Raw genomic sequence first — 94,254 nt, forward strand, 5'->3', positions numbered from 1 at the left:
CTTTACCATCCGCTCCTACTTGGCAACCATGACCAAGCAGAAAAACAATCTGTTTGACTGTTTGGTCAGCGTGTTTAACCGCCAGATAATTCAGCCCAGCTTTGCTCGTTAAGCTGAGTAGTTACAATTTATGTATCAAATCGCCTTATGTGCCTTGTAATTATTGCGCATGTAGCTCTTTTATAAATAGCAACACGGGGCATCCCGGCAGGCTGATAAGCTCAAGTCATGCATACCCCACCTGACACCATACACGCTGACCCCACCCCCCCGCATCGCATCAACCTGGGCTTGCAGGGCGGCGGCTCCCATGGCGCCTTCACCTGGGGCGTGCTTGATGTGCTGCTGCAAGACCGCCGCATCGACATCGAGGGCATCAGCGGCACCAGTGCGGGGGCCATGAACGCGGTGGCGCTGGCCCACGGTTTCGCCCAAAGCCTGGGTAAACCGCAGACCGACGCGCGTGAAGCCGCGCGCGAGTCACTGGCTGCTTTCTGGAACGGCATGGTGGCCATGGGCGCACTCAGCAACGCACAGCGCGCACCATTTGATCTGTTGTTCAACCGGGCAGGGGGACAGCATTCGCCCGCCTCGCTCTGGGCAGATGCCATGACGCGCGCCTGGTCTGGCGCGGTGTCACCCTACCAGAGCAACCCACTCGACCTGAACCCGCTGAAAGACTTTTTGGAACGCCATGTTGATTTTGAGCGGCTGGCCGACCTCAAGGAACTCAAGGTGTTTGTGGTCGCCACCCGGGTCAGCACCGGCAAGGCCGAGGTGTTTTCTGGCAAACGGCTCACTGCTGATGCTGTCATGGCATCGGCATGCCTGCCCATGGTGTTTCAGGCGGTGGAAATTGAAGGCGACCACTATTGGGACGGCGGCTACTCGGGCAACCCGGCCATTCACCCGCTGATCTACAGCTGCGACAGCCGCGATATTTTGCTGGTGCAAATCAACCCGATCCTGCGCGACAAGCTGCCCACCAACGCCAGCGAAATCATGGACCGCCTGAATGAAATCACCTTCAACTCAGCCCTGATTGCGGAAATGCGAGCGATTGATTTTGTCAAGCGCCTGCTGCTTGAGGGCAAGTTGGACCCCACCCACTACAAAGACGTACTGATGCACCGCATTGATGGCGGCGAGGCTCTGGAAGCGTTCAGCGCGGCCACCAAAGCATCCACCGATGGCAAGCTGATCCACACCTTGTTTGAGCTGGGGCAAGACCACGCCAGGCAATGGCTTGGCAAGCATCATGACGCGTTGGGCGTGAGCTCGACTTTGAACATTGCGCGCGACTACCTGGATGACTTGCGCGTGCCGGTGCGCAAGAACCGCGACGCGCCTGCCGCCTGAGTCAGTGGTCAAGGGCAAGCCACATACATCACATGTCCTTCTCGGCCAGCCAGTCCAGCCCCCAAACCAGCGCAGCCACCAGATGGCTTTGCGCCGCAGTACTCATCGGCTCTCCCAACTCAAAGGCTTCCCCCCGCATGGCCAGCAAGGTGGCTGGGGGGGGCGGCGTGCCAGCCATGTCTTCAAACACCTGCAGCAGCGCTTCGGGTGAGAGAGCGTGGCTGGTGTAGCTGGTGTCGCGCCGGGCTTGCACACTGCGCGCCTCAAACGGTGCGGCGCAGCTCAGGCTGGCGTCCACCAACAGCACCCGCTGGCGGCCCACCAGGTCCAGCGCATGTTCAACCTGCAGCTGGTAGTCGTCCAGAAATTCGACCTGATCGCGCAAACCGGCAGGAAGTTGCGCCAGCAACTCCGCCACAAACAACGGCCCCAGCGCATCGTCACCCCGGCTGAGATTGCCCCAACCGAGGACCAACACGGGTGGCCGGGCTGGCTGTACTTCACCGATATTCAAAGACAAAGACATTCAAATACTATTGTTTTTATAGCTTCTTACGCTTATTACATAAGGGCTAAAGCCTGATTTTTCATATAAATCTATCGTGGGACCGTGTCAGCCCACTGCCGGGCGATTTCTGCACCCGGTCCAGCACGGTGCCATCGGCGGCCAGCAAAGTGATGTCCAGCGGCATTTGCCCCAGCGCGTGGGTGGCGCATGACAGGCAGGGATCGTAGGCGCGAATGGCGACCTCGATGTGGTTGAGCAGGCCTTCGGTAATCTCATGCCCGCTCAAATAGTCGCGTGCCACCGAGCGCACCGCTTCGTTCATGGCTTGGTTGTTGTGGGTGGTAGACACAATCAGGTTGCAGCGTGTGACCAAGTCGTCGTCGCCCACGTCGTAGTCATGAATCAGCGTGCCGCGCGGCGCTTCGATGATGCCAACGCCGCTGCGCTGCCGCGTACCGCTGGTGAGCATGTCGCCCGCGAGCAGTGCCGGGTCATCCAGCAGGTCGGCAATCACTTCTACAGCGTGCAGCATCTCGATCATGCGCGCCCAGTGGTACGCCAGCGAGGCGTGCACCAGCTCACCCTGACCCCAGGCGATAAACGCCTGGCGCTCAATCTCGGCCCGCTCACTGGGAATGAAGTCACAGTTTTGCACCCGCGCCAGCGGGCCAACCCGGTACCAGCCCAGCTCACGCCCGAGGCTGCGCAAGTGCGGAAACTTCATGTAGCTCCAGGAGCGCACTTCCTCTTCGATCAGTTGCAGGTAATCCTGGTCATTCACACCGTCAAACAGAATCACGCCATTGGCATCGCGCACACGCAGCACGCCGTCGTACAAATCCATGGCGCCGTCGGGCCGCACAATCGACATCAGGTTGGAGCGGAAGCTGCCAAAGCTGCGGTACAGCGCCGGGTTTTGCGCATGCAACTGTTTAACGATGTCAACGGCGTCTTGCGCCCATTGCAACATTTGCGGCAGGTCTCGCTTCAGTTCATCACGCTCAGCAGCTGTCACCAGTTTGTTGATGCCGCCGGGCACGGCACCGGTGCCGTGAATGCGCTTGCCGGCGGTGATGCGAATCACCTCTTGGCCAAACTTGCGCAGCAAAATGCCTTTTTTGGCAACCTCGGGGTTGACCTGCGCCACCCCCACAATGTTGCGTTGTGCCACGGGCGAGCCAAACCCAAACAACAAGTCTGGCGACGACAGGTGAAAAAAATGCAGCGCGTGGGACTGCAGCATTTGCCCGTAATGCATCAGGCGGCGCACGGCATCGGCACTGGCGCTGATGGGCGTGGCGCCAATGACGCGGTCAAACGCCTTGGAGGCCGCCAAATGGTGCGAGACCGGACAAATGCCGCACAGGCGCTGCACCATCACCGGCACTTCCCAATACGGGCGGCCTTCGATGAATTTCTCGAAGCCACGAAACTCAACAATGTGCAGGCGCGCCTGCTGCACCACGTTGTGCTCATCCAGCAGCAAGGTGACTTTGCCATGGCCTTCCACGCGCGACACCGGGTCAATCGCCACGCGGCGCAGGCCTTGCGGGTTGGCGGCAGTTTCAAGGTCAAAACTCATACAACATCCTCAGGTGTTCAGTCATAGTGAATCAGGCCATGGCCCAGTTGCGGGGTGCGGCCAGCCAGCAGATCGGTCAGGAAGGCCCAGATGGCGTCGGCCGAGGGCGGGCAACCCGGCAGAAAGTAGTCCACATGCACCACCTCATGAATCGGGTGCACATTGTTGAGCGGCAGCGGCAACTCGGGGTCGTTGGGAACCTGGTTGCCGGGGCTGCCACCCTCTTGCCGGCAATACACGTCGCGCATCATCTGGCCTACGTCAAGCTGGTTGCGCTGGGCCGGCAAGCCGCCATTGATGGCGCAGGCGCCCACCGCCACCAGCACCTTGCAGTGGGCCCGAAACTCGCGCAGCACCTGCACGTTTTCGGCGTTGCACAAGCCGCCTTCGATCAAGCCAATGTCGCAGCGGCCAATGGTCTTGATGTCGGTCAGCGGCGAGCGATCAAACTCGACCAGCTCCAACAGTTCCAGTAGCCGCTCATCAATGTCCAAAAAAGACATGTGGCAGCCAAAACACCCGGCCAGTGACACCGTGGCCAGCTTGAGCTTGCGTGGCATGTGCAAGGCCATGGCGGCTGCAGTTGCCCCGGCTTCGGGGTTTGTGCTTGAGGCCGAATCAGCTAAAAGGTGGCCAAGGGTGTTGACAGTGGTCATGGCTTGCCCTCCTCGGTTTGTTGCGACACCGGCAGCTTGTCAAACTGGCGCTTACCAATGGGAATGACAAAGCCCTGGCGCTTGTGCAGGATGGCACCCACCGGGCAGATGTTGGCGGCGCGGTCGTTGGGCAAGAGCGCGCTGTCGGCCATTTGCCCGCTGGGGCTGTTGACCAGCAGGTGGGTCTTGATGCCGTAGCCGCCAATGGCGAACACATCCTTGCCATCGGCCTCCTGGCTGGCGCGCACACACAGCCCGCACAAAATGCAGCGGTTCAGGTCGAGCAGCAGGTCAGGGTGGCTGGCATCAACCCGGCGCTGCGGGTAAAACTCTTCAAAGTGCGGGCCTTCCATGCCTACGTCATACGCCGTGGCTTGCAGACGGCAGTTGCCGCTTTTTTCGCAGGATGGGCAAAAGTGGTTGCCCTCGATGAACATCATTTGCAGCAGGATTTTGCGCTGAGCGTTGAGGTCATCGGTGTTGCTTTCCACCTCTTGCCCGGAAGCCGCCTGCACCGTGCAGGCCGCCCCCATTCGGCCATTGATGCGCACGGTGCACAGTCGGCACGAACCCTTGGCACCAAAGTCAGGGTGCCAGCACAGGTGCGGGATGTAGTGGCCAGCGCGGGTGGCGGCCTGCAGAATCGACTCGCCCGGTCCAAAGTCAACTTCTTCGCCGTCAAGTGCAAAAGTGCCCGGGCTTAAAGCGTCAATGCGTGCGTAGGTGTTCATGCCAATGTCTCCAAGTGGGCGCCACTGTCGTCCCGCCCGGTGGCCAGACGCGCTTGCGACAGCTCGGCATCCATGTCAAAACCGGGCACAAAATGCAAGGACTTCAGATGTTGCTCATAGGCCGGACGAAACTTGGCGATGGTGTCGCGCAGCGGGTTACAAGCCGCCGCACCCAGGCCACAGTGCGTGGCACCATGCATCAGCTTGTCCAGTTCGTACAGCACCTGCACATCTTCACTGGAGCCATAGCCGCGTTTGAGCTTGTCCATGCGGCGCAGCACCAGCTCGGTGCCAACCCGGCAGGGCGTGCAAAAACCGCAGCTTTCATGGGCAAAGAAGTGCGCAAAATTGTGCGCGACATCAAACATGTCGCGCGAGCGGTCAAACACCATGAAAGCGCCTGCGGTGGGCACGTCCTCAAAGCCAATGCGCCGACCAAATTCCAGCGCTGACAGGCACACGCCTGACGGGCCACCGACCTGCACGGCTTGCGTATCGCGCGCGCCGCAGTCTTCCAGAATGCGGCCAATGCGCGTGCCAAACGGGTATTCGTACAGACCCGGGCGTTCACAGTCGCCCGACACCGAATGGATTTTGGTGCCGGTGGACTGCGCCGTGCCAATGCCTGCCCACCAAGCACCCGAGTGCACCGCAATGTGCGTCACGGCGCAAAAGGTTTCGACGTTGTTGACCGTGGTCGGCTGGTCCATGTAACCACGCTCTACCGGGAAAGGCGGGCGAATGCGTGGTGTGCCACGCTTGCCCTCCAACGACTCGATCAGCGCAGATTCTTCACCGCACACATAGGCACCGGCGCCCACGTGAATGTCGATGTCAAAGTCAAAACCTGCCCGGCCTTGAATCGCCGAGCCCAAAAGGCCTTGCTGGCGACGCCGCGCCAAGGTGGCTTCGAGCGGCTCCAGCAGGTAGCGGTATTCGCCACGCAGGTAGACCAAGCCCTGGCGCGCACCGACCACCAGCGCGGCAATCGTCATGCCTTCAAACAAGGTGTCGGCGTAACTGCTCAGCAACACACGGTCTTTGAAGGTGCCGGGTTCGCCTTCATCGGCGTTGCAAACCACATAGCGGGTGTCGGCTTGTGCGTTGCGGCAGAGCTGCCATTTGGTGCCGGTGGCATAACCCGCACCCCCGCGGCCGCGTAGCTTGGAGCGTTTGATGTCGTCCAGCATGGCCTGGGGGCCGCGTGCCAAAGCTGCCGCAATGCCTTGCCCGGGCGCAGGCTGCACCCCGAGCTTGACATTGGCCAGCCGAATTTGGTCGTCAACCCGCGACCACTCAGCAGGCCATTGATTCAGGGGCACCTGGCCCTCGATCAACGACGCCATATGTTCTATGCGCTGGGGTGTCAGGCGAGTCACCAACTGGTGGTGGTTGACCAATGCCGCCGGGCCTTGGTCACACATGCCGGTGCAAGACGTGGTGGCCACGCTCACACGGCCATCGGCGCGCATTTTGTCTGGCTCAAGTTTGAGCACATGGCGCAAGTGCCGCAACATTTCTTCACTGCCCAGCATGCGGTCGGTGATGTTGTCACTGAACAGCACCCGGTAAAGACCTACGGGCTGGCTGTGAAAAAAGCGGTAGAACCCGGCCACACCTTCCACATGCGCCAGCGACAGCTTCAATCCTTTGGCCACTGCGCCCAGGGTGTCCCGGGAGAGCCAGCCCAACTGTGCCTGAAGCTCACGCAGAATTTGAACCAGCTGGTGCGGTGCCCGACCATGCCGCGCCAACACCAGTTCAATGTCTGTGTCGGTTGGATTCATAGTGTGTCCCTCCCTTTTGCTCGTAGACCTTCAGCCAGTTTACAGATTCAAGGGGGATTGGAAAGCCATTTCAGACTTTCAAGCCGGAGGATCGCGTGCTTTCAAACCTCGCCGGTGTAATCACCGCGCGCCGGGTAGCTTTTTGGCCACGGCGAAGTCAATGGCACCTAATTTTGATGCGACGCAGCAGCTTCAAGGCCAGCAAACCATGCGGCCAGGGCATCGCCATGCAACGGCCGGCTGCCAAAATAGCCTTGCATCACGTCGCAGCCCAGCGCTTTCAAGGTATCGCGCTCAGCCAGGGTCTCGATGCCCTCGGCAGTGACCAGTAAATCCATGCCGTGGCCCATTTCGATCATCGTTTTAACCAGGCGCTGGGTACCCGGCAAGTCCTGAATACCGGTGACAAAACTGCGGTCGATCTTGAGCTCGGTCACCGGCAGTTGCTGCAAGTAGGCCAGTGATGAGTAGCCCGTGCCAAAGTCGTCAATCGAGAGCTGCACGCCAAGCTCCCGCAGGCGATGCAACAGGGCAATGCTGGTGTGGGCATCTTGCATCAGGCCACTTTCGACAATTTCAAGGCGCAGCTGCTGCGGCGTGATGGCATGCTGCTGCATAAGCTGTTTGACACGCTGGCAAAACGTGGGGTCCTGCAGGTCACGGGTGCTGACGTTCACGCTCAGGCTTAACTCGGGGTGCCTGTGCTGCCATTGCGCCAGTGTCTGCATGGCTTGCGCCAACATCCAGTCGGTGATGAGCGTGATGGCCCCGGTTTTCTCGGCAAACGGCACGAATTCAGCAGGCGAAATAAAGCCGCGCTTGGGATGCTGCCAGCGCACCAGCGCCTCGGCTCCCACAGCCAGCCCGGTTTGCAGCGAAAACTTGGGCTGTAGCCACATCTGAAGTTGCGATCCGGTCACCGCCGCGCGCAAATCCGACAACAACCCCAAGTGGCTCAGGCGCGCTGCTTCCTGCGCCGGGTTGTACCAGGCAAGCGATTGCGTCGCCTGCTTGGCCACGCTCAAGGCCACTTCAGCATTGCGCATCAGGGTGATCACCGCCAACGGCTCACCTATCGGGGAATCGGCCAGCCCAAACGCCAGGCTCAGGTCCACACTGTGCTCGCCGCATTGCACGGGTTGGGCGGCCGCGTCCATCAATTGCTGGCACAGCGCCTCTACCGGCGCGCGCGTTGACGCTGCCAGCAGCAACGCAAACTTGCCCCCGGACAAGTGCACCAGTAACGCGCCCGAGTGCGCGGGTGAGGCCTGAACCGCGGCGCGCGCCCGCTGCGCCAGTTCCCCAATCAGGGTGTCGCCAATGGCAAAACCGAGCGTTTCGTTGACCGTTTTGAGGCGCGCCAGATCAAACAGCATGAACGCGTTGCCCATGGTGGAGACACCGCGGTCATCACACTGCTTGAGCAAAAAGGTGCGGTTGGGCAGGTCGCTCAAGGGGTCGCGAAAGGCCAGGCGTTCAATTTCTTGCTCACGAGCGGCAATCGCCCCGGTCATGGCGGTCAGGGCCTGGCCAACCCGGTCAATTTCTTCGGTGCTGGTGGCCAACACCGGTTGCAGGTAGTCGCCTGCGGCAATGCGAAGGGCGGCAGCTTCGAGCTGTGCCAGCGGCGACACCACGCTGCGGGTGGTGCCCAGCGCCAGCGCCACCCCCAAGCCAACCGCCAGCAGCGACAGCGCGGCCACCCAGATCGCCAGTTGTTCAAGCCGGGCTTGTGTGCTGTCCATTTGCTGCTCAACGCGTTCGCGCTCGCGGTTGATCAGCATGTTGGATTCCATCAGCACCTGTTCCAGCGCTGGCATGACTTTCTCACGGTAAATCCGCAGGGCCGCCTGCGTGTCGTCACCTTCGATCTCGTCCACGGTGGCAATGAAGGCTTCGTGGTAGGCCACGCGGGCTTCGTTGAGGCGGCGCAGGGTCTGGACTTGCGTCAACTCGTCGAGGTTGTTGGTCAGCGATTCGATGATGCCGTCAATGCGGCGGTTCCGATCGTCCACGTCGGCATACACCGGTACCCGCTGCTCACGTGGTGCGTTCATCAGATGCAGCAAGGCGTTGCCGATGCCTTCGGTGGTGAGTGACAGCGATTGCACCCGCAGCAGGCGCTGCATGTCCTGGGTGGCAAAACGCTCGGTGAGTTCAGTCATGGCTCGAATCTGCAGACTGGCCAGCGCCAGCGCCAACAGCATCAGCCCGACCAGCGAGCCAAACCCCAGCGCCAGCCGCCAGGACAGCCGGCGCGGCCAGGCAATGCCGGTGCGACGCGGTGCAGGCGGATGCGCAGGCGAGGCTGGAGTGGTGTTCATGACCTGCACGCTACCACGACAACACGGCGGCCAGCGCCTGGCAAAGCAGCGCGAAAATTAGCGCAGCCGACTGAGCAACGCGGGCCAGCGCTGCAACAGCCAGGCATCGAGCGACCAGCGGCCATTGCCAAAGATCGCCACACCCGCCAGCAAAACGCCCCAGGTAATGTGTTGTTGCAGGGCCGCCGGCGCAATTTCGGCCAGTGACAGCACCGCCACCACGTTCATCACCGACAAACCCAGAGCTCCCAAACGCCCACCCAGGCCAAGCACAAGCAGTACCGGCAGCACCAACTCGCCGCCAGTGCCCATCACAGCGGCTACATCGGGGGGAACCAGCGGCACCTTGTATTCCTCCTGAAACAGCGCCAGCGTGGTGTCCCAGTCGCGCAACTTGGTCAGGCCGGACTTGAAAAAAGCCTCGGCCACATAGGCCCGGGCCAGCAGCGCGGCTACGGGTTGCAAGCTGTCCAGCCGGGCGTGCAGCCCGCGCCACAACCCCAACACGCGGCGGCCCCACCCTTTGGCAAGCACTGGCGCCGGGGGTGTATTGGAAACAGTTGGCATACAAATCATCCTCTGAAAATCTTATTCAATGCTATTTAAAATATAGCTTCTAGCGCTTACCAAACAAGGGCTATAGCCCAATTTCTCTATCAAGATCAGTCAGGCGAACCGCCAGCAGCAAACCGGCCTGAACCGCCATCGGCAGCCAGGCGCTGATGTCTAAATCTGGGGCCAGGTCCAACGCGCCACCCAGGGTTTGCCCGGCCAGCAGGGCGGCCACAAACGTGGCTTCACCCACCTGCGCTTCACGCGCCAGGGGTCGCAAGCCGCTACGCCAAACCAGCGCCTCCTGAGCGACGCCGTCACGCAGCAATTGGCCCACGTGCGTCAATGCCGGGGTCTGATACAGATGCGCGTTGACCATGCTGACCACCGGCCAGGCACTGCGCAAGGTTGCGCAGCCGGGGGACAGCACCAGCAGCAGATCTGCAGGGTCGTGCTCGGTCAGTAGGGCAAAGCTGGCCGCATCCGTCAGCCCATCGGCAGCGCTGGCCGCGCGGTGCAAGGCCCATTCGACTGCTGCCACGTCCGCCAGATACGGCTCCGTCGCCAGCTGGTCACTGGCGCGCACCCATTGCGCCAGCGTGCCGCCCCACTGCGCCGCGTCACCACGCAGCGGCGGCTGCGCATGCCAGAACGCGCGGGCCAGCGCTTCAAAACTCTCGTCCCCAAGCAACTGTGCCAGCACCGGATAGGCCGCACGCAGCGCACTGCAAGCCAGGGCATGGCCATTGGATTGATAGACTTTTTGGCCTCTAGCCCAAGTGGTATCTGCGTAAGCAGCTATATTTTTTGACGCAGTATCGTTCGGCCAGTCAAACAACAAGGCCAGCAAGGCCTGTTGCTGTTGCGCCAGCGGGCTCATGCGGCACGCCCATGGGGATGCGGTGCCTGAGATGGCGCGTTGTTTGGATTGGCGGCGCCATCTGGGAACTGCACCGCTGGCCATTGACGGGCCTGCAGGCTGGCCGTCGCCACCGTGTGGGCCTGTGCCGCTTCATCCAGCAGCACGTCCAACGCGGGAATGTCGGTGTCCCACTCGATCAGCGTCGGCACCGCACCAAAGCGGCTGATGGCATGGCGGTAAATCTGCCAGACCTCGGCGCACACGCGGCTGCTATGGTCATCAATCACGATCTCGTCGCGTGCGTCTTCACCGGGCTGCGGCAGCACGTGGCAATGCCCAGCCAGATGAATCTCTGCCACCTGCTGTGGTGCCACGCGGTCCAGCCAGTCCAGGCAGTGCTGCACCGGGTCGCCCACTGCGCCATGCAAACGGGCGTTGAGCGCATTGACATATATGTTGTTGACATCCACCAGCAGCGCGCAACCGGTGCGCGCGGCCAGTGTGTTCAAAAATTCAGTCTCAACCAGCAAGGTTTCTTCAGGCTGGGGTAACCAGCGCACATAGCTTGACACGTTTTCCACCATGAAACGACGCTGCAAGTGCTCTTGCACGTGTTGCACGTTGGCGCACAGGGTGTCCAGCGCCTCGGTGCTGAAGGGGATCGGTAGCAGATCTGCGGCGTGAATCGTCTGCGCCTCAGCCTGTCCCGACCAGCGACCCCGGGCGAAGCTGGCATGGTCACTGATACGCACCGGGTCAATCCGCTGCACCAGCTGGGCCAGCTGATTCAGATGCCAGGGGTCAAGCCCCACCGCAGATCCCAGCGACAGGCCCACCCCGTGCAGGCTGATGTCATAGTGGGCACGGCCACGTTCCAGCACAGCCAGCGCCGCACCGCCCTGGGCGAAGAAGTTCTCTGAATGCACTTCAAGAAAACCCAACACCGGACGGCGTGCCAGCAATTCGCCGTAATGCGGCTGTCGCCAGCCAATGCCCACGTGCATCTCAGCTCTTTTTCATCATGGCTTTGGCATCATCCATGGAGATGCCTTTCATGTCTTTACATGTGCCTTTGGCGACATACTTCCACTCACCTTTATCCATGTCTACCTTGGACTGGCCGGCGCAGGAATGCACGCCAGAGATGCTGGCGCAGTCGTTTTGACCAGCTTTGGCAATGCCAAAACATTTTTCTTTTTCGGCCGCTGCAGCGGGGCCCGCCAGCAGCGCGAGTGACATGAGGGTCGCGGCGGTGGATGCGATCATGGTGCGTTGGTTCATTTGGAAACTCCTGAGTGATAGGTAAAAATAGCGGATAAAAACACGGTCACCACACGTACGGCCTGGCCGATGAGCCAAACAGCACGCTGGTGATGGTTTAGTATGACTTTGCAAAGCTTTCTTACAGCTTTGCCAAAAAAATGATGGCCCACACAACTTCGTTCTGAACCCAACACGCCGCGCCTCATGTCTTCACCGCCAGCCCTGACCTTTGAGCAACAGCTCATCAGTCACCACGACTACCTGCTGCGTTTTGCGCAGCTGCAACTGCGCAACCGGGCGTGGGCAGAAGACGCGGTGTCTGAAACCGTGCTGGCCGCACTGGCCAAGCCACAAGCGTTCCAGAGTCGCTCGCAACTCAAGACCTGGCTGGTTGGCATCCTCAAGCACAAGGTGATTGACATGCTGCGCTTGCATGGACGGGAGATCAGCATGGGTCCGCAAGACGACGATGGCGCAGACCTGCTGGATTTGATCGGCTTCAAACCAGACGGCCATTTCGCCCACATGCCCGCGGACTGGGGCAACCCCGAACAGGACTTGCGCAGCCAGCAGTTCCTGAAGATCATGGATACCTGCGTCGAAAAATTGCCCACCACCCAAGGCCGACTGTTCTTGATGCGCGAGTGGTTAGAACTCTCCGTTGACGACATATGTAAGGAATTGGGCCTGACCGCGACTAATCTTTATGTCCAGCTGCACCGCGCCAGATTGCGTCTGCGCGAATGCCTTGAGCTCAACTGGTTTGCCACACCCCAAAGACTGCCATGATCCCCTTGATGCGCACCTGCAAAGAAGTCACCGCCCTGGTCATCGCGCGCGAAGACCAGACGCTGCCGCTACTTGAACAACTGGCACTGCGCCTGCACATGGCCATTTGCGCCGCCTGCCCAAAGTTTGAACGCCAGGTACTCACCATGCGCAACGCGATGCAGCAGTGGCGCAATTACCAGAACGAAGATGAGGTCTCCGACCAAAAACCCTCGGGGTCAACATCCCGTTCCTAGACAAATCGATGCCTATTTTGGCGTTTTAAAAATAAATTTTTCAAAAACTAAAACTTGACGTATCATGCGCCTCGTATTGTTTTTTTGAAACAGTACGTGGTTTGCGGTGAATGTCAGTCTCGCGTCTGCTCTAAGTCTTTAATGGTTTGTTGATTGCGGTTATGGACTCCATCGCGTTTTGAGTTATTTTGAGGAGTCCTTTCATGGGCAACAAACTTTACGTCGGCAATCTGCCATATTCTTTCCGTGACGAAGATCTGCAACAAGCGTTCGCAGCACACGGTACCGTTACCAGCGCCAAAGTCATGATGGAACGTGACACCGGTCGTTCAAAAGGCTTCGGCTTTGTTGAAATGGGTGATGATGCACAAGCACAAACCGCGATTGAGGCCATGAATGGTCAACAATTCGGTGGCCGTGGCCTCGTGGTGAACGAAGCCCGTCCGATGGAACCCCGTCCTCCCCGCTCAGGCGGCGGCGGCTTCGGTGGTGGCGGCGGCGGTGGTGGTTACGGCGGTGGCGCTGGTGGCGGTCGCTCAGGTGGCGGCGGCTACGGCGGCGGCGCTGGTGGTGGCGGTGGCGGTGGCGGCTACGGTGGTGGCGCTGGTGGTGGCGGTAGCCGCTCTGGCGGCGGCGGCGGTGGTGGTTACGGCGGTGGCCGTAGCAGCTACTAAGCAGCTATCAAATTTGCCAGCTTCACCGCTGGCAAACAAATCAGGGTCCTTCGGGACCCTTTTTGTTTGGCAGGCGAATCAACTCAAAGGGTCTGTGGCACGTGGTTTACGCGGCCGTCCGGCAAGCAGCCGGTCAAATAAGGCGTTGGGCAACACACGCAACAACTTGGCGACCAACCCCATTTGCCACGGGATCACACGGTAGCTGTCGCCAACCTCAATCGCACGCGTAGCCTGCGCTGCAAACTGCTCCGGTTGCATCAAGAACGGCATGCGGTAGCTGTTGTTCTGCGTCAGAGGTGTGGCGATGTACCCAGGGCATAACGTGACAACCTTGACACCGCTGGCACGCAACTCGCCGCGCAAACTCTCGCAATAGCTGATCACCGCCGACTTGCTGGCACAGTAAGCACCATGTCCTGGCAAGCCGCGGATGCCGGCCACGCTGCCGATACCCACCAACGTCCCCGACCCGCGTGCCGCCATGGGCGCAATGAAAGGGCCAAAGGTAGCCGCTACGCCCAGCACATTGGTGGCAAAAATATGCGCCATCACATCCAGGTCGGTGCGCACCGACGTGTCCACACCCACACTGATGCCTGCATTGGCAATCACCACATCAGGCACGCCTTGGCGCGCCATGCACGCAAGCGCCATGGCCGCCATGCCATCAACATTAGCCACATCTGCACTATAAATTTCATAGCTATCTGCGCCTATTTCACTAGCGTTAAGCCATGTTTTGACAACATCACTGCGGCGTGCCACCAAAGCCAGCCTGGCACCCATGTGAGCGTAATGCAAGGCCATGGCCTGACCGAGCCCACTGGACGCGCCAGTAATCAACACCAGTTGCTTCATGGTTGATGAGTCATTGGGGTGCGGTGCCCGGAATAAGCTGGCCACGTACCCGACCGGCCAGTAGCATGACGCGGTCCATGTTGTCAAAGTCCATGTTGTCCGCGGTAAATCGGTCTTTGCCCCGGGTCAGCTCGACCGGTTTGTGCGACTTGACCCGCTCGGTCTCCATGAACACATGCAGAAATTCACCGGCAAAGGTCAAACTGGGCAACATTTTTCCGTTTGTACCGGGCACTGCATCACGAACCACCCGTGCATCACCGATCAACTGTACCTCGGAGCCATCACCATTGGTGATGGCTTGACGCGCTGTCGCCGTCGTCAGGCGGCCCTGAGGATTGAAGGAACGAATGTGAATCTGTTCAATTTCTAGCGTGTCGGTGTCGGGAAAATGCCTCGCCTCGCCGCCACTGACTTCACTTTTAAGCCGACCGTCTGCATCGAACGTTTTCACGGCGAACTTGCGCATGAAATAGTCGGGCTGATGCTGTGCCGCAGTCGCCGGCGTTGGCGCACTGACCATGGGAGAGCTGCGAACCAACCAATACGTGGCCATGGCCAGGGTACCCATCAGCAACACCGGCAAGTAAAGCGTCAGCCGGTCCAACAGCGCCCGCACGGCATTCATGCCAGCGACTCCTGCAACAACGCCGCATAGCGCCCGCTGGCCACCAGCAACAAATCGCACAGTTCACGCACTGCCCCGTCGCCACCGTGGCGTGTCGTGACATAGTGCGCACGCGCCAGCACGTCGGCCTGCGCATTGGGCGGGGCACAGGCAAACGCACAACGGGTAAGCATCGGCAAATCCGGCCAATCGTCACCCATGGCTGCGGCCTGTGACCAGTCCAAGCCGAGGGCATTCAAGGTGATCTCGGCGGCTGGGCGCTTGTCTTCTGTACCGTAATGAGCATGCTCAATCCCAAGCGCGGAAAGCCGCAGCCGCAGGGGTTTGGAATCGCGTCCAGTGATGACTGCCGGCGTAATGCCGGCACGCTGCAGCAATTTAAGGCCATGACCGTCGAGCGTATGAAAGCGCTTGATTGCTTCGCCATGTTCCGAAAAATACAGCCCGCCATCGGTGAGCACACCGTCAACATCAAAAAAAACCACGCGGATATCTTGTGCCTTGAGCAGCAATTCGGGGTCAAAGTTCAAAGCAGGTGTCATCAGATGACCTTGGCACGCATCAAATCGTTGGTATTGAGCGCGCCGCACAAGGCACCGGCATCATCAACCACCAGCACACTGGTGATGCAGCGCTGCTCCATCAGTTCAACGGCATCCACCGCCAGCGCATCGCGGCTGATGGTGCTGGGTTTGGGGTGCATCACCTCTTGCGCCGTGCAGCTGCGTAAATCAGCGCCTTTTTCAACCAAGCGGCGCAAATCTCCGTCGGTAAAAATTCCACGAACAGCACCAGTGGCGTCGACAACGGCTGTGGCACCCAGACCTTTCGCACTCATCTCGCGCATGACCTCACTGAAGGTGGCCGTCAGTCCAACACGGGGTACTTGCTCACCGCTACGCATGACATCACTGACCAGTGTGAGCAGCTTGCGCCCTAGCGAGCCGCCCGGATGGGAGCGCGCAAAGTCTTCGGCCTTGAAGCCGCGGGCATCCAGCAATGCCACGGCCAGGGCATCACCTAGCGCCAATTGGGCCGTGGTGCTGGCGGTAGGGGCCAAGTTCAACGGGCAGGCTTCTTTTTCGACTCCGCTATTAAGAAAGAAATCTGCATAACGCGCCAAGCTGGATTCGGGGTTGCCGGTCATGGCTACCAAGGGCGCTCCCAAACGTTTGATCATGGGCAAAATCACGGTGAGCTCGTTGGACTCACCGCTGTTGGAAATAGCCAGCACGACGTCCACCGGCTTGATCATGCCAAGGTCGCCATGGCTGGCTTCAGCCGGATGCACAAACATGGCGGGGGTACCGGTTGAGGACAATGTCGCCACTATTTTGCGGCCAATATGGCCACTTTTACCCATACCCATTACCACCACGCGCCCCTGCACGGCTAGCATGAGCGCAACCACCTGGGCAAAATCCGGCCCCACATAACGCTTCAAACCCAACACGGCAGCGGCTTCGATTTCGAGAGTTTCCAAGGCAAGTGCCAAGGCTCGGTCGACATCAAAAAACGGGGCAGTGGTTAGCGGATTTGTCATGCCGGCATTCTACCGACCCACCCACTTCAGGCCTTCTGGGCTTGGTAGTATCTGGGGGTGAATCCCCTCGACTTAACCCTGTTGTATTTGTTGGCTGCCGTGCTGGGCGTGGTGGCCTGCCGCTACCTGAAATTGCCGCCCATGCTGGGCTATCTCGCCGTGGGGGTGGTGATTGGCCCCAACGCACTGGCGCTGGCCAAGAATGCCGATGGCGTGCGCCACCTGGGTGAATTCGGCGTGGTGTTTTTGATGTTTGTGATCGGGCTGGAGTTCAACTTGCCTAAGTTGCGCACCATGCGCAACCATGTGTTTGGTCTTGGCTTGTTTCAGGTGGCATTGACCATGGTGCTGACCACCGCCGGCAGTATGGCGTTTGCGATGCTCGCACCGATGCGCTGGGGCATGGACTGGAAAACAGCGTTGGCCTTGTCCAGCGCCATGGCCATGAGCAGCACCGCCATTGTGGTCAAGCTCATGAGCGAACGCCTTGAGATGGAAGCCGAGCACGGCAAGCGCGTCATGGGCGTATTGTTGTTTCAGGATTTGGCCGTGGTGCCCTTGCTGGTGCTGATCCCCGCCCTGAGCGCCTCACCCGAGCAAATGGCCGAAACACTGGCCTTGGCGCTGCTCAAAGCCGTGGCATTGATCACCGTGCTGATGGTAGGCGGCCCACGCATCATGCGTTGGTGGCTCACCCTGGTCGCCAGGCGCAAGAGCGAAGAGTTGTTTGTGCTGAACCTGTTGCTGGTCACTTTGGGCTTGGCATGGCTGACCGAGCTGGCTGGCCTGAGCCTGGCGCTGGGCGCGTTCATTGCCGGCATGTTGATTTCCGAGACCCAGTACAAACACCAGGTGGAAACCGACATTCGACCGTTTCACGATGTGTTGCTGGGCTTGTTCTTCATTAGCATCGGCATGATGCTGGATTGGCGTCTGGTGCTGGAGCGCTGGCCGCTGGTGTTGCTGCTGGTGACAGTGCCAGTGCTCTACAAGGCCGTGGTTGTCACGCTGCTGGCCCGGGCATTTGGCGCCAGCATGGGTGTGGCCTTGCGTACCGGGCTTTACCTGGCGCAAGCCGGCGAGTTCGGCTTTGTGCTGCTCACACTGGCTCAAGCAAACAAACTGGTGCCGCCAGAATTGCTGAACCCGATCCTCGCGGCGATGGTGCTGTCCATGTTGGCGACTCCGTTCATCGTGATGTACAGCAACACCTTGGTGATGCGCCTGGTCAGCAACGAGTGGCTGATGGAGTCGGTGCAAATGACCACCATTGCACGAAAAGCCATCAAGGCCAACAAACATGTGATCATTTGCGGCTATGGCCGGTGCGGGCAAAACCTGGCCCGGATACTTGACAAAGAAAACATCCCCTACATGGCGCTTGACCTGGACCCAGACCGGGTGCGACAGGCCGCTGCCGCCGGGGACTCTGTGGTCTTTGGGGATGCAGCACGGCTGCAAGCCCTGATGGCGGCGGGATTGGCGCGCGCCAGTGCCGTGGTGGTGACCTACCTTGAAACACACAGCGCCATGAAAGTGCTGGCACATATTCACGAACACGCACCACAGGTGCCGGTGGTGGTGCGCACGCAGGACGACCATGACCTGGAAGCGCTGCAACAAGCGGGTGCCACAGAGGTGGTGCCAGAAGCCATCGAAGGCTCATTGATGCTGGCCAGCCATGCCCTGGCCTTGGTGGGCGTGCCAATGCGCCGAGTGATTCGCATCGTGCAAGAGCAACGCGATGCGCGCTACAACTTGCTGCGCGGGTTTTTCCGCGGCGCGGATGACGGCTCTGTCGATGAACTGCAACAGGAGCGCCTGAGTTCCTTGACCTTGACCGTGAGCGCGCGCGCCATCGGCCATACCTTGGCTGAGCTGGCGTTGTCGTCACTATCGGTACGGCTGGTCAGCCTGCGCCGCAAGTCGGGCCAGGCGTTGAAGCTGTCGGATGATTTGGTGCTGATGGACGGCGATGCCCTTGTGTTTGCAGGCAAGGCGGATGCGTTGGAGCAAGCAGAGTTGCGGCTTTTGAAAGGCCCGTTTTAACGGGGCTCAAAGCCCAGGCTGTGCCGGGCACAATCAGGGCACTTGATTTCAACGGGCCACCTATGCCACACAACAGCGTCAACCAGTACCTTCGTGACCACATCCGCACCGTACCGGATTGGCCCACGCCAGGTGTGCAATTTCGCGACATCACCCCCTTGCTGCAGGATGCCAAGGTATTCAGGGTTCTGATTGATGCGTTTGTGCACCGCTACATGGAGGCTGAGCGCCGCCCCAGCGTGGTGGCTGGGCTGGATGCCCGCGGCTTCATTTTGGGTTCGGTGATCGCCTATGAATTGGGGGTGGGGTTTGTGCCAATCCGCAAAAAAGGCAAGCTGCCATTCACCACCGTAGAAGAAACCTATGAACTGGAATACGGCAGCGCCACTGTGGAGCTGCATACCGATGCGGTCAAACCTGGCGATAGGGTGCTATTGATTGACGACCTGATCGCCACTGGCGGCACCATGATGGCCGGCAAAAAGCTGCTGGAAAAACTGGGGGCCAGTGTGATGGAGGGCGCCGCCATTGTGGATTTGCCCGAGCTGGGCGGGTCAGCCAAAATCCGCGCCAGCGGACTGCAACTGTTCACGCTGGTGGACTTTGGCGGCCACTGAAACCACAGGCGCTAAAGTTCGCCAAACTGGGTCCGACTGAGCGGCGAGGCGGTATCGTCAGGTTGTTCGAGCAGCTGCGTGTCTTCGTAACCGGTTGGCACTGGGGCGTGACGCGGCCCGGAGGTCCGAACCTGACCTGCACCGCCCTCAATGGGGGAACTTGGGGTGACACCCATGGCCTTTTTGAAAGCCAGCACTTCCGCCTGATCAATTGGGTCAAACACGGGCGCATGCAACGAGGTTGAAATGGGCGGCGGCACAGCCACAGGGGCTACCTGCACCTGTGGTGCAGACACATGGTGAGCCGGTGCTGTGGGCATAACTGCCGGCACATCATTCACCCGCCAATAAACCGATTTGACATACATGCCGTGCTGCTGTGCCGCGTGGCTGATGATCAACTGCTCGATCACCGCAAAGCGCTCGGGTGCAACCGCCTTTGCGTCCAGCAGATCTACCATGACCAGAAACTGCCGACCATGGGTGTCAAGCGACAAAACTTTGAATTTGTAACGAGATGCCAACACCTCACTGCGCAACATGGCCTCTCGCACCACTGCATACAGGCGTTCACGCCGCTCCTGCCGCTGCGCTTTCAAGTCGACATCGGGCGCTGACCCGTGGGCGTTCGGGACCGGACGTGACGGTGCTGCCGCGTTGACAGGTGAAGTCGCATCTTTATGCGATTTGAATTTTGGCATCAGCCAATCAATAAGGGACATCGCTACCCTCCGGTCAGTTGGACGATCTGGCTATTTGCCAATGCAAAAGCTAGAGAATATCACTCCAAGCAAGTCATCGGAGGTGAATTCTCCGGTGATCTCACTCAAAGCGTTTTGGGCCAGACGCAGTTCTTCTGCCAGCAAATCAAGTGCCTGGGCTTTGGCTTCAAGGTGACATTGCGCACTGGCCAGATGCGTCTGCACCTGGTTCAGCGCCTGCACATGGCGCGCGCGGGCAATGAACACGCCCTCTGCGACCGATTGCCAACCCGCCACCTGCAACAAACGATGACGCAATGCGTCCAGCCCCAGACCCGTTTTAGCGGACAGCACCAGCCCCATGTCTGGCACGCCAGCAGGCACTGCATCCGCTTTATTCCAAAGCCCGATCACCGGTACATTTTTTGGAAGTTTTTGGGCCATAGCCCTTTTTATATCTGCATCAGCAGCTATATATTCAGGAGCATTTATGCGGGTCAAATCATGCAGGAAAAGCACAGCATCAGCTTCACCAATAGCTTCCCAGGCGCGGGCGATGCCAATTTGCTCGACCTCGTCGCTGCTGTCGCGCAAGCCGGCGGTGTCAATCACGTGCACCGGCACCCCCTCGATTTGAATGGTCTGCTGAACCTTGTCGCGCGTCGTGCCTGGCACGGCCGTGACGATGGCCAGCTCAGCGCCGGCCAGGGCATTGAGCAACGACGACTTGCCGGCGTTAGGCTGACCTGCAATCACCACCTTGATGCCCTCACGCAACAAGGCGCCTTGGCGGGCACGTGCCAGGACGTCAGACAAGGTGCGCTGCAATTTTGACAACTGTCCATGCGCATCGGCCTGGCGCAGGAAGTCAATTTCTTCCTCAGGAAAATCCAGCGTGGCCTCGACCAGCATGCGCAGATGAATCAGGGCGTCTCGCAGGTTATGTATTTCCTGGGAGAACACGCCAGAGAGCGAGCGCGTTGCGCTGCGAGCCGCCGCCTCGGTGCTGGCATCGATCAGATCCGCAATCGCCTCAGCTTGCGCCAAATCGATTTTGTTGTTCAGGAAGGCCCGTTCAGAAAACTCGCCCGGCAGGGCCACACGCAAATGCGGCAAGCGTTCGTCGCCATTTGTCCCTATTTCGGCGGCCGCCTGCAAACAGCGTGCAAGCAACAGTTGCAGCACCACGGGGCCACCGTGCGCTTGCAGCTCCAGCACGTCTTCGCCGGTAAAGGAATGGGGCCCTGGAAAATAAATGGCCAAACCATGGTCAATGGCCACACCCGCAGCGTCCAAAAACGGGGTGTAAGTGGCCTCGCGGGGCTTCAAACTGCGACCGCTGAGGGCCTGGGTCAAGGCGACCAAGCCGCGCCCACTGACCCGCACAATGCCCACCGCACCCCGCCCTGGCGCCGTGGCAAGGGCCACGATGGGGTCTTGGTGGCGCGGCAAGCTCATGGCAAGCTGGGGTCTAGGACCAGAAGCTGCTTAGAACTTGGGCAGGTGAAACTTGGGCGGCACACCCATGCGGGTGTTGATGACCCACTGCTGGGCAATCGACAACACGTTGTTGGTGATCCAGTACAGCACCAGGCCAGCCGGGAAGAAGAAGAACATCACGCTGAACGCCAGCGGCATGAACCACATCATCTTGGCTTGCATCGGATCAGGTGGTGCCGGATTCAACGACGTTTGCAGCACCGTCGTGAGTGTCATGACGATGGGCAAAATGTAAAACGGGTCTGGACTTGAAAGGTCATGAATCCAGCCCATCCAAGGGGCATTGCGCATTTCCACGCTGGCCAGCAGCACCCAGTAAAGCGCAATGAACACGGGGATCTGGATCATGATCGGGAAGCAGCCGCCCATGGGGTTGACCTTTTCCTCGCGGTAGATGCGCATCATCTCCTGCTGCATTTGCTGTGGGTTGTCTTTCAGGCGCTCACGCATTTCCATGATGCGCGGGTTAACCGCCTTCATTTTGGCCATGCTGGAATAAGCCTTGGCATTGAGCCAGTAAAAAGCCGCCTTGAGCAACAACACCAAAGCCACAATGGACCAGCCCCAGTTGTCAATGAAGCCATGCAACTTGTCCAGCAACCAGTACAAAGGCTTGGCCAAAATGGTCAGCCAGCCGTAGTCTTTGACCAGCTCCAGCCCGGGGGTCAAGGCCTCCAGAATTTTTTCTTCTTGCGGGCCAGCAAAAAACCGAGCCTCAACTGTCTTTCGGGCACCTGGCGCAATCAGTTCCAGTGGTGCAATCATGCCCACTGAGTACAAATTGGTATCCACCTTGCGCATAAACAAGTCGCGCTTAACGCCGTCGTCCAATAACCAGGCGCTGGCAAAGTAGTGCTGCACCATGGCCGCGTAGCCATTGCTGGCTGACTTCTCAATGTCAACCTTGCCTTTTTCTATGTCGGCAAACTCCACTTTTTGGTACTTCTTGGCCTCGGTGTAAATCGCCGGGCCAGTGAAAGTGGAATAAAACGATGACTCGCCGGGCGGCTTGTTGCCATCACGCACCAATTGCAGGTAAAGCTGCGGTGCCATCGCTGTGGCGCCCACGTTGAGCACCTCGTGCTTGACGGCCACTGCATAACTGCCACGCGTCAAGGTGTAGGTTTTCACCAGTTTGACGCCACCTACTTCAGGCGACTCGAACCGCACCTCAAGCGTTTTGCTGCCCTCGGCAAGCATGCGCTCACCCGAGGTCAGGGCCATCACCGACTTGTGGGTCGGCAGGCCAGTGCCGCCAGCGCCAGCGATCAGACCGGACTGGGCCAGGTAGATGCGGTCTTTGCTGTCGTCAAGCAAAATGAAATTGCGGGTCTTGTCCGCCATGTCGCGGTGTTTGAGCAACTCGACCTGCACCAGCGATCCACCTTCCGTGTCAAAAGTCAACTTGAATACATCGGTTTGCACCACCACACGTTCATGCGCCACAACCGGCGCGCTCAATCGAGACACGGCCGCCGCCCCTGCGATTTGTCCAGCACCAGCCACCGGGTTCACAGCGGTCGGCACACCATTCGGGGTGCTTGCGGCGCTCGCGGGGCCCGTGGCGTTTGGCGCCGTCTGAACCGAACTGGGGAAAAACGTTGCCTTGCGGCCGTTGTAAACCTGCCATTGATCCCACAGCATGACCAGGGAAAAACCAAAAATCACCCACAGAATGGTGCGACGAATATCGTTCATGAGGACTTCTTTTGAGTGGAAGAGGAAATCAACCGGGAAAACAAACCAGACTGGGGCTTGCCTGTTGCATCGGGCACAGGATCAAGCCCGCCGGCGCACCAGGGATGGCAACGGCCAATGCGAGCCAGCGCCAAGTAACTGCCTTTGGCCGCACCAAAGCGCTCCAAAGCCTGCAGGGCATACACCGAACAAGTGGGCTCAAAACGGCAAGACGACCCAAGCGACGGGCTCAGCAACAGGCGGTAAGCCCTGACCACGCCCATCAGCAAACGCGTCATCATGCGGTGCCTTGTGCCGGTAACGCTGTCGCTTGCGGCGAAACCTTCACCACTGCGCGTGTGAACAGTTGCTGCAATTCTTCACGCACGGCAGATTTCAGCGCCTCTGAAGTGGCACTGACATAACGCGTCTTGTCAAAGCCCGAGCGCAAGCGCACCACATGGGCGGCTTGCATAAGTGCTGGTTCGAAATCAGCGCTCACGGCATAAATTTGACGCTTGATGGCATTGCGGGTCACCGCTCGCTTGGCCCACCGCTTGGGCACCATGGCACCCATCCAGACATCATGCAATGCGAACAATGCCGGCTGAATAGCAAGCAAGGCCTCACCGTCAAGTGCCAGGCGATGCAATGCAAAGTGCGGCGTACGTGACAGGGTCGACCCCGCCAGCACAGCCTGAAACTGGGGACGGGTTTTGAGACGTTGCAAAATCAGGGAGCCTTTGCAGAACATGTCAGCAACAGGCCTTACCCACCGTCGGCTTAGACAGCCAGGCGCTTGCGGCCTTTGGCACGACGTGCGTTGATCACGGCACGACCGCCACGGGTTTTCATACGGACGAGAAAACCGTGAGTGCGGGCGCGTTTGATCTTGGAGGGTTGGTAAGTGCGTTTCATTTTTGGAAATCCTCAGAGGGCTCATAGGCGACCTGGCTCCGCCATGGTCTACATGCCAGGGGCCAAATCGGTGTTCAGTTTTCTCCTGAACAGTTCAGGGGAACCTCGGATTATCGCAAACTTTGGAGGAGGGGCCAAATTCACGCTTTCGGCGAAGTGAATTAGACCTTTTGACAGGCACCAGTTTTCGCGCGAGCTCGGGGTGTGGATAAGGGTTTGATAAATTAGAATGAAAGGCGCAGCAATTTAAAACTATCCACAGAAGCTGATTTCACAATGACCGAGGGACACCACCCCAATCCAGCCGCCGCAGATGCCGATACCCAGACGGATTTGTGGCAGGCTTGCATCGACCAACTTGCCCAGGAATTGCCTGAGCAACAGTTTCAAACCTGGATCAAACCCTTGTCAGCCCAAGTGGCAGACGACCTTTCCAAGGTCACAATTTTTGTTGCCAACCGCTTCAAAATGGACTGGATCCGGGCGCAGTACAGCGCCCGCCTCGCCCTGCTCATGGAGCGACTGACAGGACAGCCAGTACACATAGAGTTAGCGCTTGCTCCTCGGGAACCCATTGCCAAAAGCCAACCTACCCAACGATTGATGCCAGCGCCAGCCAGTGAGGTCGCCCTGGAAACCACCCAGAGCCGGGTACCAGAGGCACTGAAAAATCGGCTCAACACCGGCCTGACGTTTGACACCCTGGTGGAGGGTAGTGCCAACCGCATGGCACGTGCTGCTGCCATGCATGTGGCGGGCATGCCAGGGCATCTGTACAACCCGCTGTTCATCTATGGCGGGGTGGGTTTGGGCAAGACCCACTTGATGCACGCGGTGGGCAATCAGTTGATCGCAGACCGCCCAAATGCCAAAGTTCTCTACATCCATGCCGAGCAGTTCGTCACGGATGTGGTTAAGGCTTACCAGCGCAAGGCATTTGATGAATTCAAGGAGCGCTACCACTCGCTGGATTTGTTGTTGATTGATGATGTGCAATTCTTCGCCAACAAGGAACGCACGCAAGAAGAATTCTTCAACGCTTTTGAAGCCTTGCTGGCCAAAAAGTCGCACATTGTGATGACCAGCGACACCTATCCCAAAGGGCTGGCCGACATTCACGAGCGGCTGGTGTCGCGCTTTGACTCGGGTTTAACCGTGGCTATTGAGCCCCCCGAACTTGAAATGCGGGTGGCGATTTTGATCAACAAAGCGCAGGCTGAAGGCATTGTGATGCCCGAAGAGGTGGCATTTTTTGTTGCCAAAAACGTGCGCTCGAACGTGCGTGAACTCGAAGGTGCGCTGCGCAAAATTCTGGCTTATTCACGTTTTAACCAGAAAGAAATCTCGATCTTGCTGGCCCGTGAAGCACTGCGCGATCTGCTGTCGATTCAAAACCGTCAGATTTCAGTGGAAAACATTCAAAAAACGGTGGCGGACTATTACAAGATCAAGATTGCCGACATGTATTCCAAGAAGCGTCCGGCAAGCATCGCCAGGCCGCGCCAAATCGCCATGTATCTGGCCAAAGAACTGACGCAAAAAAGCTTGCCTGAAATTGGCGAACTCTTTGGCGGGCGTGACCACACCACGGTGCTGCATGCGGTGCGCAAAATTGGTGCCGAACGGCAACAAATGACCGAACTCAACCAGCAGCTTCACGTGCTGGAGCAAACCCTGAAAGGCTGACACAAATGAGTGGGAAAATAGCCCTTTTGCCATTGCTATGCCGCATGCTTGCAAACACCTAGATTAACGACCATAAGAGGATGACATGATTGTTCTGAAAGCCCCCCAAGATCAGGTGCTGTCCGTGCTGCAGGCAGTCGCTGGAATTGTCGAGCGCCGCCATACCCTGCCGATCCTGGCCAATGTATTGATCCGCAAAACCGGCACCTCACTGCAACTCACCACCAGCGACCTGGAAATCCAGATCCGCACCACCGCCGAACTCGGTGGCGACACAGAAGACTTCACCACTACCGTGGGGGCCCGCAAACTCATCGACATCTTGCGTACCATGCCCGCCGACCAAATCGTGTCGCTGGAATCCAGTGCCGCCAAACTCATTCTGAAAGGCGGCAAAAGCAAGTTCACCCTGCAAACGATGCCTGCCGAAGACTTTCCTCTGGTGCAGGAGTCTGCCAACTTTGGGCCCGTGTTCAGCGTGCCACAAAAGACACTGAAGGTTCTGCTCAGCAAAGTTTCATTTGCCATGGCCGTGCATGACATTCGTTATTACCTCAACGGTATCTTGTTTGTCGCCGAAGGCCGGCAACTCAGCCTGGTGTCCACCGACGGCCACCGCCTGGCGTTTGCATCGGCCACGCTGGACGTGGAAGTGCCCAAACAAGAGGTGATTTTGCCGCGCAAGACAGTGCTGGAACTGCAACGCCTGCTGTCAGATGCCGAGGGTGCCATTGAGATGCAGTTTGCAAACAACCAAGCCAAGTTCAGTTTTGGCGGCATGGAATTTGTGTCCAAGCTGGTCGAAGGCAAGTTTCCGGACTACAACCGTGTCATTCCCCGCAACCACCAAAACAGCATCATTTTGGGCCGTTCCGCGCTGCTTTCCACGCTGCAACGCACCGCCATCCTGACCAGCGACAAATTCAAGGGGGTGCGCCTGAACATTGACCCGGGCACGCTGCGCGTAGCCGCCAACAACGCCGAACAGGAAGAAGCGGTCGACGAGCTTGACATCGATTACGGTGGCGACAGCATCGAGATTGGCTTCAACGTCACCTACCTGATCGACGCGCTGGCCAACATGAGCCAGGACATGGTCAAGATTGAGCTTTCAGACGGCAATAGCTCGGCACTGCTCACCATTCCAGACGACGACCAATTCAAATATGTGGTGATGCCGATGCGCATCTAGCGCTTGACTACCCCCGCACGCACTGCCCCAAACTTATCCAAAGCTTTCCATGACCGAAGACAACAAGCCAGTTCCGACCCCCGATCAAAGTGAGCCAAACGTTCACACTGGCGAAGGAACTTCCGACAGCTCCAATTACCAGCCGACCATTGATGCGCACCAGGAAGGCGCCTCAGAGGCTTACGGCGAAGGCTCGATCCAGATCCTGGAAGGCCTGGAAGCCGTGCGCAAGCGCCCTGGCATGTACATCGGCGACACCTCGGACGGCACGGGCTTGCACCACTTGGTGTTTGAGGTGGTGGACAACTCAATTGATGAGTCGCTGGCCGGCCATTGCGACGATATTCTGGTCACCATCCACACCGACAACTCAGTGAGTGTGGTGGACAACGGGCGCGGCATTCCGACTGGCGTGAAGATGGACGACAAGCACGAGCCCAAGCGCTCGGCCGCTGAAATCGCCTTGACCGAATTGCATGCCGGCGGCAAGTTCAACCAGAACAGCTACAAGGTGTCCGGCGGCCTGCACGGTGTCGGTGTGAGTTGTGTCAATGCCTTGAGCAAAATGCTTCGCCTGACCATCCGCCGCGACGGCAAAGTGCATGTGATGGAGTTCAGCAAAGGTTTTGTGCAAAACCGCATCATCGAGACTGTGAACGGTGTCGAAGTGTCCCCCATGAAGGTGATTGGCGAAACAGAAAAACGCGGCACCGAGGTGCACTTTTTGCCCGATCTGGAAATCTTCCAGACCAACACCGACTTCCATTACGAAATTTTGAGCAAACGCCTGCGCGAGCTCAGCTTCTTGAACAACGGTGTGCGCATTCGCCTGAAAGATGAGCGCACGGGCAAAGAAGACGACTTCTCGGGCGCCGGTGGCGTCAAGGGCTTTGTGAATTTCATCAACAAAGGCAAGACGGTGTTGAACCCCAACATCTTCCACGCCATGGGCGACCGCCAGAGCGACCAGAACACCAACATTGGCGTCGAGGTGGCGATGCAATGGAACAGTGGCTACAACGAGCAAGTGCTGTGTTTCACCAACAACATTCCGCAGCGCGACGGCGGCACCCACCTGACCGGCCTGCGCGCCGCCATGACCCGTGTCATCAACAAGTACATCGATGATTCGGAGATTGCCAAAAAAGCCAAGGTCGAAGTCACCGGCGACGACATGCGTGAAGGCTTGACCTGCGTGCTCAGCGTCAAGGTGCCCGAACCCAAGTTCAGCAGCCAGACCAAAGACAAACTGGTCAGCTCTGAAGTGCGTGGCCCAGTGGAAGACATCGTCTCGAAATTGCTCTACGACTACCTGCAAGAGCGCCCGGCCGATGCCAAGATCATCGTGGGCAAGATCATCGAGGCGGCCCGCGCCCGGGAAGCAGCCCGCAAAGCCCGCGACATGACGCGCCGCAAAGGCGTGCTCGATGGCATGGGCCTGCCCGGCAAGCTGGCTGACTGCCAGGAAAAAGACCCCGCTGGTTGCGAAATCTACATCGTCGAGGGTGACTCCGCCGGTGGTTCAGCCAAACAGGGGCGCGACCGCAAGTTCCAAGCGATTCTGCCGCTGCGCGGCAAGATTCTGAACGTAGAGAAAGCACGCTACGAAAAGCTGCTGACCAGCAACGAAATCCTCACGCTCATCACCGCGCTTGGTACCGGCATTGGCAAGGCAGGGGGTACCACCGGCAACGACGATTTTGACGTGGCCAAGCTTCGCTATCACCGCATCATCATCATGACCGATGCCGACGTGGACGGCGCGCACATCCGCACCTTGCTGCTGACCTTTTTCTACCGCCAGATGCCTGAGCTGGTGGAGCGTGGCCACATCTACATTGCCCAACCACCGCTATACAAGGTGAAGGCCGGCCGTGAAGAGCTGTACCTGCAAGGCCAGAGCGACCTCGACACCTTTCTGCTGCGCGTCGCGTTGGTCAATGCGAGTGTGCATACAGGCGGCGAAAACAGCACTGTGCTGACCGGTGACACGCTGGCCGAATTGGCCAAAAAACACATGCTCGCCCAAACGGTGATTGCGCGCCTGGCCCACTTTTTGGATACCTCTGCACTGCGTGCCATTGCAGACGGTGTGCCCTTGAACCTCGACACCCTGGCTGATGCAGAGGCCTCTGCCGCTGCCATGCAAGCGCATTTGCCCGACGCCGAGGTGGCCGGAGAATTTGACGTGCGCACGGACAAGCCCATTTTGCGCATCAGCCGGCGCCAGCACGGCAACATCAAGAGCAGCGTGCTCACGCAAGACTTTGCCCACGGCGCCGATTACGCGGTCTTGAGCGAAGCCGCCAAGACCTTCCGCGGTTTGGTAGGCGCAGGTGCCCGGGTCACGCGCGGTGAAGGTGAGCGTCAGAAAGAGCAAAAAGTGGCGGACTTCCGTGAAGCCGTGGCTTGGCTGGTCAGCGAGGCCGAGCGCAGCAGCAGCCGCCAGCGCTACAAAGGTTTGGGTGAAATGAACCCCGAGCAGTTGTGGGAAACGACCATGGACCCCACCGTGCGCACCTTGCTGCGCGTGCAGATTGACGACGCCATTGAAGCCGACAAGGTGTTCACTATGCTGATGGGCGACGAGGTTGAGCCAAGGCGCGAGTTCATCGAATCCAATGCGCTGCAGGCGGGCAACATCGATATTTAACACAAAAATGGCCTCTAGCCCTTATAAATAAAGCGCTAGCAGCTATTAAATTTATAGCTTATGGATGCCATGGCCGAAAAAAAACCATTTGAAATTGCGCGGGAAACGCTCAAGCAACTCACGGCCCAAAAGCTTGCGCCAACGCCCCTGAATTACCAGCGGCTGTACAACGAGATTGCAGAGGTCCCCAATGAACCCGTTTTTCCGACAGAGCGGCTGCGCGACATTGCCCTGGCTTTGCCGACCAAGACACCCGGGCAGCAAAAGCAGCGCGGCTTGCTGGAGTCGGCCATCACCCAGCTCAACTGGGAAGGCGTCAAAAATTCATTGATGGCTTATGGTGGCTTCAGCCCGCCCGCACCATCGCCCAGCCCCGCGCTGGCCGTGCCGGTAGTGGATGCGCCCAAGCCCGCCCCGGTGGAAGCCCTGCCCGCCACACCGGCACTCACAGCACCCGCGCTGACCGCTGATTTTTTTGGCCAGATTGCCCGCGTGGTTGAATACGCGCAACCTGCTTTGGGCCAGGACGACGAACGTTTTCTGGAGCAAACCCAGGCCCTCATCAAAGCCCTTCGCCAGCCTGATGCCGACGCCATTACGGTCAAGCAATTGCTTGCCAATTACAGTCATCGGCTGTCGTTTGCGGCTGAAGACCAGGCAGAAATCAAGAAGGTGCTGCTCAAATTGCTGCACCTGATCATCGAAAACATCAGCCACCTGAGCCTGGACGACGCCTGGCTCAAGGGCCAGGTGGACGCACTCATGACCGTGTGCGTGCCACCACTGACACTGCGCCGGCTTGACGACGTTGAGCAACGCCTGAAAGACGTGATTTTCAAGCAGACCGAATCCAAAACCCGCGCCGTGCAGGCCCAGGAGGACATGCGCCAGATGCTGGCGGCGTTCATTGAGCGGCTGGGCTCCATGACCGAGTCCACCAGCAGCTTTCACACCCAGATGGAAGCCAGCGCCCGCTTGATCGAGCAAGCCAAATCCATCACCGAGATTGCGCCTGTCTTGAAAGACGTGGTAGGCGCCACCCGCAGCATGGCGCAAGACAGCCAGACCGCTCGCGACGCCTTGCAGGGCATGAAGAAAAAGGTCGAAGCCACCGAGGCCGAGTTGAGCAAGCTGCACCAGGAGCTTGACCGCGTCAGCGCCCTGGCGCGCCATGATTCGCTCACCGGTGCACTCAATCGCCAAGGCCTTGACGAAGCAGTGAACCGTGAAGTCTCCAAGGTCAGGCGCATGGACACTCCCCTGTGCATGGCGATGCTCGACATCGACAACTTCAAAAAACTCAATGACACGCTGGGTCATGCCACCGGCGACGTGGCGCTGGCGCACCTGGCGGCAGTGGCGCGTGAGGTGATGCGCCCACAAGACACGCTGGCCCGCTACGGCGGCGAAGAATTCGTCATCTTGCTGCCCGACACGCCGCTGGACCGTGGCATTGAAGCCATGACACGGCTGCAGCGCGAGCTCACCAAACGGTTTTTCATGACGGGTGCTGAAAAAGTACTCATTACTTTCAGCGCCGGTGTGGCGCAATTGGTGGCAGGCGAAACCGGGGCAGACGCCATCAAGCGGGCGGACCAGGCCATGTATCTGGCGAAGCGTGCGGGCAAAAACCGAGTGCTGGGTGCCTAAGGCAATGCACCTCGCATGAACTACCTGCTGGCTGGCTTGACCATTTTTTTCGGCGCACATTCGGTGCGCCTGTTTGCGGATGGTTGGCGCACCCGGGTTCGCAACCGCTTGGGTGCCCAAACCTGGCGCGCGGGCTATTCGCTGCTGTCTTTGACTGGGTTTTGCCTGATCGTGTGGGGGTTCGGACTGGTCCGGCAAGCCCCGATGCAACTCTGGATCCCACCCACTGGCATGCGCCACTTGGCGGCCTTATTGACGCTGCTGGCATTTGTGTTGTTGGCGGCCGCCTATGTGCCAGGCAACCAGATCAAGGCGCGTGTGCATCACCCGATGCTGGCCGGTGTCAAGCTGTGGGCTTTGGCGCACCTGCTGGCCAACGGCAACTTGGGACATGTGGTGCTGTTTGGCACATTTTTGGTCTGGGCCGTGCTGTGCTATTTGGCAGCTGGACGCCGTGACCGGCTTGAGGGCACCGTGTACAGCGGGGGGCAAACAGGGGCCACTGGCGTCACGGTGGCGCTGGGCGTTGCCGGCTGGATTGCTTTTACTTTATGGCTGCATGGCTGGCTGATTGGCGTGCGTCCGTTTGGTTGATTCGTGCCTGGTCATGACTTCATGCCCATGACCCACTGAATCATGTACTTGGCGACAAAACCCACCATGCCAAAGGCCAGGCCCAGCATCATGACAAAAAAGCCGAATTTGCCGGCTTTGGACTCCCAAGCCAACTGCCCAATGATGAACAGCATGTAGAGCATCAAGCCGCCCACGCCAAAGGTCATGCCAAAGGCGGCGATTTGTTCTTCTGTAAAACCAAACATCAGTTCTTTTCCCGTTCTGGCAACCCAGTCACATCCAGCAGGTCGCGGTAAGCATGCCAGCTGGCATGCCCGAGCAGTGGCACCAGCAGCACCAAGCCAATCAGCGCCGTGGCAAAGCCGACAAACGTCAACACCATGATGAGCGCACCCCAAATGGCCATGGGCAAAGGGTTGGCAAAAATCACCTGCCAGCTTGCTGCAATGGCCTGCCCAATGGAAATTTTCCGATCAAGCAACAAGGGAATGGTGATCACAGTCGAGGCAAAAATGGGGGCCACCAGCGCACCGCCCAGGGCCAGCCATGCCTCAAACAACCAACCCTCTTTGGCCAGCACCACATGCTCGACGAAGGCCATCGGTGTGGGAATGGGCACGGGTGCCAGCCAGGTGATCAAGCCGGCCGAAATGAGGACCCAGGCGGTGCCCGCCAGCGCCAGCAACACACCAAATCGCACCAGACGCCATTGCGCTTCGCCCCAAACCTGAATCCGGCCGCCTTGCCAGTTGAGCCAGGTTTTCAGCACCACCGAAAAACTTGGCTTTTGTCCCCGCTCCAGGCCACGGCTCAAGGCATACAAGCTGGTGGCCAACACCGGCCCCACCAGCAAAAACCCGGAAAACGCGCCGGCCATGAACCAGAAACGGTCATGCGCCACCCACAGCATCAGCGCCCCCACCAGAGCCATCGCCACACCGTGCACCACGCTGATCCAGCCACAGCGGGTCATGTCGCGCCAGGCCCGGCCCAGCCACTGCAAGGGCTGGCTTGGGTCAATGGTGCGCACCACAACGCTGTGGCTGAGCGGCGCTGTCATTTTCGGGGTTGGCGGGGAATTTGGCATGGCGGGCATGGATTAGGCGCTTGTGAACAAGTCGCTGAGGTGGCGGTTGAAAAATACAAAACGGGCTGATGTTGCCACAAGCCATCAACCGGCGCCGTGCCTCGCCTCAATAGCAACAGGGGTGGCACCCGCTGCTTGCGGATGCCACCCCTGACCGTAAGCGGTGAAAGCCTGAACCCTGGCGATTACTTGGCTGGGGGCATCGGCTGCATCGGGCCCTTGCCACCGCGAGCGCCATGGCCTCGTCCCTGACCCATCATGCTGTGGGCATCAAAGGTTTTTTGTTGCTCGGGCGTCAGCACGGCGTAGAACGCCTTGGTGGCTTCAGAGCGCTTGTCCATGGCGGCGTTCATCTCACCCATGTGCTGGGTACGCATTTCCTTCATTTTGTCAATGCGCTCTGGCGTGGTGAGTTTGGCCATGTCAGCCATGGCGGCTGGCTGTTTGCCCATCATGCCGGCAGGTGCCTTATGTGCATCGATAAAACTGGTCCAGGCAGCTTCTTGTGAGGCCGTGATTTTCAGCTGGGCTTTCAGGGCGGCGTGACGCTTGTCCATCATGGCCTGCATCTTGGCCGGGTCCATTTTGCCCATGCCACGGTGGCTCATGCCGTGGCCCTGCATGCCGCCACCCATCATGTCGCACTGAGCGCCACCCATGGGGCCCATGGGCGACTGCGAATAAGCCAAACCAGCAACCAGCAACAAACCAGCCACCAGGGAGATTTTCAAATTGGTCTTCATCATCATTTCCTTTAAGTTAGGGCCAATGACCTGAGAGTGGCATTGGCGTGAAAAGAAGTATGCGGCGCCCGTGTATCGCGCCCATGAGGCTGCGTGAAAGCTTTGTAAAGTTGTGCCAAGATTTGCCCGGATTGGCCAGTGATTGATGGGATGATTGGCCGCCGCAAGTTTGAAAATTTATCTCTAGAAGGTTATCCCTGTGTTCAAGAACGTCATCATGTACCGCATCGCTCCGGGCTGGAGCATCACTGCCGAAGAAGTTGAAGGCCGTCTGCAAGACAACCACTTTGTGGAATGTGGCGCATCCCAGGAAAAATCCGTGGGCTGGAGCGAGCCGCGCGGCGAAGCCAACGGACCACTGCTCGAAGTCGTCGCCGGCCAATGGATTCTGAAGCTGATGGTGGAAACACGCGCCTTGCCTGCCTCGGTGGTCAACCGCAAGGCACAAGAGCGCGTGGCCCAGATTGAAGCCAGCACCGGGCGCAAACCCGGCAAGAAAGAAACGCGCGACCTCAAAGACGACATTCGGCTGGAGCTGATGCCCATGGCCTTCACCAAGCAGGGCAGCACCCGGGTCTGGATCGACCGCGAGGCAAATTTACTCGTCACAGATGCGGGCAGCCAGGCGCGCGCCGATGAGTTGGTGACCCTGCTGGTGCAAAACCTGCCGGGTTTGGCCTTGAGTCTGGTCAACACCAAAGTGTCACCCAGCGCCGCCATGGCCGACTGGCTGGTGACGCAAGAAGCGCCACAGGGTTTCAGTGTGGACCGCGAATGTGAGTTGAAAGCCGCTGACGAGTCCAAGGCAGCCGTGCGTTATGCCCGCCACCGGCTTGACACCGACGAGGTCAAACAACACATTGAAGGCGGCAAAATGCCGACCCGTCTGGCCATGACCTGGAACGACCGGGTGTCCTTTGTGCTCACCGAGGGCTTCCAATTGAAGAAACTGGCGTTTCTGGACGTGGTGTTTGAGGGCGCCAGCACTGGCAAGGACGATGGTTTCGATGCTGATGTGTTGATTTCTACAGGCGAGCTGCAAAAAGCCTTACCCGAGCTGCTGGAAGCCTTGGGCGGCGAACTGCCCTTGGCCTGATTTTTTATATAAAATATAGCTCTAGACCTTATATAACAAGCGCAAGCAGCTATATAAAATGTAGCATTTTGCGCTTGATTTGCGGGGTTTGGCCCCCCGCTGGCCAGTGAAACAAGTCGGTTACTTCTTCATCGGGCAGGTGTTGATGCCCAAAATGGTATAGAGCGGGCACCAACCCAGGGCACCGGTAGCCAAAGGCACAATGCCAATCCAACCCCAGACGCCGATGTTACCCGCGAGGGTCAAGCCGATCAGCACCAGACCAACGACGATGCGCAGAATGCGGTCAATACCGCCAGAATTTGATTTCATGAAAACTCCTTGAAGTCACAGGTTTAAAAATAAGACCTGTGTATTACACCTGCTGCAAGGTGGCCAGGTCTGTGACTCAGGTCACCCAGCCCAGGACCTCATGGTCTGCCGCGTACCGGGCGCGGTCTGTCGGCGTTCACGCCGGGTTGGCACTGACCAAGGCGCGCAGGGCGGCACCGTTGATGATCTGAATCTGCTCGCGACCCAGGCTAACCCAGCCTTCACGCTCAAAGCGGCGCAGCAAGCGGGTGACAATTTCACGCACTGTGCCCAGTTCATCGGCCAGGGTTTGGTGGGTCACCAAAAGCTGTTGGCCACGGCCCAGCAAGGCTGCAGCCAAACGGCGGTCGAGCTTCTGAAACGCCACCGCATCAATCAGCAAGGTCAGATCGGCCATGCGCTCGGCAAACAGGCCCAATACGTCGTTGCGAAACGCCGGCGTTTCCAGCCAGCGCTTGAACAAGTCAGGCGCAATCAGCATCAGGGTGCTAGGCTTGGTGGTGATGCCAAAGGCGCTAAGTGGTTGGGCGCGGAACAGGCAGGCGCTCGACACCAGGCACAACTCGCCGGGCACCACCCGGTAAAGCTCCAGTGAACGACCATCGCCTGAATTGCGCGACACCTTGATTTCCCCCGCCAGCACCAACGGAAACCCCTGGCAAGCCGCGTTTTCGCTGAACAACACAGTGTTGGCGGGCACCTCAAAGGGTGCCAGGCCCGACCCAGGCGCATCAATGGCGGGTTGCACCTGCGCCAATGAGGGGTACAAATCTGTCAGCAGCGCCATTGATTCCAAATGGGTCATGCGCAGCGGCTCAGGGGGCAACGGTGTAACCTTCGTCAGCAATGACCTGGGCCAGGGCCTCACGCGGCTGCTCGGACTCGACCACCACGCTGTTGCTGCTGCGGTCAGCCTGCACTTCAGCCGTGCGGTCGAGCTGGCGCACCGCACGCACCACCGCTTTTTCACAATGTTCACAGGTCATGCCGGTCACGGTAAAGGTTTGCTTCATTTCAATTCCTTGGAAAATACGCTGCGTTTAATAGCGCGTATTGTGAACCTTGCCACCTTTTTCAGGCTCTACCTTCCATGACAACACCCCAACTCTCACCGGACACCCTGCGCATTGACATCGGCATCCATGGCATGACCTGCGCATCATGCGTGGGGCGGGCTGAGCGGGCGCTGAAAAAAGTGCCCGGTGTGCAAGAGGTGAGCGTCAATCTGGCGACCGAATCTGCCCGCGTGATGGTGACCGCTTCCGAGCAAATTGAAGCCCGGCTCCGGCGTGCCGTGCGCGATGCTGGTTACGAACCGGTGGCGGCCAATGCCGCCATTGATGCGCCGTCCGAATCCAACTGGGCGGGTTTTGCACCAGTGGCTGTGGGGCTGGTGCTGTCCGCCCCGTTGATGTTGCCCATGCTGGGCACGCTTTGGGGTCAGCACTGGATGTTGCCCGCCTGGCTGCAATTTGCGCTGGCCACACCCGTGCAATTCATTCTGGGTGCGCGTTTCTACAAGGCTGGTTGGCATTCCTTGAAGTCGCTCAGCGGCAACATGGACTTGCTGGTGTCCATGGGCACCACGGCCGGGTGGACGCTTTCGATGTGGCTGTGGCTGAGCGCCACACCCGGGGCCATGCCCCACCTGTACTTTGAAGCATCAGCCGTGGTTATCACGCTGGTGCTGCTGGGCAAATGGCTGGAAGCGCGCGCCAAACGCCAAACCACTTCCGCCATCCGCGCCTTACACGCCTTGCGGCCTGACACAGCGCACCTGCTCGGTCTGGACGGTGAGGTGGATGTGCCGATCGACGAAGTGTTGGTGGGTGACGAGTTGGTGGTGCGCCCGGGCGAACGTTTCAGCGTCGACGCCATGGTGCTCGAAGGCATGACCCAAGTGGATGAATCCATGCTAACCGGCGAGCCATTTCCCGTGGCGAAAGCACAGGGCGACAAAGTCACCGGCGGCACACTCAATGGCGATGGCCGGGTGGTGGTGCAAGTCAAGGCAATTGGGGTCGACACGGTGCTGGCCAGCATCATCCGGCTGGTGGAAGACGCCCAGGCTGCCAAGGCACCAATTCAGCGCCTGGTCGACCAAGTCAGCGCCGTGTTTGTGCCGGTGGTGCTGGTGGTGGCCTTGCTCACGCTGCTGGGCTGGTGGCTCACTGGCCATGCCTTTGAGGTGGCAGTGATCAACGCCGTGACCGTGCTGGTGATTGCCTGCCCCTGCGCTTTGGGCCTGGCCACACCGGCAGCCATCATGGCGGGCACTGGGGTGGCGGCAAAATTCGGCATTTTGATCAAGGACGCGCAGGCACTGGAGCTAGCGCACAAGGCCGACGTGGTGGTGTTTGACAAAACCGGAACCCTCACTGTGGGCCAGGCCCGGTTAACGGATTTTGTGGTGGCTGCAGGTGCGGACCAAAGCGCTTTACTGGCGATGGCAGCCGCTTTGCAGAGCGGTAGCGGTCACCCGCTGGCCAGGGCTGTGGTGGCAGCTGCCAATGAACAAAAATTGACGCTGCCCGGTGTCACCCAAATGCAATCCTCACCCGGCAAAGGCCTGCGTGGGCTGGTCAATGGTGACGATGTCCTGATCGGCAGCCTCCGCTGGATGCAGGCGCTGGGAGTTCAACTCGGCGCCCTCGGTGACCGTTTACAAGACCTGGAAGCCCAAGGCGCCACCTTGGCCCTGATGGCCCGGCAAACACCCACCGGTTTGACGGCCCTGGCTTTGCTGGCTTTTGGTGATGAGCCCAAGGCCAGCGCCAGTGCGGCAATAACCACGCTGCGCGCGCGCGGCATCCGGGTCATGATGCTCTCTGGCGACAACACAGCCGCTGCGCTGGCCATGGCCAAACGTGTTGGTTTGCAGCCTGATGAGGTCATCAGCAACGTGCTGCCGGGCGACAAAGCGGCGCACATCGTCACCTTGAAGCAACAAGGTCACACCGTGGTGATGGTGGGCGACGGTGTCAACGATGCACCTGCACTGGCTGCCGCCGATGTCGGCATGGCCATGGCCAATGCAGGCGGTGGCACCGATGTGGCCATGCACGCAGCAGGCATCACCTTGATGCGTGGCGACTTGGCGCTGGTGGCTGCCGCGCTGGACATCTCTGACCGCACCGTGGCCAAGATCCGGCAAAACCTATTTTGGGCTTTTATCTACAACGTGGCGGGCATTCCGCTGGCCGCCTTTGGTTACCTGAACCCGGTGATGGCCGGTGCCGCCATGGCCATGAGTTCGGTGAGTGTGATAAGCAATGCGTTGCTACTCAAACGCTGGCAACCAAAATCATCGAAAATTTCTTATAAAATAACGCTTTAGCCCTTATTAAATAAGCGATAGTAGCTATATATTTTATAGTGATAGCGTGCATTCAAAGGGGTAAGAACCCATCAGCTATTTTTGTCAGACACCAGACATCAACGCGCGTCGGGCAGCTCAATCTTGACTTCCAGAACTTCCAGGTTATCTTGCCGTTCGAGGTTGACCTTGATGTCATCAGGATTGATCTTGATGTATTTGCTAATGACCGCGATCAATTCCCGTTGCAGGTCCGGTAGGTAATCCGGGGTGGCGGGGTGGCGGCCGTTGCGCTCATGCGCCAGGATAATCTGCAGACGTTCCTTGGCAACGTTGGCGGTTTTTTTCTTCTCGCCGAGAAAAAATGAGAAAAAAGACATGGTGTCACTTCCCTCCAAACAGGCGTTTGAGCAACCCTTGTTTGGGTGGTTCGGTAAACCGCATCGGCTTGTCTTCCCCCAGAAAACGACTGATCACGTCTTTGTAGGCCTCAGACACGTCGCTGCCTTCCATGTGCACCGCCGGCACGCCCTGGTTGGACGCTTGCAGCACGGATTCACTCTCAGGAATGACACCAATCAGCTTGATGCGCAAAATGTCCTGAATGTCTTGCAGTGACAGCATTTGCCCCTGGTTGACACGCGCCGGGTTGTAACGGGTGATCAGCAGGTGTTCCTTGATGGGCTCAAGCCCTTCCACGGCACGCTTGGTTTTGCTCGACAGCATGCCCAGAATGCGGTCTGAGTCACGCACCGAAGACACTTCAGGATTGGTCACCACCAGCGCTTCATCGGCAAAATGCATGGCCATCAAGGCACCGGTTTCAATGCCGGCAGGTGAGTCGCACACAATAAATTCAAAGTCCATGGCGGCCAAGTCTGCCAGCACTTTTTCCACGCCAGCTTGCGTAAGCGCATCTTTGTCACGGGTTTGTGAGGCAGCCAGCACATACAGGTTGTCACACTGCTTGTCTTTGATGAGCGCCTGGTTCAGGTTGGCTTCACCATGGATCACGTTGATCAGGTCATACACCACGCGGCGTTCACAGCCCATGATCAGGTCCAGGTTGCGCAGGCCCACATCAAAGTCAATCACGGCGGTCTTGTGGCCACGCATGGCCAGGCCGGTTGAAAAACTGGCGCTGGTGGTGGTTTTACCCACGCCACCTTTGCCGGAAGTCACCACAATAATTTTTGCCATGTTGAAAGCGTCTTTCAGAGAATATATTTACGAGGACAAGGCTTCAAACAACAGTTTGTCCTGCCCGTCATTGCTCAAACGCACCTGCGCCGGCTTGCCTTGAATGTCTTTGGAGAGAGGATTTTCGCTGGTGCGATAGACACCTGCAATCGAGATCAGTTCAGGTTCCAGGCAAAGCGAAAAAATACGCGCTTGTGTGTTGCCGCTGGCACCGGCCATGGCTTTTCCGCGCAGAGGGGCATACACGTGAATATTGCCGTCTGCAACCACTTCAGCCCCCATGTTGACCATGGCCAGCACCACCAAATCAGCACCGCGGGCATAAATTTTTTGACCAGAGCGCAGTGGTTTGTCGATCACCATTGTGGCTGGACCAGGCACAGACACTTCGCGGATGACTTCTTTCACAACTTCCCGTGTCACTTCGCGCACGGGCTCAGGCATGGATTTTTCTGTTGATTTTTTTTGACTGGCTGTCTTGCTGCGCGGCAATTCGACAGGTGCTTCCAATAGCCCACAGGCTAGCGCGAGAGTGGATTGGTCGGGTGAGGCGTTACGAAATGCAATGGGTTTCAAGCGACAGCTGATTAAGGCTTGAATCAATGTTGTCAAGTTCTGATTGACTGCCTGATGACTCAACTGGGAAAAGTCAAGCACCAAGGCATCTTGGTCAAAAAAATCAGGGCTGGCGCTGTCAGGACCAAATTGAGCCATGGCGTCGGCTGTGATTTGCGCAATGTCTGGCGTTTTCAGCAACAGGGCCACCAAGGGCAACTGAGCGCTTTTGATTTCAAAGGAATTTGCCACGAAGCCTGAACAGAAAAAGAAGGGAACCAAGCAAAGGATTGCCAAACCATCACGACGCTTGGCGCTGTTAGTGATGTTGGCGAAGGCCCAAATCTTACTTGATTGAGTCCGGAAAAGTCAGCACACCTTGAAATTATTTGAATTTATACACAGGTTCATTTTTTCCATGGGCGAGTTTATTTGAACAGTGGAGAAATCTTCTATGACTTAATTTATATTTAATTTTTTAAGATAGTCGTAGTAGGTAAGGTCTGCACTTTGGCGTGGATAACTTTAATTTATCTATATAAATCAATGTCTTAAGTGATGTCAAGTCATGTGGACCAGTCTGCTTCCATGCTGCACTTCAATTCTTGATAACTCTAAGTTCTGTTTTTTTTTGTGGATAACTTTCGAATTCAAGACAAATTATTCACAGCTTTATCCAGAGGATGATGGGTGGTTTTTGCGATGGTGACAATTTTGGCTAACTGGCAGGTAGCCAGAGAGATGCCTCGAATGTTGAAACAGCTTCGCCGTTGCGAACCCGCCGTATCTGGCTTTACATCGCATGCAGACCTTTAACAGGCTGCCTATTACTTCAAGTGATGCGTTTTGGTCTCGGCGTGGCGTTGTCCCATGCCGATCTGCTGGGGCCGTTTTGTCGCTTGGCATGTACTGACATCACAGCGGTCGGGCGCAATGCTGCCAGTGGGCGTGAACGCAGGTGTTTTCACCTGTGGAGAAATTTTCTATGACTTACTTTATATTTACTTTTTAAGATAGTAGTAGTAGATAAGGGTTTGGCTTTTCCGTGGATAAGCTTATTTTTTCTATAAAAAACAACGACTTACATATGGTCAAGTGATGTGGACCAGTCCGCTTCATGTCTGTACCCAAATTCTTGATAAGTTCAAGTTCCGTTTTTTTATGTGGATAACCTCCAAATACAAGACAAGTTGTTCACAGCTTTATCCAATGCCGCTTTGCCGATTTTTTTCAGGCTTTGGAATCCATGGGCAAAAAAAAGCCCGGAGCAATCCGGGCTAGACGGGTCTGAAAAGACCCGATGTCTCGTGGGTAAAGCCTCTAGGGCTTGCGAGAAGCGTTCATTTTGAGCTTGGCATCGGCAATTTCTGCCTTGATTGGCTCAAGATCAGGTGAGTTTGCTGGCAACACCGTCAGAGCGGTTTGCCAATGGCCAATGGCAGCTGCATAGTTGTTGATCTGGTAGGCCGCCTGGCCGGCCATCATCAAGGCCATCGGGTGCTTGGGGGCGATGGCCAGGGCCTTGTTGAGCAGTTCGGTGGGTTTGCCTTGCAGGCTGTTGCTGCGGGTGGCCAGCAGGTCTGCATATTGGGTCAGTAAATCGGCGTCCGTGTCCATCAGCTTGCCAGTTTTGGCATAGGCGTTGGCGGCTTCATCCATGCGTCCTTGAACCTTGTAAGCGCGTGCCAGGCGTGCCCAGCCTGCCAGGTCGTCCGGGTTGTCTTTCAGGCGTGCGGCCAGTCGGTCAACCATCTGGTTGATCTTTTCAGGCGTCATGCCTTCTGCTGCGGCTGCTGGCACAGGTGGCAGCTTGTTGCTGGCATTGGTATTGGCACCAGCACTTAAGCCGCCTTTTGCGCGGGCATCGTCAATGTTGGCCTGCATTTGTTGCGTATCGGGTGAATCAGGCGGAATCAGGCTCAGCAGCTTTTCCCAGCGCGCGACGGCGCCTTTATAGTCGGCGCGCTGGTAAGCGGCGACACCAGCCATCATCAAGCCCATGGGGTGTTCAGGGTTCAGCCGCAGGGCTTCGTCGATCATTTGCTGCGGTTTGCCATCAAGGTTGTTACCCGCCCGGATGCCGAGCAGTTCGGCATAGTCGACCAGCAGGTCAGGGTCTGCATTCACAATGGCACCGGCTTTTTCAAATGCTTGCTGTGCCTCTTCATACCGGCCGACGACTTTATAGGACCTGGCCAGCATGGCCCAGCCTTTTGGGTTGTCCGGGTTGTCTTTGAGCTTGGCTGCCAAGGTGTCAATCATTTGTTTGATTTGCTGTTCATCCACCGAGGCTTGGGCCATGGGGTTGATGGCAGCAGGTGTGCCCAGTTGCAGGTATATGCCCAAAGCCAGCACCGGCAAACTCAGGCCAACAGTGACAGCCGTGCGTTTGGCGCTCCAGAACCCGGTGGTTTGATGCGCCGGGGTGGCCTCATAACTTTCGGTGTCATCGAGCAGGCGCAGTTGTAACTCATCTCGCGTGGTGTCAAAGTCTTGCTGGCTGATGACCCCCCGGGCCAGATCGGCTTCTAGCGCATGGAGTTGGTCTCGGTGGATGGCTGTATTGAGCTTGTTGCTGGAGATGCCGCCAGATTTGGGTTGACGAAGCAATGGTCGCACGAGCCAAGCCACCACCAGCAGCGTCAAAAGCGCTGCGATACCAATAAATACGTTCATTTGGAAGAATCAGTCTCTTTAAGAAGGGCTTGTGCTTTGGCACGTTGAGCGGCATCGAGCACCGGAGTGTCTTTTTGGTTCTGGTTGCGCCGGATGATGCTCACCAGCAACCAGATGGCAAACACCAACAGCAGCAGTGGCCCAAACCAAAGCAGCCAGGTGGTCGGTTTGACAGGCGGGCGGTACAGCACGAAGTCGCCGTAACGGCTGACCAGATATTCTTTGATTTCAGCGTCTGTTTTGCCAGATTTGATCAAGGTGCGAACTTCACGGCGCAAGTCCATGGCCAGGTCAGCGCGCGAACCGGCCAGTGATTCGTTTTGACAAACCAGGCAGCGCAACTCTTCGGCAATGGTGATCAGGCGCTGTTCAACGACCGGGTCATCAGCCAGCGGCGCAGCTTCATTGGCATGCACACCCAGTGCACATTGCAGTGCGAAAAAGAGAATGATCAAGTGCTTCATTTGTTCAGTTCCTTGACCAGGGGAATCAGTTTGTCGCGCAGGGCTTCTTCAGTGAAAGGGCCAATTTGTTTGTAGCGAATGATGCCGGCCTTGTCGATCAAAAAGCTCTCAGGCACGCCATAGACGCCAAAGTCAATGCCAATGCGGCCATCTCGGTCTGTGACCGCGACGGTGTAGGGGTCGCCATAACGAGCCAGCCATTTCATACCGTCTTCTTCTTTGTCTTTGTAATCCAGGCCAATGATGGGCAACGGGTTGGTTTTGACAAACTCCACCAATAACGGGTGCTCCTGGCGGCAGGCGACACACCAAGAGGCCCAGGTGTTGAGCAACCAGACCTTGCCCAGCATGTCTTTGGCTGCAAAGGTCTGACCCGGTTGGTTCAGTATGGGTGCCGTGAATGTTGGGGCTGGTTTACCGATTAATGGTGAGGGGATCTCGCTTGGGTCACGCGTCAGACCGATGGCCAGAAAGACCAGTAAGACAATAAATATTCCCAAGGGAATCAACGCCTTTTTCATGCCGCAACACCCTTGATGTCATTCATGCCCAGTTTTGCAGCAACTTTTTTACGGTAGCGTTTGTCCATGGCGGCCATGCCGCCGCCAAGCGCCATGAACAGGCAGCCTACCCAGATCCAGGCAACAAACGGCTTGTGGTAGACCCGCATGGCCCAGGCGGGCTTGCCAACGCCATCGAGTTTCTCACCCAATGACACATACACATCACGTGTCAGACTGGTGTCAATGGCCGCTTCTGTCATGGGCATGGTGGATGAAAAATAGGTGCGTTTTTCAGGGTGCAATATGCGCAGCACCCGGTCGCCCTTGATGAGTTCTACCGCGCCACGATCCGCTTTGTAATTGGGACCGGCCACTTCACTGATGCCGGTCAGACGGAAGGTGTAGCCACCCACTTCAACCGTGTCACCGACAGTCATACGCACGTCTTTTTCGGTCTCATACCCTTTGACCATGGTGATGCCGACCACACATACGGCAATGCCGATGTGCGCCACGTGCATGCCCCAATAAGAAATGGGTGTGGATTTCCAGTTGGCGGTGTCTTTGAACTGGCGAACCATTTGCACAAAAGAGGCCAGCACGATCCAGATCGACAAGGTCAAGCCCACAGCCACCAGGGCAGACCACGTGCCAGCGAGCAGCGGCGCGGTGCAACCCAAAAGGACAGAGACGATGGCCACCGGGCGGAGTTTTTTGGTCAGGTCAGCCACCGTGTCGTTTTTCCAGCGGGCATAACTGCCAACCACCATGAAAAACAGCACTGGAATCATGATGGGTGCAAAGACGGCATTGAAGTAGGGTGGGCCCACCGACAGTTTGCCCAGATTCAAGGCGTCGATGATCAAGGGGTAGAGCGTGCCCAACAACACGGCAGCTGCGGCTGTGGTCAGAAGCACGTTGTTCACCAGCAAAAAGGTTTCACGTGACACCAGCGAAAACGAACCGCCAGATCGCACCTTGCCAGAACGCGCTGCGAACAAGATCAAGGAACCGCCCACCACCACGGCCAGAAACATCAAAATGAACACGCCGCGTTTCGGATCGGTGGCAAAGGCGTGCACCGAAGTCAACACGCCCGAGCGCACCAGGAAGGTACCGAGCAAACTCATCGAGAACGCTATCAGGGACAGCATGATGGTCCAGCTTCTGAACAAGCCGCGTTTTTCAGTGACGGCCAGTGAGTGAATCAAGGCGGTGCCAACCAGCCACGGCAGGAAGGACGCGTTTTCAACCGGGTCCCAGAACCACCAGCCGCCCCAGCCAAGTTCGTAATACGCCCACCACGAGCCCATGGCAATGCCAATGGTCAGACAGATCCAGGCGGCAGTGGCCCACGGGCGGGTCCAGCGTGCCCAAGCGGCGTCAAGGCGGCCATTCAGCAATGCAGCAATTGAAAAGGCAAACGGAATGGCCATACCGACATAACCCATGTAGAGCATGGGTGGGTGAAACACCAGCCCCGGGTCTTGCAGCAGGGGATTCAGGTCACGGCCATCGGCCGGGATGTCGCTTAGGCGAACAAACGGGTTGGACGTGAACAGCATGAAGAGCAAGAAGCCCACGGCGATCAAGCCCAGCACACCCAGCACGCGCGACACCATCACGTCTGGCAATTGGCGCGAGAAGATCGACACCGCCATCATCCAGGTGCACAGCATCAGAAGCCACAACAACAGCGAGCCTTCATGGCCGCCCCAGACCGCTGCGATGCGGTACATGTCAGGCAATTGGGTGTTGGAGTGCTGTGCCACGTACAACACTGAAAAGTCGTTGGTGTAGAACGCGTAGGTGAGGCAAAGAAAAGAGAAGCCGGTGAGCAGCCACAAGGCTTGTGCACCGGGCCTGGCCAGTGCCATCCAGTCAGCGCGCCCATTTTGGCCACCTGCCAAACTTAAGGTGCCCAGTGCTGCGGCAACCAGCAGGGCAAGAATCAGTGCGAAATGGCCAAGTTCAGGAATCATGGGGCGTCTCGGTGCGTGGATAGAAGCGGGTTTGCGGTTGGGTGCGAGGGAATGAAAAGACGCGTTACTTCAATGTCTTGTTGGCTTTTTCCAGGGCCGCCTGGTCCATGGCGTGCTGGGCTTCAGGTGGCATGTAGTTTTCATCATGCTTGGCTAACACTTCAGAGGCGGTGAATTTGCCGTCACCCTTGAGTTGGCCTTGTGCCACCACGCCTTTGCCTTCCTTGAATAAATCTGGCAGGATGCCTGTGTAGGTCACGGGCACATCCTTGACGGTGTCGGTCACCACAAACGAAACAGTCAGGTTGTCACGTTTGACGGTGCCTTCCTTGACCATGCCGCCAATGCGAAAGGTACGGTTTTTTGGTGCTTCGCCGGACTCCACTTGGCTGGGGGTAAAGAAAAACACCAGGTTGCTCTGGAAAGCATTCAGGACGAAGTAGGCGGCAATGCCGATGGCGGCCAGGCCACCCACAATCATGGCGGCGCGTTTGTGACGAGGTTTCATGGATTTAGTGAAGTTGAATCAGTGTGTGAGTCGGTTTCGTTCAAAAGGTTTCGCAAGATGTCGCGGCGTTTGGCGCGCACTTGCCAGACCTCGGCAATGACCACCAACGCGGAAATGCCAAAACTCCACCAGACATAAAAGGCGTAGCCGCCCATGTGAAAAAAATCTGCCACGCTAAGCCACTGCATGTTTCACCCAATCTGTATGACGTTCGCGTTCAAGAATGATGTTGCGTACCCGAACCAGTGCGATGGCAATGGTGTACATCCAGAACGCCAGCACCATGATCAGCATGCCGGCCAGCATGGGTGTGGCCATACTGGCGCCCTTCATGGAGACTGATGCACCTTGGTGCAGGGTGTTCCACCACTTAACCGAGAAGTAAATGATGGGCACATTCACCGCGCCCACCAGTGCCAGCACCGCACAGGCCTTGTCGGCGCGGCGTGGGTCGTCAATGCTGGACTGCAAGGCCAGAAAGCCCAGGTACAAGAACAGCAAGATCAGCTCGGACGTGAGCCTTGCGTCCCAGACCCACCAGGCACCCCACATCGGTTTACCCCAAAACGCACCTGTTACCAGGGACAAGAACGCGAACAGCGCCCCGGTAGGCGCCAACGCCGAGGCCATCATGCCAGAGAGCCGCGTGTTGAATGCCAGGCCAAAGCCCGCCCAGCCTGCCATGACCAGGTAAATGAACATTGACATTTGAGAGGCTGGCACGTGCACAAAAATGATGCGGTAGCCCTGGCCTTGCTGGGCGTCGATGGGCGCGACGAAAAATGAAATCCAGAGCCCAACCAAGGTGAGCACCGCCGCGAACGCGGCAAACCAGGGCCACATGCGGCCCGCAAGATAGTAGAAGTTTTGCGGTGACGCAAACTTGAACCAATGAATCACACGTGTTTTCATTCCAACGAAATCCTCAAGGCGGCCGCTGTGGCCAAAGGTGAGAAAAAGAGCGACAGCACCAACAGGGCGGCCAACAGCGACAGGTGCCCGCCAATGCCCAAGCCAGCGGCATCGGCTTCAACCGCACCAGCGCCAAAGATTAGCACCGGAATATAAAGCGGCAGGATCAATAAAGACAGCAAAACCCCTGCACCGCGTACGCCTAAGGTGAGTGCGGCGCCAATGCTGCCAATCAGACTTAAGGTAGGCGTACCCAGCAACAGGCTCAGCATCAAAATGCCCAGTGCCCTGCCATCCAGACCAAATTGCAGGCCAAGTACCGGTGCAACCAGCACCAGGGGTAAGCCCGAAAGTAAAAAATGGGCCAGGGCTTTGGCCAGCACCAGCAAGCCCAGCGGCGTGCCTGAAAGTGCCATTTGTTCAAGTGAGCCATCGGCATAGTCGGTGGCAAACATGCGCTGCAGTGACAGCATGGCAGCCAGCAGGGCACTGACCCACAACACACCCGGCGCCATGCGCAGCAGTAAATTGGATTCGGCACCCACTCCCAGCGGAAACAGGCTGGCAATCACCATGAAGAAAATCAGCGGTGTCAGCACCTCGCCTTTTTGTCGCATGCCCAGCGAGATCTCACGCTTGAGCACGGCCAGCATGACCTGGCTGGTGCCAAGGGTTTGAATGGATGTGCTCATGCTGCCGCCTGTAACTCTAACAATTGGGCAGGTTTGTCGCCAATCGGCACCCGTTGGTGGCTGGTGAGCACAGCCAGGCCACCTTGAGCCAAGTGCCTGGCAATCAAATCTGCCAACATGTGAATGCCACCTTCGTCCATGGCCACATAGGGCTCGTCCAACACCCACAGGCGCGCGGGGCTGAGCGCCAGACGCGACAGGGCGACACGTCGTTTTTGGCCTTGCGACAAATGCCGCACCAATTGCTTGCTGCGCCCGCGCAGGCCAAAACGCGTCAACACGTCCTGGCGTTGCAGCTGGCTCGGCGCCAAACCACCCAGGGCTGCGGTGAAGCTCAGGTTTTCATCGACCGTCATGGATTCTTGCAGCGCGTTCAGGTGCCCGAGGTAACACAGGTCCTGACGATAGGCTTCCGGCTGTTTTTGAATCGGGGTTTGGTTCCACAAAATGCTGCCTTCATCAACAGAGGCCAAGCCACACACCATGCGGAGCAAACTTGTTTTGCCAACTCCGTTGGCGCCGGTCACATAAAGCCATTGGCCAGCCGCCAGCTCGCAGTTCACATCTTTAAAAAGCTGACGCCCACCCTTGGTGCAGCCAAGTTTGGAAAAAGACAGGGTGGGGGTGGTTTCCAAGGGCAGTGCGTTCGCAGAGACAAAAGTCAGATTATCTACGGCACGGCCCTGTGCCATGCTTAAGGCGGGATTAACGCGTCATCAGCACTTTTTGATACAGGCCGCCGAAGTAAGTCTGCTTCTCGATGTGGGCCGGCGTGATGTCGGCGGGTAACCAGTCGGCAATTTCACCACGCCACAGGTCCATGGCAAACGGTTCCAGCGTGGTCAGGATCGGCACCATGATGTAGCGAAACGGGCTGCTGGCTTTGGGTCGGTGGTAATCGACAAACACGATTTTGCCGCCCGGTTTGGTGACGCGCAGCGCCTCGGCAATGGTCTGGCGGCGTACCTCGGCGGGTTGCTCGTGAAGCAGGAAAAACACCACCACGGTGTCCAGGCTGGCATCGGCAAACTGCAGGGCTGTGGAGTCTTGCTGCAAGACGCTCACCTGGGGATGTGGCCCCAGTTTGTTGTGCATGTTGGTGATCTGCACCGGCGCGATGTCAATCACGCTCAAATGTGCATCGGGTGCCAGGCGGCGCACCACATGTTCGGTGAAATTGCCGTAAACGCAGGCCACCTGCAGCACTTGGCCGTGGATGACCTCGCCCATGTCCTGCAGCGCCAAGTCGCGTAGCTTTGCGAAATTGCCCCACAAAATCAGGTTGACCAGCCACTGTCGCTCGAACACGCGTACCGCATTGGGGTGCGTGTAGGCCCACCAGTAGGTTTTTTCGAGGTATTCAGGTACGGCTAGCGCGGGGACGAGACTGGCGCTGCGGGCAGCCAAAGAGGCGTCGCTTGTGACGACGCTGGTTTTGTCAAAAATCATGGGTGCTTTGGTGGGTAGGCGAGCTGCCAATAGAGCAGTTGCATAAAACAGCGGCTCAATCCTAACCGAAATCAAAAAAAGCGCGCGATTGCCCCGCTTTGTTCCTGGGGTCAGAGGTAGCTATTTGAGCAAACCTTCAGCGCGCAAAGCGTCCTGTACCGCCGGACGTGCAGCGACACGGGCCATGAACGCGTTTAAATTGGCTATGCCGGAGATGTCCACGTCCACATGTTTGCCCCAACCGGCCACCACAAAAAGGTAGGCATCGGCCACAGTGAAATGGTCACCCATCAGATAAACCTTTCCGGCCAGTTCCCCATCTACCCAGTTCAAGCGCGACATCAGGCGGGTTTTGACGATTTCTTTGGCCTCAGCGGGCATGCCTGGTGTGAACAGGGGTGAGAAACCGCCTTTGTGTAGCTCTGTGCTGATGGTGTTGAGCCACTCTTGCAGTTTGTAACGCTCCCAGCTGCCGTTGGCCGGTGCCAATTGCTTGTCGGGCGCCTGGTCAGCGATGTATTGCACGATGGCCGGGCCTTCGCGCAACTGGCGTCCGTCATCCAGCACCAGCAGCGGTACATAGCCCAGTGGGTTGATGGTGTAGTAGTCGGTGCCATCGGGCAGCTTGTGGGTCTTGGTGGGCGCGGCAATGGCTTCAAAGGCCAGGCCAGATTCTTTGAGCACGATGTGGGGCGACAGCGAGCAGGCGCCAGGGGAGTAGTAAAGCTTCATGAATATCCTGTGAAAGTGTGTGTCAGGCCGACGTGGTTTGGCAAGCCATAAGGATGCTAACGCTTGCGTCCCATCCGTGTCGGCGTGGGTTTATCGCACATTTATATAGTTTATAGGCCTCCAGCCCTTTACCAATAAGCGCTAGTAGCTACTAGATTTATAGCTTGCTTCAAGCTGAAGGCGGGTACGGAACCTGTCAGGGCTGGAGCCGTTTGGTTGCCCACAGCACCTGGCTGACCACCGAGCGCACACTCTCTGTGTGTTTGTCGCTCTGGAGTTGGCCATCGGCGTCAAACGCGCTGCCAGCTTGGCCCAGCGCAAACTGCTGCGGGGCCACCCAGCATTGCAAATTGCTCAGCAGGGGGCTGAGGTGCTCCAGTGAGCGCAAGCCACCTAGGCCGCCTGGCGATGCGGCCAACAGGCCCACCACTTTGCCAGCAAAGGGTTTGGTACCTTGGCCCCAGGTGGCATCGCCTTTGACCGGGCTGGAAGCCCAGTCGATGGTGTTTTTCAGCAGGGCGGTGTAGCTGCCGTTGTATTCGGGTGAGCAGATGATCCAGCCGGGGTGGTCAAACATGAGTTGCTTCAGGCGAATCACATCGGGCGGGGTGCCTTGGGCCTCCAGGTCGGCGTTGTACATTGGAATGTCCAGGCTGGAGAGTTCGAGCAGTGTGACTTTTGCACCGGCGTCTTCAGCGAGCTTGGCGGCCACTTTGGCCAGTTGGCGGTTGAAAGACTGGGCCCGGGTGCTGCCGGCAAAGATCAGAATGTTCATGGGGAGTGCGCCGTAGAGGGTTTATTTGCGCAGTACGCGCGCCACTGGGTTGTGGCGCAGGCGGAAGGCGTCAGGCATGCCTGAACCCAGCAAGGGGCGCAGGTACATGCGAAAGGCATCGGTGACATCGGTGCCGCTGGCGGAAATGAACTCGTCTTCCATGGTGCGCGTCTTGCCGGCCACGTCGCCCAGCGGCAGCAACTCGTAATCCACCGAATAAAAGCCGGTGCGTTTGATGGCCACCGAGCCGTCGCGTCCACCCCACATGGCAAATTGCACGGCCTTTTCACCCACTTCACGGGCTTCACGCTGGTCCACGTCAGACACACAACCAATGAACGAGCGCTGCAGGTAGCCAAAGGTGTCACCGCGCACGCGCTTGATTTTCAGCTTGGCCTTGATCTCTTCGCACAGCAAATCGGCCAGCGCGCCGTTGCCTGAGAGTTGCACATTGCCATGGGCGTCGTGTTCCATTTCTTTGGCCAGCAGAGCGGTGATGGGTGTGCCGCTGGCATCGTGAATGCCCTCGGACACGGCAATCACACAGCGGCCATAACGCTCGTAAGTGGCTTTCACATCGGCCAAAAATTTGTTCAGGTCAAACACACGCTCGGGCAGGTAAATCAGGTGCGGGCCGTCGTCTGGAAACTTTTTACCCAAGGCAGATGCCGCCGTCAAAAAGCCGGCATGGCGACCCATCACCACGCCCACATAGACGCCGGGCAGTGCGGCGTTGTCCAGGTTGGCACCGGCAAAAGCTTGTGCCACGAAGCGGGCGGCGGATGGGAAACCGGGCGTGTGGTCGTTGCCCACCAGGTCGTTGTCGATGGTCTTGGGAATGTGAATGCAGCGTAGGTCGTAACTGGCGGCTTGCGCTTCTTCGCTGACGATGCGCACCGTGTCGCTGGAATCGTTGCCGCCAATGTAGAAAAAGTGGCCAATCTTGTGCGCCTGCAACACCTTGAAAATTTCGTGACAGTAAGCGGCGTCTGGTTTGTCGCGGGTTGAGCCCAGCGCGCTTGAGGGCGTGTTGGCCACCAATTCCAGGTTGTGGCTGGTTTCCTGGGTCAGGTCTACAAAGTTTTCATCGACGATGCCGCGCACGCCGTGCAGGGCGCCATAGATGTGACCGATCTGCCCGAAGCGGCGCGCTTCCAGCGCCACGCCCACGAGCGATTGGTTAATGACAGCGGTGGGGCCGCCACCCTGGGCGACAAGTATTTTTCCGGAGGCCATGAGTGTGTGTCCTGTTTGATGAGTGAAAAATGGTGGATGAATTGTGCCTTTGATGTAGCGCCATTTCCGGCGACAAGGCCCGTAGCAGCAGCTTTTTGGCTGCCCCGGTAAAATTACCCTCCTGATTGCACACCCCTGGCGAGCTGTTCTTGCCCCGCCATTTACCGATTGACCACCATGCTTTATCCACAACATTTCGACGTGATCGTCGTTGGCGGCGGCCATGCCGGCACTGAGGCAGCGCTGGCCGCCGCCCGCATGGGTTGCAAAACCTTGCTGCTGAGCCACAACATTGAAACCTTGGGGCAAATGAGCTGCAACCCGTCGATTGGCGGCATCGGCAAAGGCCATCTGGTCAAGGAGGTCGATGCGCTCGGTGGTGCCATGGCGGCAGCTACCGATGAGGGCGGCATCCAGTTTCGCATTCTCAATTCTTCAAAAGGTCCGGCGGTGCGTGCCACCCGCGCCCAGGCCGATCGCATTTTGTACAAGGCAGCCATTCGCCGCCGACTGGAAAACCAGCCCAATCTATGGCTTTTTCAGCAAGCCGTGGATGACCTGATGGTTGAAGGCGACCGCGTGGTGGGGGCGGTGACGCAGGTCGGCATTCGGTTCAGTGGCAGCACGGTGGTGTTGACGGCCGGCACTTTTTTGGATGGCAAGATCCATGTGGGCATGAACAACTACGCGGCCGGGCGCGCTGGTGACCCGCCTGCGGTGTCATTGAGCGCACGCTTGAAAGAATTGAAGTTGCCGCAAGGTCGCCTTAAAACTGGCACGCCACCGCGCCTGGATGGCCGGTCGATCGACTTCAGTAAGTGCACCGAGCAGCCCGGCGACGGCATGCCCGGTGGCATGAGTCCGGTGGTGCCTGTGTTCAGCTTCATGGGCCGACCCGAGCAGCACCCTCAGCAAATGTCGTGTTGGATCACCCACACCAACGAGCGCACCCACGACATCATTCGCAGCGGGTTCGACCGTAGCCCGATGTTCACCGGCAAGATTGAAGGCATTGGCCCGCGTTATTGCCCGAGCGTGGAAGACAAGATCAATCGCTTTGCCGACAAAGACAGCCACCAGATTTTTCTGGAACCAGAAGGCTTGACCACCCACGAGTACTACCCCAATGGCATCAGCACCAGCTTGCCGTTTGACATTCAGTACGCGCTGGTGCGTTCCATGCCGGGGCTGGAAAACGCGCATATTTTGCGGCCTGGTTACGCCATCGAATACGACTACTTTGACCCGACCCAACTCAAAAACAGCTTCGAAACCAAGGTCATCAACGGCTTGTTTTTTGCCGGTCAGATCAACGGCACCACCGGTTATGAGGAGGCGGCTGCCCAAGGCTTATTTGCCGGCATTAACGCGGCGCTTCAGGTGAGGGCTGCGGGTGGTGGCAACGCAGCAGCCAGTGCCGCTGGTGCTATCTCGTTTGCCGGAGACACCTGGCTGCCAGCGCGCGACCAGGCTTACCTGGGTGTGCTGGTAGATGACCTGATCACCCAAGGCGTGACTGAGCCTTACCGCATGTTCACCAGCCGGGCTGAGTTCCGGCTGCAACTGCGTGAAGACAATGCCGATGCCCGCCTGACGGAAGTAGGGCGGCAACTGGGCTTGGTTGATGATGCCCGTTGGACGGCATTCAACCAGAAACGCGACGCTGTTTCACGTGAAACAGAACGCTTGCGCAGCATTTGGGTGAGCCCCAAAAACCTGGACATTGCTGAGGCGGAGCGGGTCCTTGGCAAAGCCATTGACCATGAATACAACCTAGCCGAATTGCTGCGCCGACCGGATGTGAACTACGAGTCCTTGATGTCTTTGAACGGTGGCAAATACGCCACGGCTGAATTGCCGGTGGGTGTTTCACGTGAAACAGGTGTGCTGTCACCAGCCGCGGCGCTGGCCGCTTCGGTGATTGAGCAGGTTGAAATTGCTTCCAAATATTCGGGCTATATCACCCGCCAGAAAGACGATGTGGTGCGAGCCGCCCATTATGAAAACCTGCGGCTGCCGCAAGACCTGGATTACCTGCAAGTGACGGCCTTAAGCATTGAGGCGCGGCAAAAGTTGAACCGCCACAAGCCCGAGACCTTGGGCCAGGCCTCGCGCATCTCTGGCATCACACCGGCGAGTATTTCGCTGCTGACCATTCACCTGAAGAAAACCAAGTTCAAGGGGTTCGAGCGTGCGGTGTCTGAAAGTGCAGGGGTCTGATGCAAACGCTCGAACCCAAACTGCGCGCCGGGTTGGCAGAACTAGACCTGGCTTTGAGTGACGCGCAAGTGGCAGCATTGCTGTCCTATTTGGCACTGATCCAGAAGTGGACCAAGGTCTATAACCTGACGGCGGTGCGAGACCCTGACGAAATGCTCACGCACCATTTGCTCGACAGCTTAGCGGTGATTGCGCCGCTGCGCCGCCAGTTGGCGAGCCTGTCTTCAGATGCAAGTGTGGCGCCGCGTTTGCTGGATGTGGGCTCTGGTGCCGGCTTGCCCGGAGTGGTGATTGCCCTTTGTTGCCCGGACGTTCGGGTGGATTGTGTCGACACGGTCGGTAAGAAGGCGGCGTTTATTCAACAGGCGGCCGTCACGCTCAAGCTGCCCAATCTGCGCGGCGTGCATGCCCGGGTTGAGCAGTTGACCGACAAATACCAGGTGGTCAGTTCGCGGGCCTTTGCCTCGTTGCTGGACTTTACCAACTGGTCACGCCAGGCATTGGCGGAGCAGGGTGTGTGGATGGCGATGAAGGGCAAGCATCCTGCTGAAGAGTTGGCGGCGTTGCCGGCGGACGTTGATGTGTTTCACGTGGAACAACTTGTGGTGCCGGGCTTGGGGGCTGAGCGGTGTTTGCTTTGGCTGCGGCTCGCGGGGAGTCTGCGGGTTTAGTTATCTGGGTTCTGGCCTGGATCTGGATGCCTGCCGGTAACCTTGGTTTTTTCAATGTTGCAGTTAGCGAATGTTGAGGTTTGGCCCCACTCTCTCCCCAACCCTTTCTCGCCCCGCCGGGCGAGAAAGGGAGCTTAACAGCCGTATTTGGCCAACGCTTTTTACGGATGACGTGCAAGGCGTTTGGCCAACAAGAATTTTCAGGTGTTGCGCATTCTGCATGCGTAAGTACATAGTGGGCGCGATGAAGGTTTGTTGAGGCCCGACCCTGAAAGCGCTAACCGCCAACATTCAACACCACATCTCTTTGAATGCCACCCTTGGCCGTCGCTGCACCCCATGTCAAAACAAGGTGCTTTACTACCGACCACTCTCAATATCACTTTCCAAAGAGGGCCGGCAAACCCGCCGCCTACAAGCCAGACTGGCTGGTACGTCTCATCTAAAAACACGCGACCAAATACGGCTGTTAGCTCCCTTTCTCGCCCGGCGGGGCGAGAAAGGGTTGGGGTGAGAGTGGGGGAAAGCCACGGCGTTGCCAAACCAAGCGCCCAAAGTCCGACCAAATAAGGCTTTCAAACAAGAGAGGGCCCAGACCTCTGGCGCAGCCAAAATTCAACGCGTTTCTGCCCAATTACACTAACGCCCATGTTTCACGTGAAACAAGCCCCTAACCCTCCGAAAAAGTAAGCACCTCATGGCCAAAATCTTCTGCATCGCCAACCAAAAGGGCGGCGTGGGTAAAACCACCACCACGGTCAATTTGGCTGCAGGTTTGGCCAAGGCGGGGCAGCGGGTGTTGATGGTTGACCTGGACCCGCAGGGCAACGCCACCATGGGTTCGGGCGTGGACAAACGCAAACTCGCGCTCACCGTGTATGACGTGTTGCTGGAATCAGCCTCAGTGGCCGAGGCCCGCGTGCAAAGCAGCAAGTTGGTGGATGCCGGTTGCAGTTATGACATTTTGGGTGCCAACCGCGAACTGGCTGGGGCTGAGGTTGAGATGGTTGAACTGGAGCGCCGTGAAAAGCGCCTTAAAACCGCGCTGGCCCAGGTCGATGCCGATTACGACTTTGTCCTGATTGACTGCCCGCCCAGCCTGTCGATGCTCACGCTCAATGGCCTGTGCTGCGCCAATGGCGTGATCGTGCCGATGCAGTGCGAATACTTTGCGCTCGAAGGTCTGGCTGATTTGGTCAACACCATCAAGCAAGTGCACGCCAACCTCAACAAAGACCTGGCCATCATCGGCCTGCTGCGTGTGATGTTTGACCCACGCATCACCTTGCAGCAGCAGGTGAGCGAGCAACTCAAGGCGCGTTTCGCCGACAAGGTGTTCAACACCGTGATTCCGCGTAATGTGCGCCTGGCGGAGGCGCCCAGCTACGGTGTGCCGGGCGTGGTGTTTGACCCCGCCAGCAAGGGTGCGCAGGCGTTTGTGGCGTTTGCCAAAGAGATGGTTGACCGCATTTAAAAAATAATGCCAAATTGGCCTCTGGCCCCCGTGTTACCTGCGCTAACAGCTACTTAATTCATAGACATGAAATCTCAGAACGTGCTCATCTTGCCGGGCTGGCAAGGCTCTGGCCCACAGCACTGGCAAAGCCTGTGGCAGGCCCGGCAAGGGTTTCAGCGGGTTGACCAGCATGACTGGCTGCGCCCGTTGCGCGGTGACTGGATTGCCCGTCTGGAAGACGTGGTGCTGTCTACGACTGAGCCCGTGGTGCTGGTGGCGCACAGCCTGGGCTGCGTGCTGGTGGCGGCATGGGCATCACACAGTCGCAACGCCCACCGTGTCAAAGCTGCGCTGCTGGTGGCCCCCGGTGATGTTGAACGTGAGGCGTTGCGCCCGGTGCTGACCAGTTGGTCACCGATCCCGCTGCAGCCCTTGCCGTTCAAAAGCACGCTGGTCGCCAGCCAAGACGACCCTTACTGCAGCTTTGAGCGCGCGCAATTTTTTGCCGCCGCCTGGGGCTCGGTGCTGGTCGATGCCGGTGCTGCGGGGCACATCAATGCGGATTCTGGCCTGGGTGACTGGGCGCAGGGGCAGGCACTGCTGAATGAACTGATTCAAGGTTAATTGGGAGAAAAGTCATGGTCACAAAAAAACTCAAAGGCTTGGGCCGCGGTCTGGAAGCCTTGTTAGGCCCCACGGTGGATGAGTCGCTCGGGCTGGACGGCAGCCCCGCCAACCCAGCCAACAGCGGCGTGCCTTCCTCGTTGTTGCTGACCGACATGGTGGCTGGGCAATATCAGCCGCGCACCCGCATGGACGAGGGTGCGTTGTACGAGCTGGCCGAATCCATCAAGGTGCAAGGCATCATGCAGCCGATTCTGGTGCGCCGTTTAAGCGAAGCCGATTCTGAACTCAAGCGTGCACAACAGTCGCCAGACTTCACCAGCGGCACCAGTGGCGGTGGCGCGGTGCGCCCGGTTTATGAAATCATTGCTGGCGAGCGGCGCTTTCGTGCCGCCAAATTGGCTGGCCTGGACAGCGTGCCCGTGCTGGTGCGCGACGTGCCCAACGAGGCTGCTGCGGCCATGGCGCTCATTGAAAACATCCAGCGCGAAGACCTCAACCCGCTGGAAGAAGCGCAAGGCGTGCAGCGCCTGATCAAGGAATTTGGCCTCACGCACGAGAGCGCAGCCCAGGCGGTAGGGCGTTCGCGCAGTGCCACCAGTAACCTGCTGCGCCTGCTGAACCTGGCCGAGCCGGTACAAACCATGCTGATGGCCGGTGACGTCGACATGGGCCATGCGCGTGCGCTGCTCAGTCTGGACCGGGCCACGCAAATCACCGCTGCCAACCAGATCGCCGCCAAAAAAATGTCGGTGCGCGAGGCTGAGAGCCTGGTGAAAAAGCTCAGCGCCGAGTTTTCATTGGTGGCCTCCAAACCCAAAAAAGACAAGTCGGGGGACATGAAGCGGGTCGAAGAAGAACTCTCAGACCTGCTCATGGCCCAAGTGGAAGTGCGGGTGAAAAAACGTGCCAAACGCCACGGGCGCATGGAAGAAATGGGTGAGCTCAGCATCCAGTTTGGCTCGCTCGACGAGCTCAACGGCCTGATCGACAAGCTGCGTGGCGCGGTCGTTCGCTGACGCGTTGTTGACTCGAGCCGCTCCGACTTCGCCAGATGCCTCTGAAACTGCGCTGGCCACTGCCTGCCGTGCTGGTCTGGGGCGCAGCTTGGGCCTTGTATGTCGGGCTGCCGCGTTGGGGCATCGACGCCAATCTGGCGCTTGGCGCGGCCAGTGCCTCAGGCATTGCAGCCAGCTTGGCTGGCGACACCTGGTGGCGGCGGTTGATGATCGGGCTGGGCTTCCCGCTGTCACTGCTGCTGACCCAGGCGGCCACCTTGCCGGCTTGGACCTGGCTGCTGCCTTTGCTGGTGCTGCTGTTGATTTACCCCATCAATGCCTGGCGTGACGCGCCCTTGTTTCCCACACCAAAAAATGCATTAAAAGACCTTGCAGCCCTTTTACCTATTGCGCAAGGCGCTACTATTTTGGATGCGGGTTGTGGCTTGGGCGATGGCTTGAAAGCCTTGCGCAACGTGTACCCAAACGCTCAACTCAGCGGCATTGAATGGAGTTGGCCGCTGCGCGCGCTATGTGCCTTGCGCTGCCCGTGGGCGCGCGTGCGCCAGGGCGACATCTGGGCGGCCGATTGGTCGGGCTATGACATGGTTTACCTGTTTCAGCGCCCTGAGAGCATGCCGCGTGCCGTGGCCAAAGCGCGCGCAGAACTCAAGGCCGGCGCGTATTTGGTGAGCCTTGAGTTCGAAGCGCTGGCGCTCAAGCCATTTGCCGTGTTGAACCCGGCCCAGGGCAAACCCGTTTGGGTTTACCGCCTGCCATTGACAGACAAGGAGGGCTAATGATGGGAGTTTCCGCCAAATGGATGCCATGGCTGCTGCTGTCCATTGCCATCGTCACCGAGGTGCTGGCCACCTCATCCCTCAAGGCTTCTGACGGCTTCACCCGCTTGTGGCCATCGATTGGTGCGGCCTGTGGTTATGCGGTTTCGCTGTATTGCCTGTCGCTCACCCAGCGCTCCATTCCAGTGGGCGTGGTTTACGCCATCTGGTCGGGCGTGGGCATTGTGCTGATCTCACTGGTAAGCTGGTGGCTATTTGACCAAGCCTTGAGCCCCGCCGCCTGGCTGGGCATTGGCCTGATCGTGTTGGGCGTGCTGGTACTCAACGTGTGGGCCTGACGTGCACACCACGGCATCGCCGGGTAAGCGCGCTGCAGTGGGCTCAAGACCCTCGGCTTAATCCAGCGCCAGGGCAACGCCAGCTTTGGTGATGACCTTCTGGTTGGAATAGTCACTGCGGGCCGGGCGGCTGATGCTGCCTTTGGCCTTGACATAGTCCACAAAGCTTTGCGTGTAGAGCAAATAGGTGTTCACATACTTGCCAGCCTTGTAGATCTGGCCCAGCGTGGTGTAGCCGTCTTGCCCGGCCGCGATGAAGTCGTTGGTGGCCAGAATGTAGGTTTTGGCGGGCTCAATGGCGCTCCAGGTGCCGCTGGTTTTGCTGCGTACTTGCACATTGCTCAGACGCTGCCCTTTGGCCTTGCTCATGTCCACATCCCAGCGCAAACCCGCCGCATAGGGGTAGGGGCCGGTGTTGCCGTTGTCCACCACGTTCGAAACCGCATCTTCCAGGGCAGCAACCACTTGAGTGCCACTGATGTCAAGCTCGACGATCACATTGGTGAACGGCAGCACGGTGAACGCGGTGTTCATGCTCAGCGCACCCGCTGCCACCGACACCCGCACGCCACCGCCGTTTTGCAATGCAAAGTCCGAGCGTTTGGCCTGGTACAAGAAGGCGTCGGCCACCACTTGCGAGATGTCACTGCCACGCGCCAGCGTGTTTGCGGTGGCGCAAGCGGCAATGCCGCCGCTGCGGTTGTCGGTGGTGTCACCGGGCACACGCACCAGGCACAAGTCAACCGCGCTGGTGCCAATCAGCTGCGCTTTGGCTTGTACGACTTTGTCGCTGAAACTGGCCAGCACCTGTGTGGCGTTGGTATCAGGCGTGACCACCTTGACCGCCGACTGCTGGGCCAGTTTGCCGATCAGCGTGGCTTTGTCCGCATCGGCCATGGCTTGCCAAGTGGTCTTGCCGTCTGTTCCCACCACTTGACGCTTGAAGTTGTCACCCAGCACCAGCGATGCCTGACCGCCACATTGGCTGACCGCGCCCGTTGTGTTGAACTTGACGTTCATCAGGCCAAAGGCCTTGGTGTATTCCCAGGCCTGACCGATGCACACAGTGGCGCCGTCCTTGTTATTGACCAGCGTGGGGTAGCTGCCGCCGCTGCTCAGGCCCTGGGCAGAAAAGTCTCCCAACAAGGTGTGCGAGTCGCCGTCGATGATCACATCCAGGTCGGTGAGTTTGGCCGCCAGCGCCTTGTCGTTGTCAAAACCAAAATGGCTCAACAGCACAATGTGGCGAATGCCTTTGGCCTTGAGCTCATCAATGGCTTTCTGCGTGGCGGTGGCTTCGTCGAGGAACTGGGTGGTGGCCAGGGGGCGTGATGAATTGCTGGTTTTGGCGCCCGTGGCCAAGCCAATGATGCCCACCGGCACGCCGTCAATCGTCTTCACGGTGTAGGGCTTGAGGTAGATCTTGCCGGAGCTCGGGGCCAGTGGCGTGCCGAGTTGCGGCAGCACATTGGCGCTCAGGGTCGGGGTGGGCGTGGCGCAAGTGCCCTTGGCCAATTCGTCCAGAAAGCTGGCCGTGACGGCGTCACCATCGTCAAACTCATGGTTGCCCAGCGTGAAGGCATCAAAGCAGATTGTGTTCATCATTTGCGCATCGGCAGCGCCCTTGAAAAACGTGTAGTAAAGCGACCCGGTGATGGCATCACCCGCATGCAGTTTGAGTAAATTGGGGGTGCTGGCCAGCGATTTGAACAGCGCTGTCTGGCGGGCAAAGCCGCCAATGTCCACCTGGGTGTCGATGCCGTCGAGTTTGAGCTGGAACGCCCCTGTTGCATCCAGGTTCGAGTGGTGGTCGTTGATGTGCGCAATGTTGAGCTCGATTGCCTTGAAGCTGGGTGGGGCCAGGGTGTCGCTGCCACCACAGGCAGACAGCATCAGGCCAAACATGGCGGCGGTACTTGTGCCCAAAAGGCTGCGTTTGAAAGTGTTGAGTTGCATGGCTAAGTTGGGTGAAGTTGAAGATCGTGTGGCCTTGGGTGCTGCCCTGAAGCAGCGCCATGGGTCCTTAGTTGGTGTGCTTGACCACCACCGGGTCAATCTGGAACAGGTTGGGGTTGGCCGGATTCACCGTGACCTTGACCCAATGCAAGGATGGGCTGCCAAAGGTGCCCAGGCGGGTGAAGTTCAGCAGGGGATTGAGTGGCCGGTACAGTGGTTTGTCCACCATGAACACGTGCATGTCGCCATGCACAAACAGCACCTGGCCGTTGAAACGCTCGGTCTCTTGGGTCACGGCAGTCATGAAGGCACGGTAGCCGCTCACCTCGGGTGCCAGGCTTTCATCCACCTCCTCGGTTTCTGGCACGTCAAAGCCAGGTTCGCCCTGGACCACCAGCACGACGCCTTTGGCCTGGCTGTCGCGGGCCTTGGCAAAGGTATCTTTCAGCCAGGTGATGTTGGCCGTGTCACGCGCCTGGAACTCGGCCACGGCTTTGTCGCAGTCGGCTGGCGTGCGCTTGCTCTTGTCGGTGCATTGCTTGGGTGTGGCAATGTGGTTGTTGTTGCTGCCGGGCACATTGAAGCCGGCAAACATGACCGGGCCGTAAGAGAAGCGGGTGTTTTCCACATAGGCTTCTCCTGGCTTGCCCTGATGTTCCAGCGGCAGCGTCGTTTGGCCGAGCGAGCGGGTGCTGGGGAACATCACCTTGCGGATGTGCGCCAGGCGCTCCAGCGGGTCCATGTTGCCATTGTTGGTGCGGTGGCAGTCGGTCCATTCGTTGTCTCCGGGCACATACACCACGGGCTTTTTCATGGTGTTGAGCATGGTCAGCGCATCGGTGTAGATGTCATTGGTGCACTGCGAGCTACCGTCCTTGATGTCGCCGTCATACAGCGAAAACGCAATGTCTGAGGCGTTGATGCTTTGCAGCACAGCGGGCAGCTTGGGTTGGTCACCCGCTTTTTTGTAAGGCATGTCACCCCACAGGCCGAAGCTGTAGCCGCTAGCAGCGGGCGCGTGCTCGGTGCCCTGTCCCCCGATGTTGGCACAAGCGGTCAAGGTCAGTGCCAGGCAGGCGCCCGTGGCGGCGCGGTAAACGGAAGACGATTTCATTGATTGAATCCTTTGGAGGTCGAGACAAGCCAATGAGCGTAGGCCTGCAGGGTGACAAGACCGTGACAACCCTGTGACAAACCAGCGACAGGCTGCACCGCGCGGACCAGGGCGATTTGTCACATCAGTTTCACACCGGTGACTTACCCTGAAGAAGAAATCTGGCTGAACCCGTGCAGTCAATGCCACCCAGACCCTCAAGACCACCATGCCACTTACCCTTCACGTCTCCTCTCCACCCAAGCTGCACAGCGTGCCGGTGTTGTCACCCGTTCGACTCTATTCAGCGCACGCGCCGACGCAGCAGCTGGTCCTTGACAGCACCATTGGCCAGATCATCGCCCAGCGCCGGCTTTATCCCTTGTTTCAGCCCATTGCCATGCTGACCGATGGTTCGGTGTATGCCCATGAGGCCTTGATTCGCGGGCCGGACGCAGGCGGTCTTTACACGCCGGATGCCTTGTTTGCGCAAGCCAGTGAAGAGGCATTGAATTTTGAGTTGGAAGTAGCCTGCCTGGTGGTGATCTTGCAGCGCTGGGGTGAGCTGAAGCAGCGCGGGCGCCTGTTTGTCAACATCAGCGCACAGTCGCTGATACGTTTGATCAAAGAGGGCGGACTGCAGCCTGTGATGCGCCTGCTTCGTCGCTGGGGCATCGCTAGCCGCCAACTGGTGCTGGAGATCACTGAACATGAACGCGTGCTGGACATGCCGGCGCTGGTTGAGGCGGCCAAAGCCGTGCGCCAGCTCGGTATCCAGATTGCCCTTGACGATTTTGGTGATGGTCGCTCCAGCTTGCGGCTTTGGTCAGAGGTGCGCCCCGAGGTGGTCAAGATCGACAAGTACTTCACCAAAAACCTCAGCACCCACACCGACAAGGTGAAAACCATCCAGGCCCTGCAAAAAATTGCCGACATTTTTGACGCAGAACTGGTCGCCGAAGGCATTGAAACAGCCGATGACTTGCGCCTGCTGCGCGACCTGGGCATCACCTATGGCCAAGGCTACCTACTGGCGCGCCCCGGTGACACACCCCGCACGGCGGTGCAACCAGAGGCCGTTGCGGTGGTGGTCAATCGCCAGGTGGCGGTTTACCCCGAGGTCAGGCAAGGCGCGCAGGCCAACATCTTTGACCGTTTGACGATCATGCAGGCGCCCACCATAGAGGCCAGTACCCACAACGACCAGGTGGCCGAGCTATTTTTAAAATATCCGCACCTGCATGCGTTGCCCATGGTGGTGGGCGATCGCCCCATTGGCATCATCAACCGGGTGAACTTTCTGAACTACTACAGCAAGCTTTACTACCGTGAGTTGTGGGGCAGCAAGCCCTGTCTGCAATGGGCCAACATGCAGCCGCGCCTGATTGAAAACAAGCACAACATTGACGACCTGCTGGGCATCCTGACCTCAGATGACCAGCGCTACCTGAATGACGGATTCATCGTGGTCGAAAACGGCCGCTACCGCGGCCTGTGCCGGGGTGACCAGATCGTCAAGTCAGTCACTGAGACGCGTATTGAAGCGGCGCGCCACGCCAATCCGCTCACGTTTTTGCCTGGCAACATCCCCATCACCGAGCACATTGACCGCATGCTGGCGCGCGGCACCGAGTTTGTGGTGGGCTACCTTGACTTGAACCACTTCAAGTCGTTCAACGACCGGTACGGCTACTGGCGTGGCGATGAAATGATTCGCCTGGTGGCCAAAGTGGCCTCCGGTCACATTGAAGAGCGCCGCGATTTTCTGGGCCATGTGGGTGGCGACGATTTCATCGTGGTCTTTCAAAGCGCCAATTGGGCGGACCACTGCCACCACATGATCGAAGAATTCAACGCCCAAGCCGCCATGCTGTTTGATGAAGCTGATCGCCTGGAGGGGGGCATCGAGGCCGAAGACCGGCAAGGCTTCATGCAGGTCTTCCCTTTGACAACCCTGTCCATCGGTGCCGTTCAGGTGCGCCCGGGGTGCTTCAAAAATGCAGAGCAAGTGGCCAACGCCGCCGCTGCTGCCAAGCATGCGGCTAAAAAATCACACGGTGGTTTTGCCATGAATGAGCACCATGGCGCGCGCCTGTCCGTATGATAAATATATAGATTTATAGCCTCTAGAGCTTATGAATAAAGCGTAAGCAGCTACCATAAGCATAGCATTCTGGTCGCCAGCCAGTGTGGCTGGAGCCGTGGGCCGGTGAAGGGCAGGCAGGCCTTGCAAGGCCTACCGACGTGCTTCAGATGGGCCCAGTCACATGGCTGGCAGGAACAACATCACGCGCTGTAACTGAGCGTCGCGCTGGCATCAACGGCATAGCTGCGTGACTTGACGGTGCTGACGAAGTGCCAGGTGGCAGTGGCCTGTGCGGGCGTGAAGCGCATCAGCATGAAGCCACGGCGTGAGGTGTCGGCATATTTCAGGTCGTTCACCACACCCAGAAAAATGGCCTTGGACTGGTCGGGGGTCAGGGTGGGCAGGTATTCCTCAAAACCCGGCGAGCTGATGCTGCTGGTGGCAAATTCATGGCCAACCACGCTGCCATCCATCAGGGTCAGTTGGCTGGCCCAGGCGTTGTGGGTGTCACCCGCCAGCACCACCAGCTTCTTGCCCAGTTGTTTGGCCGTGGTCAGCACAATTTCCCGTTCCACTGGGTAGCCATCCCAGGCGTCCAGGTTGTAGCCAAGCAGCGGATTCACGGCCGGGTTGAGCAAGGCTTTTTGAGTGTCGGTCAGCAGCTCAGGGGCCTGTGCCGCCGTCGCTTTGGCCGTCAAATAATCATTGATGGCTTTTTGACCAGCTGCAACGGCATCGGCACTGGTGTTGTCAGGGTTGAGCGCAGTGAGCACACTCACCGGGAATGCCATGCGGGCCATCAGCACCTGTTGCCCCAGCACCTGCCAAGTCGCTTTGGATGCCGCCAGTTGACCTTGCAGCCAGCCCAGCTGTTCGGCGCCCATCATGCTGCGGGTGGGGGATGCCAGCGTGGTCATGGCGCTGCTGGCCGTGGCAGGGTTCATCAGATCGGTGAACGTGATCTGTTTGTCGCGGCCAATCAGGCGGGTTTCCAGCATGTGCATGGCGGCGAGCCCGCCAAAGTCAAAGCTGCGGTAAATCTTGAGCAGGTTGCTGGCGTCAGGCGTGCGGACCGGCATCCACTCGTGCCAGGCCTGAACGGCGGCGTTGCGGCGGTCAGTGAAGCGGCCTTCTGCGCCTTCGGTGTGGTTCTCGGCACCGTCCTTGAATGTGTCATTGGCCACCTCATGGTCGTCCCATACGGCAATCACTGGTAGCGTGGCATGAAAATTTTTGCTGTCGGGGTCAGAGCGGTACTGGGCATAACGCTTGCGGTAGTCGCTCAGTGTCAGGCATTCTGTGGCGGGCTGTGATAGCCGGCCAAGTTTTGCTGCATCTGCACTGGCATACCCATCTGCAGCGTATTCGTAAATGAAGTCACCCAGATGCACCGCGTATTTGGCGTCGCTCTTGGCAGCTTCGGCGTAGGCATGAAAGTAACCCGCTGGGTAGTTGCTGCACGTCAGCACGGCCAACGCCAGGCTGGCGGCACCTGCGGCTGGCAGGGTGCGGGTTTTGCCCACGGGCGAGCTGTGCTGGCCCCAGCGGAAGCGAAAGTAGTAGTCTTTGCCCGCGCTCAGGCCTTTGGCATCGACCTTGACCGTGTGACCGGTGGCTGCTGTGGCGCTGGCGTTGCCTGAAGCGGTGATCGTTGTGAAGGCGGCATCACTGGCCACTTCCCAGGCCATGGGCACATCGGCGCTCAAGCCAGCAAATTGGGCGTGCGTCCACAACATCACTCGGTCAGCCAAGGGGTCGCCGCTGGCGATGCCAAAAGCAAAATCGGGCGGTGTGGCGTCGTCGCTGCCGCCACAAGCACTCAGGCCAAAGCTGGTCATGCCCACCGCAGCAAAGCCGCCCAAGGCAACTCTCAGCACATGCCGACGTGGCACAGCGGTGCTGGCGGCCTCATGGCTGAATGGGGTCAAGGCATTTTTCGATGGCACAGCGCTGTCGTCAGAAGAACGGTTCATGGATCACTCCAGTTGGAAGGAGTTTTAATTTAGCGTGCTTGTGTGACGCGCCCGTGACCCAGTGCACGATCTCCAGTCGCCCATCGTGGTGCTCGACCAGTGCCGAGCAGCTTTCAACCCAGTCACCATCGTTGCAATACAGCACACCGTTGATGTCGCGTATTTCGGCGCGATGAATGTGGCCGCACACCACGCCGTCATGGCCTGCCCGCTGGGCGGCGCGTGCCACGGCTTCCTCAAAATCGTTCACGTACATCACGGCTTTTTTTACCTTGAACTTCAGGTAGGCCGACAGCGACCAATAAGGCAAACCCATCCGGGCACGCCAATGGGTCAAATGCCGGTTCAGCCGCAGAGTGAACTCATAAAGGTTGTCGCCCAGGTAGGCCAGCCACTTGGCGCACTGAATGACACCGTCGAATTGGTCGCCATGAATCACCCACAGGCGTTTGCCCTGGGCGGTGGTGTGCACCGCCTCTGCGGCCACTTCGATGCCACCAAATTGGTGGCCCAGAAACTGCCTGGCAAACTCGTCATGGTTGCCGGGAATGAAGGTGATCTTGCACCCCTTGCGCGCCTGGCGCAGCAGCTTTTGAATCACCACGTTGTGTGATTCGGGCCAAAACCAGCGCCGCTTGAGCTGCCAGCCATCAATGATGTCGCCCACCAGGTACAGGTGGTGGCAGGAACAGACCTTGAGAAAATCAAGCAGCACCTCGGCCTGGCAGCCGGCGGTGCCCAGGTGCAGGTCAGAAATAAAGACCGCCCGGTACTTGGCCTCCGGCTGGCGCGTGTGCGCGTGTGTGGGAGCCTCGCTGTCACTGGCAATGAAGGTGTTGAATAACGCGCGCATGGGTATTCTCCTGTGGCGGTGGCTGACCTGCACCAGCTCACGATGGTCAATGCCTTGCATGACACGGGTGTGTCGAAACCATGTCAGTGATTTGACGAACCAAGCAAATAGCGATGCCAAGTCACTCGGTTCACATGCCATCAAAAAATCAAAACATATAGCTGCTTGCGCTTTATCAATAAGGGCTAGAGCCTCATTTGGTATAAAAAAGCAGACAACTCGTGTGCGGTGGAGTTGTTTGGTCTGAATTGCCCTCCTGTCACAACCGTGTCACATAACTGCAATACGCTATTGAATTCATTTTTGGCTGGCCACAGGCCTGCCGCCACTTTAGTAACCCTCGCCAATAGGATCAGCACATGGATCAAGATCACGACAAACTGGTTCAGCGCCTGCGGCGCGATCTGGCGGACAACTACGACGAAGAGTTTGAGTTGGAGCTGGAAGACCGCAACCTCGACGACATGCTTGAGAGCGGCATTGACACCGATTCCGACGAATACCGCGCCAGCCGAAAGCTGTATTTCCGTGAGTTGTTTCGCATGCAAGGCGAGCTGGTCAAGCTGCAAGACTGGGTGGTCAAATCCGGTAAAAAAATCGTCATCTTGTTTGAAGGGCGCGATGCAGCCGGCAAAGGCGGCACCATCAAACGCATCACGCAGCGTCTTAACCCCCGGGTGTGTCGCGTGGCTGCCTTGCCCGCGCCCAATTTGCGCGAGCAAACCCAGTGGTACTTTCAGCGTTACGTGGCACACCTGCCTGGCGCAGGAGAAATCGTTTTATTTGACCGCAGTTGGTACAACCGCGCCGGCGTTGAGCGGGTCATGGGTTTTTGTTCCGATGAGCAGTATGAAGAGTTCTTCAGATCTGTACCCGAATTCGAAAAAATGCTGGTGCGCTCCGGCATCACGCTGATCAAGTACTGGTTCTCCGTATCCGATGAAGAGCAACAACTGCGCTTTCTGGGCCGTATTCATGACCCGCTCAAGCAGTGGAAGCTCAGCCCCATGGATATGGAGTCGCGCAAGCGCTGGGAGGAATACACCAAGGCCAAGGAGGTCATGCTGGAGCGCACCCATATTCCAGAAGCCCCTTGGTGGGTGGTGAACTCGGTGGACAAGAAAAAAGCCCGGCTCAACTGCATTCACCACTTTTTAAGCCAGATTCCCTACGAAGAAGTCGACTACACCCCCATTGTTCTGCCACCGCGTCATCACCATGAAGACTATGTGCGTCAGCCCGTGCCCAACGAGATTCTGGTGCCTGAAATTTATTGAGACGTTGCTGCTGCCACATGACCCCAGCTCTTGAAAAAGTAACGGATTTGCTCAAGAAGCAAAGGCGCGTTGAGGACATGGTGCACAGTCAGAATCTACCGCGCCAGGCCATTGTCGAAACCCTGGTGCAGCGCCAGCATCTGGCTGAGCTGCACAAGCTGCTGGCCCAGTTGCCCGCCGGCGAGATCGGCAGTTTGCTTGAAGTGATGCCGGTTGAGGACGCCAAATTGCTTTGGGCGCAAATACCAGCTGGTCGGCAAAACGACGTGTTATGGGAGATTTCAGATGCCCGCCGGGAGCTGCTGGCGGGCGACCGTGAACCCGCCTTTGATGACAGCCAGATGAATGCCTTTGTGCTGGTGGAGGGGCGGTTGCGGCAAATCCCCATTGAAGGGCGAAAAAACCTTGAAGGCGTCAAACCCCTCTGGATCGACCTGCTGGGTGCCAGTCAGGCCGAGCGAAGTTACGTCGGCGCTCATTTTGGACTGACCCTGCCAGACCCAGACGCGGTCACCGACCTGGAGGCGAGTTCGCGTTATCTCATCGAAGAAAACGGCGAAATCCACCTGCACTCCAATTTTTTGCTAGACCGCGAGGGTAATTCGCGCAGTGTGTCCGTCGCGTTTGTATTGCACCAGGGCATTTTGTTTTCGTTGCGCAACGAAGAACTGCCGGTGTTCCGCTTGCAGCGACGCCGCGCCCGGACCCAGCCCGGCTATGTGTCGGATTGCACCGACGTGTTGTTGGACCTGTATGGCGCAGATGTCGAGTACTCGGCGGACTCGCTGGAGGATATTTACGCCACCTTGGGCAATGTTGGCCGGCAGGTGCTGAGCGAATCCATCAGCGACAAAGAGGCCGCTGCCATTCTGGGTGACATCGCCGAAGAAGAAGACCTCAATGGACGCATTCGGGGCAACATTCTGGACACCCAGCGCGCCATTAATTTCCTGATTCGCAGCAAGATCATGTCGCCTGCGCAGCAAGAAGACACCAAGCAGATTTTGCGCAACATCGACTCGTTAAACAGTCACACCTCGTTTTTGTTTGACAAGATCAACTTCCTGATGGACGCCACCATTGGTTTCATCAACATCAACCAGAACCGGCGCATTAACCAGCTGACGGTGTTGGGCGTGGTGTTCACTCCCATCAATATTTTGGCGGGCATGGGCGGCATGTCGGAGTTTTCGATGATGACGCAAGGTATTCCCTGGCCATTGGCTTACGGTGGCTTTATTGTTGGTGCCGGGCTGATTGGCGTGACGACCTATCTGGGCCTGCGGCACCTGGAGGGACGCAACACCAAAGTCAAAAAAGTGGCGCTGGCGAAATAGAGGGCGTGGCCGTGCCATAACGCGGCAGGGTGTCTCAGCCCGCTGTCACGAAGCCGTCACTTGTCTGACACAAGATGCTAAGGGTTTTCCCTTTGTCTTAACGTCATTCGCCCCGTGCAGGCTGACCCATCCGAAAGTGAAGTCGTTCATGTCACACCCAAAATTGCCAAGGTCGCCAGGGCCCTCCGGCTCCTTTGCCCGCCAGATCGCATTTGTTCTCACCTTGGTGTTGGCCGTTGCCATGTTGGGTACCACCATTGGGTATTGGTCGCTGCAGCGGGTCGCGGACGATACGGCGCGCATGGTGGGGGCAGTCATGTCGACCGAGCGCCTGGCGGGGGATTTGCAACGCCATATTCTGGTCAACGTCGCACGGTCCAAAGCATTTGCGTTGAGCTCTGAGCCTCAGGTTGGCGACGCGCTGATGCCAGAGATCAACCAGACCACGCTGCAGATTGATGCCTTGTTGAAGAAGTTGGGCAGCGTGTTGACCACAACCGGGGATGTGGCAACTTTGGCGCGCATGACGCAGGCCAACACCGTATTTGTCAAAGCCCGCGAGGAGCTGACGGTCGCGCGTGATGGTGGTGTGACCGCCAACATTGAGCGGGTTTATGCTGAACGGTTCACACCCGCGGCCACTGCTTTGCAGGAGGCGGTGCAGCAACTAGGCGATGCCCAGCGTGCCAACATAGATGTATCAGCGCAGAACATCAGCAGCCTGAGTTTGAATGCCCGTTGGGGCTTGGTGTTGTTCAACCTGTGTGCCCTGTTGCTCGGGGTTGTTTTGGTGGTTTGGTTGGTGCGACGCATCACCCGGCCCATCCAGCAAGCTGTGGACACAGCCAACCGCGTTGCCGCGCTCGACTTGACCTTCAGCATCGCTGGACATGACCGGGATGAAGCGGGCCGGCTGCTGATTGCGCTGGGCCGGATGCAAACTTCTTTGCACACCCTGGTGGAACAGGTGCAGGGCGCCAGTCACAGTGTGGCCGAAGGTGCCACGCAAATTGCTGCTGGCAACCTCGACTTCTCCAACCGCACTGAAATGTCGGCGTCCTTTCTTCAGCAAACCGCAGCCTCAATTGAGGAAGTTGCCGCCACCATGGAGGCGTCTTTGCAGGCGGCAGAGCGGGGTGAGGTACTGGCGAAGTCAGCTGCGCAGGAGGCTGTCAGTGGCAGCGTCATCATGTCCGAGGTGATTCAGACCATGGACGACATCCGGAGCTCGTCAAGCCAGATTGTGGACATCACCGCTGTGATTGACAGCATCGCGTTTCAAACCAACATCCTGGCACTTAATGCCGCAGTGGAGGCGGCACGCGCCGGTGAGCAGGGGCGTGGCTTTGCGGTGGTGGCCACAGAAGTGCGTGCATTGGCCAACCGGTCGGCGCTGGCAGCCCGGGAGATCAAGGCCTTGATCGGTGCCGCCGCAGGAAATATCAAGCTCGGCACGGTCAAAGTGCATCAAGCGCGTGCGTCCATGGACAACATTGTTGAATCTGTGGGGCGGGTTGTTGATGCCATCGCTGAAATCCATATTGGCAGTAATGTCCAGAGCAGCAGCATGTCAAGCATCAACGTGGCGGTCGGAAAACTGGATCAGATGACCCAACAAAACGCTGCAGTGATGGAAGAATCAGCAGCCGCCGCTCAAAATTTGCAGGACCAGGCGGGTGGCCTGCGGGACGTGGCAGGGCGGTTCAGGCTGCCGACGCTGGACTTGGCCCTGCGCTGACCAGCTGTTACGCCGATGGCCCACACCGTGCCATTCGCCCCTGGTGTCAGTGCTTTAGTCTTTGGTTGGCCGACCGGTTTTGATGGCTGGAACTGCTTTGAGGGCGGTTAAAAAATTGCCATCTGACAGGGCTGCCAGGGCCTTGATGCCAGCGCGAATCAGTTCGCTTTTTTTCACGGAATTACCCAGCTTGCCGCTGCGTTGTTTCAACTCTTCGAGCATGAGGTATTCAAGTTTCGGGATGGTGAAGCTGTCGCGCACCAGCTTTGGCTTTTTGGCCTTGAGAAGCTTTTCTAGCTTGGGCATGGCAGCTGGCGCGATGACCGCCTTGGGTGCGGCTTTTACGGCAGTCTTGGCGGTAACGCGGGGGGCGACCGTGGGCGCTGCCTTGACGGCTGGTTTGGCCACAGTCTTTTTTGCGGCTGTGCTTGGCGCCACAGTTTTTGTTGCTACGGTCTTGACGACTGGCTTGGTGACCGGCTTGGTTGCCGTAGGGGTCGCTTTAGTTGCCACCGATTTGACCACTGGCTTGACAGCTGCCGGCTTCACAACTTTTTTTGCAGGTGATTTAGCGACTGGGGTGGCCACAGGAGCTGGCGTTGCGGGCGCTGTGCTGACAGAGCTTGGCTGATCAGTATTCAAGGCTTCGGGTGTTGTTGCGGCGTTGTTTTGCTCAATGGATGTCATGAAAGTCTTTCTTGAATTAAACGGGGTATACAGTTTATACCGTTTGAGTACCGCTAACAAGAAAGATGACAGTCGCCTTTTGCCAGAGTGTCCGTGGACACCCTGACACGCTGGCCGCTGATGCGACGCCAGGAAGTCAGCTGAGCAATGTGGGATGTTTGGGCCACATTGCTCTGCTGTTTCGTAAGCTTTAAGCCTTCGACAGCTTCACCTGGGTGACCTCGCCAGTCAGGTAGCCAACAGCCGCACCAAACTTGTCTTTGTAGTTTGCCTTGATCAGCGGGTCAAGCGTGGTTTTGACAATGCTGTGGATGCTGCCCCAGTCACCGGGGTGCTGGAAGTTGCTCATGATGTAGGTCCAGCCGTTGAGTTCGTCCACCGCGTGCAAGCCGGTGGCCTCTGCGCCCGCCGGGGTTGACATGACGCGCGACAACACTTTGGTGTCAATGTTGTACGCCCACAGGAAGTTGTTGACGTGCAAGCCACTGTCTTCGCCGATGAACAGTGTGCGCATTTTTTCCGAGAACTTGATGTTGTCTGGGCTGGCTATTCTGTTTGGGTTGGCGGTGTTGCCCAGCGTATCGGCAGCAATGTCTTCACCCGTGATCAGGGCCTTGATATTTGCTGGCATCCATTCGCTGTTGATGGCGGCACCCTTGTCGTCCTTGAGCCCGCCTTGCAGGCTGAGTGCCATGACGGCACCGGCGTTCAGTGCCTTGTCCAGCGCAATGCCACCCGCAATGGCGTTTGAGGCCTGACCTTTGACCATCGAAGCACTGCAAGCAGCCAAGGCGGAATAGGCCACCTTGTCTTTGAGGTTGACGGTGGTGCCCTCCATCTTGGTAAAACCCAGGGACGCGCCAACCAGGGCGGCATAGCGGTGGGTTTCCAGGAAGGCAGCCGCTTTCTCCATGCCTGGCATCAGCTTGACCCATTGGGCCTTGCCGTTAAGAAAAATCTTGGTGTAAGAGGTGTCAGCCGGTGTTGCAAGTGCCGGGTCAGTTGTGGCCACGGCCATGATGTCGGTTGGCTTGAGTGTGGTCGCCAGCTTTTCAATTTCTGCGCTGGTAGCCGAGCCAAGCTTGATCCAAGACACTGGTGCGGCTGCAGCGGCCGGGTCAAGAGAGAAACCGGCGCCAACCTTGGCCACATAGAGCGCGCCAGCAGACAGGTCTTTTTCCTTGTCTGCAATGAACATGAACAGGCCGCCGTTTGTGGTGTCATCGCCATGCATCACGGTGCGGTTGTCAGGCATCACTTGCACCAGCTCATGGGAAATACGGCCCATGCAGTAATGCTTCTTGATCGAGCCGGTGCCGTCGGGGTTAACGGTCACTTCAGGCATATGGCCGTAGTTGTAGGGGTTGGCAGCGGCCTTGCTGCCATACAGGTTCATGCTGAAATCGTCCATGAAGTTCTTGCTGCGATCTGCAAAAGCATCGGGCTCGTACTCTTCGCTCGACAGGTGGGTGCCCCATGGCGAGAGGCTCGCGCCGCAGGTGATCCACAGGCCATGCACGCCAGACGTGTTGACGTTGTGGTACTTCACCAGCGAGAGTTTGCCGGTGGTCTGGTCCTGATCAAGTGTGAGCACGGCGATGGGTGAAGGCAGCTGGCCATACATGCTGGTGGCAGCCTGACTCAAGGAGGTGTACTCAAACTGCACCACGGCAAACACGGCCTTGCCCTTAATGCCCGTCACAGTAGGGTTGGCCACGCTCAGCAGCGAGGTGCCATCAGGCGCGTCAGAGAAGTACTGGCGGTCCTTGCCAACAACAGTCGTGTCCATGATGGGCTGGTTGTTGATGTCGAAATAACCACCAGCGAGGACCGTGCCGCCGCTGCCGTTGGACACCAGGTCACCGGTGATAAAGAACGGCTGGTAGGCCAGCTTGAAGTCAACCTTGCTGGCGTCGCTGAAGTTCGCGGTCATCACCGAGCCGACCGTGGTGGTGGCCATGGCGGCTGCGTTCGCCAGGGTGGGTGCGGCCATGGAGCTGAAGCTGACGCTGCTCAGCGTTGCGGTTGAAGCGGGCAGGGCAACGGCGGCGTCACCGCCGCCACAGGCGGAAAGCATCAGGCTTGAGCCTGTCAGGGTGGTTGCAAGCGGGAGTAAGGGCACCCCGGCAAACATTTGCAACAAGCGACGGCGGGAGGTTTCGGTGACTGCATTCATGGGGGTTTTTAGCTCCGGTGGTTGGGCTGGGTTATTCCTTGGAATAGCCAGCAGGTTTAAACACACAAATGTGACTCCCAAATATGAAACGGCTGTGACAGTTGAACAATTGCCGTGGGAGGTGGGCGTGCAGCTGGTTTGCAGCCGCAACTGTGGCCTGGGGGTCAACGTGGACGCCCGGTGTTGGTAACATGCCTGCCTTGCGATCTTGGCCGGGAAACCCATGGAACACACTGCTTGGATACCGGACGTGCTGGCTGGTTTTGAACAAAGCACCTTGAGTGGCTTGATGGCTGCAGACGGCCCGGCGCAGCCGGTGCTGGTGCGCCGGCGCTGTGTTGACCCGTTGAAGCAGCCATTCACCAAAGCCGTCCTCTACATCCATGGCTATGTGGATTACTTCTTTCAGACCCACCTAGCGGACTTTTACAACCAGCACGGCCTGCATTTTTATGCGCTGGATTTGCGCCGCCATGGCCGTGCCTTGCGCCCCGGTCATCTGCCCAACTACACCGCTGACATTGACGAGTATTTGCAGGACGTAGATGCAGCCGTAAAGGTCATTCGGGGTGAGGAACACATCGACTGGCTGCTGCTGAACGGCCATTCCACCGGCGGACTGGTGGCCGCGCTGTATGCGCACCGTGGTCCGCAGCGTGCGGGTGTGAACGGGCTGTTTCTCAATAGCCCGTTTCTCGACATGAACCTGCCGGCCTGGCAGGAGCGGCTGCTGGAGCCGTTGCTCTCTGCCGTCGGCGCGGTGGTGCCGGGTCTGCGCTTGCCTGCCGACCCTGGCTTGTACGGCGAAAGTCTGCACATCACACACCACGGCGCCTGGCGCTACAACACCGACTGGAAGCCCATTTATGGCTTTCCGGTCTATGCCGGCTGGCTGCGCGCCATTCACCGCGCCCATGCCGAGGTGACGCAGGGGCTGGCTATTCAATGCCCCGTGCTGGTGTTGCATGCCGCACGCAGCGCCTGGCTTAAGCAGTGGCATGTGGATGCGACCTGCACCGACATCGTGCTGGACGTGGCTGACATCGCGCGTCTGTCGCCCGGCCTGGGGCCGCAAGTAACGGTGCAAGCGATTCCGGATGGCATCCATGACTTGACCCTGTCACAACTTGAGCCCAGGCAGCACGCATTTCAGGCCTTGCTGCGCTGGCTGACCAGTGTTGGCGGGGTTAACGACAAAGCTTGAACCCGGCCAGCGCTTTGTCTCTGGTTTTAACCTTCTGAATTTTCAAGGAACCCCATGGCGCTTTTTTCGCAAGACAACCTGAACCCCGGCGTGCGCAAGCGCGAGGTGTTTGGCTGGGCCATGTACGACTTTGCCAATTCGGGCTACACCACGGTGGTTATCACAGCGGTGTTTGCGGCGTATTTTGTCGGCGGCGTGGCCCAAGGCGCGGCGTGGGCCACGCTGGCCTGGACGGCGGCGCTCAGCGTGTCACACGCCATCGTGATGCTGACCATGCCCAGCCTGGGCGCCTATGCCGACCTGCGCGCAGCCAAGAAACGCATGCTGGTTTGGGTGACGGCGGGTTGCGTGGTTGCTACTGCGGCGCTGGCGCTGGTGGGGCCGGGCAGCGTGGCGCTGGCGGTGGTGTTGATCGTGGTGTCGAACACGTTCTACGCCTGGGGTGAGTCCATTACCGCTGCGTTTTTGCCAGAATTGGCGCGCACCAGTGCGTTGGGTCGGGTCAGCGGCTGGGGTTGGAGTTTTGGCTATTTTGGCGGCATGCTGGCGCTGGGCTTGTGTCTGGCCTATGTCATGTGGGCGCAGGGCAGAGGTGTGCCGGCGGCGCAGTTTGTGCCGGTCACGATGCTGATCACCGCGGCCATCTACGGGGCCGCAGCGCTGGTCACGTTTGCGCTGCTGACCGAGCGCGCCAAGCCAAATCCTGCGGCATTGCGCCAAAGTGGCATCAAGGCATCACTGGCGCAGCTGCAACACACCTTTCGTCAGGCCCGCCAGTTCACCGACTTCATGTGGCTGATGGCCTGCGCCGTGGCCTACCAGGCTGGGGTAGCGGTGGCAATCTCGCTGGCGGCCATTTACGCCGAGCAAGTGATTGGTTTTGCGCAGCAGGAAACCATGGTGCTGATCTTTGTGCTGAACCTGGCAGCTGCAGCCGGCGCTTTTGCCTGGGGCTATCTGCAGGACATTATTGGACATAAGTTGGCTCTAGCCCTTACGCTACTTGCGTGGATAGCTACTTGTGTGATAGCGGCTATGGCGATGAGCAAGGGTGACTTCTGGTACGCCGCTGTGATTGCCGGCCTGTGCATGGGCAGCAGCCAGTCGGCTGGGCGGGCCATGGCGGGCACCTTTGCGCCGCAGCGCCAGGTGGCCGAGTTTTATGGCCTGTGGACCTTTGCCACCCGCCTGGCCAGCATCGTGGGGCCGCTCAGTTACGGCTTGATCACCTGGATGACCGACGGCAACCAACGCATTGCCATCCTGAGCACGTCGGTGTTATTTGTGATGGGCCTGTTGTTGTTGCTGCCGGTGAACATGCAGCGCGGGCGGCAAGCGGCGGAACGAGCAGACCGGGAAGCGGCGCGCAGTTGAGTTTTGGAAAGCGTCACCAAACTGAAACTTTTCGGCATCAAACTTGCGTCAATCACATTGAACAACACGCAAGGGCCTTAGATGTACGACACCGACACCACGCAAATCTCCCACACTGGCTTGCGCTACACCTCCAAACAAAATGGCTCGCCGTTTCAGGGCATGGGGGGCACTGGTCAGACCCTGAGTTGCATCAAATGCGGCCACCACAGGCCGCGCAGCAGCGGCAGTTTTCGGCGCTACCCCACCGCCTTGATGTTTTTTTGTATTGACTGCAAACCCAGTGTTGCCAAGCAGTAACGGGGTCTTTAGCCCCAGAGCGGCTTCCATAGAAGGTGTCGCTCAAATGGCGGCGCCCCATCTGCATTGATGACGATGACATCAGGAAAGCCTTAGACAGGTCAGCGATAGAGAACACATCCGCGGCGATCATGCTAAACACCCGGTACAGGCGAAGTGCCGAATTGCCTCTCGCCTGCGTAAGGATGATGTGCAATTCATGCCAGTCGGTGCGAATACGATCGGCCAGCCGTTCGCGCAGGATAGCGTGATCTACAGTGGATAGTCGTGTTAGTCTAGGTCCCAGCTACCGGTTTCCATGCAGATAGCGACCACACAGTCGTCGAAGATGTGCAGTTTTTCAATCTTGACCCGTACGCCGAGGATGCCGGGCAGGCGGCCCAATCGAAGCGTAACTTGGCCAACCAGGCTCTCCAGCAGGTTCACATGGTCGGCCGTGCATTCGTCCACGATGATCTGGCGCACTTGACGGTAGTCCAGCACCTGCTGGATGTGGTTGCCAGGCTGCAGTGGCTGCAGGCCCTGGTTGAGCGCCACATCGACACGGATGGCCTGCGGGGCGGCTTTTTCATGCGCCAGAATGCCAAGCCGCGCCTCCATGCGCAAGTTGACAAAGCTCAGCGTCTGGTGCCCGCGCTCCGGTGGCACTGGGCGGCCCCTCTGCACCATCGGGCGTTCGAGTGTCAATGTGGCATCGGCCATCATGGCGACTTCACGGTGGGGGCTTCCCACTCCTGAAACTCGTCTTCGCCGTCCGCCTTGAAGGCACGTTCAGCCGAACGCAAGGTGTTCTCGATCAGCATGGTGACCGTCATCGGTCCGACGCCACCGGGTACGGGTGTGATCCAAGAGGCTTTTTCCTTGACCTCGTCAAAACACACATCGCCCACAATGCGGCCGTCCGCCAGGCGATTGATGCCAACGTCGATCACAATCGCGCCCTCTTTCACCATCTGCGGCACGATCAGGCCGGGTTTGCCAGCTGCCACGATCAGGATGTCGGCCAGGATGGTGTGTTGCGCCAGGTCGCGCGTTTTGGCGTGGCAGATGGTGACGGTTGCCTCGCGCTGCAGCAACATGAGCCCCATGGGTTTGCCCACAATGTTGCTGGCACCCACCACCACCACATTTTTGCCGGCCACATCGATGCCCGTGGTGTCGAGCAGCAGCTGCACGCCGTAGGGTGTGCAGGGCGGGAAGATGCTGTTGCCGGTGACGAGTGCGCCCACGTTGTAGAGGTGAAAGCCGTCCACATCCTTGTGCACCGAGATCGCCTCCAGCACACGGGCGATCTGAATGTGCGCCGGCAAGGGCAACTGCACCAAAATGCCGTGAATGGTTGCGTCGTCGTTGAGCTGCTGGATGGTGGCCAGCACCTGGGCCTCGCTGGCGTCGGAGGGAAGCGGTAGGTGCAGCGAATGCACCCCACACTCCTCGCAGGCGCGGATTTTGTTTCCCACGTAGACGCGTGAGGCCGGGTTATCGCCCACCAGGATCACCGCCAAGCCGGGTTGCACCCCTTGTTCCCGCAGGCGTTCGACGCGCTGGCGAAAACCCACTCGCAACTGTTTGGACAGCGCCTTGCCGTCAATGATCTGTGCAGTCATGATGCGCTCAGCGAAAGACCACAGTCTTTTTGCCGTGGATCAGCACGCGGTCTTCCAGGTGGTAGCGCAGGCCACGAGCCAGCACCGCTTTTTCCACGTCTTTGCCGCTGCGCACCAGTTCCTCGGGCACGTCGGAATGGTCGATGCGCACCACGTCTTGTTCGATGATTGGGCCCTGGTCGAGCTCCGAGGTCACGTAGTGGCAGGTCGCGCCGATCAGCTTCACACCACGCTGGAAGGCTTGGTGGTAGGGCTTGGCACCAACAAAGCTTGGCAGGAAGCTGTGGTGGATGTTGATGATCTGGCCCGGAAACTTGTCGCAGAGGTCGGGCGCGAGGATTTGCATGTAACGCGCCAGCACCATCACGTCGGCCTGGGCTTCGGTGTAGAGGCGTTCGACCTCGGCATAGGCTTGGGCTTTTGTGTCCGGCGTGACCGGCACATGGTGGAACGGAATGCCGTGCCACTCGACCAGACCGCGAAAGGTTTCGTGGTTGGAGATCACGCAAGGGATGTCGATGTCGAGTTCGCCTGACTGCCAGCGGCCCAGCAGGTCGTACAGGCAGTGTTCCTGTTTGGAGACCAGGATCACCACGCGTTTCTTGCGCGCGCTGTCCGAGATGCGCCATTTCATGTCAAACGGTGCGGCGACCTTGGCGAATTCGCGGCGGAAGGTGTCAATGTCGAGCTTCAAGGAATCGGCCAGCAGTTCCTGGCGCATGAAAAAATGCATCGACTCGGTGTCGGCGTGGTGGCTGGCTTCTGTGATCCAGCCGTTGTGCTCGGCGAGGAAGTTGCTGACGGCGGCCACAATGCCGACCCGGTCGGGGCAGGCGAGGGACAGGGTGTAACGGTGGGTAGTTGTGCTCATGGGAATCAATCAGTCCTTGGCTGTGCGTTTGATTTTTTGCGGGTCGTCGAACGGCAGGCTGGACGTGGTGGCCGCACTGGTCATGGCGGCGCCGCGCAGCTCAAGCGCGCGGCCGGGAACGGCGTAGGCCGGGTCCATGCGGGCAATGGCCATTGATCGCTTGGTGAGGCGCGAAACCATGGCGCAGGTCACAAACCCCACCTTCTTGTCGCCGTCCCACAGGCCGTCGCCCGCTTGCGCGGCCTCGAACTTCTGCATTTCCACGCCGAAAATTTTGAAGCGTTCCTTGCCCTGCAGGCGGAAGTGTTCGTTGGCACCGCGGAACTCGGTTTTGCCCGGGGACACCGTGAAGTCCAGGCCCAATTCCCAGAGCGTGTCGCCGATAGGTTCGCCGTCCATGGGGTACATGTCGGAGTTGTCGTAGGGGTAGAACAGCAGCGAGCTTTCCACGCGCAGCCAGTCCAGCGTGGTGAACGAGCACGGAATGATGCCCATGTCCTTGCCTTCCGCCACGATGCCGTCCCAGATTTTGGGTGCGTCGGCACCCTTGCAGAATATCTCGTAGCCGCGCTCGCCGGTGTAACCGGTGCGTGACAGCATGATGGGTGCACCGAACAGCGTGGTGTGCATGTGGTGAAAGTACGGCATCTGGCGCACACCCGGCACGTGTTTTTCAAGGAAGTTGACCGCCAGTGGGCCTTGCAGAGATAGGTCGTGCAAGTCGTCATCGAACAGAACGGCGACGTTGCGGCCCACGGCGCCACGCGTCAGGATCTCATGGCCCTGGCCAGCGCCGTGCACCACCATGAAGGCGTTGGGCGAGATGCGGTAGATCACGCAGTCGTCGATGAACTTGCCGGCTTCGTTGAGCATGCAGGCGTAAACCGACTTGCCCGGGTAGAGCTTGCTGACATTGCGTGTGGTGGCCTGGTTGATCAGGGCCTCGGCGTGCGGGCCAACCAGGTGCATTTTTTTCAGGCCCGAGACATCCATCAGGCCAGCCTTGGTGCGGATGGCTTCGTGCTCGTCAGCCAGGTTGGTTGAGTAGGTCCAAGGGGTGCCCAGGCCGTTCCAGTCGCCCAGGGTCGAGCCCAGTGCGCGGTGACGATCGGCCAGGGCCGTTGTGCGCCAAGAGGTCATGTGATGCTCCAGTCAGAAAGTTAAAGGAAAAGAGGGAAATTCAAACGGCTTCAGCCAACTCGGCCACCTCGGACTCGGTGCCTTTGGCGATTTCGCTGCCGTAATCAAAGGGCGCGAGGTAGGCCACGGCAGTGGGTAGAAAACGGCTCAGGCCCTTGTAGTCGGCCAGTGGTTGCGGCAATGTAGAAAGCACCCGTGAGAGGCGTGTGCCCCACTTGGGGACACGTACCAGCTCGTCCAGCGAGGCCAGGTAGCAGCGGATCGGGAACAACAAGGCATTGCTGCGCGGCAAACGCCACAGGGTCTGTAGCTCCACACGCAGGTGCAGTTTGCGGCCAATGTTCTCGGGGGTCAGTGAGGCACGGTCTGGACCCCATTCAGGAAAGGTCTCGGGCGAGGTGTCCAGGCGCGGGTTGACCGTCATGGTCCAGTTCAGGCGGCGCACCGGCTGGCCCTGGCGGATCAACAACAGGTATTTCAAGGCGCGCTCAAACACCCCGGCCTGGTGGGCCAGTGGCACCGGACCGTGCCACTGCATGAAGCTCATGCCCACGTTGAAGTCCAGGGACCAGTCGGCCTGCGAGGTCACCATGCCGGCGTCGAGAAACAGGTTGTCGTCGCGTTGGTCGCAGATCGCAAAGTCGCCCTGGGCCTGGCGCGTGATGTACTCAAACGGCCCGCAGGGCAGCGAGGTGGCGTCGCCGAAAACAAAGGTCTGCTCAAGGCCCAGCGGCCGGTTGATCCAGGTCCAGCTGGCGCCAAAGTCGGGGCCGGTTTTGCGAAGTGAAAAGTGCTCGGGGTAGTCGGCGCTGAGGCTGTCCATCAAGAGTTCCAGCGTGTCCCACTCGGCCATCATCATGTGTGGCAACACCTGGCAGCGACCTGGGTCGCGCGCCAGCGTGATCGCCTTGTCGCGGCATTCGGCAATGTAGTGCTCGTCCACATCAAAGCCATGTTCATAAGCTGCACTCGCGCCCTTGGGCTGGTGCGGCTCCATATTGACGCTGTACATGTACTGGTCATCGGGGAACGGGAACGGGTAGCGCAGGATTGCCGCATCGCTGTTGCGGTAGGTGTAGTCGCCTCGAAAAGTTTCGTCGGGCTTGAAAATGATGGTCATGGTGACAACCTTGGTTTGGTGGCTGGGTTCAGAGATCGAGCACAAGGCTCGGGCCGCGAGCGCGCGACACACAGGGCATGATCAAGTGGCCTTGTGCCTTGTCAGCAGCGCTGAGGAAGTGGTCACGGTGTTCGGGTTCGCCCGCGATCACGCCGGTCAGGCAGGCGCCGCAGGCGCCGCCCCGACACAGGCAATGAGGTGTCAGGCCCTCGCGCTCCAGCGCTTCAAGCAGGCTTTCGTCTTCACCCACTTGCACGCGCTGGCCGCTTTTTTGCAGCACAGCTTCAAACGATGCGCCGCCACTGGCCACACCACCAAAGAGTTCGCTGTGCACCTGGTTGGCGGGCCAGCCCAAGGCCTTCGCTGCGGCCAGCACAGACTGGTTCAGATCGCTCGGGCCACAGACGTAGAGGTGTGTGCAAGCAGCCTGCTCGGCCAGCAGCGCTGGAATGTCAAGGCGATGGCCATCGGCGTTCCAGTGGAAAAAAACCTTTGACTTGTCCGTGGGTAGCCAAGGCGCAAACACCGCCTGTTCAGATTCGCGGCAGCAGACGTGCAGCGCGTGCTCACCCGCTTGCACACCCACGTCTTTCAGGTAAGACAAAAACGGCGTGATACCGATGCCGCCTGCAATCATCAGGTGCTGACGCGCTGAGCGTTGCGGCGGGAACATGTTGGCTGACAGCTGGGCGTCAATCACATCGCCAACTTTCAGTCTTTCATGTACGGTAGCCGAGCCACCGCGCGATGTTGGCACTCGGCGCACGATGATGTCGTACTGACCCCGGCTTCCTGGTGCATTGACCAGCGAGTAGGCGTTGCGGTGTATTCGGCCCTGGCCGGGCAGGGTGAACAGCACGTGGGCGCCGGCACCGTTGGGCGGCAGCGGTGTGCCGTCCAGCGTGCCCAGACTCAGATGGCGCAGGCTTGGCGCGATGTCGTTCAGCGCCCGCACCTGGAGTTTGAGACCGGTGGCGATCATGGAAATACCTCCTGGGGCGCGGGCCGTTCGCCCGGAACTTCGGCATCGACCATCACGCCCATGAAGGCACCATGGCGACGGGAAAAATGGTCACGCACCAAAAGCTCTCGACCACAACCCGCACAGGCCACAGTCGACGTGCTCACACCCTCGGTGAGGCCATGGCAGTGGGTACACCAGACGCGTCGGCGCTGGCTGCCAGCGTGGGCCAGCTGAATCTGACCCTCTGCCAGGCCGAGCTGTCGGGCAGCCAAAAAGACTGACCAGACAAAGGGCTCGCTGCCCTGCACAAAAAGCCTGTCGCTCACGCACAGCGGCCCGTGTTCGGCCAAGGCGCTGGTCAGTGCCGGAAGGTCGGCGATGACAGCAACAGGGCTCAGGCTGATGGCCTGTGCCACGGGGCCAATCCACCAGACCTGCAGGCGCTGCGCCACTGGTGCGAACGCGCTCGTCAGGTTGGCCAGCAAGGCGTGGTCCATCGAAGGGCCGTCCAGCACCAGCCAGTGGCGACCAGCCTCTGGCTGGGGTGCCAGCGGTGCGTAGACCGGCCGACTCGTGACCTCGGAGGGTTTCAGGTTCATGGCGCGCTCCTGTGGTCTCAGCCGAGGTTGTGGCCGGGAATCCAGTTGGTACCGGCCAGCGGTACCTTGGCCATGGCGGCGGCTTCCACGGTGAGCGCCACCAGGTCTTCGGGCTCCAGATGGTGCACGTCTTGCTTGCCGCAGGCGCGTGCCAGCGTGGTCAGTTCCATGGTCAGGGTCTTGAGGTAGTTCTTCACGTGTTTGGCGCCCATGTCGGGCTCCAGGCGCTGCTCCAGAATGGCGTCCTGCGTGGTCACGCCAACCGGGCATTTGCCGGTGTGGCAGTGGTGGCAGTAACCAGCCTTGGTGCCGAGCGCCTCATAGTCGGCTTCAGCACTATGGGTTTGGCCCGCCTGCTGGTAGGTCTCGCGGTTGCAGCCCAGCGCCATCAACACACCCTGGCCGATGGCCACGGCGTCGGCACCCAGGGCCAGGGCCTTCGCCACATCTGCACCGGTGCGGATGCCACCCGAGACGATCAACTGAACCTTGCCAATCATGTCCAGGTCTTGCAGCGCGGCCACGGCCAGACGTACTGCCGCCAATGTGGGGATGCCAGCGTGTTCAATGAAACAGGTCTGGGTGGCAGCTGTGCCACCTTGCATGCCGTCGACCACCACCACGTCGGCGCCCGCGTGCACCGCCAGCTTGACGTCGTTGTAGACACGGGTGGCACCAACCTTGACGTAGATGGGCTTTTCCCAATCGGTCAATTCACGCAGTTCCTGGATTTTGATCGTCAGGTCATCCGGGCCGGTCCAGTCGGGGTGGCGGCTGGCGGAGCGCTGGTCCACGCCTTGTGGCAAGGTGCGCATTTTGGCCACACGCGGGTTCACCTTCTGGCCCAGCAGCATTCCACCGCCTCCGGGCTTGGCACCCTGGCCGAGCACGATCTCGATGGCGTCAGCGCGGCGCACGTCGTCGGGGTTGAAGCCGTAGCGCGAGGGCAGGCACTGGTAGACCAGGGTCTTGGATGACTGGCGTTCTTCCGAGGTCATGCCACCGTCGCCGGTGGTGGTGGTGGTGCCCATGGCGGTTGCGGCTTTGCCCAGGGCTTCCTTGACGTTGGCCGACAAGGCGCCAAAGCTCATGCCGGCGATGGTGATCGGGGTGTCAAGTACCACGGGTTTCTTGGCAAAGCGCGTGCCCAGCACGGTTTTTGTCGAGCATTTCTCACGGTAGCCTTCAAGTGGGTAGCGCGAGAGCGAGGCGGTCAGAAATACCAGGTCGTCGAAGTGCGGCAGCTTGCGCTTGGCGCCCAGACCGCGGATTTCATACAAGCCGGTGCTGGAGGCCCGGTGGATGTAGTCGAGCGTGCTGCGGTCGAATCCGGCGGACTCTTCGAGTTGCAGGCGTTTAAAGGCAATGGGGTGTTCTGTGTTTGACATGTCAATAGTCCTGATTGGCGTCGGCGTTCCAGTGGTAGAGGCTGCGGGCTGAGGCCACGCGCTTGAATTCCGAGGGCTCATAGGCCAGTCCGGCTTGGGCCAGCAAGGCGCTCAGGGCCGTCACGTCGGTGTCGGTCATGGGTTCGAGTTGGGCGTCGGCACCAAGCGACTTGATGCTGCCGCGCACATAAATCACGGCCTCATAGAGTGAGTCGCCGAGCGCGTCACCCGCGTTGCCGCAAATCACCATGCGACCAGCCTGCGCCATGAAGCCGGAGAAGCTGCCGACCGAACCACCCACCACGATGTCACCGCCCTTGAGCGAGATACCACAGCGCAGGCCGGCGTCGCCGTCAATCACCAGCAAGCCGCCGTGGGCTGAAGCGCCGGCGCCGTTGGAAGCGAAGCCTTTGACATGCACCTTGCCACTCATCATGTTTTCGGCGACACCGGTGCTGGCGCTGCCTTCAATCGTGACGTCGGCAAACTTGTTCATGCCTGCTGCGTAATAGCCGGCGTGGCCCTGGATGGTCACGCTGACCGGGGCGTTGATGCCAACTGCGATGTTGTGCGCGCCATCCGGGTGCGACACGACGATGTGTTGGCCAGCCAGGGATTCGGGCGTGCCGTGCAGGTGCAAGTTGAGCTCACGCACGCTTTGGCGGCTCAGGTCGAAAGTCAGATTTTCCATACGTACATCTCCTCAGGAGCGGGTTCAAAGACAGTGGCGTGACTGATGCCCGGCAGGTGGGCGAGCGAACGGAATTCGGAAGCAATGGCGACGAAGTCGTCGGTTTCTGCGACCACAGCGGGCTTGCAGGCAAATGGGTCGCGAATCAGGGCCAACTCGGTGGGTGTGCCCATCAGGAAGGTGTAGAAGCCGTCCAACGCTTCAAAGGCTTTTTGCAGCGCCCCGTGCAGGTCGTCGCCTTCACGCAGGCGCCATTCCAGAAAACGGCAAGCGGCTTCGGTGTCGTTGTCAGTCTCGAACTTGATGCCGCGTGGCTCCAGCATGCGGCGCACGCCGTTGGGGTTGGAGAGCGAGCCGTTGTGCACCAGGCAAAAGTCTTCGCCAGCGGTGAACGGGTGGGCGCGGTCAGGCGTCACCGCCGACTCGGTTGCCATGCGGGTGTGGCCCACCAGGTGGCTGCCAACAAGCTTGCTGAAGTCGTAACGTTCGGCCACTTGGGCTGGTGTGCCGATGTCCTTGTACAGGTCGATGCGGCGACCTGTGGAGAGGATGTGCAACTTGGCTTCATACGCCTTGATGAAGGCCTTGACCGGATCGGCCGGGCCGTCAAAGGTGAAGATGGCGTGGTTGCCCTTGGTCTGGATATGGGCCTTGACTTTCAGGTCAGCGTTTAACGCGTCGGCCAGGCCGACCCAGTCGTAAGCCGCAGCGGCATCGGTGAGGCCCGAATACAGGCTGACTTTGCGCTGGCTCTCAGGCAAAGGCTGGCCGAACACGGCCATGCCAGCCGAATCTGGGCCGCGGTCGTGCATGCCGATCAGCATGGGCACCATGAGCTCGCCCAGTTGGGCGTGCATGGCAGGTTTTTTCAGTAATAGTCCAACAATTCCACACATGGTTGCTTCCTTAAAAAAATTCGAGGTACTGTTTCACTTCCCACTCGGAGACGTGGCGCATGTACTCGATCCACTCCATGCGCTTGAACTTGAGAAACTCGTCCGTGACCGGGCCCAGGGCTTCGCGGATCACGCTGTCGGCCTCCAGCGCGTCGAGCGCGGCGTTGAGGTTTTGCGGCAGCAGTCCGATACCGGCTTCCTTGAGCTGAGCCTCGCTCCACTCGTAAAGGTTGACGTTGCGCGGTGCGCCTGGGTGCATGTTTTTCTCAATGCCGTCCAGGCCGGCAGCAATCACCGCGGCCGTTGCCAGGTAGGGGTTGCAGGCGCCATCGGGCAGGCGCAGTTCCAGTCGGCCCTTGGGGATGCGCACCATAGTGGAGCGGTTGTTATCACCGTAGCTGATGTAGGCTGGAGCCCAGGTGGCACCGGTCAGTGAGCGCCCAACCACCAGGCGTTTGTAGGAGTTGATGGTGGGTGCGCACAAGGCCGTGAGCGCAGGCGCGTGGTGCAGCAGGCCAGCCATGAACTGGTAAGCCATGGGCGAAAGCTCCAGGCCGGAGGGGTCGCTCTTGTCCTGGAACAGGTTGCGTTTGCCATCACCGATCGACAGGTGCATATGCATACCGTTGCCTGGGCGGTTGGCAAACGGCTTGGGCATGAAGGAGCAGATCAGGCCAAGCTCGTTGGCGATCTCGCTGGCAGCCATCTTGAAGAAGATGAAGTGGTCACACGAGGTCAGGCAGTCGGTGTAGGTGTAGTTGAGTTCGAACTGGCCATTGGCGTCCTCGTGGTCGATCTGGTAGACGTCGATGCCGGTGGCGCGCATGGCGTTGGACAGTTTTTCCAGGAAGACACGGGTGCGTGACAGGCCCTTGTAGTCGTAGCAGGGCTTGGCCAGATTGTCGCTGGCGTCGTGCGGCACGATGCTGCCGTCGGCGTTGCGGCGCAGCAGCGAAAACTCGGGCTCCAGGCCGGTGAACATCGTCAAGCCTTTTTCTGCCAACCGGGCTACTTGCTTTTTCAGTACGACACGGCTGTCGAACTTCCATGGCTCGCCTTCGACATGGCCTTCGCAGACGATGCGCGCCAAGCCCGGTTGCCAAGGCACCAGCGAGACGGTGGCCAGGTCACCCACTGCCATGAAGTCCGGGCCATGTGGCTCGATGCCCGAGCCGGAGATCGCGAAACCGGCGAAGCCCGCGCCTTCTTTCATGACGGTGTGCAAATGCTCCACTGGCACCGACTTTGCCTTGGCCACACCGTGGATGTCGACAAACTGGGCCAGCACGTAACCGATTCCTTGGGATTTGAGGTATTGCTTCGTTTCTTCAACGGTGTTGAAGCGTTGAGGGCTCACCAGATCGGTCGGGGACCTGGTTGCAAAGGGGGCTGCGACTGTGTTCAAGAGAAAAACTCCTTCGGTTGGCAATGAGAGAAATACAAGGGAACTGGCTGAGGCCGGTTTGGTGCATGACCAAGACCGATGTTTCTTGTTATGCAACATTTGTGCCTGTTGTGAATATTTTGAAATTGGCAGCACGTATACTTTTCTCACCAGCAAAGACCAAGGAGTGGGTAGTGAACAAACAAGGCGACAAGACGGCGGTTTCGCTTGAGGAATCGGTAGGATCAGCCATCAAGGAGCTGCGCCAGCGCCACGGTCTGACCATTGCACAGGTGTCGGAGCAGGCCAGCATCAGCCGCGGCATGTTGTCCAAGATCGAAAATGGACAAACCTCGGCCGGCATGGACACCCTGGCGCGCATTGCACGTGCTCTAGGGGTGTCCATGTCCATGCTGTTCAGCAAATACGATGTCACGGCGAGTGCCGCGCAGCACATTAAAAAGGGCAAGGGCATGGAAGTGGTGCGCCGAGGCACCAAAAGCGGGCACACCTACCACCTGCTTGCGTATGACCAAGGCCCGATCAAGCTGTTCGAGCCCTTCCTGATCACCATGGACGATGACTCGGAGCAGTACCCCACGTTCCAGCACCCGGGGACAGAGTTTCTATACATGCTGGAAGGCAAGATTGAATACCGCTGCGGCCAAGACTCTTACTTGCTAGAGCCTGGTGACTCGTTGACTTTTCAGGGGGAGGTGGCGCATGGACCGGAAAAGCTGGTGAAGTTTCCGATCAAGTTTCTATCGTTTATCGTCTACCCGCGCAGCGTGGAGTGAGGCGAGCGCTCAGCGCAGTTCAGCTCAGTGTGGTGACCAGCAGCAAACTGTTCGCCCCAACCGGTGTGATGTGAGCCATGACTGTGAGGCCTTGCAGGTGCAGGCAGTCGAAAGCATTGAGAACCAGCGAGTCAGCCCCCGGCAGGGCCAGCTCGAAGCGGCCACGCAGGACCAACACCAGCACATCGGGCGCAGGAGTCAGGTCCACGGCGTCGTCCTCGACGATAAGCAGCTTGGCCTGGGCCTGACCACGCTGCACCATCACGTTCCAGAGTTGGGTCGGCACATCTGGTGCATCACAGCGCAGGGATAACTCGCCGGGAAACTGTGCAGAGGAACCCGGGCCATCGAAGCGCCACGCTTGGGCGTCTCCGCTCAGACTCAGCCCGGCGCCCCGGACCATCACCGCCGTGCGGTCCAGCCCGTCAAAGCGAGAAAACGGTCCGGCTGCCGTGATGTCGGCCACGCTCACACGCCAGTTCAGCAGGTGCTCTGCCTCGCGGCTGGCGACGGTGCGTGTCCAGCCACCGCCGTTCTTCCAGGCTTCGCGCGGCAGCGCATCGATTGAAAAACGCCGCAGCGACCCAGCCGCAGGGTGTGCGCTCATGCCGTATCCACTGCCGCTGGCAGTCCTGCCGTCAGCGCTGGCAGGACATCAAACAGGTCACCCACGAAGCCCACGTCGGCGATTGAAAAGATTGGCGCATCGGGGTCTTTGTTGACGGCCACGATGAAGCCCGCGTCCTTGATGCCGGCAAGGTGTTGGATGGCGCCTGAAATGCCAAAAGCCAAGTAGACATCAGGTGCCACGGACTTGCCGGTCTGCCCAATCTGAATCGCGTTCGGCGCAAAGCCCGCATCGACTGCCGCGCGGGAGGCACCCACAGCACCGCCCAGGTGGTCAGCGAGCTGTTCGATCAGGGCCATGTGCTCGCGTGCCCCTACGCCGCGCCCGGCCGCCACCACCACACGGGCGCGGCTCAGGTCGGGGCGGTCGCTGCCCATCGTCTCCCGGTTTTCCAGACGGCTGCGGTGATCGGGCGTGACTGTCGCTACATCCACCACTGGGCAGGCGCCCTGTGTGCCGACAGCGGGTGCAAAACCGGTTGGCCGCAGGGTCAGCAAGGTCATGGCACTTTGGGTTTCCATGCGGGCGAGCACGCTGCCAGCGTACATGGGGCGCACGAAACGGTGCGCTGATTCGATGGCTACCACATCGCTCAGGTAGGCCGCCCGTAAACGTGCGGCAGCCCGCGGCAGGGCACCACGGTGCAGCATCTTGTGCGCGGCCACAAGCAGGTCGTAGGCGGGCATGAGCGCCTCGATTTGCCGCGCCAGCGTCTCAGCCGATGGCGTAACCCATTGCGGGTTGTCCGCCAGCAGCACCTGCGACACGCCAGCCAGGGCGGCGGCGGCCTGGGCCACGGCAGCACAGTCATGCCCGAGTACAAGTAGTTGCACAGGGTCACCGATTTGCGATGCGGCGCCCAGCAGGTTCAATGTGGATGGGTCGATTTGGGCGCCGTCGTGTTCGGCGATGACAAGCGTGGTCATGGTGCGTTTGTTTCCGTGGTGGGGTGTCAGGTGCCTGCGTTCAGCGCGGGTAGATGGCGCAGGAGGTCGAGCAGTTGCGGGAGGCTGCCAACCCGCACGCCAGCAGCGCGGGCGGGTGGTGTGGTGCAGGACAGCACGCGCATACGCCCAGAAGCACTGGATGCCAGCTCGGCCAGTGGCAGCATCGTGATCACCGCTTTTTTTGCCTTCATCATGTTGGGCAGGCTGATCGGGCGCGGGTCGCACAGGCGCAGGTCTACACCCAGTACGGCGGGCAAGGGAAGCCGCCATTGCTCCAGGCCCTGGTCGCCATCGCAGTCCACACGCAGGCCAGCGTCGATCAGCTCTATGCGGTTGACCGAGATCGCCTGCGGCCAGTCGAGCAGCGCGGCCAGCATGGGGGCGGTATCACCCAGGTCGTCGTCGATGGCTTGCTTGCCGCACAGCACCAGACCTACGCCCTCGTGCTGGACGAGCACGCTCAGGGCTTCGGTCAGCGCAGGTCCGTCGCTCTCCCCTGTGCCAGGATCAAGCAGAATTGCCGCATCTGCGCCCATGGCCAGCGCTGTGCGCAGCACGTCTTGTGCTATCGGACCGCCGCAGCTGACCACTGTGACCCGACTCACCTGGCCGGCCTGGCGCATCAGCACTGCCTGCGCCACGGCGACTTCGTCAAACGGGTTGATCGACATCTTCACGCCAGCGGTATCGACACCCGATCCATCGCTTTTGACACGGACCTTGACGTTGTAATCGACGACGCGTTTAACAGGTATCAGCACATGCATGTTCAACTCCCGCTCAGGACACCGCGCCCAGGCCGTAGCGGCCGGTAAGCAACTGGCCGCTACGGAAGCGCTCATGCGCGTAGGGCTTGAGCGAGACCTCGGTGGGCAGGTTCAGGGCTTCCTGCGCGAGCACCAGGCCCACACCGGGCGAAAGCTTGAAACCATGGCCGGAGAAGCCATAGCCCACCACCAGGCCAGGCACATCGGGAAGGCGGCCGAGTACCGGGTTCCAGTCGGGCGTGACGTCGTAAACGCCAGTCCACGACGAGGCCAGACCGGCTTCGCCAAATGAGGGAAAACGCTCAGCCACCTGGCCACCCACCTCGACCACATAGTCCATGGAGATGTCTCCCTGCTCGTTGTCGGGCTGGGCCAAGGTTTCGCCTACCGTGCCTTCGCTGACCAGCATCTGGTTGCCACCATAGCTGCGGCAATACAACATGCCCGGCGAGCCCAGGTCCTTGAACACCGGCATCTTGAAGCTGTAGGCCTCAGGCCCTTCGAGCGCCAGCACAATGTGGCGTTCGGCTTTCACCGGGGTTGGCACACCGGTCCATTTTTCAATGTCACCTGCCCAGATGTTTTGGGTGCTGATCACCGTGTTGCTGTGGAACTTGCCCTGGTTCGTTTCGACACCGACTACCCGCCCGCCGTCCATCAGCAGCCGTTCCACGTTGACACCTTCCATGATCTTCACGCCCTTGCGGCGTGCGGCGCGGGCAAAGCCGGTGGCCACCAGATAGGCGTCGGCGAAGCCGGCCTCGGGTTCGTAACCGATCAAGGCCGCATCGTCGAAATGCGCGATAGGCAGCAATGCGCGCGCGGCGGCCTGGTCAATCAGTTGCACCTCGACGCCCATGGTGGTTTGGCCGGCCAGTGCCGCGCGCAGGGGTTCCAGCTTGGGGCCCTCGGGGGCACAGATCAGGTAACCGCACTTGACCAGGCCTGCGGACTGCTCCTCGTCACCCAGGTAGCCGGCAAAGTCGTTGAACACCGACCACGAGAGCTTGGCCAGCTCGACGTTTTCAATCACCGAATAATGGGTGCGCAGGATGCCGGAAGACTGGGTGCTGGTGCCCGAACCGATCTGCAGCCGGTCCAGGACCAGGACCTTGCTGGCTCCTAGTCTTGCGAGGTGGTAAGCGACTGAAGTTCCGATTACGCCGGCGCCGATCACGATGGCATCATAAGTTTGCATAGGGGGCCTTTCTGGGCATGAGGTTGTCAATGGAACTGAGCTTACGGGCCCATTGCCACGCGCCGTGTAACTGAAGCAAATCAGATGCTATGGTTTGGTATATCGAATGATTCAATCCATTCCATTTCTTAAACCTACCATCGCACACCATGTCTCTTATCCCCCCTGGCACCCGCAAATCCCGCCGCTCGCGCCCGCTGCCTGACCTGCAGTTGCTCGAAGCCTTTGTTGCTGTTTGCGATGCCGGCTCCATGGCGCTGGCTGCACAGCGCCAGGGCATGAGCCAAAGCGCGATCAGCCAGGCAGTCAAAACACTGGAGACAGAGCTTGACTTGCAGCTGTTGGACAGGGAGGTGCGCCCCGCCGTCACCACCCATGCCGGGCGCGTGTTGCGTGAGCGTGCCACCCGGCTGCTGGGTCAGGCCCGAGCCATGGTTGAGCAGGTGCGCGCCACCGCACGCCACGAGCACGCGCAGATCCACCTCGGATGCGTTGACTCGTTTGCGGCTACCGTGGGGCCGCGCTTGATCCGAGCCATGTCGGGTTCAGCGCAGCAGATCCTGATGTGGTCGGGCCTGACACCCATGCTCACCGAACAGTTGCGTGGCCGCGAACTTGACTTTGCCATCTGCACCGACTCGTCTATTGATGACCCACGTATCGTGCAGCGCCTATTGTTTTCCGAATCATGGGTCGCGGTGTTCCCGAAAGGGCACCCGGTCAAGACCCTCCAATCGGCGCGCGAGCTGTCGGAGTTGCCAGCCGGTTTGCCGTTGATCCGTTACAGCCAGCGCTCGGTCATCGGCCAGCAGATTGAGCGCTTCCTGCGCCATGTCGGCGTACAGGTACCTCGCACTTACGAGTTCGACGCCACCGACCCGCTGCTTAGTCTGGTGGCCTCTGGCCTGGGCTGGGCGCTTTCCACGCCGCTGTGCCTGTGGCAATCGCGCCAGTACCTTGATGACGTGGTGGTGATCCCCATTCCCGCCACCCGGCTCGGCCAGCGTCATTTTTTCCTGCTGTCGCGCGAAGACGAATGGGCCGGTCTGGACGAACGCATTGCCCGCATCACCCGGGATGTGATCCGCCAAGACACCGGCCCGGCCATCCGCCAGTGCATGCCGGGCCTGCCGCCCGACGCCCTTTTTTGCCCCAACGAAGAAACTCCATGAACACACTTCACCCTACCTACGCCCTGCATCAGGGCACCGTGCCCCTGCTGATTTCTATCCCGCACCTCGGCACTGAACTGCCTGTCGAATTCGCTGACCAGATGAGTGATACCGCACCGATCTTGCAGGACACCGACTGGCACCTGGATCGTCTGTACGGATTTGCTGCCGGGTTGGGCGCGTCTGTTTTGCAGGCCAGGGTGTCGCGTTATGTGATCGACCTGAATCGGCCGCCCTCGGGCGAAAGCTTGTATCCCGGCCAGACCACCACCGGTCTGTGTCCGACCGAAACCTTCCGTGGCGAAGCGCTCTATGGTGAGCATCCGAAGCCCGATACGGCGCAGCAGGCTGATCGGCTGACGCGCTACTGGCGGCCTTACCACGACGCGCTGCGCACTGAACTGGACCGGCTCAAGGCCCAACATGGCGCAGTGTTGCTGTGGGATGCACACTCTATTGCCAGCGTGCTGCCGCGACTGTTCGAGGGCAAATTGCCCGATCTGAACTTCGGCACCGCCGATGGCCGCAGTTGCGCCCCGGCCATCATCGACAGCGTGGTCGCCCATGTGGGTGCAACAAGCTTCAGCCACGTGGTTAACGGCCGCTTCAAGGGCGGCTACATCACGCGCCACTACGGCTCGCCCGCAGACCGGGTGCACGCCATCCAGCTGGAGATGGGCCAGGACCTGTACATGCAAGAAGACCCACCCTTCACCTACCTCGAACACAATGCCACCTCGGTACAGCCGCTGCTGCAGAAGATGCTGCTGCAGGCGCTGGCTTCGCTGGCTGCCGTTACCGCTTGACCGCCCCCTTTTGATTTGCATAAAGAACAACTATGCCCCCCCAAGACATCCTGACCCAGCACGGCCCGCGCGAATCCATGGACTACGACGTGGTTGTGGTCGGCGGCGGCCCCGCCGGCCTGTCCGCTGCCATTCGCCTGAAACAGCTCGCCGCAGAAAAAGGCAAGGAAATCTCTGTGGTGGTGCTGGAAAAAGGCTCCGAGCCCGGTGCCCACATCCTCTCGGGTGCAGTGCTTGACCCCAAATCCCTCACTGAACTGTTTCCCAACTGGAAAGCCATGGGTGCCCCCCTGAACCAGCCGGTGA

At 59.0% G+C, this 94,254-nt stretch carries 94 protein-coding genes; 31 read left to right on the forward strand and 63 right to left on the reverse strand.

Annotation, left to right across the window (positions count from 1 at the left end; all coding sequences use genetic code 11):
- Positions 1-228 precede the first annotated feature (228 nt).
- Positions 229-1,359: a patatin-like phospholipase family protein gene (locus PHQ58_RS14320; protein ID WP_300112045.1), complete on the forward strand. Its 1,131-nt coding sequence runs from the start codon at positions 229-231 to the stop codon at positions 1,357-1,359.
- Positions 1,360-1,387: 28 nt separating this feature from the next.
- Here the strand turns inward: PHQ58_RS14320 and PHQ58_RS14325 are convergent, their stop codons facing one another.
- The 10 genes from PHQ58_RS14325 to PHQ58_RS14370 all read right to left on the reverse strand — a co-directional run bounded on the left by PHQ58_RS14325 (position 1,388) and on the right by PHQ58_RS14370 (position 11,642).
- Complete coding sequence (locus PHQ58_RS14325) at positions 1,388-1,885, reverse strand: hydrogenase maturation protease (RefSeq protein WP_300112047.1); 498 nt, start codon at positions 1,883-1,885, stop codon at positions 1,388-1,390.
- Between the two features lie 61 nt (positions 1,886-1,946).
- The gene (locus tag PHQ58_RS14330) at positions 1,947-3,449 is read right to left on the reverse strand and encodes a Ni/Fe hydrogenase subunit alpha (RefSeq protein ID WP_300112049.1); all 1,503 of its coding nucleotides are present in this window, start codon (positions 3,447-3,449) and stop codon (positions 1,947-1,949) included.
- A 17-nt stretch (positions 3,450-3,466) separates the two neighbouring features.
- Positions 3,467-4,105, reverse strand: coding sequence for an NADP oxidoreductase (locus tag PHQ58_RS14335; protein ID WP_300112051.1), 639 nt, complete (start codon positions 4,103-4,105; stop codon positions 3,467-3,469).
- A complete protein-coding gene (locus PHQ58_RS14340) occupies positions 4,102-4,836 on the reverse strand; it encodes a 2Fe-2S iron-sulfur cluster-binding protein (protein WP_300112053.1) in 735 nt (244 codons plus the stop codon). Before PHQ58_RS14340 ends, PHQ58_RS14335 begins: the two co-directional genes overlap by 4 nt.
- Positions 4,833-6,623 (reverse strand): NAD(P)H-dependent oxidoreductase subunit E, encoded by a 1,791-nt coding sequence (locus PHQ58_RS14345; protein ID WP_300112055.1) that lies wholly within the window; start codon positions 6,621-6,623, stop codon positions 4,833-4,835. Before PHQ58_RS14345 ends, PHQ58_RS14340 begins: the two co-directional genes overlap by 4 nt.
- A gap of 167 nt (positions 6,624-6,790) precedes the next feature.
- Positions 6,791-8,947 carry a bifunctional diguanylate cyclase/phosphodiesterase gene (locus tag PHQ58_RS14350; RefSeq protein WP_300112057.1) on the reverse strand — a complete coding sequence of 719 codons (2,157 nt, stop codon included), beginning with the start codon at positions 8,945-8,947 and terminating at the stop codon, positions 6,791-6,793.
- 57 nt (positions 8,948-9,004) lie between these two features.
- Positions 9,005-9,514, reverse strand: coding sequence for a DoxX family membrane protein (locus PHQ58_RS14355; RefSeq protein WP_300112058.1), 510 nt, complete (start codon positions 9,512-9,514; stop codon positions 9,005-9,007).
- A gap of 70 nt (positions 9,515-9,584) precedes the next feature.
- On the reverse strand, positions 9,585-10,379 hold the full coding sequence (locus PHQ58_RS14360; RefSeq protein WP_300112060.1) for a DNA-binding domain-containing protein: 795 nt from the start codon (positions 10,377-10,379) through the stop codon (positions 9,585-9,587).
- Positions 10,376-11,365 carry a DUF692 domain-containing protein gene (locus PHQ58_RS14365; protein WP_300112062.1) on the reverse strand — a complete coding sequence of 330 codons (990 nt, stop codon included), beginning with the start codon at positions 11,363-11,365 and terminating at the stop codon, positions 10,376-10,378. The genes PHQ58_RS14360 and PHQ58_RS14365 overlap by 4 nt, the downstream gene beginning before the upstream one ends.
- A gap of 1 nt (position 11,366) precedes the next feature.
- On the reverse strand, positions 11,367-11,642 hold the full coding sequence (locus tag PHQ58_RS14370) for a DUF2282 domain-containing protein (RefSeq protein WP_300112063.1): 276 nt from the start codon (positions 11,640-11,642) through the stop codon (positions 11,367-11,369).
- Positions 11,643-11,828: 186 nt separating this feature from the next.
- Here PHQ58_RS14370 and PHQ58_RS14375 point away from each other — a divergent pair, with 186 nt between their 5' ends.
- The 3 genes from PHQ58_RS14375 to PHQ58_RS14385 all read left to right on the forward strand — a co-directional run bounded on the left by PHQ58_RS14375 (position 11,829) and on the right by PHQ58_RS14385 (position 13,323).
- The gene (locus tag PHQ58_RS14375; protein ID WP_300112064.1) at positions 11,829-12,413 is read left to right on the forward strand and encodes a sigma-70 family RNA polymerase sigma factor; all 585 of its coding nucleotides are present in this window, start codon (positions 11,829-11,831) and stop codon (positions 12,411-12,413) included.
- The gene (locus tag PHQ58_RS14380; RefSeq protein ID WP_300112066.1) at positions 12,410-12,649 is read left to right on the forward strand and encodes a zf-HC2 domain-containing protein; all 240 of its coding nucleotides are present in this window, start codon (positions 12,410-12,412) and stop codon (positions 12,647-12,649) included. The genes PHQ58_RS14375 and PHQ58_RS14380 overlap by 4 nt, the downstream gene beginning before the upstream one ends.
- Before the next feature lie 203 nt (positions 12,650-12,852).
- Positions 12,853-13,323: an RNA-binding protein gene (locus PHQ58_RS14385; RefSeq protein ID WP_300112068.1), complete on the forward strand. Its 471-nt coding sequence runs from the start codon at positions 12,853-12,855 to the stop codon at positions 13,321-13,323.
- Between the two features lie 78 nt (positions 13,324-13,401).
- Here the strand turns inward: PHQ58_RS14385 and PHQ58_RS14390 are convergent, their stop codons facing one another.
- From PHQ58_RS14390 to PHQ58_RS14405, 4 genes are read right to left on the reverse strand one after another with little or no spacing between them, the layout of a single operon-like run.
- The gene (locus PHQ58_RS14390; protein ID WP_300112070.1) at positions 13,402-14,184 is read right to left on the reverse strand and encodes an SDR family oxidoreductase; all 783 of its coding nucleotides are present in this window, start codon (positions 14,182-14,184) and stop codon (positions 13,402-13,404) included.
- Positions 14,185-14,194: 10 nt separating this feature from the next.
- Positions 14,195-14,812 carry an LPS export ABC transporter periplasmic protein LptC gene (gene lptC, locus PHQ58_RS14395; RefSeq protein ID WP_300112072.1) on the reverse strand — a complete coding sequence of 206 codons (618 nt, stop codon included), beginning with the start codon at positions 14,810-14,812 and terminating at the stop codon, positions 14,195-14,197.
- Positions 14,809-15,354, reverse strand: coding sequence for an HAD family hydrolase (locus tag PHQ58_RS14400; protein WP_300112074.1), 546 nt, complete (start codon positions 15,352-15,354; stop codon positions 14,809-14,811). Before PHQ58_RS14400 ends, lptC begins: the two co-directional genes overlap by 4 nt.
- Positions 15,354-16,355 (reverse strand): KpsF/GutQ family sugar-phosphate isomerase, encoded by a 1,002-nt coding sequence (locus tag PHQ58_RS14405; RefSeq protein WP_300112076.1) that lies wholly within the window; start codon positions 16,353-16,355, stop codon positions 15,354-15,356. Before PHQ58_RS14405 ends, PHQ58_RS14400 begins: the two co-directional genes overlap by 1 nt.
- Positions 16,356-16,412: 57 nt before the next feature.
- Here PHQ58_RS14405 and PHQ58_RS14410 point away from each other — a divergent pair, with 57 nt between their 5' ends.
- Positions 16,413-18,404, forward strand: a complete 1,992-nt coding sequence (locus PHQ58_RS14410) for a monovalent cation:proton antiporter family protein (protein ID WP_300112078.1) — start codon at positions 16,413-16,415, stop codon at positions 18,402-18,404.
- 62 nt (positions 18,405-18,466) lie between these two features.
- Complete coding sequence (locus tag PHQ58_RS14415; protein ID WP_300112079.1) at positions 18,467-19,021, forward strand: adenine phosphoribosyltransferase; 555 nt, start codon at positions 18,467-18,469, stop codon at positions 19,019-19,021.
- Positions 19,022-19,032: 11 nt separating this feature from the next.
- Here the strand turns inward: PHQ58_RS14415 and PHQ58_RS14420 are convergent, their stop codons facing one another.
- The 6 genes from PHQ58_RS14420 to rpmH are packed head-to-tail and all read right to left on the reverse strand — an operon-like array spanning position 19,033 to position 23,817.
- A complete protein-coding gene (locus PHQ58_RS14420; protein ID WP_300112081.1) occupies positions 19,033-19,743 on the reverse strand; it encodes a hypothetical protein in 711 nt (236 codons plus the stop codon).
- Positions 19,744-19,773: 30 nt separating this feature from the next.
- Positions 19,774-21,180, reverse strand: a complete 1,407-nt coding sequence (gene mnmE, locus PHQ58_RS14425) for a tRNA uridine-5-carboxymethylaminomethyl(34) synthesis GTPase MnmE (protein WP_300112083.1) — start codon at positions 21,178-21,180, stop codon at positions 19,774-19,776.
- A 30-nt stretch (positions 21,181-21,210) separates the two neighbouring features.
- Entirely contained in the window at positions 21,211-22,920 is a 1,710-nt protein-coding gene (yidC, locus tag PHQ58_RS14430) for a membrane protein insertase YidC (protein ID WP_300112085.1), read from the reverse strand.
- Positions 22,917-23,201, reverse strand: a complete 285-nt coding sequence (gene yidD / locus PHQ58_RS14435; protein WP_300112087.1) for a membrane protein insertion efficiency factor YidD — start codon at positions 23,199-23,201, stop codon at positions 22,917-22,919. Before yidD ends, yidC begins: the two co-directional genes overlap by 4 nt.
- On the reverse strand, positions 23,198-23,629 hold the full coding sequence (locus PHQ58_RS14440) for a ribonuclease P protein component (RefSeq protein ID WP_300112089.1): 432 nt from the start codon (positions 23,627-23,629) through the stop codon (positions 23,198-23,200). Before PHQ58_RS14440 ends, yidD begins: the two co-directional genes overlap by 4 nt.
- A gap of 53 nt (positions 23,630-23,682) precedes the next feature.
- The gene (rpmH, locus tag PHQ58_RS14445; RefSeq protein ID WP_066096666.1) at positions 23,683-23,817 is read right to left on the reverse strand and encodes a 50S ribosomal protein L34; all 135 of its coding nucleotides are present in this window, start codon (positions 23,815-23,817) and stop codon (positions 23,683-23,685) included.
- Between the two features lie 276 nt (positions 23,818-24,093).
- Here rpmH and dnaA point away from each other — a divergent pair, with 276 nt between their 5' ends.
- From dnaA to PHQ58_RS14470, 5 genes are all read left to right on the forward strand, one after another.
- On the forward strand, positions 24,094-25,503 hold the full coding sequence (gene dnaA, locus PHQ58_RS14450; RefSeq protein WP_300112092.1) for a chromosomal replication initiator protein DnaA: 1,410 nt from the start codon (positions 24,094-24,096) through the stop codon (positions 25,501-25,503).
- 85 nt (positions 25,504-25,588) lie between these two features.
- Positions 25,589-26,695 (forward strand): DNA polymerase III subunit beta, encoded by a 1,107-nt coding sequence (dnaN, locus tag PHQ58_RS14455; protein WP_300112094.1) that lies wholly within the window; start codon positions 25,589-25,591, stop codon positions 26,693-26,695.
- Positions 26,696-26,744: 49 nt separating this feature from the next.
- Positions 26,745-29,348 carry a DNA topoisomerase (ATP-hydrolyzing) subunit B gene (gene gyrB, locus PHQ58_RS14460; protein WP_300112096.1) on the forward strand — a complete coding sequence of 868 codons (2,604 nt, stop codon included), beginning with the start codon at positions 26,745-26,747 and terminating at the stop codon, positions 29,346-29,348.
- Positions 29,349-29,417: 69 nt separating this feature from the next.
- Positions 29,418-30,998 carry a GGDEF domain-containing protein gene (locus PHQ58_RS14465; protein WP_300112098.1) on the forward strand — a complete coding sequence of 527 codons (1,581 nt, stop codon included), beginning with the start codon at positions 29,418-29,420 and terminating at the stop codon, positions 30,996-30,998.
- 15 nt (positions 30,999-31,013) lie between these two features.
- Entirely contained in the window at positions 31,014-31,592 is a 579-nt protein-coding gene (locus PHQ58_RS14470; RefSeq protein ID WP_300112100.1) for an NnrU family protein, read from the forward strand.
- Positions 31,593-31,603: 11 nt separating this feature from the next.
- On the opposite strand, the gene PHQ58_RS14475 is transcribed toward PHQ58_RS14470, so the two are convergent.
- From PHQ58_RS14475 to PHQ58_RS14485, 3 genes are all read right to left on the reverse strand, one after another.
- Positions 31,604-31,819 carry a DUF2788 domain-containing protein gene (locus tag PHQ58_RS14475; RefSeq protein WP_300112102.1) on the reverse strand — a complete coding sequence of 72 codons (216 nt, stop codon included), beginning with the start codon at positions 31,817-31,819 and terminating at the stop codon, positions 31,604-31,606.
- Positions 31,819-32,661: a DUF2189 domain-containing protein gene (locus PHQ58_RS14480; protein ID WP_300112104.1), complete on the reverse strand. Its 843-nt coding sequence runs from the start codon at positions 32,659-32,661 to the stop codon at positions 31,819-31,821. Before PHQ58_RS14480 ends, PHQ58_RS14475 begins: the two co-directional genes overlap by 1 nt.
- Before the next feature lie 185 nt (positions 32,662-32,846).
- Positions 32,847-33,404, reverse strand: coding sequence for a Spy/CpxP family protein refolding chaperone (locus PHQ58_RS14485; protein ID WP_300112106.1), 558 nt, complete (start codon positions 33,402-33,404; stop codon positions 32,847-32,849).
- A 199-nt stretch (positions 33,405-33,603) separates the two neighbouring features.
- Between PHQ58_RS14485 and PHQ58_RS14490 the strand changes: the two genes are divergently transcribed.
- Positions 33,604-34,500 carry a recombination-associated protein RdgC gene (locus PHQ58_RS14490; RefSeq protein WP_300112108.1) on the forward strand — a complete coding sequence of 299 codons (897 nt, stop codon included), beginning with the start codon at positions 33,604-33,606 and terminating at the stop codon, positions 34,498-34,500.
- Positions 34,501-34,620: 120 nt separating this feature from the next.
- On the opposite strand, the gene PHQ58_RS14495 is transcribed toward PHQ58_RS14490, so the two are convergent.
- The 3 genes from PHQ58_RS14495 to PHQ58_RS14505 all read right to left on the reverse strand — a co-directional run bounded on the left by PHQ58_RS14495 (position 34,621) and on the right by PHQ58_RS14505 (position 35,825).
- Positions 34,621-34,812 carry a DUF2892 domain-containing protein gene (locus tag PHQ58_RS14495; protein WP_300112110.1) on the reverse strand — a complete coding sequence of 64 codons (192 nt, stop codon included), beginning with the start codon at positions 34,810-34,812 and terminating at the stop codon, positions 34,621-34,623.
- A 136-nt stretch (positions 34,813-34,948) separates the two neighbouring features.
- A complete protein-coding gene (locus PHQ58_RS14500; protein WP_300112112.1) occupies positions 34,949-35,617 on the reverse strand; it encodes a Crp/Fnr family transcriptional regulator in 669 nt (222 codons plus the stop codon).
- Between the two features lie 10 nt (positions 35,618-35,627).
- Positions 35,628-35,825 carry a heavy-metal-associated domain-containing protein gene (locus PHQ58_RS14505; protein ID WP_300112114.1) on the reverse strand — a complete coding sequence of 66 codons (198 nt, stop codon included), beginning with the start codon at positions 35,823-35,825 and terminating at the stop codon, positions 35,628-35,630.
- A gap of 77 nt (positions 35,826-35,902) precedes the next feature.
- On the opposite strand from PHQ58_RS14505, the gene PHQ58_RS14510 reads away from it, so the two are divergent.
- Positions 35,903-38,149: a cation-translocating P-type ATPase gene (locus PHQ58_RS14510; protein ID WP_300112116.1), complete on the forward strand. Its 2,247-nt coding sequence runs from the start codon at positions 35,903-35,905 to the stop codon at positions 38,147-38,149.
- Positions 38,150-38,247: 98 nt separating this feature from the next.
- Here the strand turns inward: PHQ58_RS14510 and minE are convergent, their stop codons facing one another.
- From minE to PHQ58_RS14590, 16 genes are all read right to left on the reverse strand, one after another.
- Entirely contained in the window at positions 38,248-38,508 is a 261-nt protein-coding gene (gene minE / locus PHQ58_RS14515) for a cell division topological specificity factor MinE (RefSeq protein ID WP_300112118.1), read from the reverse strand.
- A 4-nt stretch (positions 38,509-38,512) separates the two neighbouring features.
- On the reverse strand, positions 38,513-39,328 hold the full coding sequence (minD, locus tag PHQ58_RS14520) for a septum site-determining protein MinD (protein ID WP_300112120.1): 816 nt from the start codon (positions 39,326-39,328) through the stop codon (positions 38,513-38,515).
- A gap of 27 nt (positions 39,329-39,355) precedes the next feature.
- Positions 39,356-40,135 carry a septum site-determining protein MinC gene (gene minC / locus PHQ58_RS14525; protein ID WP_300112121.1) on the reverse strand — a complete coding sequence of 260 codons (780 nt, stop codon included), beginning with the start codon at positions 40,133-40,135 and terminating at the stop codon, positions 39,356-39,358.
- Positions 40,136-41,203: 1,068 nt separating this feature from the next.
- On the reverse strand, positions 41,204-42,559 hold the full coding sequence (ccmI, locus tag PHQ58_RS14530) for a c-type cytochrome biogenesis protein CcmI (RefSeq protein ID WP_300112122.1): 1,356 nt from the start codon (positions 42,557-42,559) through the stop codon (positions 41,204-41,206).
- The gene (locus tag PHQ58_RS14535) at positions 42,556-43,023 is read right to left on the reverse strand and encodes a cytochrome c-type biogenesis protein (RefSeq protein WP_300112124.1); all 468 of its coding nucleotides are present in this window, start codon (positions 43,021-43,023) and stop codon (positions 42,556-42,558) included. The genes ccmI and PHQ58_RS14535 overlap by 4 nt, the downstream gene beginning before the upstream one ends.
- The gene (locus PHQ58_RS14540) at positions 43,020-43,544 is read right to left on the reverse strand and encodes a DsbE family thiol:disulfide interchange protein (protein ID WP_300112126.1); all 525 of its coding nucleotides are present in this window, start codon (positions 43,542-43,544) and stop codon (positions 43,020-43,022) included. Before PHQ58_RS14540 ends, PHQ58_RS14535 begins: the two co-directional genes overlap by 4 nt.
- Entirely contained in the window at positions 43,541-45,508 is a 1,968-nt protein-coding gene (locus PHQ58_RS14545; protein WP_300112128.1) for a heme lyase CcmF/NrfE family subunit, read from the reverse strand. The genes PHQ58_RS14540 and PHQ58_RS14545 overlap by 4 nt, the downstream gene beginning before the upstream one ends.
- A gap of 64 nt (positions 45,509-45,572) precedes the next feature.
- The gene (gene ccmE / locus PHQ58_RS14550; protein WP_300112129.1) at positions 45,573-46,016 is read right to left on the reverse strand and encodes a cytochrome c maturation protein CcmE; all 444 of its coding nucleotides are present in this window, start codon (positions 46,014-46,016) and stop codon (positions 45,573-45,575) included.
- Entirely contained in the window at positions 46,013-46,204 is a 192-nt protein-coding gene (ccmD, locus tag PHQ58_RS14555; protein WP_300112130.1) for a heme exporter protein CcmD, read from the reverse strand. Before ccmD ends, ccmE begins: the two co-directional genes overlap by 4 nt.
- The gene (ccmC, locus tag PHQ58_RS14560; RefSeq protein ID WP_300112131.1) at positions 46,191-46,928 is read right to left on the reverse strand and encodes a heme ABC transporter permease CcmC; all 738 of its coding nucleotides are present in this window, start codon (positions 46,926-46,928) and stop codon (positions 46,191-46,193) included. The genes ccmD and ccmC overlap by 14 nt, the downstream gene beginning before the upstream one ends.
- Positions 46,925-47,620 (reverse strand): heme exporter protein CcmB, encoded by a 696-nt coding sequence (ccmB, locus tag PHQ58_RS14565; protein WP_300112132.1) that lies wholly within the window; start codon positions 47,618-47,620, stop codon positions 46,925-46,927. Before ccmB ends, ccmC begins: the two co-directional genes overlap by 4 nt.
- On the reverse strand, positions 47,617-48,255 hold the full coding sequence (gene ccmA / locus PHQ58_RS14570) for a cytochrome c biogenesis heme-transporting ATPase CcmA (RefSeq protein ID WP_300112134.1): 639 nt from the start codon (positions 48,253-48,255) through the stop codon (positions 47,617-47,619). Before ccmA ends, ccmB begins: the two co-directional genes overlap by 4 nt.
- A 70-nt stretch (positions 48,256-48,325) precedes the next feature.
- A complete protein-coding gene (gene rquA / locus PHQ58_RS14575) occupies positions 48,326-49,069 on the reverse strand; it encodes a rhodoquinone biosynthesis methyltransferase RquA (RefSeq protein ID WP_300112136.1) in 744 nt (247 codons plus the stop codon).
- A 120-nt stretch (positions 49,070-49,189) separates the two neighbouring features.
- Positions 49,190-49,801 (reverse strand): glutathione transferase GstA, encoded by a 612-nt coding sequence (gene gstA / locus PHQ58_RS14580; protein ID WP_300112138.1) that lies wholly within the window; start codon positions 49,799-49,801, stop codon positions 49,190-49,192.
- A gap of 196 nt (positions 49,802-49,997) precedes the next feature.
- On the reverse strand, positions 49,998-50,576 hold the full coding sequence (locus tag PHQ58_RS14585) for an NADPH-dependent FMN reductase (protein ID WP_300112140.1): 579 nt from the start codon (positions 50,574-50,576) through the stop codon (positions 49,998-50,000).
- A 21-nt stretch (positions 50,577-50,597) separates the two neighbouring features.
- A complete protein-coding gene (locus tag PHQ58_RS14590) occupies positions 50,598-51,812 on the reverse strand; it encodes a 6-phosphofructokinase (protein ID WP_300112142.1) in 1,215 nt (404 codons plus the stop codon).
- A gap of 177 nt (positions 51,813-51,989) precedes the next feature.
- Here PHQ58_RS14590 and mnmG point away from each other — a divergent pair, with 177 nt between their 5' ends.
- The 7 genes from mnmG to PHQ58_RS14625 all read left to right on the forward strand — a co-directional run bounded on the left by mnmG (position 51,990) and on the right by PHQ58_RS14625 (position 58,919).
- Positions 51,990-54,032 (forward strand): tRNA uridine-5-carboxymethylaminomethyl(34) synthesis enzyme MnmG, encoded by a 2,043-nt coding sequence (gene mnmG, locus PHQ58_RS14595; RefSeq protein WP_300112144.1) that lies wholly within the window; start codon positions 51,990-51,992, stop codon positions 54,030-54,032.
- The gene (gene rsmG / locus PHQ58_RS14600) at positions 54,032-54,703 is read left to right on the forward strand and encodes a 16S rRNA (guanine(527)-N(7))-methyltransferase RsmG (RefSeq protein ID WP_300112146.1); all 672 of its coding nucleotides are present in this window, start codon (positions 54,032-54,034) and stop codon (positions 54,701-54,703) included. Before mnmG ends, rsmG begins: the two co-directional genes overlap by 1 nt.
- Before the next feature lie 697 nt (positions 54,704-55,400).
- Positions 55,401-56,177, forward strand: a complete 777-nt coding sequence (locus PHQ58_RS14605) for a ParA family protein (RefSeq protein ID WP_300112148.1) — start codon at positions 55,401-55,403, stop codon at positions 56,175-56,177.
- A gap of 66 nt (positions 56,178-56,243) precedes the next feature.
- Positions 56,244-56,783 carry an alpha/beta fold hydrolase gene (locus PHQ58_RS14610; protein WP_300112150.1) on the forward strand — a complete coding sequence of 180 codons (540 nt, stop codon included), beginning with the start codon at positions 56,244-56,246 and terminating at the stop codon, positions 56,781-56,783.
- A 14-nt stretch (positions 56,784-56,797) separates the two neighbouring features.
- On the forward strand, positions 56,798-57,802 hold the full coding sequence (locus PHQ58_RS14615; protein WP_300112152.1) for a ParB/RepB/Spo0J family partition protein: 1,005 nt from the start codon (positions 56,798-56,800) through the stop codon (positions 57,800-57,802).
- A gap of 35 nt (positions 57,803-57,837) precedes the next feature.
- A complete protein-coding gene (locus PHQ58_RS14620) occupies positions 57,838-58,581 on the forward strand; it encodes a trans-aconitate 2-methyltransferase (RefSeq protein ID WP_300112154.1) in 744 nt (247 codons plus the stop codon).
- A 23-nt stretch (positions 58,582-58,604) separates the two neighbouring features.
- Positions 58,605-58,919 carry a multidrug efflux SMR transporter gene (locus tag PHQ58_RS14625; RefSeq protein WP_300112204.1) on the forward strand — a complete coding sequence of 105 codons (315 nt, stop codon included), beginning with the start codon at positions 58,605-58,607 and terminating at the stop codon, positions 58,917-58,919.
- A gap of 57 nt (positions 58,920-58,976) precedes the next feature.
- Here PHQ58_RS14625 and PHQ58_RS14630 read toward each other — a convergent pair whose 3' ends face one another.
- Both PHQ58_RS14630 and PHQ58_RS14635 read right to left on the reverse strand, forming a co-directional pair.
- Positions 58,977-60,875 (reverse strand): 5'-nucleotidase C-terminal domain-containing protein, encoded by a 1,899-nt coding sequence (locus PHQ58_RS14630; RefSeq protein WP_300112156.1) that lies wholly within the window; start codon positions 60,873-60,875, stop codon positions 58,977-58,979.
- A 67-nt stretch (positions 60,876-60,942) separates the two neighbouring features.
- Positions 60,943-61,989, reverse strand: a complete 1,047-nt coding sequence (locus PHQ58_RS14635) for a hypothetical protein (RefSeq protein ID WP_300112158.1) — start codon at positions 61,987-61,989, stop codon at positions 60,943-60,945.
- Between the two features lie 208 nt (positions 61,990-62,197).
- On the opposite strand from PHQ58_RS14635, the gene PHQ58_RS14640 reads away from it, so the two are divergent.
- Positions 62,198-64,072, forward strand: coding sequence for an EAL domain-containing protein (locus tag PHQ58_RS14640; protein WP_300112159.1), 1,875 nt, complete (start codon positions 62,198-62,200; stop codon positions 64,070-64,072).
- A gap of 182 nt (positions 64,073-64,254) precedes the next feature.
- Here PHQ58_RS14640 and PHQ58_RS14645 read toward each other — a convergent pair whose 3' ends face one another.
- Together PHQ58_RS14645 and PHQ58_RS14650 are read right to left on the reverse strand one after the other, a co-directional pair.
- Positions 64,255-66,027: an alkaline phosphatase D family protein gene (locus PHQ58_RS14645; RefSeq protein WP_300112161.1), complete on the reverse strand. Its 1,773-nt coding sequence runs from the start codon at positions 66,025-66,027 to the stop codon at positions 64,255-64,257.
- Complete coding sequence (locus PHQ58_RS14650; RefSeq protein WP_300112163.1) at positions 66,011-66,880, reverse strand: UDP-2,3-diacylglucosamine diphosphatase; 870 nt, start codon at positions 66,878-66,880, stop codon at positions 66,011-66,013. Before PHQ58_RS14650 ends, PHQ58_RS14645 begins: the two co-directional genes overlap by 17 nt.
- Before the next feature lie 359 nt (positions 66,881-67,239).
- Here PHQ58_RS14650 and ppk2 point away from each other — a divergent pair, with 359 nt between their 5' ends.
- The 3 genes from ppk2 to PHQ58_RS14665 all read left to right on the forward strand — a co-directional run bounded on the left by ppk2 (position 67,240) and on the right by PHQ58_RS14665 (position 71,232).
- The gene (gene ppk2 / locus PHQ58_RS14655) at positions 67,240-68,157 is read left to right on the forward strand and encodes a polyphosphate kinase 2 (RefSeq protein ID WP_300112165.1); all 918 of its coding nucleotides are present in this window, start codon (positions 67,240-67,242) and stop codon (positions 68,155-68,157) included.
- A gap of 17 nt (positions 68,158-68,174) precedes the next feature.
- Complete coding sequence (locus PHQ58_RS14660) at positions 68,175-69,494, forward strand: magnesium and cobalt transport protein CorA (RefSeq protein ID WP_300112167.1); 1,320 nt, start codon at positions 68,175-68,177, stop codon at positions 69,492-69,494.
- Between the two features lie 148 nt (positions 69,495-69,642).
- Positions 69,643-71,232: a methyl-accepting chemotaxis protein gene (locus PHQ58_RS14665; protein ID WP_300112168.1), complete on the forward strand. Its 1,590-nt coding sequence runs from the start codon at positions 69,643-69,645 to the stop codon at positions 71,230-71,232.
- 54 nt (positions 71,233-71,286) lie between these two features.
- On the opposite strand, the gene PHQ58_RS14670 is transcribed toward PHQ58_RS14665, so the two are convergent.
- Together PHQ58_RS14670 and PHQ58_RS14675 are read right to left on the reverse strand one after the other, a co-directional pair.
- Complete coding sequence (locus PHQ58_RS14670; protein WP_300112169.1) at positions 71,287-71,919, reverse strand: hypothetical protein; 633 nt, start codon at positions 71,917-71,919, stop codon at positions 71,287-71,289.
- 190 nt (positions 71,920-72,109) lie between these two features.
- Complete coding sequence (locus PHQ58_RS14675; protein ID WP_300112170.1) at positions 72,110-74,095, reverse strand: alkaline phosphatase PhoX; 1,986 nt, start codon at positions 74,093-74,095, stop codon at positions 72,110-72,112.
- Between the two features lie 223 nt (positions 74,096-74,318).
- Here PHQ58_RS14675 and PHQ58_RS14680 point away from each other — a divergent pair, with 223 nt between their 5' ends.
- The 3 genes from PHQ58_RS14680 (at position 74,319) to PHQ58_RS14690 (ending at position 76,973) form a co-directional block, all read left to right on the forward strand.
- A complete protein-coding gene (locus PHQ58_RS14680; protein WP_300112172.1) occupies positions 74,319-75,299 on the forward strand; it encodes an alpha/beta hydrolase in 981 nt (326 codons plus the stop codon).
- A gap of 54 nt (positions 75,300-75,353) precedes the next feature.
- Complete coding sequence (locus PHQ58_RS14685; protein ID WP_300112174.1) at positions 75,354-76,673, forward strand: MFS transporter; 1,320 nt, start codon at positions 75,354-75,356, stop codon at positions 76,671-76,673.
- An 81-nt stretch (positions 76,674-76,754) separates the two neighbouring features.
- Positions 76,755-76,973, forward strand: coding sequence for a hypothetical protein (locus PHQ58_RS14690; protein ID WP_300112176.1), 219 nt, complete (start codon positions 76,755-76,757; stop codon positions 76,971-76,973).
- Between the two features lie 270 nt (positions 76,974-77,243).
- On the opposite strand, the gene PHQ58_RS14695 is transcribed toward PHQ58_RS14690, so the two are convergent.
- The 11 genes from PHQ58_RS14695 to glnT form a co-directional block, all read right to left on the reverse strand.
- Entirely contained in the window at positions 77,244-77,573 is a 330-nt protein-coding gene (locus PHQ58_RS14695) for a dihydroneopterin aldolase (protein ID WP_300112206.1), read from the reverse strand.
- Between the two features lie 101 nt (positions 77,574-77,674).
- On the reverse strand, positions 77,675-78,580 hold the full coding sequence (folD, locus tag PHQ58_RS14700; protein ID WP_300112177.1) for a bifunctional methylenetetrahydrofolate dehydrogenase/methenyltetrahydrofolate cyclohydrolase FolD: 906 nt from the start codon (positions 78,578-78,580) through the stop codon (positions 77,675-77,677).
- Positions 78,581-78,587: 7 nt separating this feature from the next.
- Complete coding sequence (purU, locus tag PHQ58_RS14705) at positions 78,588-79,451, reverse strand: formyltetrahydrofolate deformylase (RefSeq protein WP_300112178.1); 864 nt, start codon at positions 79,449-79,451, stop codon at positions 78,588-78,590.
- 9 nt (positions 79,452-79,460) lie between these two features.
- The gene (locus tag PHQ58_RS14710; protein ID WP_300112179.1) at positions 79,461-80,591 is read right to left on the reverse strand and encodes an aminomethyltransferase family protein; all 1,131 of its coding nucleotides are present in this window, start codon (positions 80,589-80,591) and stop codon (positions 79,461-79,463) included.
- 40 nt (positions 80,592-80,631) lie between these two features.
- Positions 80,632-81,711: a DUF3445 domain-containing protein gene (locus PHQ58_RS14715; RefSeq protein WP_300112181.1), complete on the reverse strand. Its 1,080-nt coding sequence runs from the start codon at positions 81,709-81,711 to the stop codon at positions 80,632-80,634.
- 28 nt (positions 81,712-81,739) lie between these two features.
- On the reverse strand, positions 81,740-82,693 hold the full coding sequence (locus PHQ58_RS14720; RefSeq protein WP_300112183.1) for a PDR/VanB family oxidoreductase: 954 nt from the start codon (positions 82,691-82,693) through the stop codon (positions 81,740-81,742).
- On the reverse strand, positions 82,690-83,274 hold the full coding sequence (locus tag PHQ58_RS14725; RefSeq protein WP_300112185.1) for a dimethylamine monooxygenase subunit DmmA family protein: 585 nt from the start codon (positions 83,272-83,274) through the stop codon (positions 82,690-82,692). The genes PHQ58_RS14720 and PHQ58_RS14725 overlap by 4 nt, the downstream gene beginning before the upstream one ends.
- Positions 83,275-83,291: 17 nt before the next feature.
- Entirely contained in the window at positions 83,292-84,662 is a 1,371-nt protein-coding gene (locus tag PHQ58_RS14730) for an FMN-binding glutamate synthase family protein (RefSeq protein WP_300112187.1), read from the reverse strand.
- A gap of 1 nt (position 84,663) precedes the next feature.
- A complete protein-coding gene (locus PHQ58_RS14735; RefSeq protein ID WP_300112189.1) occupies positions 84,664-85,353 on the reverse strand; it encodes a protein glxC in 690 nt (229 codons plus the stop codon).
- Positions 85,341-86,249: an amidophosphoribosyltransferase gene (locus tag PHQ58_RS14740; protein ID WP_300112191.1), complete on the reverse strand. Its 909-nt coding sequence runs from the start codon at positions 86,247-86,249 to the stop codon at positions 85,341-85,343. Before PHQ58_RS14740 ends, PHQ58_RS14735 begins: the two co-directional genes overlap by 13 nt.
- A 10-nt stretch (positions 86,250-86,259) precedes the next feature.
- Positions 86,260-87,606 (reverse strand): type III glutamate--ammonia ligase, encoded by a 1,347-nt coding sequence (glnT, locus tag PHQ58_RS14745; protein WP_300112207.1) that lies wholly within the window; start codon positions 87,604-87,606, stop codon positions 86,260-86,262.
- Positions 87,607-87,827: 221 nt separating this feature from the next.
- On the opposite strand from glnT, the gene PHQ58_RS14750 reads away from it, so the two are divergent.
- Complete coding sequence (locus tag PHQ58_RS14750) at positions 87,828-88,430, forward strand: XRE family transcriptional regulator (protein ID WP_300112192.1); 603 nt, start codon at positions 87,828-87,830, stop codon at positions 88,428-88,430.
- A 19-nt stretch (positions 88,431-88,449) separates the two neighbouring features.
- On the opposite strand, the gene PHQ58_RS14755 is transcribed toward PHQ58_RS14750, so the two are convergent.
- Genes PHQ58_RS14755 through PHQ58_RS14770 form a run of 4 tightly spaced genes read right to left on the reverse strand, consistent with a single transcriptional unit; the run spans position 88,450 to position 91,970 of the window.
- Positions 88,450-89,037, reverse strand: a complete 588-nt coding sequence (locus tag PHQ58_RS14755) for a HutD family protein (protein ID WP_300112194.1) — start codon at positions 89,035-89,037, stop codon at positions 88,450-88,452.
- Positions 89,034-89,984, reverse strand: coding sequence for an FAD-binding protein (locus PHQ58_RS14760; protein WP_300112196.1), 951 nt, complete (start codon positions 89,982-89,984; stop codon positions 89,034-89,036). Before PHQ58_RS14760 ends, PHQ58_RS14755 begins: the two co-directional genes overlap by 4 nt.
- Positions 89,985-90,010: 26 nt before the next feature.
- The gene (locus PHQ58_RS14765) at positions 90,011-90,772 is read right to left on the reverse strand and encodes an electron transfer flavoprotein subunit beta/FixA family protein (RefSeq protein WP_300112197.1); all 762 of its coding nucleotides are present in this window, start codon (positions 90,770-90,772) and stop codon (positions 90,011-90,013) included.
- Positions 90,773-90,785: 13 nt separating this feature from the next.
- The gene (locus PHQ58_RS14770) at positions 90,786-91,970 is read right to left on the reverse strand and encodes an FAD-binding oxidoreductase (protein ID WP_300112198.1); all 1,185 of its coding nucleotides are present in this window, start codon (positions 91,968-91,970) and stop codon (positions 90,786-90,788) included.
- Positions 91,971-92,119: 149 nt separating this feature from the next.
- On the opposite strand from PHQ58_RS14770, the gene PHQ58_RS14775 reads away from it, so the two are divergent.
- The 3 genes from PHQ58_RS14775 to PHQ58_RS14785 form a co-directional block, all read left to right on the forward strand.
- A complete protein-coding gene (locus PHQ58_RS14775; RefSeq protein WP_300112199.1) occupies positions 92,120-93,142 on the forward strand; it encodes a LysR family transcriptional regulator in 1,023 nt (340 codons plus the stop codon).
- On the forward strand, positions 93,139-93,948 hold the full coding sequence (hutG, locus tag PHQ58_RS14780; RefSeq protein ID WP_300112200.1) for an N-formylglutamate deformylase: 810 nt from the start codon (positions 93,139-93,141) through the stop codon (positions 93,946-93,948). The genes PHQ58_RS14775 and hutG overlap by 4 nt, the downstream gene beginning before the upstream one ends.
- 32 nt (positions 93,949-93,980) lie before the next feature.
- Positions 93,981-94,254, forward strand: a 274-nt coding sequence (locus PHQ58_RS14785; protein ID WP_300112202.1) for an NAD(P)/FAD-dependent oxidoreductase, incomplete at its 3' end; no start/stop codon positions are given.

Source organism: Rhodoferax sp. (assembly GCF_028688795.1).
Taxonomy (GTDB): Bacteria; Pseudomonadota; Gammaproteobacteria; order Burkholderiales; family Burkholderiaceae_C; genus Rhodoferax.

Bases quoted from the DNA above. Each gene is read 5' to 3' on its own strand.
- PHQ58_RS14365 (WP_300112062.1), bottom strand. From the start codon at position 11,365: ATGCACGTGGGCATTGGCTGGCGACAGCCGCATTACGGCGAATTGCTG.
- PHQ58_RS14725 (WP_300112185.1), bottom strand. From the start codon at position 83,274: ATGAACCTGAAACCCTCCGAGGTCACGAGTCGGCCGGTCTACGCACCG.
- ccmD (WP_300112130.1), bottom strand. From the start codon at position 46,204: ATGCAGTGGCTTAGCGTGGCAGATTTTTTTCACATGGGCGGCTACGCC.
- PHQ58_RS14765 (WP_300112197.1), bottom strand. From the start codon at position 90,772: ATGCATGTGCTGATACCTGTTAAACGCGTCGTCGATTACAACGTCAAG.
- PHQ58_RS14650 (WP_300112163.1), bottom strand. From the start codon at position 66,880: ATGCGCGCGTTATTCAACACCTTCATTGCCAGTGACAGCGAGGCTCCC.
- PHQ58_RS14335 (WP_300112051.1), bottom strand. From the start codon at position 4,105: ATGACCACTGTCAACACCCTTGGCCACCTTTTAGCTGATTCGGCCTCA.
- PHQ58_RS14770 (WP_300112198.1), bottom strand. From the start codon at position 91,970: ATGCAAACTTATGATGCCATCGTGATCGGCGCCGGCGTAATCGGAACT.
- PHQ58_RS14625 (WP_300112204.1), top strand. From the start codon at position 58,605: ATGCCATGGCTGCTGCTGTCCATTGCCATCGTCACCGAGGTGCTGGCC.
- PHQ58_RS14470 (WP_300112100.1), top strand. From the start codon at position 31,014: ATGAACTACCTGCTGGCTGGCTTGACCATTTTTTTCGGCGCACATTCG.
- PHQ58_RS14740 (WP_300112191.1), bottom strand. From the start codon at position 86,249: ATGTGTGGAATTGTTGGACTATTACTGAAAAAACCTGCCATGCACGCC.
- dnaN (WP_300112094.1), top strand. From the start codon at position 25,589: ATGATTGTTCTGAAAGCCCCCCAAGATCAGGTGCTGTCCGTGCTGCAG.
- PHQ58_RS14495 (WP_300112110.1), bottom strand. From the start codon at position 34,812: ATGAAATCAAATTCTGGCGGTATTGACCGCATTCTGCGCATCGTCGTT.
- PHQ58_RS14665 (WP_300112168.1), top strand. From the start codon at position 69,643: ATGTCACACCCAAAATTGCCAAGGTCGCCAGGGCCCTCCGGCTCCTTT.
- PHQ58_RS14405 (WP_300112076.1), bottom strand. From the start codon at position 16,355: ATGACAAATCCGCTAACCACTGCCCCGTTTTTTGATGTCGACCGAGCC.
- PHQ58_RS14375 (WP_300112064.1), top strand. From the start codon at position 11,829: ATGTCTTCACCGCCAGCCCTGACCTTTGAGCAACAGCTCATCAGTCAC.
- purU (WP_300112178.1), bottom strand. From the start codon at position 79,451: ATGAGCACAACTACCCACCGTTACACCCTGTCCCTCGCCTGCCCCGAC.
- PHQ58_RS14675 (WP_300112170.1), bottom strand. From the start codon at position 74,095: ATGAATGCAGTCACCGAAACCTCCCGCCGTCGCTTGTTGCAAATGTTT.
- PHQ58_RS14385 (WP_300112068.1), top strand. From the start codon at position 12,853: ATGGGCAACAAACTTTACGTCGGCAATCTGCCATATTCTTTCCGTGAC.
- PHQ58_RS14605 (WP_300112148.1), top strand. From the start codon at position 55,401: ATGGCCAAAATCTTCTGCATCGCCAACCAAAAGGGCGGCGTGGGTAAA.
- PHQ58_RS14325 (WP_300112047.1), bottom strand. From the start codon at position 1,885: ATGTCTTTGTCTTTGAATATCGGTGAAGTACAGCCAGCCCGGCCACCC.
- PHQ58_RS14475 (WP_300112102.1), bottom strand. From the start codon at position 31,819: ATGTTTGGTTTTACAGAAGAACAAATCGCCGCCTTTGGCATGACCTTT.
- PHQ58_RS14355 (WP_300112058.1), bottom strand. From the start codon at position 9,514: ATGCCAACTGTTTCCAATACACCCCCGGCGCCAGTGCTTGCCAAAGGG.
- PHQ58_RS14480 (WP_300112104.1), bottom strand. From the start codon at position 32,661: ATGCCAAATTCCCCGCCAACCCCGAAAATGACAGCGCCGCTCAGCCAC.
- PHQ58_RS14760 (WP_300112196.1), bottom strand. From the start codon at position 89,984: ATGACCACGCTTGTCATCGCCGAACACGACGGCGCCCAAATCGACCCA.
- PHQ58_RS14730 (WP_300112187.1), bottom strand. From the start codon at position 84,662: ATGTCAAACACAGAACACCCCATTGCCTTTAAACGCCTGCAACTCGAA.
- mnmE (WP_300112083.1), bottom strand. From the start codon at position 21,180: ATGAGCTTGCCGCGCCACCAAGACCCCATCGTGGCCCTTGCCACGGCG.
- minE (WP_300112118.1), bottom strand. From the start codon at position 38,508: ATGTCTTTTTTCTCATTTTTTCTCGGCGAGAAGAAAAAAACCGCCAAC.
- PHQ58_RS14635 (WP_300112158.1), bottom strand. From the start codon at position 61,989: ATGAAATCGTCTTCCGTTTACCGCGCCGCCACGGGCGCCTGCCTGGCA.
- PHQ58_RS14415 (WP_300112079.1), top strand. From the start codon at position 18,467: ATGCCACACAACAGCGTCAACCAGTACCTTCGTGACCACATCCGCACC.
- folD (WP_300112177.1), bottom strand. From the start codon at position 78,580: ATGACTGCACAGATCATTGACGGCAAGGCGCTGTCCAAACAGTTGCGA.
- PHQ58_RS14645 (WP_300112161.1), bottom strand. From the start codon at position 66,027: ATGAACCGTTCTTCTGACGACAGCGCTGTGCCATCGAAAAATGCCTTG.
- PHQ58_RS14360 (WP_300112060.1), bottom strand. From the start codon at position 10,379: ATGAGCCCGCTGGCGCAACAGCAACAGGCCTTGCTGGCCTTGTTGTTT.
- PHQ58_RS14735 (WP_300112189.1), bottom strand. From the start codon at position 85,353: ATGGAAAATCTGACTTTCGACCTGAGCCGCCAAAGCGTGCGTGAGCTC.
- PHQ58_RS14545 (WP_300112128.1), bottom strand. From the start codon at position 45,508: ATGATTCCTGAACTTGGCCATTTCGCACTGATTCTTGCCCTGCTGGTT.
- PHQ58_RS14500 (WP_300112112.1), bottom strand. From the start codon at position 35,617: ATGACCCATTTGGAATCAATGGCGCTGCTGACAGATTTGTACCCCTCA.
- PHQ58_RS14660 (WP_300112167.1), top strand. From the start codon at position 68,175: ATGACCCCAGCTCTTGAAAAAGTAACGGATTTGCTCAAGAAGCAAAGG.
- ccmE (WP_300112129.1), bottom strand. From the start codon at position 46,016: ATGAAACCTCGTCACAAACGCGCCGCCATGATTGTGGGTGGCCTGGCC.
- PHQ58_RS14685 (WP_300112174.1), top strand. From the start codon at position 75,354: ATGGCGCTTTTTTCGCAAGACAACCTGAACCCCGGCGTGCGCAAGCGC.
- PHQ58_RS14370 (WP_300112063.1), bottom strand. From the start codon at position 11,642: ATGAACCAACGCACCATGATCGCATCCACCGCCGCGACCCTCATGTCA.
- rsmG (WP_300112146.1), top strand. From the start codon at position 54,032: ATGCAAACGCTCGAACCCAAACTGCGCGCCGGGTTGGCAGAACTAGAC.
- PHQ58_RS14465 (WP_300112098.1), top strand. From the start codon at position 29,418: ATGGCCGAAAAAAAACCATTTGAAATTGCGCGGGAAACGCTCAAGCAA.
- PHQ58_RS14680 (WP_300112172.1), top strand. From the start codon at position 74,319: ATGGAACACACTGCTTGGATACCGGACGTGCTGGCTGGTTTTGAACAA.
- PHQ58_RS14620 (WP_300112154.1), top strand. From the start codon at position 57,838: ATGCCTCTGAAACTGCGCTGGCCACTGCCTGCCGTGCTGGTCTGGGGC.
- PHQ58_RS14390 (WP_300112070.1), bottom strand. From the start codon at position 14,184: ATGAAGCAACTGGTGTTGATTACTGGCGCGTCCAGTGGGCTCGGTCAG.
- ppk2 (WP_300112165.1), top strand. From the start codon at position 67,240: ATGGATCAAGATCACGACAAACTGGTTCAGCGCCTGCGGCGCGATCTG.
- PHQ58_RS14350 (WP_300112057.1), bottom strand. From the start codon at position 8,947: ATGAACACCACTCCAGCCTCGCCTGCGCATCCGCCTGCACCGCGTCGC.
- PHQ58_RS14690 (WP_300112176.1), top strand. From the start codon at position 76,755: ATGTACGACACCGACACCACGCAAATCTCCCACACTGGCTTGCGCTAC.
- PHQ58_RS14510 (WP_300112116.1), top strand. From the start codon at position 35,903: ATGACAACACCCCAACTCTCACCGGACACCCTGCGCATTGACATCGGC.
- PHQ58_RS14695 (WP_300112206.1), bottom strand. From the start codon at position 77,573: ATGGAGGCGCGGCTTGGCATTCTGGCGCATGAAAAAGCCGCCCCGCAG.
- PHQ58_RS14710 (WP_300112179.1), bottom strand. From the start codon at position 80,591: ATGACCTCTTGGCGCACAACGGCCCTGGCCGATCGTCACCGCGCACTG.
- PHQ58_RS14775 (WP_300112199.1), top strand. From the start codon at position 92,120: ATGTCTCTTATCCCCCCTGGCACCCGCAAATCCCGCCGCTCGCGCCCG.
- yidD (WP_300112087.1), bottom strand. From the start codon at position 23,201: ATGATGACGCGTTTGCTGATGGGCGTGGTCAGGGCTTACCGCCTGTTG.
- PHQ58_RS14380 (WP_300112066.1), top strand. From the start codon at position 12,410: ATGATCCCCTTGATGCGCACCTGCAAAGAAGTCACCGCCCTGGTCATC.
- mnmG (WP_300112144.1), top strand. From the start codon at position 51,990: ATGCTTTATCCACAACATTTCGACGTGATCGTCGTTGGCGGCGGCCAT.
- PHQ58_RS14610 (WP_300112150.1), top strand. From the start codon at position 56,244: ATGAAATCTCAGAACGTGCTCATCTTGCCGGGCTGGCAAGGCTCTGGC.
- PHQ58_RS14755 (WP_300112194.1), bottom strand. From the start codon at position 89,037: ATGAGCGCACACCCTGCGGCTGGGTCGCTGCGGCGTTTTTCAATCGAT.
- PHQ58_RS14615 (WP_300112152.1), top strand. From the start codon at position 56,798: ATGGTCACAAAAAAACTCAAAGGCTTGGGCCGCGGTCTGGAAGCCTTG.
- PHQ58_RS14535 (WP_300112124.1), bottom strand. From the start codon at position 43,023: ATGAAGCACTTGATCATTCTCTTTTTCGCACTGCAATGTGCACTGGGT.
- gstA (WP_300112138.1), bottom strand. From the start codon at position 49,801: ATGAAGCTTTACTACTCCCCTGGCGCCTGCTCGCTGTCGCCCCACATC.
- dnaA (WP_300112092.1), top strand. From the start codon at position 24,094: ATGACCGAGGGACACCACCCCAATCCAGCCGCCGCAGATGCCGATACC.
- ccmC (WP_300112131.1), bottom strand. From the start codon at position 46,928: ATGAAAACACGTGTGATTCATTGGTTCAAGTTTGCGTCACCGCAAAAC.
- PHQ58_RS14720 (WP_300112183.1), bottom strand. From the start codon at position 82,693: ATGATCGCCACCGGTCTCAAACTCCAGGTGCGGGCGCTGAACGACATC.
- hutG (WP_300112200.1), top strand. From the start codon at position 93,139: ATGAACACACTTCACCCTACCTACGCCCTGCATCAGGGCACCGTGCCC.
- yidC (WP_300112085.1), bottom strand. From the start codon at position 22,920: ATGAACGATATTCGTCGCACCATTCTGTGGGTGATTTTTGGTTTTTCC.
- PHQ58_RS14640 (WP_300112159.1), top strand. From the start codon at position 62,198: ATGCCACTTACCCTTCACGTCTCCTCTCCACCCAAGCTGCACAGCGTG.
- PHQ58_RS14630 (WP_300112156.1), bottom strand. From the start codon at position 60,875: ATGCAACTCAACACTTTCAAACGCAGCCTTTTGGGCACAAGTACCGCC.
- rpmH (WP_066096666.1), bottom strand. From the start codon at position 23,817: ATGAAACGCACTTACCAACCCTCCAAGATCAAACGCGCCCGCACTCAC.
- minD (WP_300112120.1), bottom strand. From the start codon at position 39,328: ATGGCAAAAATTATTGTGGTGACTTCCGGCAAAGGTGGCGTGGGTAAA.
- PHQ58_RS14330 (WP_300112049.1), bottom strand. From the start codon at position 3,449: ATGAGTTTTGACCTTGAAACTGCCGCCAACCCGCAAGGCCTGCGCCGC.
- PHQ58_RS14345 (WP_300112055.1), bottom strand. From the start codon at position 6,623: ATGAATCCAACCGACACAGACATTGAACTGGTGTTGGCGCGGCATGGT.
- rquA (WP_300112136.1), bottom strand. From the start codon at position 49,069: ATGATTTTTGACAAAACCAGCGTCGTCACAAGCGACGCCTCTTTGGCT.
- PHQ58_RS14320 (WP_300112045.1), top strand. From the start codon at position 229: ATGCATACCCCACCTGACACCATACACGCTGACCCCACCCCCCCGCAT.
- PHQ58_RS14585 (WP_300112140.1), bottom strand. From the start codon at position 50,576: ATGAACATTCTGATCTTTGCCGGCAGCACCCGGGCCCAGTCTTTCAAC.
- lptC (WP_300112072.1), bottom strand. From the start codon at position 14,812: ATGAATGCCGTGCGGGCGCTGTTGGACCGGCTGACGCTTTACTTGCCG.
- PHQ58_RS14670 (WP_300112169.1), bottom strand. From the start codon at position 71,919: ATGACATCCATTGAGCAAAACAACGCCGCAACAACACCCGAAGCCTTG.
- ccmI (WP_300112122.1), bottom strand. From the start codon at position 42,559: ATGAACGTATTTATTGGTATCGCAGCGCTTTTGACGCTGCTGGTGGTG.
- PHQ58_RS14505 (WP_300112114.1), bottom strand. From the start codon at position 35,825: ATGAAGCAAACCTTTACCGTGACCGGCATGACCTGTGAACATTGTGAA.
- PHQ58_RS14590 (WP_300112142.1), bottom strand. From the start codon at position 51,812: ATGGCCTCCGGAAAAATACTTGTCGCCCAGGGTGGCGGCCCCACCGCT.
- PHQ58_RS14400 (WP_300112074.1), bottom strand. From the start codon at position 15,354: ATGACACCTGCTTTGAACTTTGACCCCGAATTGCTGCTCAAGGCACAA.
- gyrB (WP_300112096.1), top strand. From the start codon at position 26,745: ATGACCGAAGACAACAAGCCAGTTCCGACCCCCGATCAAAGTGAGCCA.
- PHQ58_RS14540 (WP_300112126.1), bottom strand. From the start codon at position 43,544: ATGAAAAAGGCGTTGATTCCCTTGGGAATATTTATTGTCTTACTGGTC.
- PHQ58_RS14715 (WP_300112181.1), bottom strand. From the start codon at position 81,711: ATGACCATCATTTTCAAGCCCGACGAAACTTTTCGAGGCGACTACACC.
- PHQ58_RS14340 (WP_300112053.1), bottom strand. From the start codon at position 4,836: ATGAACACCTACGCACGCATTGACGCTTTAAGCCCGGGCACTTTTGCA.
- ccmB (WP_300112132.1), bottom strand. From the start codon at position 47,620: ATGAGCACATCCATTCAAACCCTTGGCACCAGCCAGGTCATGCTGGCC.
- PHQ58_RS14420 (WP_300112081.1), bottom strand. From the start codon at position 19,743: ATGTCCCTTATTGATTGGCTGATGCCAAAATTCAAATCGCATAAAGAT.
- PHQ58_RS14485 (WP_300112106.1), bottom strand. From the start codon at position 33,404: ATGAAGACCAATTTGAAAATCTCCCTGGTGGCTGGTTTGTTGCTGGTT.